87 protein-coding genes are annotated in these 96311 nt (G+C 61.3%); 53 read left to right on the forward strand and 34 right to left on the reverse strand.

The genetic code is table 11. The features are described 5' to 3' along the window. The first annotated feature begins 64 nt into the window (after positions 1-64). From AB9K34_RS04020 to AB9K34_RS04035, 4 genes are all read left to right on the forward strand, one after another. Positions 65-852, forward strand: a protein-coding gene (locus tag AB9K34_RS04020; protein ID WP_369953146.1) for an IS5 family transposase whose coding sequence is annotated in 2 segments (ribosomal slippage) — positions 65-404 and positions 404-852 — 789 coding nt in all. Because the reading frame shifts where the segments join, the coding sequence is not laid out codon by codon here. 168 nt (positions 853-1020) lie between these two features. Next, entirely contained in the window at positions 1021-3114 is a 2094-nt protein-coding gene (gene ligA / locus AB9K34_RS04025; RefSeq protein ID WP_369953147.1) for an NAD-dependent DNA ligase LigA, read from the forward strand. Beyond that, entirely contained in the window at positions 3111-5201 is a 2091-nt protein-coding gene (recG, locus tag AB9K34_RS04030) for an ATP-dependent DNA helicase RecG (protein WP_369953148.1), read from the forward strand. The genes ligA and recG overlap by 4 nt, the downstream gene beginning before the upstream one ends. A gap of 114 nt (positions 5202-5315) precedes the next feature. Further along, positions 5316-5438, forward strand: a complete 123-nt coding sequence (locus AB9K34_RS04035; RefSeq protein WP_369953149.1) for a hypothetical protein — start codon at positions 5316-5318, stop codon at positions 5436-5438. 198 nt (positions 5439-5636) lie between these two features. On the opposite strand, the gene AB9K34_RS04040 is transcribed toward AB9K34_RS04035, so the two are convergent. Further along, on the reverse strand, positions 5637-6089 hold the full coding sequence (locus tag AB9K34_RS04040; RefSeq protein ID WP_369953150.1) for an iron-sulfur cluster assembly scaffold protein: 453 nt from the start codon (positions 6087-6089) through the stop codon (positions 5637-5639). A gap of 67 nt (positions 6090-6156) precedes the next feature. Between AB9K34_RS04040 and hisI the strand changes: the two genes are divergently transcribed. Beyond that, complete coding sequence (gene hisI, locus AB9K34_RS04045) at positions 6157-6519, forward strand: phosphoribosyl-AMP cyclohydrolase (RefSeq protein WP_369953151.1); 363 nt, start codon at positions 6157-6159, stop codon at positions 6517-6519. 58 nt (positions 6520-6577) lie between these two features. Here the strand turns inward: hisI and gluQRS are convergent, their stop codons facing one another. The 4 genes from gluQRS to AB9K34_RS04065 form a co-directional block, all read right to left on the reverse strand. Next, positions 6578-7447: a tRNA glutamyl-Q(34) synthetase GluQRS gene (gene gluQRS, locus AB9K34_RS04050; protein WP_369953152.1), complete on the reverse strand. Its 870-nt coding sequence runs from the start codon at positions 7445-7447 to the stop codon at positions 6578-6580. Continuing rightward, the gene (locus AB9K34_RS04055; protein ID WP_369953153.1) at positions 7444-8058 is read right to left on the reverse strand and encodes a class I SAM-dependent methyltransferase; all 615 of its coding nucleotides are present in this window, start codon (positions 8056-8058) and stop codon (positions 7444-7446) included. Before AB9K34_RS04055 ends, gluQRS begins: the two co-directional genes overlap by 4 nt. A 22-nt stretch (positions 8059-8080) precedes the next feature. Continuing rightward, positions 8081-9436, reverse strand: a complete 1356-nt coding sequence (trmFO, locus tag AB9K34_RS04060) for a methylenetetrahydrofolate--tRNA-(uracil(54)-C(5))-methyltransferase (FADH(2)-oxidizing) TrmFO (RefSeq protein ID WP_369953154.1) — start codon at positions 9434-9436, stop codon at positions 8081-8083. A 269-nt stretch (positions 9437-9705) separates the two neighbouring features. Further along, the gene (locus tag AB9K34_RS04065) at positions 9706-10491 is read right to left on the reverse strand and encodes an enoyl-CoA hydratase (RefSeq protein WP_369953155.1); all 786 of its coding nucleotides are present in this window, start codon (positions 10489-10491) and stop codon (positions 9706-9708) included. Positions 10492-10547: 56 nt separating this feature from the next. On the opposite strand from AB9K34_RS04065, the gene AB9K34_RS04070 reads away from it, so the two are divergent. The 9 genes from AB9K34_RS04070 to AB9K34_RS04110 all read left to right on the forward strand — a co-directional run bounded on the left by AB9K34_RS04070 (position 10548) and on the right by AB9K34_RS04110 (position 20121). Further along, positions 10548-10970 (forward strand): PaaI family thioesterase, encoded by a 423-nt coding sequence (locus AB9K34_RS04070; protein ID WP_369953156.1) that lies wholly within the window; start codon positions 10548-10550, stop codon positions 10968-10970. A gap of 246 nt (positions 10971-11216) precedes the next feature. Beyond that, a complete protein-coding gene (gene rplM, locus AB9K34_RS04075; RefSeq protein ID WP_369953157.1) occupies positions 11217-11675 on the forward strand; it encodes a 50S ribosomal protein L13 in 459 nt (152 codons plus the stop codon). 7 nt (positions 11676-11682) lie between these two features. Then, positions 11683-12171 carry a 30S ribosomal protein S9 gene (gene rpsI, locus AB9K34_RS04080; protein WP_369953158.1) on the forward strand — a complete coding sequence of 163 codons (489 nt, stop codon included), beginning with the start codon at positions 11683-11685 and terminating at the stop codon, positions 12169-12171. A gap of 367 nt (positions 12172-12538) precedes the next feature. Then, entirely contained in the window at positions 12539-13267 is a 729-nt protein-coding gene (locus tag AB9K34_RS04085) for a type II CAAX prenyl endopeptidase Rce1 family protein (RefSeq protein ID WP_369953159.1), read from the forward strand. After that, the gene (locus AB9K34_RS04090) at positions 13260-14750 is read left to right on the forward strand and encodes a radical SAM protein (RefSeq protein WP_369953160.1); all 1491 of its coding nucleotides are present in this window, start codon (positions 13260-13262) and stop codon (positions 14748-14750) included. The genes AB9K34_RS04085 and AB9K34_RS04090 overlap by 8 nt, the downstream gene beginning before the upstream one ends. A gap of 180 nt (positions 14751-14930) precedes the next feature. After that, positions 14931-15407, forward strand: a complete 477-nt coding sequence (locus AB9K34_RS04095; protein ID WP_369953161.1) for a hypothetical protein — start codon at positions 14931-14933, stop codon at positions 15405-15407. A gap of 81 nt (positions 15408-15488) precedes the next feature. After that, the gene (locus tag AB9K34_RS04100) at positions 15489-17093 is read left to right on the forward strand and encodes a hypothetical protein (RefSeq protein ID WP_369953162.1); all 1605 of its coding nucleotides are present in this window, start codon (positions 15489-15491) and stop codon (positions 17091-17093) included. A gap of 55 nt (positions 17094-17148) precedes the next feature. Further along, a complete protein-coding gene (locus AB9K34_RS04105; RefSeq protein ID WP_369953163.1) occupies positions 17149-18885 on the forward strand; it encodes a cysteine peptidase family C39 domain-containing protein in 1737 nt (578 codons plus the stop codon). Between the two features lie 3 nt (positions 18886-18888). Then, complete coding sequence (locus AB9K34_RS04110) at positions 18889-20121, forward strand: hypothetical protein (RefSeq protein WP_369953164.1); 1233 nt, start codon at positions 18889-18891, stop codon at positions 20119-20121. Positions 20122-20231: 110 nt separating this feature from the next. Here AB9K34_RS04110 and AB9K34_RS04115 read toward each other — a convergent pair whose 3' ends face one another. Continuing rightward, positions 20232-20912 carry a TIGR02466 family protein gene (locus AB9K34_RS04115; RefSeq protein ID WP_369953165.1) on the reverse strand — a complete coding sequence of 227 codons (681 nt, stop codon included), beginning with the start codon at positions 20910-20912 and terminating at the stop codon, positions 20232-20234. An 86-nt stretch (positions 20913-20998) separates the two neighbouring features. Beyond that, positions 20999-21769 (reverse strand): hypothetical protein, encoded by a 771-nt coding sequence (locus tag AB9K34_RS04120; RefSeq protein ID WP_369953166.1) that lies wholly within the window; start codon positions 21767-21769, stop codon positions 20999-21001. A 335-nt stretch (positions 21770-22104) separates the two neighbouring features. Between AB9K34_RS04120 and AB9K34_RS04125 the strand changes: the two genes are divergently transcribed. From AB9K34_RS04125 to AB9K34_RS04140, 4 genes are all read left to right on the forward strand, one after another. Then, entirely contained in the window at positions 22105-23199 is a 1095-nt protein-coding gene (locus AB9K34_RS04125) for a CaiB/BaiF CoA transferase family protein (RefSeq protein WP_369953167.1), read from the forward strand. 260 nt (positions 23200-23459) lie between these two features. Next, on the forward strand, positions 23460-24431 hold the full coding sequence (locus tag AB9K34_RS04130; protein ID WP_369953168.1) for a TAXI family TRAP transporter solute-binding subunit: 972 nt from the start codon (positions 23460-23462) through the stop codon (positions 24429-24431). Positions 24432-24526: 95 nt separating this feature from the next. Beyond that, positions 24527-27136 carry a TRAP transporter permease gene (locus tag AB9K34_RS04135; RefSeq protein ID WP_369953169.1) on the forward strand — a complete coding sequence of 870 codons (2610 nt, stop codon included), beginning with the start codon at positions 24527-24529 and terminating at the stop codon, positions 27134-27136. Beyond that, positions 27133-27564, forward strand: coding sequence for a universal stress protein (locus AB9K34_RS04140; protein WP_369953170.1), 432 nt, complete (start codon positions 27133-27135; stop codon positions 27562-27564). Before AB9K34_RS04135 ends, AB9K34_RS04140 begins: the two co-directional genes overlap by 4 nt. 16 nt (positions 27565-27580) lie before the next feature. Here the strand turns inward: AB9K34_RS04140 and AB9K34_RS04145 are convergent, their stop codons facing one another. Beyond that, the gene (locus AB9K34_RS04145; protein WP_369953171.1) at positions 27581-28462 is read right to left on the reverse strand and encodes a hypothetical protein; all 882 of its coding nucleotides are present in this window, start codon (positions 28460-28462) and stop codon (positions 27581-27583) included. 252 nt (positions 28463-28714) lie between these two features. On the opposite strand from AB9K34_RS04145, the gene AB9K34_RS04150 reads away from it, so the two are divergent. Beyond that, complete coding sequence (locus AB9K34_RS04150) at positions 28715-29638, forward strand: dihydrodipicolinate synthase family protein (RefSeq protein ID WP_369953172.1); 924 nt, start codon at positions 28715-28717, stop codon at positions 29636-29638. Here AB9K34_RS04150 and AB9K34_RS04155 read toward each other — a convergent pair. From AB9K34_RS04155 to AB9K34_RS04165, 3 genes are read right to left on the reverse strand one after another with little or no spacing between them, the layout of a single operon-like run. Continuing rightward, positions 29629-30681 carry a lipocalin-like domain-containing protein gene (locus AB9K34_RS04155; protein ID WP_369953173.1) on the reverse strand — a complete coding sequence of 351 codons (1053 nt, stop codon included), beginning with the start codon at positions 30679-30681 and terminating at the stop codon, positions 29629-29631. The genes AB9K34_RS04150 and AB9K34_RS04155 overlap by 10 nt on opposite strands. Beyond that, positions 30671-33079: an FtsX-like permease family protein gene (locus AB9K34_RS04160; RefSeq protein ID WP_369953174.1), complete on the reverse strand. Its 2409-nt coding sequence runs from the start codon at positions 33077-33079 to the stop codon at positions 30671-30673. Before AB9K34_RS04160 ends, AB9K34_RS04155 begins: the two co-directional genes overlap by 11 nt. Next, positions 33076-33732 (reverse strand): ABC transporter ATP-binding protein, encoded by a 657-nt coding sequence (locus AB9K34_RS04165; RefSeq protein WP_369953175.1) that lies wholly within the window; start codon positions 33730-33732, stop codon positions 33076-33078. The genes AB9K34_RS04160 and AB9K34_RS04165 overlap by 4 nt, the downstream gene beginning before the upstream one ends. Positions 33733-33909: 177 nt before the next feature. On the opposite strand from AB9K34_RS04165, the gene AB9K34_RS04170 reads away from it, so the two are divergent. After that, positions 33910-34353: an ion channel gene (locus AB9K34_RS04170; protein ID WP_369953176.1), complete on the forward strand. Its 444-nt coding sequence runs from the start codon at positions 33910-33912 to the stop codon at positions 34351-34353. A 27-nt stretch (positions 34354-34380) separates the two neighbouring features. Here the strand turns inward: AB9K34_RS04170 and AB9K34_RS04175 are convergent, their stop codons facing one another. Next, complete coding sequence (locus tag AB9K34_RS04175) at positions 34381-35541, reverse strand: acetoin utilization protein AcuC (RefSeq protein ID WP_369953177.1); 1161 nt, start codon at positions 35539-35541, stop codon at positions 34381-34383. Next, positions 35538-36665: an AI-2E family transporter gene (locus tag AB9K34_RS04180; protein WP_369953178.1), complete on the reverse strand. Its 1128-nt coding sequence runs from the start codon at positions 36663-36665 to the stop codon at positions 35538-35540. The genes AB9K34_RS04175 and AB9K34_RS04180 overlap by 4 nt, the downstream gene beginning before the upstream one ends. Positions 36666-36917: 252 nt before the next feature. On the opposite strand from AB9K34_RS04180, the gene AB9K34_RS04185 reads away from it, so the two are divergent. After that, positions 36918-37817, forward strand: coding sequence for a YihY/virulence factor BrkB family protein (locus AB9K34_RS04185; RefSeq protein ID WP_369953179.1), 900 nt, complete (start codon positions 36918-36920; stop codon positions 37815-37817). Here AB9K34_RS04185 and AB9K34_RS04190 read toward each other — a convergent pair. Beyond that, positions 37745-38461: an RlmE family RNA methyltransferase gene (locus AB9K34_RS04190; protein ID WP_369953180.1), complete on the reverse strand. Its 717-nt coding sequence runs from the start codon at positions 38459-38461 to the stop codon at positions 37745-37747. The genes AB9K34_RS04185 and AB9K34_RS04190 overlap by 73 nt on opposite strands. Positions 38462-38533: 72 nt before the next feature. Then, entirely contained in the window at positions 38534-39646 is a 1113-nt protein-coding gene (locus AB9K34_RS04195) for a Ppx/GppA phosphatase family protein (protein WP_369953181.1), read from the reverse strand. A 249-nt stretch (positions 39647-39895) separates the two neighbouring features. Between AB9K34_RS04195 and AB9K34_RS04200 the strand changes: the two genes are divergently transcribed. The 15 genes from AB9K34_RS04200 (at position 39896) to AB9K34_RS04270 (ending at position 58302) form a co-directional block, all read left to right on the forward strand. Then, entirely contained in the window at positions 39896-40192 is a 297-nt protein-coding gene (locus tag AB9K34_RS04200) for a virulence factor (RefSeq protein ID WP_369953182.1), read from the forward strand. A gap of 26 nt (positions 40193-40218) precedes the next feature. Then, positions 40219-41148, forward strand: a complete 930-nt coding sequence (locus AB9K34_RS04205) for a methylenetetrahydrofolate reductase (RefSeq protein WP_369953183.1) — start codon at positions 40219-40221, stop codon at positions 41146-41148. A 10-nt stretch (positions 41149-41158) separates the two neighbouring features. Further along, complete coding sequence (locus tag AB9K34_RS04210) at positions 41159-42220, forward strand: methyltetrahydrofolate cobalamin methyltransferase (protein ID WP_369953184.1); 1062 nt, start codon at positions 41159-41161, stop codon at positions 42218-42220. 4 nt (positions 42221-42224) lie between these two features. Next, a complete protein-coding gene (locus tag AB9K34_RS04215; protein ID WP_369953230.1) occupies positions 42225-43391 on the forward strand; it encodes a M24 family metallopeptidase in 1167 nt (388 codons plus the stop codon). Between the two features lie 3 nt (positions 43392-43394). Beyond that, entirely contained in the window at positions 43395-44153 is a 759-nt protein-coding gene (locus AB9K34_RS04220) for an Asp/Glu racemase (protein ID WP_369953185.1), read from the forward strand. 97 nt (positions 44154-44250) lie between these two features. Continuing rightward, positions 44251-44463: a hypothetical protein gene (locus AB9K34_RS04225; protein WP_369953186.1), complete on the forward strand. Its 213-nt coding sequence runs from the start codon at positions 44251-44253 to the stop codon at positions 44461-44463. A gap of 92 nt (positions 44464-44555) precedes the next feature. Further along, complete coding sequence (locus AB9K34_RS04230) at positions 44556-45299, forward strand: SDR family NAD(P)-dependent oxidoreductase (RefSeq protein WP_369953187.1); 744 nt, start codon at positions 44556-44558, stop codon at positions 45297-45299. Between the two features lie 27 nt (positions 45300-45326). Next, positions 45327-46496, forward strand: a complete 1170-nt coding sequence (locus AB9K34_RS04235; RefSeq protein WP_369953188.1) for a pyridoxal phosphate-dependent aminotransferase — start codon at positions 45327-45329, stop codon at positions 46494-46496. A gap of 187 nt (positions 46497-46683) precedes the next feature. Continuing rightward, a complete protein-coding gene (locus AB9K34_RS04240) occupies positions 46684-47670 on the forward strand; it encodes a carbon-nitrogen hydrolase family protein (protein ID WP_369953189.1) in 987 nt (328 codons plus the stop codon). A gap of 70 nt (positions 47671-47740) precedes the next feature. Beyond that, positions 47741-50479 (forward strand): aminotransferase class I/II-fold pyridoxal phosphate-dependent enzyme, encoded by a 2739-nt coding sequence (locus AB9K34_RS04245; RefSeq protein WP_369953190.1) that lies wholly within the window; start codon positions 47741-47743, stop codon positions 50477-50479. A gap of 16 nt (positions 50480-50495) precedes the next feature. Then, positions 50496-51956, forward strand: coding sequence for a biotin carboxylase (locus AB9K34_RS04250; RefSeq protein WP_369953191.1), 1461 nt, complete (start codon positions 50496-50498; stop codon positions 51954-51956). Positions 51957-51965: 9 nt separating this feature from the next. After that, positions 51966-52967: a C45 family autoproteolytic acyltransferase/hydolase gene (locus AB9K34_RS04255; protein WP_369953192.1), complete on the forward strand. Its 1002-nt coding sequence runs from the start codon at positions 51966-51968 to the stop codon at positions 52965-52967. A 449-nt stretch (positions 52968-53416) separates the two neighbouring features. Next, positions 53417-54502 (forward strand): TRAP transporter substrate-binding protein, encoded by a 1086-nt coding sequence (locus tag AB9K34_RS04260; RefSeq protein WP_369953193.1) that lies wholly within the window; start codon positions 53417-53419, stop codon positions 54500-54502. Positions 54503-54635: 133 nt separating this feature from the next. After that, positions 54636-55631 carry a TRAP transporter small permease subunit gene (locus AB9K34_RS04265; RefSeq protein WP_369953194.1) on the forward strand — a complete coding sequence of 332 codons (996 nt, stop codon included), beginning with the start codon at positions 54636-54638 and terminating at the stop codon, positions 55629-55631. 10 nt (positions 55632-55641) lie between these two features. After that, positions 55642-58302, forward strand: coding sequence for a TRAP transporter large permease subunit (locus AB9K34_RS04270; protein WP_369953195.1), 2661 nt, complete (start codon positions 55642-55644; stop codon positions 58300-58302). Between the two features lie 166 nt (positions 58303-58468). Here the strand turns inward: AB9K34_RS04270 and AB9K34_RS04275 are convergent, their stop codons facing one another. Beyond that, positions 58469-59038 (reverse strand): YcbK family protein, encoded by a 570-nt coding sequence (locus AB9K34_RS04275; RefSeq protein WP_369953196.1) that lies wholly within the window; start codon positions 59036-59038, stop codon positions 58469-58471. A gap of 406 nt (positions 59039-59444) precedes the next feature. Here AB9K34_RS04275 and AB9K34_RS04280 point away from each other — a divergent pair, with 406 nt between their 5' ends. From AB9K34_RS04280 to AB9K34_RS04295, 4 genes are read left to right on the forward strand one after another with little or no spacing between them, the layout of a single operon-like run. Next, positions 59445-61004 (forward strand): murein L,D-transpeptidase, encoded by a 1560-nt coding sequence (locus AB9K34_RS04280; RefSeq protein WP_369953231.1) that lies wholly within the window; start codon positions 59445-59447, stop codon positions 61002-61004. A gap of 35 nt (positions 61005-61039) precedes the next feature. Continuing rightward, positions 61040-62131 (forward strand): UDP-3-O-(3-hydroxymyristoyl)glucosamine N-acyltransferase, encoded by a 1092-nt coding sequence (lpxD, locus tag AB9K34_RS04285; protein ID WP_369953197.1) that lies wholly within the window; start codon positions 61040-61042, stop codon positions 62129-62131. Positions 62132-62164: 33 nt separating this feature from the next. Next, complete coding sequence (locus AB9K34_RS04290) at positions 62165-62422, forward strand: acyl carrier protein (RefSeq protein ID WP_369953198.1); 258 nt, start codon at positions 62165-62167, stop codon at positions 62420-62422. A gap of 17 nt (positions 62423-62439) precedes the next feature. Next, complete coding sequence (locus tag AB9K34_RS04295; protein ID WP_369953232.1) at positions 62440-63648, forward strand: beta-ketoacyl synthase; 1209 nt, start codon at positions 62440-62442, stop codon at positions 63646-63648. A gap of 56 nt (positions 63649-63704) precedes the next feature. Here the strand turns inward: AB9K34_RS04295 and AB9K34_RS04300 are convergent, their stop codons facing one another. Then, complete coding sequence (locus tag AB9K34_RS04300) at positions 63705-64328, reverse strand: invasion associated locus B family protein (RefSeq protein ID WP_369953199.1); 624 nt, start codon at positions 64326-64328, stop codon at positions 63705-63707. 549 nt (positions 64329-64877) lie between these two features. Between AB9K34_RS04300 and AB9K34_RS04305 the strand changes: the two genes are divergently transcribed. Next, a complete protein-coding gene (locus AB9K34_RS04305; protein WP_369953200.1) occupies positions 64878-66422 on the forward strand; it encodes a helicase HerA-like domain-containing protein in 1545 nt (514 codons plus the stop codon). A 105-nt stretch (positions 66423-66527) separates the two neighbouring features. Here the strand turns inward: AB9K34_RS04305 and AB9K34_RS04310 are convergent, their stop codons facing one another. From AB9K34_RS04310 to AB9K34_RS04335, 6 genes are all read right to left on the reverse strand, one after another. After that, the gene (locus AB9K34_RS04310) at positions 66528-66776 is read right to left on the reverse strand and encodes a hypothetical protein (protein WP_369953201.1); all 249 of its coding nucleotides are present in this window, start codon (positions 66774-66776) and stop codon (positions 66528-66530) included. Positions 66777-66905: 129 nt separating this feature from the next. Next, the gene (locus AB9K34_RS04315; RefSeq protein ID WP_369953202.1) at positions 66906-68207 is read right to left on the reverse strand and encodes a branched-chain amino acid ABC transporter permease; all 1302 of its coding nucleotides are present in this window, start codon (positions 68205-68207) and stop codon (positions 66906-66908) included. Continuing rightward, positions 68204-69214: a branched-chain amino acid ABC transporter permease gene (locus AB9K34_RS04320; protein ID WP_369953203.1), complete on the reverse strand. Its 1011-nt coding sequence runs from the start codon at positions 69212-69214 to the stop codon at positions 68204-68206. Before AB9K34_RS04320 ends, AB9K34_RS04315 begins: the two co-directional genes overlap by 4 nt. 4 nt (positions 69215-69218) lie before the next feature. Continuing rightward, positions 69219-70040: an ABC transporter ATP-binding protein gene (locus AB9K34_RS04325; RefSeq protein WP_369953204.1), complete on the reverse strand. Its 822-nt coding sequence runs from the start codon at positions 70038-70040 to the stop codon at positions 69219-69221. Positions 70041-70139: 99 nt separating this feature from the next. Next, positions 70140-70916, reverse strand: a complete 777-nt coding sequence (locus AB9K34_RS04330) for an ABC transporter ATP-binding protein (RefSeq protein ID WP_369953205.1) — start codon at positions 70914-70916, stop codon at positions 70140-70142. Positions 70917-71036: 120 nt separating this feature from the next. Beyond that, positions 71037-72224, reverse strand: coding sequence for an ABC transporter substrate-binding protein (locus AB9K34_RS04335; RefSeq protein WP_369953206.1), 1188 nt, complete (start codon positions 72222-72224; stop codon positions 71037-71039). A gap of 148 nt (positions 72225-72372) precedes the next feature. On the opposite strand from AB9K34_RS04335, the gene AB9K34_RS04340 reads away from it, so the two are divergent. Continuing rightward, a complete protein-coding gene (locus tag AB9K34_RS04340) occupies positions 72373-73488 on the forward strand; it encodes a PQQ-dependent sugar dehydrogenase (protein ID WP_369953207.1) in 1116 nt (371 codons plus the stop codon). A gap of 33 nt (positions 73489-73521) precedes the next feature. On the opposite strand, the gene AB9K34_RS04345 is transcribed toward AB9K34_RS04340, so the two are convergent. Beyond that, the gene (locus AB9K34_RS04345) at positions 73522-74526 is read right to left on the reverse strand and encodes a GlxA family transcriptional regulator (RefSeq protein WP_369953208.1); all 1005 of its coding nucleotides are present in this window, start codon (positions 74524-74526) and stop codon (positions 73522-73524) included. 145 nt (positions 74527-74671) lie between these two features. Between AB9K34_RS04345 and AB9K34_RS04350 the strand changes: the two genes are divergently transcribed. Then, on the forward strand, positions 74672-76042 hold the full coding sequence (locus tag AB9K34_RS04350; protein WP_369953209.1) for a class II 3-deoxy-7-phosphoheptulonate synthase: 1371 nt from the start codon (positions 74672-74674) through the stop codon (positions 76040-76042). A gap of 46 nt (positions 76043-76088) precedes the next feature. Here the strand turns inward: AB9K34_RS04350 and AB9K34_RS04355 are convergent, their stop codons facing one another. Next, entirely contained in the window at positions 76089-76754 is a 666-nt protein-coding gene (locus AB9K34_RS04355) for a PAS domain-containing protein (RefSeq protein ID WP_369953210.1), read from the reverse strand. Between the two features lie 288 nt (positions 76755-77042). Here AB9K34_RS04355 and AB9K34_RS04360 point away from each other — a divergent pair, with 288 nt between their 5' ends. Genes AB9K34_RS04360 through AB9K34_RS04380 form a run of 5 tightly spaced genes read left to right on the forward strand, consistent with a single transcriptional unit; the run spans position 77043 to position 81338 of the window. Next, positions 77043-77921, forward strand: coding sequence for a YicC/YloC family endoribonuclease (locus tag AB9K34_RS04360; protein ID WP_369953211.1), 879 nt, complete (start codon positions 77043-77045; stop codon positions 77919-77921). A 19-nt stretch (positions 77922-77940) separates the two neighbouring features. Next, positions 77941-78582: a guanylate kinase gene (gmk, locus tag AB9K34_RS04365; protein ID WP_369953212.1), complete on the forward strand. Its 642-nt coding sequence runs from the start codon at positions 77941-77943 to the stop codon at positions 78580-78582. Beyond that, a complete protein-coding gene (locus tag AB9K34_RS04370) occupies positions 78579-79106 on the forward strand; it encodes a gamma carbonic anhydrase family protein (RefSeq protein ID WP_369953213.1) in 528 nt (175 codons plus the stop codon). Before gmk ends, AB9K34_RS04370 begins: the two co-directional genes overlap by 4 nt. Further along, positions 79103-80299, forward strand: coding sequence for a PLP-dependent aspartate aminotransferase family protein (locus tag AB9K34_RS04375; protein WP_369953214.1), 1197 nt, complete (start codon positions 79103-79105; stop codon positions 80297-80299). The genes AB9K34_RS04370 and AB9K34_RS04375 overlap by 4 nt, the downstream gene beginning before the upstream one ends. Next, complete coding sequence (locus AB9K34_RS04380; protein WP_369953215.1) at positions 80292-81338, forward strand: sensor histidine kinase; 1047 nt, start codon at positions 80292-80294, stop codon at positions 81336-81338. Before AB9K34_RS04375 ends, AB9K34_RS04380 begins: the two co-directional genes overlap by 8 nt. A gap of 6 nt (positions 81339-81344) precedes the next feature. Here the strand turns inward: AB9K34_RS04380 and AB9K34_RS04385 are convergent, their stop codons facing one another. Further along, positions 81345-82256 (reverse strand): LysR family transcriptional regulator, encoded by a 912-nt coding sequence (locus AB9K34_RS04385; protein WP_369953216.1) that lies wholly within the window; start codon positions 82254-82256, stop codon positions 81345-81347. 99 nt (positions 82257-82355) lie between these two features. On the opposite strand from AB9K34_RS04385, the gene AB9K34_RS04390 reads away from it, so the two are divergent. From AB9K34_RS04390 to AB9K34_RS04410, 5 genes are all read left to right on the forward strand, one after another. After that, the gene (locus AB9K34_RS04390; RefSeq protein ID WP_369953217.1) at positions 82356-83582 is read left to right on the forward strand and encodes an acyl-CoA dehydrogenase; all 1227 of its coding nucleotides are present in this window, start codon (positions 82356-82358) and stop codon (positions 83580-83582) included. Positions 83583-83865: 283 nt separating this feature from the next. Further along, a complete protein-coding gene (locus tag AB9K34_RS04395; RefSeq protein WP_369953218.1) occupies positions 83866-84144 on the forward strand; it encodes a hypothetical protein in 279 nt (92 codons plus the stop codon). Then, a complete protein-coding gene (locus AB9K34_RS04400; RefSeq protein WP_369953219.1) occupies positions 84114-85424 on the forward strand; it encodes an acyl-CoA dehydrogenase family protein in 1311 nt (436 codons plus the stop codon). Before AB9K34_RS04395 ends, AB9K34_RS04400 begins: the two co-directional genes overlap by 31 nt. Before the next feature lie 5 nt (positions 85425-85429). Continuing rightward, positions 85430-86203 carry an SDR family NAD(P)-dependent oxidoreductase gene (locus AB9K34_RS04405; RefSeq protein ID WP_369953220.1) on the forward strand — a complete coding sequence of 258 codons (774 nt, stop codon included), beginning with the start codon at positions 85430-85432 and terminating at the stop codon, positions 86201-86203. A 10-nt stretch (positions 86204-86213) separates the two neighbouring features. Next, positions 86214-86990 carry an SDR family oxidoreductase gene (locus AB9K34_RS04410; protein ID WP_369953221.1) on the forward strand — a complete coding sequence of 259 codons (777 nt, stop codon included), beginning with the start codon at positions 86214-86216 and terminating at the stop codon, positions 86988-86990. Here the strand turns inward: AB9K34_RS04410 and AB9K34_RS04415 are convergent. From AB9K34_RS04415 to AB9K34_RS04450, 8 genes are all read right to left on the reverse strand, one after another. Then, the gene (locus AB9K34_RS04415) at positions 86966-88003 is read right to left on the reverse strand and encodes an amidohydrolase (RefSeq protein WP_369953222.1); all 1038 of its coding nucleotides are present in this window, start codon (positions 88001-88003) and stop codon (positions 86966-86968) included. The genes AB9K34_RS04410 and AB9K34_RS04415 overlap by 25 nt on opposite strands. Continuing rightward, entirely contained in the window at positions 88000-88872 is an 873-nt protein-coding gene (locus AB9K34_RS04420; RefSeq protein ID WP_369953223.1) for an acyl-CoA thioesterase, read from the reverse strand. The genes AB9K34_RS04415 and AB9K34_RS04420 overlap by 4 nt, the downstream gene beginning before the upstream one ends. A 27-nt stretch (positions 88873-88899) precedes the next feature. Further along, complete coding sequence (locus AB9K34_RS04425) at positions 88900-90855, reverse strand: acetoacetate--CoA ligase (protein ID WP_369953224.1); 1956 nt, start codon at positions 90853-90855, stop codon at positions 88900-88902. Beyond that, positions 90852-92093: a serine hydrolase domain-containing protein gene (locus tag AB9K34_RS04430; RefSeq protein WP_369953225.1), complete on the reverse strand. Its 1242-nt coding sequence runs from the start codon at positions 92091-92093 to the stop codon at positions 90852-90854. Before AB9K34_RS04430 ends, AB9K34_RS04425 begins: the two co-directional genes overlap by 4 nt. Before the next feature lie 339 nt (positions 92094-92432). Beyond that, positions 92433-93134 carry an ABC transporter ATP-binding protein gene (locus AB9K34_RS04435; RefSeq protein WP_369953226.1) on the reverse strand — a complete coding sequence of 234 codons (702 nt, stop codon included), beginning with the start codon at positions 93132-93134 and terminating at the stop codon, positions 92433-92435. A 1-nt stretch (position 93135) separates the two neighbouring features. Next, positions 93136-93903, reverse strand: coding sequence for an ABC transporter ATP-binding protein (locus AB9K34_RS04440; RefSeq protein ID WP_369953227.1), 768 nt, complete (start codon positions 93901-93903; stop codon positions 93136-93138). Next, on the reverse strand, positions 93900-95189 hold the full coding sequence (locus tag AB9K34_RS04445) for a branched-chain amino acid ABC transporter permease (RefSeq protein ID WP_369953228.1): 1290 nt from the start codon (positions 95187-95189) through the stop codon (positions 93900-93902). Before AB9K34_RS04445 ends, AB9K34_RS04440 begins: the two co-directional genes overlap by 4 nt. Beyond that, the gene (locus tag AB9K34_RS04450) at positions 95186-96142 is read right to left on the reverse strand and encodes a branched-chain amino acid ABC transporter permease (RefSeq protein WP_369953229.1); all 957 of its coding nucleotides are present in this window, start codon (positions 96140-96142) and stop codon (positions 95186-95188) included. Before AB9K34_RS04450 ends, AB9K34_RS04445 begins: the two co-directional genes overlap by 4 nt. Positions 96143-96311 lie beyond the last annotated feature (169 nt).

Raw genomic sequence — 96311 nt, forward strand, 5'->3', positions numbered from 1 at the left:
CTAGGCCGTGTTGACAAAAGGTGTTAACAGGGCGGGCTGAACGTGATTCAAACTGGTATCTGCAATGGAGACCAGCTTGGCACGAGACCTGATGTCGGACGAAGAGTGGGCGTTTCATGAACGCTTCATCCTGGCCGCCCGCGCCCCGAACGGACGCAAACCCACGAACCATCGTCTTGTTCTGGATGGGATTTTCTGGATTGCGCGCACCGGATCACCGTGGCGCGATCTGCCTGAAGAGTTCGGCAAGTGGTCGTCGGTCTATCGCCAGTTCCGGCGCTGGACGCTGGCCGGGCTCTGGGAGCAGATCATGGACGCACTGAACGAAAGTCGGCTGGTTCCCGATGCCCTGCAAATGATAGACAGCACCGTAGTTCGCGCCCATCATCAGGCAGCGGGCGCTAAAGGGGGACTCCGCGACAGGGTTTCGGCCGTTCAAGGGGTGGCTTCACGACCAAGATCCACCTCCGCGTTAACGGCGTCGGCCTGCCCATGAGGTCGGAGATCACGCCGGGGCAGACATCGGACTACCTGGGCTTCGATCTGGTCATGGCCGATAACCTGCCCGAGCCGTCCGTCCTGCTCGCAGATCGCGGCTATGACTCTGACAACGTTCGCAAAACCATGGAGGCGCGCAACGTCGTGCCTGTCATCCCCATGCGAAAGACCCGCAAACTGCGCGTGGCCGTCGATCGCACCATCTACCGGCTGCGCAATCTGGTCGAGCGCTGCTTCAACAAGCTCAAAAACGCCCGGCGCGTCGCCACCCGCTACGACAAGACCGCCGAGAGCTTCCTTGGCTTCATCGACATCACATCTATCCGCCTATGGCTCCGCCATTTGTCAACATGACCTAAGCAGGCATGGGAACACCGCATTGCACCTCCGGACCGGTCGGGCAGGGGGTGAGACCACCACTCACAGAGATTGCGATCTGGACCTGACCGCTGCTGCGCCCTATCACTGGTCTGAAAGCCGGTGTGGGGCGGAGCTTTGACAGACAACTTGAATATTGCAGAGATGACGTCAGAGAACGCCAGGACCGAACTTGGCCGGCTCGCCGCGCTCTTGAACAAGGCGAACACAGCCTACTATGTCTCGGACGCGCCGGAAATCCCGGATGCGGAATACGATGCCCTGCGCCGCAGAAACGCCGAGATCGAAGCGCGGTTTCCCGAGCTCAAACGCAAGGACAGCCCATCCGAACAGATCGGTGCGCGGGTCGGGGACGGTTTTGCCAAGGTTGAGCACCGGGTTCGAATGCTGTCTCTCGGCAACGCCTTCGACAGGGATGATGTCGCGGCTTTCGACACGAGCATTCGCAAATACCTCGGGCTGTCGGACGAGGCACCGCTGGCCTATACCGCAGAGCCTAAGATCGACGGGCTGTCGCTTTCCCTGCGCTACGAAAACGGCGCGCTGGTCGAGGCGGCGACGCGCGGCGACGGGACGGTCGGTGAAAACGTGACTGCAAATGCCCGCACGATCGATGACGTGCCCGAGACCATACGGGGCGCGCCCGACATTCTGGAAGTGCGTGGTGAGGTTTACATGTCCCACCCGGATTTCGCCGCCCTCAACGAACGACAAGAGCAAAGTGGCGGCAAACGATTTGCCAACCCGCGAAACGCGGCGGCGGGATCGCTGCGTCAACTGGACGCCACCATCACGAAAACCCGCCCGCTGAGGTTCTTTGCCTATAGCTGGGGGGATCTGTCCGAACCGCTGGGCGAAACGCAGATGGACGCGCTGGCGCGCCTCTCGGATATGGGCTTTTCCACCAACCCGCTGACCAGACTTTGCGCCGGACCCGATGAAATGATCGCCCATTACGCGGTGATCGAGGAACAGCGCGCGACCCTCGGCTATGACATTGACGGGGTTGTCTACAAGGTCAACGATCTCGCCCTGCAAGCCCGTCTCGGATTTCGCTCGACCACGCCGCGTTGGGCGATCGCCCACAAGTTTCCGGCCGAGCTTGCCTGGACACGGCTGGAGGCGATCGACATCCAGGTAGGGCGCACCGGCGCGCTCAGCCCGGTCGCGCGGCTGACGCCGGTAACGGTGGGCGGCGTCGTGGTCTCGAACGCGACCCTGCACAACGAGGATTACATCGCCGGACGGGATGCGCGCGGTCAGCAGATCAGGGGCGGCAAGGATATTCGCGTTGGCGATTGGGTGCAGGTCTATCGCGCGGGCGACGTGATCCCCAAGGTCGCGGATGTGGATCTGGGCAAACGGCCCCACGACAGTCAGCCCTATACCTTTCCGACGCTTTGCCCGGAATGTCACAGCGACGCAATTCGGGAAGAGGGGGATGCGGTGCGGCGCTGTTCGGGCGGGATGATATGCCCGGCGCAAGCTGTTGAACGAATGAAACATTTCGTCTCCCGCGCCGCGTTCGACATCGAGGGGCTGGGCGCCAAGCAGGTCGAACAATTCTATCGGGACGGCTGGATAAAGGAACCGGCGGATATTTTCATGCTGCGCGAACGCTATGGCAGCGGTATGCAACAGCTCCGCAATCGCGAAGGATGGGGCGAAAAATCGGCAACGAACCTTTTTGCGGCAATCGACGACAAGCGCAATATCCCGCTTGGCCGGCTGATTTTTGCGCTTGGGTTGCGCCATGTGGGAGAGGCGGCATCCAACCTTCTGGCGACGCATTACGGCACCTGGGAGGCGTTTGAAACGGCGATCACCGGTGCCGCCGACAGGCAGGGGCCGGATTGGGACGATCTTTTGTCGATCGATGGCGTGGGCGAGGTCATGGCGACGTCGCTGGTAACGGCGTTTGCACAAGAGAGCGAACGCGAGTCGATCGACCGTTTGGTGGCGCATTTGAGTGTCGGCGCCGCCACGCGTCCGGACACCGCGGACAGCCCGGTCGCCGGAAAAACCGTGGTCTTTACCGGGACGCTGGAAAAGATGACCCGGGCCGAGGCCAAGGCCCGCGCAGAGGCTCTGGGCGCCAAGGTGTCGGGGTCGGTGAGTGCCAGGACCGATCTGCTCGTGGCCGGACCGGGTGCCGGTTCAAAGGCCAGGAAAGCGGCAGAACTCGGGATCGAGACGCTGGACGAAGATGGCTGGCTGGCCCTGATCGGCGCGGCATGAGCGGCCGTCCAGAGCCGCTTTTCCCGTTGTTCTCGGGGCTCGAAACCCTGCCCGGCGTGGGACAAAAGACGGCTCGGAATTTCGCACAACTGGGGATCGAAACGCCGCGCGACCTGTTGTTTTCATTGCCATATGCGGTGGTTGACCGGCGTCGGCGTGACACGATCAAGGGGGCCGAACTGCCGTCGACCCTGACCGTTGAAGTTACGGTGGGGGCCCATCGTCCGTCTTCGGGGCGCGGCGGGGCCTATCGGGTGCATGTCGAAGATTCCCAGACCGGTTTTCAACTGGTGTTTTTCCACGCGCGGGGGGATTTTCTCAGAAAACAACTGCCCGAAGGCGCGCGGCGGGTGGTGTCGGGCAAACTCGAACTGTTCGACGGCATGGCACAGATGGTGCATCCCGATCATATCCTGTCGCCCGAAGACGCCGACGCCATTCCCGAATTTGAACCGGTCTATCATCTGACCCAGGGCGTCACGCAAAAGACCATGTACAAGGCAGTCCAGGGGGCGCTGGCGAGGGTTCCGGAGCTTGAGGAGTGGATCGACGCAGGACAATTGCAACTTCGGGGATGGCCGGACTGGGCCGGCGCGATGCGCATGGCACATGCGCCGGGCGGGCTTGATGATGTCATGGCGAGCACGCCGCCGCGCGAACGTCTCGCCTATGACGAGTTGATGGCGCACCAGTTGACGCTGGCCCTCGCGCGTCAGAAGGAACGGAAAGCGCGGGGAATCGCCAGCCGGGGCACTGGAAGATTGCAGGGCAAGGTTCTGAAATCGCTTCCATATCGTCCTACGTCGGCACAGTCGCGCGCGTTCGAGGAGATTGCGGCCGACATGGCGGCACCGCAACGGATGAACCGGCTGCTGCAAGGTGACGTGGGGGCGGGCAAGACGCTGGTTGCGTTCATCGCCTTGCTGGTCGCAGTCGAGGCCGGCGGCCAGGGGGTGATGATGGCCCCGACCGAGATTCTTGCCCGGCAACATCTCGAGGCACTTGCTCCGCTTGCGCAAGAGGCCGGCGTTGTTCTGGAGATCCTGACCGGGCGCGACAAGGGCGGCGAACGCAAGGCCAAGCTCGCCGCGCTTGCCGGGGGCGAGATACAGGTGCTCGTCGGGACACACGCGGTCTTTCAGCCGGATGTGGTGTTTCACGATCTCAGGCTTGCGATCATTGACGAGCAGCATCGTTTTGGCGTGCGGCAACGGATGGAACTGGCCGAAAAGGGGGTCGCGGCCGATGTTCTGGTGATGACCGCCACGCCGATTCCCCGCAGCCTGGCACTGGCGCAGTATGGCGACATGGATGTGTCGGTGCTGGATGAAAAGCCACCGGGAAGAAAGCCGATCAAGACGGCCGTCGTCAGCACCGACCGCATGGATGAGGTCATCGGCCATCTGCGCCGCGCGATCGCGGATGGGCGTCAATGTTATTGGGTCTGTCCGCTGGTCGAAGAATCGGAACTGGTCGATCTGACGGCGGCGGATGATCGGTTCAAACGGCTGCGCGCGGTTCTGGGGGACGACGTGGTCGGCCTGGTCCACGGGCAGATGCCACCCGGCGAAAAGGATGCGGCGATGGCCGCATTTCAATCGGGTGTCACCAAGGTTCTGGTTGCAACCACGGTGATCGAAGTGGGTGTGAACGTGCCGAATGCGACGATCATGGTGATCGAGCGCGCCGAGACCTTTGGCCTGGCGCAGCTGCATCAGTTGCGGGGCAGGGTCGGCCGCGGGTCGGCGCAATCCACCTGTCTGCTGATGTATCGGCCACCGCTGTCGGAGGGAGGGCGCAAACGTCTGGAAGTGCTGCGCGAGACCGAGGATGGATTCGTGATCTCGGAAACCGACCTCAACATGCGGGGAGCGGGCGATGTGATCGGCACGGCGCAGTCGGGCCTGCCGCGTTTCCAGATTGCCGATCTTGAGCGGCAGGCCGGGTTGATGGCGGTTGCGCAGAGTGATGCACGCACGCTTCTGGCCAGGGACCCCGATCTGAGCTCCACGCGGGGCCGGGCGGCGCGCGTCTTGCTCTGGTTGATGCGGCAGGATCGTGCGATCCGTTTGATTTCAGTCGGTTAGCGATTTTGTTCCGATAGGTTCGCAAATGTTCTCAAAAAGTTCTTGACCGGTGGCGGCAAAAATGAGAACAAAAGGTCAACAAATGCTTAATTGCCGACCGGGAGAGCCGACGACATGATGAACCAGATCAGAACCGCCCTTCGCCGCACTCAGGATACCCTTTTGCAGGATGCGATCGGGGCGGGGGCGCTGGTTGTGATGCTGGTGGTCGCGCTGCACCTGCCCGGGGGTTATTGATACGCGTTTTCCTGTTTCTGCCTGCGATCTCATGCCGGACGACCTGCATCCCGTCCTGTTTCGATGCAGTATATCGGGGGGTGTCCTGCCTCTCCGGGGCCTTGCCTCTTGGCCCAACCGGTCGTTCCGGATCCCGCGTGAGAGAGCTTTGACTGCCGCCGCCATCCGCCCGGGATGCGCGGCGGTTTTTTTTCATGATCAGGCGCAATTGGCCTGTTCGGCCTGCTTCATCGCTTCGGCAGTGGCATCGAGGGCGAGCAGGATCGAGGCGTGGCGGTTCTTGTAACCACGGGCGGGGATCAGCACTTCGAGCCCATCAAACGGGGCATCGGGCACCGGCCCGTCCTGCTTCAGCATGGCCTTGAGCTGGTCGCGGGCGGTTTCGACCTGTGAGCGCGTGGTGCCGATGACCGCGCCGCCGACAACCGAGGCGGATGCCTGACCCAGGGCGCAGGCCTTGACGTCCTGGCCAAATCCGGTGATCCGGCCATCCTCGACCTGCACGTCGACGGTGATTGTGGAGCCGCACAGCGGCGAGCGCTTCTTGATCGTGGCGTCCGGAGCATCGAGCCGTTCAAGATGCGGAATATCCGCGGCCAGCGCGAGAATGCGGGCCGAATAGAGCTTGATCAGATCGGTATCGCCGGACATGTCTTTCCCTCTTGCTGACTTCCTCATACATAAGGCCGCAAGACTGTGATGCAAAAGGTTTTACGCGATGTCCTTCGAACCCGATACCTTGGTCTATAATGACGCCGGGCTGATCCCGGCCATTGCGCAGGATTCGGTGAGCGGCGACGTGCTGATGATGGCGTGGATGAATGCGGAATCGGTGCGCAGAACGCTTGAGTCAGGGCGCGTGACCTATTGGTCCCGATCGCGGCAGGCGTTCTGGGTCAAGGGGGAAAGTTCGGGCCATGTACAGGAGCTGGTCGAGTTCCGGATCGATTGCGACAGGGATTGTGTGCTCGTGATCGTGCGGCAGACGGGGCCGGCCTGCCATACCAACCGGCGCAGTTGTTTTTACACCGCGGTGCGTGACGGCGCCGAGGTGGAGTTGATGGCGCCGCAACAGGATTGACGGGATGAGGGGCGCTGCCCCTCAAACTCCCCGGAGTATTTGGACAAAGATGAAGGGGTCATAGGTCCACCATGGACCGGATGTCCTGGGGCGTCGCACCCTCAGCGCGATATCTGGCGATTGCGCGCGCATCGTCGCGTTTCGCGAGGCGTTTCCCGGTCTCGTCGCGGATCAGCCGGTGGTGGTGATAGGTTGGAGTCGGCAGGTTCAGGAGTCGCTGCAACAGCACGTGGATCCGGGTGGCTTCGAACAGATCCCGGCCGCGCACGACATGGCTGATGCCCTGCGCCGCGTCGTCGAGCACGACGGACAGGTGATAGGAGGTGCCCATGTTGCGCCGGCGCAGGACCACGTCGCCGACGTCGTCGCGCAAGCTTGCGCCGGATATGGTGATCAGGCCGGTTTCGCCATCTGGCCCCGACCCGGTTTCACGGAATGACAGCGGCTCGTCCTCGATGGCGGCCAGGGCGCGGCGGACATCCAGGCGCAGCGGCGTGTCTTCGGGGCAGCGCAGCGCGCCGCCGGGGGTGTTCGGACGGCAGGTGCCGGGATAGATCAGCCCGTCAGGCCCATGATGCGGTGCACCTTCCTGCGGTGCGGAGGCCGCCGCCTCGATATCGCGCCGCGAACAGGTGCAGGGATAGAGCAGCCCCCGGGACCAGAGCGTCTGGAGGGCGGCAGAATAGGTCGCAGTCCGGTCCGATTGACGCAATACCTTTCCGGACCAGGTGATTCCCAGCCAGTGCAGGTCGTCCTCGATGGCAGAATACCACTCGGGCCGGGCGCGGCTTTGGTCGATGTCTTCGATGCGGAGCAGGAACCGACCATTCCGCGACATGGCCATGTCATGCGCCAGAAGGGCGGAATAGGCATGGCCCAGATGCAGCGGTCCGGTCGGCGATGGCGCAAATCGGGTTCTGAATGTCACGTTTTTTCAATGACGTATACATTGCTTTTCAGGTTTATGCCCGGCAGGTGATCGCCATGTTCCCTGAACAGCAATCGCGCCGCGCCGCAATCGAGATATTCGTTCAGGCGGCCTTCGTTGGACGGATCGTCGAGCGCGTGGTCGTTGAAGGAAAACACCAGCAAGCCGCCCGCGTCCAGACCGTTCATCAGGGTGTCGAATACCGAGATCGGGGCCGCTCCGGCGCCGATGACGCCAATCGCGGCGATGGCAGCATAGTCGCCGGGGGTGTGTGCGAGGGGGCTATCCGGGCCGATCTGGTCGAGCTTGCGATACAGGGTTTTGGCACGGGCCTGATCGAGCATCTCGGCGGAGAGGTCGACACCGTCGATGCAGGTGAAACCCTGTAGCTTGAGCGCCAGACCCGACAGGCCGGTGCCGCAGCCAAAGTCCAGGACCGGCAGGTTCGGGTCGCGGATATATGTCCTGAGAGCGGCGGCGCAGCGTCCCGGCGTGGCGTAACCGTTTTCGGCCACTTCGGCCTCGTAGCTGCTGGCCCAGTCATCATAAAGGTTGCGCGTGCCGGCGGCATCACGCGCGCCATAGGCCTTGTCGAGAAATCCGTTGCTCATGTCGCCAGCTTAGGCGGCAATATCAGGCGGCGTCCAGAGCAGAATGGCGCAGCCAGCCTTGCCAGTCCGCCTTGGCGCGGTCGGTATAGGCCTTGTAACGGTCCTTGCGGCCACGGCGGCCCCCTCTCAGGCCGTCCACGGGCGGGAACAGGCCGAAATTGACGTTCATCGGCTGAAAGGTTCTGGCATCGGCCCCGCCGGTGATGTGGGTTATCAGCGCCCCGGTTGCGGTTGTCGGGGGCGGTGGCGCGATATCTTGCCCGAGACATTCGGCGGCGGCCATGCGACCGGCAAGAAGCCCCATCGCGGCACTTTCCACATAGCCCTCGACCCCGGTGATCTGACCGGCAAATCGGATGTTGGGCCGAGATTTCAGCCGCATGCGGTCATCCAGCAGGCGTGGTGAATTCAGGAAGGTGTTGCGGTGAATGCCGCCAAGCCGGGCAAAGCGCGCGTTCTGCAGGCCGGGAATCATGCGCAGCACATCGGCCTGTGCGCCGTATTTCATCTTGGTCTGAAAGCCGACGATATTAAACAGCGTTCCCAGGGCGTTGTCGCGGCGCAACTGCACGACGGCATGGGCCTTGATGTCGGGCTGGTGCGGGTTTGTCAGGCCAACCGGCTTCATCGGACCGTGGCGGAGGGTTTCGCGGCCGCGTTCGGCCATGACCTCGATGGGCAGACAGCCATCGAAATAACCAGCGGTTTCGCCCTCGTGAAACTCGGTCTTGTCGGCGGCGAGCAGCGCGTCGATGAAGGCCTCGTACTGATCCTTCGTCATCGGACAGTTGAGATAGGCGGTGCGCTCTTCCTCGGTTTCACCCTTGTCATAGCGCGATTGCATCCATGCCTTGGACATGTCGATGCTGTCGAAATAGACGATGGGCGCGATCGCGTCGAAAAACGCCAGGGCTTCGCGCCCGGTTTCGGCCTGTATGGCCGCGCCAAGTCCCGCCGATGTCAGCGGGCCTGTGGCCAGTATCCAGGTGCCGCTGTCAGGCAGGGCGGTGATCTCTTCGGAACATACCGAGATGCGCGGATGGGCACGCAGCCGGGCGGTCACGGTTTCCGCGAACGGGTCGCGATCCACGGCGAGCGCGCCGCCGGCGGGCAGCCTGTGCGCATCCGCGGCGGACATGATCAAACCGTTTGCGGCGCGCATTTCCCAGTGCAGCAATCCCACCGCATTCTGTTCGGAATCATCGGACCTGAAGGAATTGGAACAGACCATTTCCCCGAGATTTCCGGTTTTGTGGGCAAAGGTCGCAACCTTGGGTCGCATTTCGTGGATCACCACGTCCACGCCCATTTCGGCCGCTTGCCAGGCTGCTTCGGAACCGGCCATTCCGCCGCCGACGATATGAATTGTCTCTGTCATGACAGGCCATTTAGGGCAGCGGCGCCAGCGGCGCAACGACGGAAGGGTGGTTGTTCAAAGAGCTTGTGAACGTGTAGGTCGCCGCTGACATTCGTTTAACCGGTGAGAGCCGGTCTGGAGGAACATGCGTGCAGCGGCGACCACTTTTCACAGGCGCCGGATTCCCGAGAAACCAGAGCCTTGAATAAAATTTGACATAATCTCGTTGTGATTGAAAGCGCCGGGTCAACAAAAGGTAAACTACCCCTGTTCACGCGTTTTCCGGCGCCTTACTGCGCCCAGTCCGGTTTGCGTTTGTCGATGAAGGCGGCAATTCCCTCTTCGGTGTCTCGAATCATCATGTTCTGAACCATCACGTCGCCGCAATACGCATAGGCCTGTTCCAGCGGTTGTTCGAGTTGTTCGTAGAAGGCGCGTTTTCCGATCGTGACCGCGCTGCCAAGCTTGGTCGCCAGAAGATTTGCAAGTTCCGTTGTCTCATGCGCCAGTCGATCCGCAGGGACGGACCGGTTGATCAGACCAAGTTCTTCGGCGCGCGGGGCCTCGATGAACTGGCCGGTCGTCAGCATCTCGAAGGCCTGCTTGCGCGGGATGTTGCGCGAGAGCGCAACCATCGGCGTCGAGCAGAACAGGCCGATATTGACCCCGTTTACCCCGAACCGGGTATCATCGGCAGCCACAGCCAGATCGCATGTCGCGACCAGCTGGCAGCCCGCCGCCGTGGCGATTCCGTGCACTTGTGCGATCACGGGCTGCGGGAGGGAGCGGATGCTCAGCATCATCGCGGTGCATCGGTTGAACAGGTCGGCGAAATAGGCGCGACCGCCGTCTTCACTCTGACGTCCGGCGGTCATCTGCTTGAGATCATGGCCGGCACAAAACGCCTTGCCTGCGCCCGAGATGACGACAGCACGCACATCTGAATCGTCTCGCAACGCATCGAATTCGGCCTGCAAGGCGGCGATCATTTCGTCTGACAGCGCGTTGAGCCGGTCCGGTGCGTTCATCGTCAGATGCGCCACGGCCCCGGTGTCGTTACGTTCCAGTATTGTCATCTTGCCCTCGCTGACTTTTGCGGCGACGTTAAGCGCCAATCGAGCCGGAGGAAAGCATGGAGCCGAAATTTACCGCGTCAGAGATGATGGAATTCCTGGATCAGGTTTTTCCGCAGGTCAGGAACGATTTTGCCATCGATCATCTGGATGGGGAAACCGTGACGATGCGGATGAAAATCGACGAGCGTCATCTGCGTCCGGGCGGCACGGTATCCGGTCCGTCGATGTTCGCGCTGGCGGATGTGACCGCCTATGTGGCGACCATGGCTCCGATCGGTCCGGAGGCGCTGGCGGTGACCACCAACATTTCGATGGATTTCATGCGCAAGCCCGAGGGAGGGCGTGATCTGATCGCCAAGGGAACGCTGCTCAAACTGGGCAAGGCGCTGTCGGTCACGGATGTGCTGATCTATTCGGATGGTGTCGAGAAACCGGTTGCAAGGGCCACGCTGACCTATTCGATCCCGCCAGCGCGTTAGATTCGTGATTTCCTGCCGCGCGTGAAGCGCGTTGCGTCGAATGGCGGGTGCCAAACCACGAAATCGTCTGATTTGCCGCGGAAATTTGGGGTATATAAATACCTAATTTATAATACGCTGAAATCATTATGCAAATCATGATTTCGGGCGCTTGACTGTGGCCTTCCATATCCGTAAACCCCGTCCATCGAATTCGGGCGGGTGCGCGTTGCACCCGCCTTTCACGTCAAACAGGAAACTCCTGCCATGAACACCTTTTCTGCCACACCAGCAGATATCGACAAGAAGTGGGTCCTGATCGACGCCGAGGGCGTTGTTCTGGGTCGTCTTGCCTCGATCGTCGCCATGCGCCTGCGTGGCAAGCACAAAGCGTCCTTTACTCCGCATATGGACATGGGCGACAACGTCATCATCATCAACGCCGACAAGGTACAGATCACCGGCAAGAAGCGCGAAGAGCACTTCTACTGGCACACGGGTCATCCCGGTGGCATCAAGAGCCGCACCAAACAGCAGATCCTCGAAGGCGCGCATCCCGAGCGTGTCGTCATGCAGGCTGTCAAGCGCATGCTGCCCGGTAACCGCCTGAGCCGCAAGCAGATGACCAACCTGCGTGTCTATGCGGGCACTGAACACCCTCACGAGGCGCAGAGCCCCGAAATTCTGGATGTCAAATCCATGAATAAGAAAAACACCCGGAGCTGATTGAGCCATGGCTGAAGAAATCAACACACTCGAAGACCTGAACCAGGTCGCCGGACTCGAAGCGGCTCCGGAAGTCGAAACCATTTCGCGCGAGCCTGTCCGTGACGATCTGGGCCGTGCTTATGCCACCGGCAAGCGCAAGGATGCGGTCGCCCGCGTCTGGATCAAGCCCGGTTCCGGCAAGGTTGTCGTGAATGGCAAGGAAATGAAGACCTACTTTGCACGCCCGGTGCTGCAGATGATCCTGCGCCAGCCGTTCACGGTTGCCGGTGTCGAAGACCAGTTTGATGTCAACGCGACGGTCAAGGGCGGCGGTCTGTCCGGTCAGGCCGGTGCGGTCAAGCATGGCATCTCCAAGGCGCTGCAACTCTACGATCCCAGCCTGCGCGGCGCGCTCAAGGCGGCCGGGTTCCTGACCCGCGACAGCCGCGTCGTCGAGCGCAAGAAATACGGCAAGGCCAAGGCGCGCAAGAGCTTCCAGTTCTCCAAACGCTGATCGGCACACGCCATATTTTATCTTGCAAGGGTCGCGCGGTTTGCGCGGCCCTTTTTCGTGCCGATGCGGGGGGCGCTATAGCGTGCAGGAGCGCCGACGCGCCGGTTCTGCGGGGCGTGAATTGCTACATGAACCGGCGGATTCCGCCCCGCGATGATCTGTCGTCGCCGGTTCATGCTGTCCGGATCGTGCACTCCGTGACGAAACTCATCACCTGAACATATCGGCGTGAGATCGGCGAAGTCGCGAGAAACATTGAACAACGCCGGACATCACGCTGCAAAATCCAGAAAAGACTTTACGAATCCCGAGGCGCCTCGCAGACTTGCGGTGTTTTGTATAAATTCATTTTCCTGTGGAGGCAGCGATGCAAGTCGCGTATGCCATCATGTTTTTCATCCTCGTCGGGGTTTCGGAGACCCTCAGACATGGCGTGTTCGGGCTGAACCCGGCGGATACGACCACCATCATTTACGGTGCGCTCGCGATTTGTGCCCTGCTGCTGCTGAAAAGTGATCTGATCACGACAATTCACCGCCCCGTCGAACCGCTCTATGGAAGCGACCGGCTCAACTGGTCCTGGCGGCGTTCGATGCTGGGCGTATTTCTGATGCCGCTCCTCTGGATCGTGCCGGTTGCCTATGGCTTTGCGCTGGTGCAACTCGACATTCATCCGATCGCTTCCACAACGGTATTGGAGACTCTGCTGACCCAGGTGCTTCTCGTTGCGGTTGCCGAGGGATTGTTTTTTCGCGAAGCTGTTGTCAAGGTATTTGGGCGCGAGATCCTGCCGGTCTATCTCATCTCGACGCTGGCGCTTTTCATATTCTACCTGCCATCCGGCCTGCCGATGGCGATGATCGCCACAGGGTCAGGAATATATTACCTGACGCTGCGCCTGATCGGGACTAACATATGGGTCGTGGCAGCGTTGCACGGGGTAACATTGATCCTGTTCGGCAAGGTCCTGTCGCTCGGCCTGTCCCAAGAACAATTCTGGCCGTACTCGATATATTTTATGATTGCATCGGCGGCCCTGTCGTTGCTGGTTTTCATGCTCTTTGCCCCGTCCCCAAGGGAGGCGCGCTATGCCTGATGGTCAATTTCAGAACGACACGCCGCAAGCGAAGACGACGCGCCTCAAACCGTCCCGTTACACGATACTGGTGCCGCTCAGGCATGACCGGCATCTGGCCTATAACACCGTGTCGCAATCGTTTTCGATCTGGGATTCAGAGGACATGGCACTGTGGACCGATCTGGGCCGTGCCGGCTCGATGCCGTTTTCGCCGGTCTTTCGGGGCTTTGTGCAGGGCGGGTACGTGCTCAACGCCGATGCGGACGAGCTTGAAATCGTGCGTGACCGCTATAACCGGGTGCGCCAGAACGATGGGCATATGATGCTCACCATCGCGCCGACGCTGTCCTGCAATTTCGGCTGCCATTACTGCTTCCAGGGTCTCGACAAGCCGCTTACCAGGATGACCCCCAAGGTCCGCACGGCGACCAAGGCTTTTGTCCTCGACCGGCTGGCGGGCAAGAAGAGCTTTCATATGACCTGGTATGGTGGCGAACCGTTGATGGACCAGGACGCAATCTGGGACATTTCGGCCGAGGCGATCAGCTATTGTGACGCGCATGGCATCAAATACAGCTCGATGATGATCTCCAACGGCTACAAGATGACCGTGCCGGTGGCAGAGAAACTGCAAAAGGCCCGCGTGTCACGGGTGCAGATCACCATCGACGGTGACGAAGCGGCGCATGACAGCCGCCGCCACCTGACCAGCGGGCGCGGCACGTTCCAGAAGATCATCGACAACATCAAGGCAGTGACCGCCCGCAAGCTGCTGACGGTGTCTGTCCGGGTGAATATCGACGGGCAGAACGAACGCGACGCCCGCGCGGTGCTCGACGTGTTGAGCCAGCATGGCCTGAACATCAAATCGGGCGTGTCTGTCTATTTTGCGCCGGTGGAAAGCGTGGCGGAAAATGCCGGTGGCTGTGACAGCTGCCTGTCCAAGACGGATTACGCGGATGTCGAAAACCGGCTTCAGGCGCTGGCGTTCGAAAAGGGGCTGATGGCGATGCCACGCATGCCGCGTTTTCTCGGGATGTGCACGGCGGTGAAACCCAACAGCTATGTCGTCGTGCCGAATGGCGACCTGCACAAATGCTGGGACACGGTGATGGATTCCACGCTGCGGGTCGGCAGCGTGATGGGCAACACCCGCAAGAAGGACGCGGGAACCGAGGCGATGTGGAACAACTGGTCGCCATTCGAAAACGATGTTTGCGCAAGCTGCAAGCTGCTGCCGTCCTGCGGCGGGGCCTGTGCCTTCAAATTCGTCCACAATGATTATGCGTCGGGAGAGGCAGGCAAGCTGCCTTGCCCGAGTTTGAAATTCAACATGGCCGAACAACTGTTTCTTCGTGCAAAGGCGCGGGGCTTTGTCACGGATGAGGACTGGGATCGGAAAAACAGTCCGACGGTCACAGATGATGGATTGCTCACGGGCAACCGGCACACGCTGGATTCCGTGGGCGCCGTTCATCACGCGCTCCAGGCGGACGCCTAGGGCGCTCAGGATCAAGGAATGGCGGGTCTGTGCCCGGTTACAGATTCGCCGGGCCGGTAAGACGTGACACTCCCGGCCCGTGGGCAGGATCGGCACCGGCCCTGCGCTCTATATCGGATGACATCCGCCACGAAAGGCGCGGAAGACAGGGTTTACAAGCAGCGAGACAAAGGCTTCACCATGCAGTTCATCGACCAGGCTTCGGGATACGCGGTAAAATCCATGTCGCTGAACAAGGCGATTGCCGCAGGGCGCGCAACGATCCAGGCCGAGCCGGATGGCGCCAGGATTGCCGCCTGCTTTCGCCCCGCGCTCGATGCCGCGACCGCCTTTGACCGCGATATCAATGATCGGCTCAGGTTCAATGCGTTGAGCACGCCGGAAAAGCTTGACCTGATGATCGCCGAACTGCTGCCGCGGTTCTTCCATGCGGAAAATCTGGCGAAGAGCGGGCGCGACACATGGCATGTGGCGTTCCTGATAGACGGGCGGGTTCGTCGCTCGCTGCTGATCGACGCAGAGGGCGTGCGTGCGGTTGAAAAGCCGCCAATTCCTCCGGCGGTCGAGATCGAAACCGATATCATGACGTTGATGGCCATCCTGCGCTCGGTGATTGCGGATTACCACATGAAGAAGCTGAATCCGGAGGCTCTGTGATATGGATCGTGTTTTTAAAATTGAAAACAGATACTTACCAAATGAACCTCGCGTAAAGCCAAGACCATGCGGGGTAACGTCATGAAATTGTTATCTGTATCGGTTGGTCTGTTGCTTGCGGCGCTTGGTGTATTCTACGTTCCGGTGTCGTTTTCGGTCGATGGGTTCGGGTTGGTGGTAAATCCCGGTGGCGTGCGCACGATCCGGGCGACCGAGCCGGGGATCGTGGTGCATTACCCGTCACAGGACGGGCGTTTCCAGCCCGGACAGATCGTCACGGCGGTGATTGATCGGACGGCGGTTGCAAACAACACGCTGCTGGAAGGCACGATGCGGCGCGAACTGGCAAAGATCGAAAGCGATCATCTTGAGCGGGTGTCGAAACTCGAGGTCGATCTGGGGCGTGATCGCGCAAAGCTGGCGGCGACAACCGAACGTCTAGCGGCGCGGATGGACCTGAGCGAGAATACCGCCGCCGTGCTCGCGGCGCTGCAATCCTTTAACGAGAACAGCGAATCCGACATCGACGAGTTGAATGAGAGCCGGCTGGAACAGATCGCGCGGCTTGAGGAACTGGTCAGGCGGTCAGGCGAAGTGTCGGCGCTCCCGGCGCAGAAGCTGGCCTCGATGCTCGATGATATCCAGGGCGACCGGCTTGCCGTGATCACCAGCAAGGGGACCAAGTTTTCATCGGACAAGATGGTCCTGGACATGGTCAAGACGCTGAATGACCTGAAATACGACAATTCGATTGATGCGGCAGAGGTCGAGATCCTGACGGAACGGCTGGACAATCTGAGAATGCAGATGCGCGAACTGGAAGTGCTGCGTGAAACCACCCGCTCCGAGGCCGAGGCGCGCTATCTGGCCAAGGCGATGGTGCCCCAGGTGGCGATATCGGACAGCATTTCGCTGGACATGCGGACGCTACAGGCCAGTCGCGCGGATGTGGACAAAAGCGATGCGCTGCGCCTGCTGGCGGCGGGCAAGAACGTGTCGGGCCTGTTCGCGCTCATTTACGGCATGCCGGATAGCGGCGCCATCGAGCTTGCGCTGGATGGACGTCGGCTCACGCTGCCGCTTCCGACAGATGAATCGACAATGCGGGAAATGCTGTCCGGCGCAGGTCTTTCGATAGGTGACGTGCGGATCGATCGGCAGGTGGCCGGGTCGTTTGACCTGATCTCGATCTTTGCCGAGTTTGACGCGCCGCCTGCGGCGCGCGTGACGGTGGCCTCGACATCTGCGCGCGCAGAGAATGACCTGCCGATTCTGGTCACGACGGCGATCAACCTTCCCAAACCGCGCGACGCGGCCGATGAGCAGGACGCCCATGAAATCGTGGGGTTCCTTGAAAACCGGCATGCCGTCGTTCTGCGCCCCGGCCAACCCGTGCGCGGTTCGATCAGCGACACGCGCACGGGGTCGGACATCCTGTTTGACGCGGTTCTGCTGGATCGTGATTTTTCCACCGTGGACACCAAGGAGCTTGGAATTCGGCTGGGCAATGCCTCGCTGGCCTCCAAGATCATCAAGCGCGGTGTGCTTTCGCAGGTCGTGGTGGGCGTGAGCGACAGTTCCGCCCAGCAGATCGACCATCTTCCCGGCGCTGTCGTGCATCTCAGCTTCCCCTTGGCGCGGCAGTCCCTGTTCAGCTTCCTGTTGGCCCGAAATGCTTCAATCTAGCCTCTTCTGGATCGCATCCGTCTGCACGCTCCTGACCCGACGCCGGGCGTTCGTGATGCAGACCGCGCGCACCGATTGCGGGGTGGCCTGTGCCTTGACCCTGGCCAATCTGCTGGGGCGTCCGGCGGATGCTGTGCAGGCGGTCGAGGATCTTGACCCCGATCGTTCCGGCACCAGCCTCGATGCGCTGCGGCTCTATTTTCAGGACCGGCTGGGTTTTTCCGCCAAGGCGCTCAAGGTGCCCGCCGGCAGCCTGCACAAGATCAGGGGCAGGGCGATCCTGCATATGCAGCAGCAGCACTATGTCGTTTTGCTGCGCGCCGGGGCGGGTGGCGTACTGGTTTTCGATCCGGCGGTCGGCCCGGTATTCTATCCGGCCGCCGATTTCGCAAGCCTCTATTCGGGCAGCCTGCTCGAGGTCTGCAAACCATCTGGCGCATCTGCCTCCTTGCCCTCCAGGCCGACGCATCGGGCGACCGTGGGCGGGCAGAAACGGCGCAGCATCGAGCCCGTTGCACTGTTCATCGTCGGCTTTGCAACCCGGCTGCTGGAATGCGCGATTTTGCTCTGCCTCGTGGCGGTGCTGTATCTCGTTCTCAATCAGGCGAGCTTTCCTTCGCTGTTGATGGCCTTTGGCCTGATCGGGGTCTGCGGAGCGTTGTTGCTGGTGGCGCATCAGGTCAAGTTCGAGGGCGAGGATGGATGGATCCGGCGCAACCAGAACCGGCTCTGGCGCGGCGTGCTGCGGACGGCGGCGAGAGGGCGCGATCTGAGCGGGTTTCGCGGGCGCCCCGAACAAGAGGTTTCGGGCGCGTTGCGCCGCGGGCTCAGCGTGTCGATCCCACAGCGTTCACAGGTCCCGGCGGCGCTTGGGGCGTTTGTCGCGGTGCCCGCGCTGCTGTGTTTCCTCAGCCCCTATATCGCGCTGGCGCATCTGTTGCTGTTCGGGTCGTTGCTGGTGGTGGTGCAGCTTGACGACGTCAAGGTCTGCCGCCGGTCGGTGCGCAAGGGGATCGGCCGCTACAGCAAGCTGGGTCTGGGCGTGGACATGTTCAACGCGCTTTCTGCCCCCGATCTCTTTGGCGAGATTGCGAAATGGACGGTCATCGGGGTTGCGGGCTTGGCGGTTCTCGTCGGCGCCTTGCCGCCCGTTGCGCTGATGTTCTGGATCCTGGCCGCGATGCAAATCGTGCCGCTTGATTTCAGGCGGGTGATGACGATCGCACCGGGGCTGGCGGCGCGCAAGCCAGTGTCCGAACTCACCGCGAGCGAGGTGCCGCTGCGTCGGCAAAGGGTGATGGGGGCGGTTGACCTGAAGGTCGGTCATGCCGACGGTCTGACCCGGATCGACGGCATCACACCGCTGACGCGCAGCCTTCAGCAACCGGATCTGACGGTGCGGGAACAACGGTTGATCATGGCCGACATCGTGAGCCAGACCCTGCAGGAGCTTGCGGATCACGAGCGCCCGGCGCGGATCGGGGCGGTGCGCATCTTCGGGCCGGGACAGGATGCGACGCTGGCCGATTTCGAACACCTGATGATCGCGCGCGAAGCCCGTCCGGGCAATACGATGCCGGTGCCCGGGGATACCCGCGCGATCCTTGACCGGGGTCTGGAGGACACGCTGCTGCGCGATCTGCACAGCTGTGCGCCCGGTGATTTCCCGGTGTTCTGGGATTTCCGCGAGCGACTCGCGCTCAAGGATTTGCAAGCCCGCCTGCGCGAGTCCGGCATTGATTGTGCCGGGCATCTGACGATGCGGCGGCTGACACTTGTCGAGGCGGCATGAGAGATGAGCATACCCTATCCCATTCTCGGTGACATCTGGCCCTATCGCGAGGCGACCGTGCCGCCCGAACTGGCACCCTTGCCGGTCGATGTGTTCTTTTCGGACCCGAGGGGCAGCAGCATCACGGCGGCGCAGTGGACCGTCACTGACGATCCGGCGGAGGCACCACGCGCCGGCTATGCGCTCAGGCTGCTGCGTCGGGACGGGCAGGGCGAACTGGCACGCTGGCACCCGGCGTCCGGGACCTGGCGAACGGTGCACCGGTTTCCCGTGCCGGATCGCGAAACGACCTGTTCCATCATCGAGTTGCGCGGAGTCGTGCTGGGCAACGTCACCGACATTCCGGGGCTGACCAAACGGCTGAATGCGCTGTTGCACAGCGAGCAGCGCGAGATGAAAGCCTACCGGCTGATCTCGAAGATCCTGTCGGTGATGTCGATCATCGTTCTGTTCTACGCGGTGCGTCGCGGGGTCGAAATTCGTGCCATCGAGCCCTTCCTGCTGATCTTTGCCCTGGCGGCGGGGATCGGATTGATTGCGGTGGGGTTGCGGGCGCGCTGCAAGACACTGAGCGAAGAGGGGCTCATTCGCGTGCGCGAGCAGTTCCAGTTCGAGTATCGTCCTGCCGAGCACGCCCCGCTCACGGTCAACAACGTCACATCCATCCTGCGCGAGAACGATCGCAAACGCGAAGAAGAAGCCGTGATTTTCGGCTTTCTGCTGTTGCTGTGTTTTGTCTATTTCATCTCGCCGCTGGTTGTTATCGGGGTGATTGTCGCGCTGATCATCGTGACGTTGACCATCGGTGACAGAGGTATTCTGCGGGCGCTTGGCGTGGCGTATGACCGTGCCGAAACACGCCTTGAAAAGACCTTTCTTTCGTTTCGCGCATCGAACGATCATCTCGCTCCGGTGGCTTTGCGACAGGCGAAAAAAGAAGTCCTGCGCGACCGGCTGCGCCGTTATGGCGACATGCAGGGCAAGGTACGCGAGACCCATGCGCGATTTCGGATGACCCAGGACCTTGGCATGGGAATCGCGTTCCTGATCATCTTTGCCTCATACGCATTTCCGATCGCAGCGGGTTTTCAGAAGATGTCGATCACCCTGTCGGATTCGCTGGTCTCGACCTCGTTGTTCTCGGTGGCGCCGGTTGTGGTGCTGCTGAGCATCGCGAAATCCACCGTGGCGCTCTCACAGATTGCCAACCGGCGATTGATGGCGTTGACCAGATAGCAGCGGGTATTGCGATGCGCCGTGATGGTGTTTCCTGAACTGTTTGCATCGCAACAACAAAACGGCCCCGGACGGTTCCGGGGCCGTTTGCCGTCTATGGAGAACGGATATTACTTGCCGGGTATCTTGACCTGGTTGACGTTGAAGCTGATGATGATCCGCTCGGCTTCCGGGCCATCACCCTGTGCCAGGTTCGGCTCAACCGCGTGATAGAGCCAGCTTGGAAAGAACAGCATCTTGCCGGCGACCGGCTTGACCTTGACCTTGGTCCAGCACTCGGTCTTGCGGCGTTTCTTGGGAATGTAGACGGGGCTGTTCATGATCGTCACCACGCGGGGATCGACGAAATCGATTGCGCCCGCGCCTTCGGGCGCCTGCACATAATAGACTCCGCTCCACAATGCGCCGGGGTGAATATGGGCGCGGTTCGAGCTCAGCGGCGGGTTGGTGATCGACCACATGGTCGAGACCTTGAGTTCGCGCTTGGTATCGTATCCGAGGTTTTCGCTGATGCCGGCCAGCATGGTATTGACGCGCTTGGTCAGGCGGCCGAACTTGGGATCCTTGTGCAGATTGTTATGGCTGTGCCAGCCCCCGAGCGAGCGATAGTTCGACCGCTCGATACCTTTTGAGTCCTTGTCGCGCTCGGCCAGTATCGCGGCAAGGATTTCCTTGTTCATCGACTCCGCGTCATGAAGCTTGGTCGAATAGACCAGCGTCGGGAAATAGTCGTCGCGGCGCAGTTCATCCTGCCCGCCCGGGGTGTCTATCTGTGAAATTGTACGCGTCATGATAATCTCCTGGTAAATTGAAATTGGCGAAAAATCGGTTTTCTGACTGTATGGTCGGGTAAAATAGATATCGAAACTGGTATTCTCTATTCGCATCCTTCCGGCGGCGGTGTCGGTGGTGGAATATCGAGCGGTATTTCCAGAATTCTCTCGATCACGGCGATGCGAGCCGGAGTTGTCCGGGCGATGACGGCGCTGTCGGCAGGTGGGATGCGGCCGGGATGACGCAGCAACGAATATGCGAACAAGGCGGTTTCCGCGAGATCCTCGCGGTCCGGCCGGTGCGCGGCGTATCGGGTCAGGAAACGTCCATCGCTCTGCTGTGCCGCGATCCACTCGGGTGACAGTCGGTATTCTGCATCGAGCGTGGCATGAACCCCTTCGTGCAGCAGCGATTCTTGCAGATGATTTTCCGCAATGCGACGCTCGGCCATCTGCGCATAGACGAACACCTTGCCGGTTCCGGCGTGAAATCCGCGATCGCCCGCGTGAATTCCCAACTGGCGAATGCCGTGGCGGAACACGAGCGGCACCTGACCCAGCCTGCGCGTATATTTCTGCGCTTCGCGGCGGGCGGCTTCGGGGGTCTCGAACTCGGGGTTCAGGATGATGTCGATTGCCGGCATGTCGCTGAAATGGGCAGTGAAATGAAACACCTCCAGATCGGATTCGTCGTCCAGCCGCTTGTCCCACATCTGGCGGATTGTACGGCCTTCATAGGCCAGGCAGAGAAACGTGCTCGGGTCACTGTCGCGAATGATGTCGAAAACCGTGTCGGCGGTCGCATCATAGGGGTAATCCCCGGCCGATGACGCGGCCTGGGGCAGAGCGGTCAGCGAAAGGATGATGACGAGCATGCTGCAAGGGGTTCGGGACGCAGAAGCGCACGAGACTTTCCGTAGAATGCGCGTGAACATGTCCAATTACCTCGGCAACCGGTCGCGGCCTGACCAAAAACACTGAATTTCAATTGCTTGTCAAAACACTCGCAACCATGTGCGGAAAAAAATCACATTTGGCACTTGAACGTTAGCGAAGTGAACAGGGCGGCGCAATGTAGTGTTTTCCTTACCTTTTGCAACCTGTGTGCCGATCTGTTCCGGTTATGTGGAGCTTTCGCGAAATTGACCGGTGCATGCAGGCGGTTGATCTGGCAGGGTCAATAAAAGTGCGGCAGGCGGGGCGTGACACCATGTTGAACGGAATTCGCATCATCGAGATCGAGGGGCTTGGGCCCGGACCTTTCGCCGGGATGATGCTGGCGGATCTGGGCGCGGATGTCATCGTCGTGCACCGCGCCTTGGGGGCGCAGGCACCCGGCATGCCCGACCGTCCGATCCTCGATCGCGGAAAGCGGTCCATCGCGCTTGACCTCAAATCGCCGCAAGACCGGGACACGGCGCTTGCGCTGATCGCCACGGCCGATGCTCTGATCGAGGGGTTTCGCCCCGGCGTGATGGAACGGCTGGGGCTGGGACCGGAAATCTGTCACGCCAGAAATCCGGCGCTGGTCTACGGGCGCATGACAGGTTGGGGGCAGGACGGGCCTCTGTCCGATCGGGCCGGGCACGACATGAATTATATCGGTCTGGCCGGGGCGCTGTGGCATGCGTCACCGGCGGGGCAACCGCCCATCGCGCCACCCACGCTGGTCGGGGATATCGGCGGCGGGGCGCTCTACCTCGTAGTCGGTATTCTCGCGGGCATCCTGAGCGCGCGCACGAGCGGTCGCGGCACGGTCGTGGACGCCGCGATCTATGACGGGGCGGCCAACATGATGAACCTCTTGATGACGCTGGCGCAATCCGGCGGGTTCCGCTCGGAGAGGGGACAAAGCCTGCTCGATGGCCCGCATTGGAGCCGCACCTACAAGACGGCGGATGGCCGGTTCATGAGTGTTCAGTGCCTGGAACCGAAATTCTATGCGATATTTCTGGATCGTCTGGGGCTCGCGGACGATGTGGAATTTGCAGCCCAGTTCGACCCGGCAACGTGGCCACATTTGTCGCAACGGTTGGAGACACTGTTCGCTGGGCGCTCCCAGGCAGAGTGGCAGGCGGTGTTCGATGGCTCCGATGCTTGCGTAGCGCCGGTGCTGACGCCCGAACAGGCATCGCGTCATCCGATGAACACGGCCCGCCGCACATGGGTCGATTGCGAAGGCGGGTTGCAGGCCGCGCCGGCACCGCGATTCTCCGGGCGCACGGACTGGTCTGCGCCGCCGGTTCCGGCGCGCGGTGAACATGGACAGGAGATTCTCGCCGAACTGTCCAAATCCGAAAAATAGCGGGGCGATAGATGCACTTGCGAGCAATGAAATCGCCTGCACAAGCGATCCGGCAGAGAAAACTTCGCCTCTGCCGACGAGAGGCGCACTTGACAACTGGGAAGACCGGTGGAACGCTCCAAGACTTCGGGGGAGGTGACAGGGTGACGTTTAAATAGCTGATAGATTGAGAAAATCAGGCAAGTTTATTGTCGCCGTTACACGAACCACCTACGCCTTTACCTTCATCTGACCAAGAATTGTGAGACGGGAGAAACTGGATGAAATATCAATCAAAGCTGACGCTGGGCGCGTTGGTCACTGCGGCATTCATGGCCCCGGCGGCCATGGCCGAGGAATTCATCACCATCGGCACGGGCGGCGTGACCGGGGTTTACTATCCGACGGGCGGCGCGATCTGCCGTCTTGTCAACAAGGACCGCAAAGAGCATGGCATTCGCTGCTCGGTCGAATCGACCGGCGGTTCGGTTTACAACATCAAAACCATTCGCGCTGGCGAGCTTGAATTCGGTGTCGCCCAGTCCGACTGGCAATTCCATGCATATAACGGCACGTCGGACAATTTCGAAGCGGATGGACCGTTTGAAAACCTGCGGGCGGTGTTCTCGATCCACCCCGAGCCGTTCACCGTCGTCGCGCGCAGCGACAGCGGCATCAAGACCTTCGATGACCTCAAGGGCAAGCGCGTCAACCTGGGCAACCCCGGTTCCGGCGCCCGCGGCACGTTCGAGATCGTGATGGCCGAGAAGGGCTGGACAACGGATGATTTCGCGCTTGCCGCCGAACTGAAACCGGCCGAGCAATCCGCCGCGCTCTGTGACAACCAGGTCGATGCGATCGTCTTTACCGTGGGCCACCCCTCGGGCACGATCCAGGAGGCAACCACCGCCTGTGACAGCGTCGTGGTCAACGTGACCGGCGAAGCCATCGACAAGCTGATCTCTGAAAACAGCTATTACCGGACGGCGACGATTCCGGGTGGCATGTATCGCGGCACGGATGAGGATGTGACCACCTTTGGTGTCGGTGCAACCCTCGTGAGCTCGGCGGATGTGTCCGATGACGCGGTTTATGCGGTCGTGTCCTCGGTCTTCGAGAATTTCGACGACTTCAAGAAACTGCACCCGGCCTTTGCCAACCTCAAGCCCGAGGAAATGGCGACTGCCGGCCTGTCGGCTCCGCTGCATGACGGCGCGGCCAAGTATTACAGGGAACAGGGCTGGATCGAATAATCCCGCCTGAATATCGGGGGCGGCAGACCGCCCCCGGTTTTCCTATTTTCCGAAGAATAAGAACGCAGGAATGCGATGATCAGGGAGAGTGATTGATGGCCCAAGACACGCCGGGCAAAGGCCCTCTGAGCGAAGAAGAGTTGCAGGATCTGGTATCGTCCAGCGATTCGGGCGCACGCAACCCCGCCGGTTCCGTCGGCACCTTCCTTGCGATCGTCGCGGTGATCTGGTCGCTGTTTCAGGTCGTGCTGGCCTCTCCGGTGTCCAACCTGGTGCTGCCCGGCGCGATCATCAACAATGATCGCTCGATCCACCTGGCCTTTGGTCTTTTCCTGGCTTTCATGGCCTATCCTGCACTGAAATCTTCGCCCCGGAACTATATCCCGATTCAGGACTGGATCATGGGCGTGCTTGGCGCATTCATCGCCATGTACGGATATTTCTTTTACGATAAGATCGTCAGGTCCGGCGGCCTCGCGGATGATACGGACAAGTGGGTCTCGCTGATCGGTCTGCTGCTCCTGTTCGAAGGCGCGCGCCGCGCGCTTGGCCCGGCCATGGCCATCATCGCCTCGATCTTTCTGCTCTACGTCTTCTTCGGATCGTCCGAATGGGTACCCGATGTCATCCGCTGGAAGGGCGCAAGCCTGCAAAAGGCGATGAGCCACATGTGGATCACCTCCGAGGGGGTGTTCGGCATTGCGCTCGGGGTATCAACCAAATTCGTGTTCCTTTTCGTGCTCTTCGGGGCGCTGCTCGACAAGGCCGGGGCGGGCAATTATTTCATCAAGATGGCATTCGGCGCGCTTGGACACCTGCGCGGTGGTCCGGCCAAGGCCGCGGTTGTCGGTTCGGCGGCGACCGGCCTGATTTCGGGCTCGTCCATCGCAAACGTGGTGACGACCGGAACCTTCACCATTCCGCTGATGAAGCGCGTCGGGTTCAGCAGCGAACAGGCCGGGTCGGTCGAGGTCGCAAGCTCGGTCAACGGCCAGATCATGCCGCCCGTCATGGGCGCAGCCGCGTTTCTGATGGTGGAATATGTCGGCATTTCCTATGTCGAGGTGATCACCCACGCGTTTCTGCCTGCGGCGATTTCCTACATTGCTCTGGTTTACATCGTGCATCTCGAAGCGGTGAAGCGAAACATGCCGACGCTGGGCAACCGGACGGTGTCGATGGGCAAGACCATTGGCGGCATGGCGCTGTTCTTTGTCGGCTTTGCGCTGCTGTGCTACGGGGTTCAATACCCGGTCAAGGCCATCATCGCCCTGATGCCGAATGCGTCGGGGCTGACCCTGTCGCTTCTGGTTTTCGCCGCCTATGTCGCGCTGTTGTGGTTGGCGGCTGGCACTGACGATCTGGTGCCGGACGATCCGAACGCCGAGGATGTCGAACTGCCGGTGGTGGCCGAGATCTACCGCGCGGGGCTCTATTACCTGCTGCCGATCATCGTGCTTGTCTACTTCCTGATGATCGAACAGAAATCGCCGGGGCTTTCGGCCTTCTGGGCGACCGCGCTGCTGTTCGTGATCCTGCTGACGCAGAAACCGCTCAAGGCGATTTTCCGCGGCCAGAGCGATATGGCCCAAACCTTCATGAGCGGCGTTGGCGACCTCTGGCAGGGTCTGATCGACGGCGCGCGCAACATGATCGGCATCGCACTTGCAACCGCGACCGCTGGCGTGATTGTCGGCACCGTCACGCTGACCGGGGTGGGGCAGGTGATGGCCGACCTGGTCGAGTTCCTGTCGGGGGGCAATCTGATCCTGATGCTGATCATGGTGGGATTGCTGTCGCTGATCCTGGGCATGGGGCTTCCGACGACCGCAAACTATATCGTCGTCAGCTCGCTGATGGCCGGGGTTGTGGTCGAACTGGGCGCGCAATCGGGCCTGATCGTGCCGTTGATCGCGGTGCACCTGTTCGTGTTCTATTTCGGAATCATGGCAGATGTGACGCCGCCCGTGGGCCTTGCCAGCTTTGCCGCGGCGGCGGTGTCCGGTGGCGACGCGATCAAGACAGGCTTTATTGCCTTCTTCTACAGCCTGCGTACCGTCGCGCTGCCTTTCGTGTTCATCTTCAATACCGATCTGCTGCTGATCGATGTCGGATGGGTCCAGGGGATAATGGTCGCGGTGACGGCAACGATCGCGATCCTCGTGTTCACCGCCGGCACCATGGGCTGGTTCGTGACCAAGAACCGCATCTATGAAAGCGTCGCGTTGGTTCTCATTGCCTTTGCGCTGTTCCGTCCCGACTTCTTCATGAACCGCCTGCAACCGCCGTATCAGCAGATCGAACCCACCGCGCTGGTCGAACGGCTCGATACCGCCGCCGAAGGGCGTGAGCTGCGCGTGGTTGTCAGCGGGCCGGATTTCGATACCGGTGAGATGAAGGACACCACGCTGTTGCTGGTGGTCGGGCCGGAAGCCAGCGGTCAGGAGCGGCTGGATGCGATGGGGCTGATCGTGTTGGAAGAAGACGGTATCGCCCGGCTTGAGGAACCCATGTTCGGCACGCCTGTGTCTTCGGATCTGAGCAGCTTCGATTTCTATGCCGACGCGCCGGTGCAACTGTCCAAGGTGCAGGTGCCCGCGGACCAGATGCCCAAGGAGTTGATCTTTATCCCGGCGCTCATCCTGCTTGGCTTGCTCGCCTTCGCTCAGCGGGCACGCGCGTCCAAACAAGGAGTTCCCGCATGACGAAATCCGTTCTTTGCGCCGTCGATGTCAGCGACGGCGACACCGATCGCGCGGTATTGCAAGAGGCGGCACTGATTGCCGGACTGCACGATGCCCAGCTTGACGTGATCACCGTTGTGCCGGATTTCGGTACCAGCCTGGTGTCGGGTTATTTCGATCCGGGGTTTCACGAGAAGGCCGAAGAGGAAGCCGACAAACATCTGCGCGAGCTGTGTGTCGCGACACTCGGGGAAGAGCGCAACCGCTCGGTGCGTCATGTCGTTGCAACCGGCTCGGCCTACAAGGAAATCCTGTCGGTCGCGGAAAAGGCGGGCACCGACCTGATCGTCATCGGCGCGAGCAAGCCCGACGTGAAGGACTTTTTGCTTGGACCAAATGCCTCGCGGATCGTGAACCACTCGCAATGCTCGGTCTACGTGGTGCGATGATCCGGTGCGAACGCGGCTAATGTACGGGCTGTAGCAGAACGACGTAGAACACCGTGCCCTTGTAAGGCGCGGCGCTGATCGTGGCGTGGTACTGGCCGATCCGGAGATGGCGGAGATGGCGGCAGATGCTGGTCTGCGTGATGCCACCTGCAAGGATGTCTTCCGGGCGCTCGCGGATCTCGAGATCGAGACCGGCATAGTCGAAGACCGACCGCGTCCAGGGACCGTAATGGCCAGCGTCGAAATTCTGGCGCGCAGACTTGTTGGCATGGCGAACGATGTGCTGCGCATCCACGATCAGCACCGGTGCCGGTAGAATCTCGAGCCCGGCGCGTAATTCGTTATCGGGATAGTTGAAGGCCAGGATTTGCGCGGCCTTGCCGGAACGGTCGATGAGCGGAACGATCAACCTGCGCCACACCGTTGCAAACACCTGATCCGGCGGCTGGTGAACAGTCAGCACACGCTCTTTGCGTTCACTGACATCCTTGAAGATGGCATTGTAAAACTGCCTGATGTGATCGGGAAAATCATTGGTTGTCTTGCCGGTCATATCCTGACCATAGGTCCGGGCGATTTCCCGGCCGAAATGCGTATACCGAAAACCGCGATCATCGGCGATCGGCTCGAGCACCGCCAGCCAGTCTTTCATCGAACCGAAATAGGCAAGATCAAGATCCTCCATTGCGATCGAACCGCTGTTTTGGGCAATCTGATCGCAGGCGAGGTGGAACGTGGTCGTGGAACGGCACAGGACGATGCCCGCGTGGGGCTGCCATATCACATGTGGCGCCGGTGCGCCGGCCCGCGCAAAGGCCTCGGCAATATCGTTGCTGTCATAGCAGTGTTGCGCCCCGGTGGGGCTGGCGCGGGTCTGATTGGCCGGGGGTGCTTTCATGCTCTCATCCAATCGCAAAACTGGAAACAATGTGCAACAATACGTGATTATTATGCGTTCAGTGTTTACGAAATGGTTAACACGACACGACCGCACCACCAACAACGCTGCCTTTCGCGAGAGCAACCCCATCGTCGGACAAGCGGGCAAATCAATACGACAGGGCGGATGGTTTGCGTTTTCCGGTTCCAATTCCGGTTTCCCGACACTAGCGTTCCGGCAGATCGGCAACCGCAAATTACGGGATATGAGATGAACCGGCTGGACGAAACCGCAAGAGGCGTCTTTACGATCGCCGTGACCCCCTTTCTGCCGGATGGCACGCTTGATCTCGCCAGCATTGACCGGATGGTGGATTTCTATGTCGAAAAAGGTGCAACCGGGCTGACGATCCTCGGGATCATGGGCGAGGCCGGCAAGCTGTCGGCGGCGGAGTCCGAAGCCGTGATCCGGCATGTGGTGGCGCGCACCCGCCTGCCAGTGATCGTCGGAGTCTCGGCACCCGGACTGGCCGCGATCAGGTATCTGGCAGAACGATCGATGGAGATCGGCGCTGTCGGGGTGATGGTGGCACCGCCCTGGACACTCAGAACCGATGCGCAAATCCTCGGCTATTATCGTGACGTTGCCGACACCCTGGGCGACATCCCGTTTGTCCTTCAGGATTTCCCGCTGGTCACGAATGTTGTCATTTCCGCAGAGACCGTCCTGAAGATTGTCGAAGACTGTCCCAACTGCGTGATGCTCAAGCACGAAGACTGGCCGGGGCTCGACAAGATCGGCGCTCTGCGCGCGGCCTCTGACGCCGGTGCTCGGCGCATTTCGATCCTGTGCGGCAATGGCGGTCAGTTTCTGCCCGAAGAGATGCGGCGGGGTGCCGATGGGGCGATGACCGGCTTTGCCTATCCGGAAATGATGGCCGGTGTTGTTGCCGCGCAGGATGCCGGCGACGCCGAGCGGGCGCAGGATATCTTTGATGCCTACTTGCCGGTCATTCGATATGAAAGCCAGCCGGGGCTGGGTCTGGCCGTCCGCAAGTATATCCTGGCAAAGCGTGGGGCGATCGCCCATGACACGGTGCGACGTCCGGGCAAACCCCTGTCCGCTGGCACGATCCGCGATCTCGACTTCCTTATGACAAGGCTCGAGCGCCGCCTCGCCGATCTTCAGTCATAGCCCGTCATTTCAAGGTATCCGCGACCGGTGTGGCTGCCGGTCACGCTGACCGGGCCTTCCCAATAGGGGAACGATGTGCCCATCCAGCTTTGCGGGTTCAGCGCGGTGACCGTCACATCGAGCTGCTGATCGGGCAGGGTCACCCGCCATGTCGTCGGCACGGTCCGGCCTTCAACGGCGCTGGTCTCTGCCGGTTCGACGCCAAGCGCGCCGTTCGGCAATGTGCGACTTGATCCGTCCGGAGCGATCCATGTCGCCGAGGTGTATCCCGGCCCGCCATCGCGCAACCGGAATCCCATCATCCGCGCGCCACTGTCAAAGGAGAGCGAGAACCAGTCCCAGCCGCTCTGATCCTCTGCCAGCGGTTGCGAGGACCATTCGCGATCCAGCCAGCCCTGACCCGTGACACGCACAGGCCCCTGCGGCAAATGCAGCATTCCGCTCACTGCGTAGGCCGGTTGGGAATAATAATAGCTGGCCCGCCCGTCTTCGCTCTTGGTTGAAAATCCGCCCTCGCCATGCAGTACCAGCGGGCCATCCGCGCGCAGTTGCAGATCGTAGCGAAAATCCTTGCCACGGGCGACAAGCCGCAGTTCGGACAGCCCGGAGTCCGGCTGACCGGTCATTTCCCAATCGTCGATCCATGCCGAGAAGGGTGCGGCGATAACACCGGCCTGACCGATCCCGCCACGGGCAATGCGTTCATCGAACAGGTGGCTGGTTTCACTGGTGACGGCGGAATGGCCCATCCACAATTGTGGTGATTGCCAGCCTTCCTCCTCTCGTGGTGCCAGGGCCGAACGGAACAGCGTCCATTGGATGCCGTATTCGCGGCCATCGTCACCGCTCAGTGTCGAGGTCAGATACCACCATTCGATCCGAAACGCGGGATGGGGGCCGTGATCGGCGGGAAATTCAAGCGCTACGCCGCGTTGCGGCGCGGCGAAGTCTTCGGCGTCGGTGCCAAGCCCGGCAAAGCCCTGCGCGCATGCCGCACGGCCAAGCAGCATCAGCAGCAGCAGGATGCAGATCCTAACGTTCATTACTGAAAACCCTGAGCAAATCGGCGGGCGGCGTGCTGCGCAGACGCCGCGCGGGGATGATCGCCGCGACGGCGCCGGCGAGCAGCGCAAGCAACGCCAGGCGCGCCCAGTCGAGCGGGAACAGGTACATCGGCAGGCGCCAGCCAAAGGCTTCGACGTTGATGATTGCGAGCAGAACCCAGGCCAGCACCAGCCCGAGCGGCAACGCCAGACAGGCGGTCATCGCGGTGAGGGCGACACTGCGCAGAATTTCGAGCCGGGCGAGCCGCCTGCGGGTCAGGCCAAGCGCCCAGACCGGCGCAAGCTGCGGCAGGCGCAGGGTCCACAGGGTCAGCAACGATGTCAGGATGGCAAAGCTGGCAACACCAAGGGTCAGGATATTGAGCGCGCCGGTCACCACGAACGTCTTTTCAAACACCGCGAGCGAGCGGGCCTTGATGGTCGATTGATCGATGATCGCCGAGGCTGGGAGATCGAAGGCCATGCGCAACTCTTCGGCAAGACCGGCCACACGCTCGGGCGCGACCCGGACGCCGAATTGCCGGTTGGGTATGGAAGGGAACAGATCGAGCAGCGCGGGCAATGACACGATGGCCTGCGGATTTGGATTGCCGAAATCCGAATAGACGCCGACGATTTTCGCGTTCCAGCCCTCGCACAGGGTGATGTCGTCGCCTGGCCAGAGCTTTTCGCGGCGTGCAAGCTGCTCGTTGATCAACACGCTGCGCTCGTTGTGCAGACGGTCCCAGACATCGGGTACTGACCGGATCAGCGGCCAGTGATCGCGATAGGTGGCATGATCGGCAACGCCATAGAGCCGGCCCGGCAGACCGGCGAGGCGAATATCGGCATTCCGAAGCGGCAGAACGGCCTCGCTGCGGCGCATGAGCCACCGTGAAATCGCCTCGCCCTCGGTGTCCGAGCGGGCGGTGACATAGAGTTCGGAGGCCAGACGCTGATCGAGCCATCCGGTAAAGGTCAGGCGAAAGCTGGATACCATCGTCCCGACGCCAAGATTGGTCGCCAGCGCCAGAAGCAGCGCCATCAGAGCGAGCGACAGGCCGGGCATGTGGCTGCGCAAATCCGCCCAGACCCATTGCGCGACCGGGTCCCGTACTCTGGTTCCCACCCTTCCAAGCAACTGACCAAGGATCGGGGGCAGCAGCAGCGCCGCACCGAGCATCAGGCCGGCCAGCAGAGCGAACCCGGCGAGCAGCCCCTGTGCGAGCCATTGCGTCAGGATGCCGGCGGCAATCAGGCCGATCCCCATCATGGCTTGCACCCGGTCGCGCGTGGCGGAGCCTAGCCGCCAGCTTTGCAAACCCGGTGCCTGCAGGATGGGGAGACGATGCAGGTGCCACAACCCCTGAGCACCGGCGATCAACGCACCGAGCAAGGCAATCGCGAGACCGCTGGCGACCCACGCGGGGCGCAGGGTCAGGCTGCCTGCGACGGATGCGCCATACAGGCCGCGCAGGCTGGCCGCCACATCCGGAAGCAGCGCGGCGGCGATGGTATAGCCGATGATCAGGCCAAGGCTCCCGGCGAACAGAGCCAGCAGGACGAGTTCGATCAGAAGGAGTTGCGTCAGAACCGCCAGCGGCATCCCGAGTGCACGCAGCGACCGGAACATCGCGCGCCGTTGCTGGAATGCCAGACCAACGGTTCCATGCACGATGAAGAGGCCCACCGCGAAAGACAGCAGTCCAAAAGCGGTCAGGTTGAGGTGAAAGCTGTCGGTCAGGCGGCTGATCTCGGCTTCTCCGTCCGGCTGCGTCAGAACGAGGTCGGGCGCGAGTTGCGCAAGGGGCGCGATGCCGACAGGCTGATCGGGCAGGACGAGCAGGCGACTGAGTTCTCCGGTTCGTTCCAGCAGCCGCTCCGCCACGGAAATATCGGTCAGCGCGACCCCGACTGGCAGATCCCGTGTCGCGATCACCGGCGCGGGGGCCGTTGCGCCATCGAGCCCGGCGGCACTGTCAGGATTGAGGAACAGGCGACCGGGGCCGGTCAGGATATCGCCGGGCCGGACAGTGACCGAGTCTGAGACCGGGCGCGGTGGCACGGGATAGCTGAGCGAGTCGACACCGAGCAGCCGGAACACGGTATCGCCCAGTTGCAGCTTGCCTTCGAGCACCGGGCTGAGCTGCCAGCCGGCGCGACGCAATTCCACATACCGCGCGAGCGGTATGAAACCGGTGGGTGCGCTGAGATGGGCAAGGCGACCCGCGCCAAGCTGTTCCGCCGCTTCTGCATAACTCAGCCGCGCCTGTCCGTTGATGGCCTGCACCGCAGACCACAGCCCGGTCGCAAGCGCGAGGCCGAAGACCAGTGTCAGCAATTGCAGCGGCTGCCTGCGCCAATGCGACAGCAGCGCGGAAAGGCCGGTCCGTTTCATGAAATACGCCCGCGGCTCAGCGACAGATGCCGGTCGAGCCGGTCGGCAATACGGCTGGAATGGGTCACGAGAAACAGGGCCGCGCCGGATTGCCGTACAAGGTCCACCATCATTTCGAAGACCAGATCGCCGGTGCGCTCGTCGAGATTGCCGGTTGGTTCATCGGCCAGCAACAGCTTGGGGCGCAAGGCGAGCGCGCGCCCGATCGCGACACGCTGCATCTGACCGCCGGACAGCTGCTCGGGATAACGATTCAGGTGATCGCTCAACCCGAGCCGCCCGGCAAGGAACGCGACATGATCCGGGTCCTCGCGACCGGCAAGCCGGGCATGAAACGCAAGGTTCTGCGCGACAGTCAGCGATGGAATAAGGTTGAACTGCTGAAACACGAGCGCGACGGTCCCGCGGCGCAATTCTGCGCGCGCCGCGTCGTCCATGCCCGACAATGCCTTGCCATCGAGATGGATTTCGCCCGCGTCGAACCCGTCGAGGGCCCCCACGAGATGCAGGAGCGTGCTCTTGCCACACCCGCTCTCGCCGGTCAGGGCCAGCGTTTCTCCGGCCGCCAGTTCGAGTGAGACCCCGTTCAGAACCGGACGGTCCGGATCTGCGCCCGGGTATCGTTTGATGATGTCTCTGGCCGTCAGCAGCACGCGTCGTTTTCCTCATTTCCGCAGTGATGATGGTGCGGATTTCGTCGGTGTCCACCACCGAACGCGAACGCGGCCAAGATGTCGCGTTCCGGAACGAAACGAAGGTCAGCCATTGACACAAGCCCTGTTCGACCTGAGACATGGGCGCCCCGCAACGCAGAAACGGACCCCGCAGATATGACGATCCTACAGCAGATCTTTTGGGGAAGCGCGATACTCGGCTTTTGCCTGCTCATCCATGTGGGCTGTCTCGCGTTGTGTGAGCAGGCGCTCGAGACGATATCACGGCGCATCCGCCGTCGCACCCCTTCGATGCGAATCACCGTGATGCTGGTGTTTGCGCTCTGCGTATTGATCTTCGCGCTCACCATCGAGGTCTGGATCTGGTCGACGATCTGGATTGTTTTCGAGATTTTTCCGAGCTGGAACGAGGCGGTATATTTCTCGCTGGTGACGTTCACCACCGTTGGGTATGGCGATGTCGTTCTTGGGCCCGAGGCGCGCATCCTGGGGAGTTTCGCCGCGGTGACCGGACTTCTGAGTTTCGGGTTGAGCACGGCATTTCTCATCGCTGTGACCAACCGTTTGCTGGCCATCGAACACCTGGATCACGGTCGGTAATGGCGGCAGCCTTGGCGGGGTGCCGGATCATGCCGACAGGGTCGGGGCCGCTGCTTCTGCGCTCAGGCGGTTTCTGAGATGTTGCACCCTGTCGCGCACGTCGTCGCGTATTTCGCCATGTCGGGGGTCGTCGCGCAGGCTCGTGTACCAGTGCGTGGGCGGGAGAAATCCGGCGCGGCGGTTCCATGTCAGGTTCTCGAGGATCCGGCGGGCGGCGCCAGGCAACTCGTCTGGTATCTCGATGCCGCAAAGCGTGGCCCAGACCCCGGTCCAGCACCGGGCGACCGACCAGGGGTTGTACCCACCGCCACCCAGCACAAGAAACCGGCGGGAAAGTTCCCGCAGCGCGGCAACGGTTTTCCAATGGCTCGTGTTTGACAGCGCAAGACGCGCGAGCGGATCCTCAAGCAGCGCGTCCGCGCCACATTGCAACACCACCGCATCGGGCCGAAAGTGATCGACGGCGGGCAACAGGAATCGTTCGAGGATCAGCTCGAATTCCGTGTCGTTCAGATTGCGAGGCACCGGCAGGTTGAAGGCCGATCCGCCGGCCGTATCCGCCAGCGCGCCGGTGAAGGGCCAGCGTTTCTCTTCATGGACCGAAATCAGCCGGACGGTTTCTTCCCCGTGAAATGCGGCTTCGACTCCGTCGCAATGATGCGCGTCGATATCCACATAGGCGATGCGGTTCAGGCCCTGACGTTGCAATGCCTTGATCGCCAGAACCGGGTCGTTGAGATAGCAGAATCCATTGGCGCGATCGGGCATTCCGTGGTGCGTGCCGCCCCCCGGAACATATGCGACGCCGCCATTGGCGATCTGCGCGGCGCCAAAGAGCACGCCTCCGACCGAGGTTGCGGGGCGCCGGAACATGTGTGGGTGGATGGGATTCGAAAGCGTGCCCAGACCGTGGCGGGCGCGCACGGTGTCGCTGACCTGCTGGCTATGCTCGGCGGCTTGCAGGGCCGCGATGTATTCGGCGGTATGAAAGGGGCGCAGGGCCGCTGGCTTGGCCCGGGGACTGGAGCGGTAGCGTGACGGTGGCAGCCAGCCCAGAGCCCTGCCGAGCTCCGTAACCGAAGGAACGCGCGGGATGGCAAGCGGATGTTTGGACCCGTAGCTGGATGCGCGGTAGATCTGTGCGCCGACAAAGATCGGTTCAGCCGCGGAAACCGGCAGATCGCTCATTCGGGACCATGCCCATGCGCGGCCTTGTCCTGCGTGTCGGCGGCGTTCGCCAGCTGCCCGTCCTTGGACATCAGGATCGCAACCGGGCGCATCGCGGGAATCTGTGCGAACACGATCAGCAGACAGACCGTCAGGGGCACGCTCATGAACGCGCCCAGCAGCCCCCAGATCGCGGTCCAGAAGGTCAGCGCAAGGATCACCATGAAGGTCGACAGGTTCAGCGAACGCCCGGTGAGCGCGGGGTCGAGGAAATTGCCGATCAGAAATTGCAGGGTGCCGCAGCCAAGGGCGATGATGAGAAACGGCGAGGCGGTATCGAATTGAACCAGCGCGACGAGCGCGGGCAGGATCACCGCCAGCACAGAGCCGATCGACGGAATGAAGTTGAGTGCAAATGTCAGCACCGCCCAGGTCTCGGCAAATTCAAGCCCCAGCCAGCGGAAGACCGCATAGCTGAGCAGCGCGGTCAGCGCGCTGACAAAGGACTTGACGCTGACATAGCGCTGCAGGCTGAGGCTGATGGCGTTGGTGATCGCATGAATCTCGTCGCGCAATTTCTGATCGCGTGCGGCGCGTTCGATCTTGAGCCCGAAAACCGACCGCTCACCAATCATGAACATGACATAGAGGCAGATGAGAAAGAAGGTGCTGAGAAAGGAACCGGCGCCGCCAATGGCGCTGACCGCGAGGCGCGACATGTCGATCTGGATGAAGTTCTTGCGGATGAACGACACGATCTCGTCTCCGAGCAGGCCGGCGATGCGGCCAAGCGCCGTGTCCATCTGCGCCTCGTACTGGGGCAGGGCACGGGCGAATTGCGACGCCTGGTCGGCGAGGACCGAGGTCACCGCGAACAACCCCAGAAGCGCGGCCGTCGTCCCCAGCAGGTAACCCAGCCAGCGCGGGGGGTGCCAGCCGCCGATCCGAAGGCCGGTGATGCGGTCGCTGAGCGCGGTGATCAGCACGAAGATCAGCGCCGCCAGTGCCAGCGGCATCAGAAATCCGGCACCTGCATAGAGACCGCTGATCACCAGCGTCGCGATCAGAAAAACGTCGCGCCAGAACGCCAGCATGGATTTGCCTGCGGGTCGCGCGGTCGTGCCGAATTGGTTCTGGGAATTCATCTTGCCACCTGTCCATCCGCTCCGGGGGCAGGGCGGTCGCACCGGGTCGATCCGGCCCATTCCCGCGGTTTGCCCATTGTTTGGTCGTGACGATGAAAGTCACCCGGAGATGTTGCATCCCCCGCCGGGGTTGTGCAACCTTTCCGCGTTTGCCCCTGCGCTCAGGCGTCCGGGCGGACCACTCAGTTTCGTCAACGGTACCCGGATCAGGACATACACGCCTTGAACACGACATTCTCCAGGATCACAGTGATGGCCCGCGCGCTCCTCGATGCGGCGACGCGATTCAATGACAAGGGCGGCTGGGTGATGAGCAGTCACGTCGCCATGTCGATGATGATGGCCTTGTTTCCCTTTGTCCTGTTCATCGTGGCACTGGCGGCGACGCTGTCGCAGGACATCGATGTGGACAATCTGATCGAACTGGTTTTCGGATCATGGCCCGACGAGATCGCCCAACCGATCACCTCCGAAGTGCGGGCGGTTCTCGCCTCTGCCAATTCCAGCCTGCTGACGGTCGGCGGGGTTCTGGCGGTCTATTTTGCCTCGAACGGGATCGACGCCGTGCGCAAGGCGATGATCCAGGCCTATCGCGATACCGAATTGCGACCCTACTGGAAGGCGCGGCTGGTCTGTCTGACCTTTGTGCTGGTGGGCGGTGCGCTGTTGATGGTGATCGCCACGATCGGGCTGGCGGTGCCGCTCTACCTGCGCTTCGTGGCCGATGTCGTGCCATCCGGCGTTATGGGCTGGCTGGCCAGCGACACGTTTGCGACCCTGCTCGCCGCGATGTTTCTCGGGGCTGGCGTTGCCGCCTGCCATATCTGGTTGCCGGGTCGTCGTCGCCGGCTCTCGCAGGTATTGCCCGGCGTGGTTCTGACGATCTTTCTCTGGGCGTTGGCCGGGACCGGGTTTTCCTACTATCTCTCCCGGTTCGCCAGCTACAGCGCCACTTATGCCGGTCTCGCCGGGGTGATGGTGGCGTTGATCTTTCTGTATCTGATGTCGGCCCTGCTGATCCTCGGAGCCGAGTTCAACGGCGCGTTGGAGAAGCGTGCGAGGTCAGGACAGGACGCCGATCAGCCCCGGAACCCCATCGCCACGACGAATTTCTCGGAACTGTCCGAGCGTGAGGACGGCGGTTTGACGTGAGCGACCCTGGTGAATTTCTGCTTGAGCAGCTTCTGCAATTCGCCTTCCGCCCCGCCGGCCAGAACCTTGGCGACAAAGGTGCCGTCCTCTTCTAGCACGTCAAAGGCAAACCACGCCGCGGCCTCGCAGAGCGCCATGATCCGCAAATGGTCGGTCTGCTTGTGTCCGGACGACGCGGCGGCCATGTCCGACATCACCACGTCGGCCTTGCTGCCGAGCCAGTCCTTGACGCGGGTGTCCGCATCGTCCTCCATGAAGTCGAGCTGATGAATCTCGGCCCCGGCCACCGGTTCGACCTCTTGCAGATCGACACCGATGATGCGGCCGACCGATTTGCCCTTTTTCTCGCCCAGTGCGTTGATGCGCTTGACCGCCACCTGAAGCCATCCGCCGGGCGCACATCCCAGATCGACCACCCGCGCACCCGGCACCAGGAACCGGTACTTGTCATCCAGTTCCATGATCTTGAACGCCGCCCGACCGCGATAGCCCTCGGCCTGGGCACGTTTGACATAGGGATCATTCAATTGCCGCTGCAACCATAGGGTCGAACTCAGCTTGCGCCCCCGCGCCGACTTGACCTTGACCTTGAGGTCCCGCTGTCCGCGTCCGGATGTGTTCTTGCCAGTCGGCGTCTTGGCCATGATGCTCACCCAATTCGTGTTGCTTCGGTCTCTACTGCCCCCGCCGGATGGCCGCAAGGCAGCGACGACGGGCTAGAACGGACCGTCTTCGAGCACCCCGTCGGCACTCATCTGCGCATAGAGCAGCCCCTCGCGCAGACCGCGATCCGCAACCGACAGCCGATCGGTGGGCCAGCAGCGCAGCAACGCCTGCAGAATGGCGGCGCCCGACATGATCAGGGCCTGCCTGTCCTCGCCGATACGCGGATCCTTGCGCCGTCCGGCCGGCCCCAGACGCAGGTAATTGTGGATCACCTTGTCGATCTGGTCGCTGGTCATGCGCAGGCCGTCCACCTTGGTACGGTCATACCGCTTCAATCCGAGATGGCTGGCTGCAACCGTCGTGACGGTGCCCGAGGTGCCGATGATCTGGAACCCCTCGCGCGCGGGTATGTCCTTGTAGGGCGCGAATTCCGAGAGGTTCTCTTCGAAAAACCAGCTCATCAGTGCAAACCGCGCGGAATCGTCCTCGACATCCTGGAACTGATCGCGCAGCGTTGCCACGCCCAGCGGGACACTGATCCAGTCAACCACCTTTGCGGCCGGAAACGGGCTCTCGGGGGGATGAAACCCCGCATGCAGGCGCATGATCGCGTTGGGCCGGTCGCGGCGCGGCACCGAACTTATGTCGATCCAGACCAGCTCGGTCGAGCCGCCGCCGATATCAACCACCAGAAGTTGCTCGGTCTTGGTACTGACCAGCGGTGCACAGGAGATCACCGCGAGCCGGGCCTCTTCCTCGGGCTGGATGACTTCGAGCGAGAGCCCGGTTTCCCGGCGCACCTGACGGATGAATTCGCGCGAATTCTTGGCCCGCCGGCACGCTTCGGTGGTCACGAGGCGCATACGCAGCACCTTGTTGCGCTTGAGCTTCTGCTGGCAGATCCGCAGCGCCTGAACGGTGCGCGCCATCGAGGACCGCGACAGCCGTCCGGTCCGTTCCAACCCGGAGCCAAGCTGCACGGATTTGGAAAAGCTGTCCACCACATGAAACCCGCTGCCCTTGGGTTGGGCAACCAGCATGCGGCAACTGTTCGTACCCAGATCCAGCGCGGCATAAAGCTCGGCTGGATCGGGCGGCTTCGGCGCGGGGCTTTCGACCGCTTTCGGGAACGCGCCCGCACCATTGGGACGCTTGGGCGTCATTGTTCACGCCCTCCGATTTCAAGTTACGTTAACGATAGGCACGCATGTCGAACTTCGCAAGATGCGGCGACTGAACCGGCATTCAATATTGTCATGAAGATTTTGGGGGCAGCACGAGGTGGCCTAAACCACGCCACTGCTTTAGGGAGTGAAAGACAGGTCGCTGCGCATGCCGATATTGTCGAAAACAGGCGCCGCCCGCTCTGGACGGTGCATTAGACAGAGCGCAGGAAGAGGAAGGAATCAGTCATGCCCGACGTCACCGTAGTCTATTGGCGCGACATCCCGGCCCAGGTCATCGTGGGCAAGGGGCGGCGCGGAGCCAAGCGGCAACTGGCCGAACGCTTTGAACAGGCGATCGACCGGGCGGCGATGAAGGTCAACGCCAGGGATACCGACGCCTATCTTGCCGAGTGGCGCAAGGCCGACCCATATGTGGTCGAAGGCGAGCCGGGCGAGGTGGCGGAGGCCGAGGCTATACGGCTGGAAACCGAATACGACCGGGACCGGATCAAGGCCCTGATAGACAACGATGGGTGGGCATGAGCCTGACATCATTCTGGGAGGCCGCCATGGCTTTGTTGAATTTCAAGAAACGTGACACCCCGGTTTCGGCGCCGGTGAACGCGCAGGTCGAAGCCTTTCTTGGGGGCTATTCGATCGAGGTCATGCCTCGTACCGCCGAAAAGGTCGACGATTTTCGCGCATTGCTGCCCGAGGGCACGCGGGTCTATATCGCCCATATCGAGGGCACGCCGATCGAGGACATGGTCGCCACCGCCGCGCGTCTGGCACGTGACGGATATCCGGTCATGCCGCATTTTCCCGCGCGCATTATCCGGGACAAGGCGACGCTGGCCGACTGGATCGCGCGCTATCAGGGCGAGGCGGGTGTCGAACAGGCATTGCTGCTGGCGGGCGGCGTGACCAAGCCGGTCGGGGAATTTCACAGTTCCATGCAACTGATGGAAAGCGGATTGTTCGACAAAGCCGGTTTCAAACGCCTGCATGTGGCCGGCCACCCAGAAGGCAATCGGGATATCGACCCGGATGGCGGCACGAAGAACGTCGAGGAAGCGATTGCATGGAAACAGAAATTTTCCGAACGCACCGATGCAGAGATGGCGCTGGCCACGCAATTCGCCTTTGACGCCGCACCGATCATCGCCTGGGCCGATGGCCTGCGCGCGGCGGGCATCACGCTGCCCATCCATATCGGGATTGCCGGCCCGGCCAAACTGCAGACCCTGATCAAGTTCGCAATCGCCTGTGGGGTCGGTCCATCGCTCAAGGTGCTGCAAAAGCGGGCGATGGACGTGAGCAAGCTGCTTCTGCCCTATGAGCCGACCGACGTTCTGACCGATCTGGCGGCGCACAAGGCGGCGAACCCCGATTTCAACGTCACCAACGTGCATTTCTTCCCGCTGGGCGGGATCAAGACCAATGCAAGCTGGGCGATCTCTCATGGCGGCGCTTCGGGCCGTCCCGCAAACCAGTCCTGAAAGGCCAACAATGACCCGGACCATCGTCGAAAGCAAAACCACGACTGCCATCATCGGATTTGACCAGCCCTTCTGCGTGATCGGCGAACGGATCAACCCGACCGGGCGCAAGAAGCTTGCCGCCGAACTGGAAGCGGGTGATTTCTCGACCGTCGAAAAGGACGCGCTGGCGCAGGTCGCTGCGGGTGCGACCGTGCTCGATGTGAACGCGGGCGTGGTCTATAATTCGAACCCCAATCCCAACGAGACCGAACCGCCGCTGATGACCAAGATGATCGAGCTGGTTCAGGGGCTTGTCGATGTGCCGCTGTGCATCGACAGCTCGGTTCCCGGCGCGCTGGAAGCGGGGCTGGCGGTCGCCGAGGGGCGGCCGTTGCTCAATTCGGTCACCGGCGAAGAAGACCGGCTCGAACTGGTGCTGCCGCTGGTCAAGAAATACAACGTCCCGGTCGTGGCGATTTCAAACGACGATACCGGCATTTCCGAAGACCCCGACGTGCGCTTTGCCGTGGCCAAGAAGATCGTGGAACGCGCTGCGGATTTCGGGATTCCGGCACATGACATCGTGGTCGATCCGCTGGTGATGCCGATCGGTGCGATGGCAACTGCCGGGGTGCAGGTGTTTACCCTCGTGCGCCGCCTGCGCGAGGAACTGGGTGTGAACACGACCTGCGGCGCGTCGAATATCAGCTTCGGCCTGCCCAACCGGCACGGGATCAACAATGCCTTCCTGCCGATGGCGATGGGGGCCGGCATGACCAGTGCGATCATGAACCCGGTGGCGCTCCCGGTGCCGCCCTCCAAGATCGCCGAAAAGCGCGCAGAGGTCGCGGCCGCGGGCGTGATCCTGCCCGACGACATGGACGATGAAACCTTTGTCACCCTGTTCGGCATGGGATCGACCAAGGCGATGGCGGGCAAGGAGATGGAAGCCATCCGCGCCGCGAATTTCCTGACCAACAACGATCCGCATGGCGGCGAATGGATTCGCACCAACAAGCAACCGGCCAAGGCCGGTGAGGAAGGGCGCGGGCGCGGTGGGCGTGCCGGCGGACGCCGCCGCAGGGCCTGATCCTGTGACGGCCCCGGCGCGCGGTTTCCCACGGTCCGAATACGAGGCCCGCGTGGCCCGCGCGCAGCAGGGGATGGTCAGCGCAGGGCTGGATGCGGTTCTGCTCACCACCGAAGCGGATATCCGATATGTCACCGGGTTTCTGACCCGCTTCTGGGAGAGCCCGACGCGTCCGTGGTATGTGCTGCTGCCCGCAGCAGGGTCGCCGGTTGCGGTTATCCCCGCGATCGGCGCGGCGTTGATGGAGCGGACATGGGTCTCTGACATCCGCACCTGGAACGCGCCGGACCCCGAGGACGACGGCGTGTCACTGTTGGCGGACACCATCCGGTCCGTTGTCGGGTCCTCGGCGCGCCTGGGTGTGCCGATGATGATGGAAAGCCATTTGCGCATGCCGCTGTCCGATTGGCACAGGCTCCAGACCATGGTGCCGTCGGTCGATTTTACCGATGATGCCGATACGATGCGCCGGATCCGGATGGTGAAGTCAGAGGCCGAGATCGCCAAGGTGCGCCACGCCTGCGCCATTGCCGGGCGGGCTTTTGACCGCGTTCCCGAAATCGCACGGGCGGGTGTGCCGCTCGACCGGGTGTTTCGCCAGTTCCAATCGCTGTGCCTTGATGAAGGCGCGGATTGGGTGCCTTATCTGGCGGGGGCGGCCGACCGGGCGGGGTATCATGACGTCATCTCTCCGGCGGATGACAGGCCACTGGCAAACGGCGATGTGCTGATGCTGGATACCGGGCTGATCTGGGACGGGTATTTTTGCGACTTCGACCGGAATTTCGCGGTCGGCAAGCCGCTTGAGCAGGTCACGTCCGCGCATGCGCGCCTGATCGAGGCCGTCCGTGCCGGGATGGACATGGCGCGTCCCGGTGCGATGGCGTCCGACCTGTTTCACGCCATGGATCGCGTTCTGGGCGATGGCGAGCGCAGTACCGATGCCGGTCGGTTGGGACATGGGCTCGGTCTGCAACTGACCGAAGGATTGTCGTTGATCGCCAGGGATAACACGATGTTGCAGGCGGGGATGATCATCACGCTGGAACCGGGGATCACCCTCGCAAATGGCCGCATCCTGGTTCATGAAGAGGATATCGTGATCCGCGAAGGCGGGGCCGAGTATCTGTCGCCACCTGCCTCAGGTGACATCGTCGTGCTCGGGGGATAGTCCGTGGCGACCTTCGACTATGAAATGCAGGCCGATCCGAACCCGAATATCGGGCTGATCGTCCTGCAGTCGGACGAACGGATCGAACAGGATTTTCGCAGATTGCTGCCGCTGTCGGTCAACCTCTATGTCTCGCGCGTTCAGAGCAGCCCGGACGTCACCCCGCAGACGCTTCGGTTGATGGAGGCGCATATCCCGGATTCCGCGCGCCTGTTGCCGCGACCGGTGTCCTTTGATGCGGTGGGGTACGGGTGCACGTCCGGAACGGCGCAGATCGGACAAGGGCGGATCGGTGAATTGCTGCGCCAGGGGGTCGAGACACGCACGGTCAGTGATCCGCTGACCGCACTGATCGCGGCGTGCAATGCGCTTGGGGTGCGGCGACTGGGATTTCTGTCGCCCTACATTGCCGATGTATCAGGCCGTTTGCGGCAGGTATTGCTCGGCCAGGGTGTGGCGTCCCCGGTTTTCGGAACCTTTGCCGAGGCCGAGGAACAGCGGGTTGCCCGCATCTCGGGGCGCTCGCTGGTGACCGCAACCCGCGCCCTGGCGCAACAGGATGACATTGATGCGATATTCCTGTCCTGTACCAACCTGAATACGCTGGATGTGATCGCCCCGCTGGAATACGAAACCGGGCTGCCGATCCTGTCGAGCAATCTGGTGTTCGCGTGGCATCTCTGTCGGCTGGTGGGACAACCGATGGCGGGAATGGTAGGGGATAGCAGACTTGCGGCGCTGGAAATCCCCCGAATAGATTGAGCCGCGTGGCAGCGTGCCCCGGCGGGCGCGCCTGTTTATTATCGGCAAGGGGCGACATCCGCGCGCTCCCGGATCAGGCATCAGAAGGAGACAAGGCATGAGCGACACGGCAAAGGAACTGGCAGAGATCATCCGGGAAATCGAAGAAGTCGATACCTGCATCGCGGATCTGGAAGCGGACGCCCGGCGCGATCCCAAGAGCAACGCGGCGCGTCACAACAAGTTTGCCTGCAAGACCATGCGCCGTTACCGTATCCGGCTGGTGGATGAGCGCGACCGCCTGCTCGGCGGGTTGACGGGCGGCGCATAACACGCTTGCCCATCCGGCACATCCTGACATAGCTGTTCCCGGGAATGCGACGTGGTGCAGGGAAGCGCGGCAAAACCGGGAGGATGTGGGACTTGTCGAAGAAACCGGGTTTTTCCGAACGCGTCGCGGTGGTCACCGGCGGAGCACAGGGCATCGGGCTTGCGGTCGTCAGAGCCTTGCTCGCGAGGGGCGCACAGGTCTCGGTCTGGGACGTGAACCCGGATGCCGCGCGGGCGGCGCTTGACGGTGAAACCGTGCAAGTCGTCGGTTGCGATGTTTCCGACTGGGACAGCGTTCAGGCCGCGACCCGCGCCACCGAGCAGGAATTCGGGCGCATCGATATTCTCGTCAACAGCGCGGGAATTGCCGGGCCCAACGCCACGGTCGAGGCCTATGACAACGACGCATGGCATCAGATCGTTCAGATCAACCTGACGGGCACCTACTTTACCAACAAGTCGGTGATCGCCGGCATGAAAGAGCGCGATTACGGGCGTATCGTCAATATCGCATCGATCGCGGGCAAGGAAGGCAATCCCAACGCCTGTGCCTATTCCGCGTCCAAGGCCGGTGTCATCGGCTTTACCAAGTCGCTGGGCAAAGAACTCGCAGGATCCGACATCGCGGTGAATTGCGTCACGCCAGCGGCGGCGCGAACGCCGCTCTTTGACCAGATGAGCCAGGAACATATCGATTACATGCTGTCGAAGATTCCCCGAAACCGGTTCCTCGAAGTGGACGAGGCGGCGGCGATGATCGTCTGGCTGGCCAGCAGCGAGAACTCGTTCTCGACCGGGGCGGTTTTTGACCTGTCCGGCGGCCGTGCCACCTATTGACCGTCTATTTCAGCAAAGGACATCACCATGAAAACCATAGCCGGGTTCGATCGCATCGGCGAAGAGAACGCATTCGCGGTTCTGGCGCGCGCCGGGGCGCTGGCGGAGCAGGGTATGGACGTGATCAACCTCGGGATCGGCCAGCCCGATTTCCGCACGCCGGATCATATCGTCGAAGCCGCGATCAGGGCGTTGCGCGACGGTCATCACGGCTACACGCCCGCAACGGGCATTCCGGAACTGCGTGCGGCGGTCTCGGCCGATCTGCATCGCCGTTTCGCGACCGAGGTCAATCCGGACAACGTTCTGATCGTGCCCGGCGGCAAGGTCACGATGTTCACGGCAATCATGATGTTCGGTGAACCTGGGGCCGACATTCTTTATCCCGATCCGGGGTTCCCGATCTATCGCTCGATGATCGAATTTACCGGTGCCCGCCCGATTCCGGTGCCGATCCGCGAAGAGAACGGATTCGGTTTTTCCGCCGACGAACTGTTGTCGCTGGTGACGCCGGACACCCGGTTGATCATCGTCAATTCGCCCGCCAACCCCTGTGGCGGCGTGACGCCCAGGGCCGAGGTGGATGCAATGGTGGCGGGCTTGGCGGATCGCCCGGAAATCGCGATCATGTCCGACGAAATCTATGACCAGATGCTCTATGACGGCGAGGAACATGTCAGCCTGCTGCGCTATCCGGAAATCCGCGATCGGCTGATCCTGTTGAACGGATGGTCCAAGACCTATGCGATGACAGGCTGGCGACTGGGATATTCGGTGTGGCCGGACGAACTTTACGAAAAGGCGCGCAAGCTGGCGGTCAATGCCTGGTCCTGCGTGAATGCCCCGGCGCAATATGCGGCGCTTGCGGCGCTGACCGGACCGCAGGATGTGGTGGGAGAGATGTTGCAGGAATTCGACGCGCGACGCAGATTGGTGGTCGAACTGCTGAACGATCTGCCGGATGTGAGTTGCATAACGCCAAAGGGCGCATTCTATGCGTTTCCCAATATTTCGGCGACGGGTCTCAAGGCCAAGGCGCTGGCGTCGGACCTGCTGGAGAAAACCGGTGTCGCAACGATCGGGGGGCCGGATTTCGGTGTGCTTGGCGAGGGCTACATCCGACTCAGCTATGCCAATTCGCAGGACAACATTTGCCGCGCGGTGGGTCGCATGGCCGACTATCTCGGCAATCTCTAGGCGGTTTTCACGCATGGGTTGTGATGCGGGCGTGTCGCATTGCCCGATAGCATGTCTGTCGGCGCACCTGTCGGTGTCTCTGGCGCGGATTGTCGCGGCGATACCCTTGCATATGGCGAAAACATAGGCAAAACACGCGGACCATGTGCCGATCACTCTGATCACTGCACAGACGGAGACATGTTCTATGACCCCCTTTGCTATCGCCGGCGTGCAGATGCATGTCGCCGCGCTTCAATCCAATGTCGAAGGAATGATCCAGCGTCTGGACATCCTGATGGCGCGTTTTCCCTGGACGCAGATGGTTCTTTTCAGCGAACTCGCCCCTTATGGACCGCTGCACCGCTATGCGCAGCCGAGACAGAATGACGCGGTGTCCCAGTTCTGCGAAGCCGCGCGGCGGCACAAGGTCTGGCTGATTCCGGGCTCGATGTTCATCAAGGGCGAGGACGGTCTGGTGCGCAACACCTCGTTCGTCATCAACCCCGATGGCGACATCGTGACAAGCTATGACAAGATGTTTCCGTTCCGCCCCTACGAGGTGGATGTCGAGGCCGGCACGGATTTCTGCGTGTTCGACGTGCCCGAAGTGGGGCGGTTCGGCCTGTCGATCTGCTATGATATCTGGTTCCCCGAGACGACGCGCCAGTTGACGGCGCAGGGTGTCGAGGTTCTGTTGCATCCGGTGCTGACCGGGACCACCGACCGCGATGCCGAACTGGCGATTGCGCGGGCCACGGCGGCGCAATTCCAGTGTTACGTCATTGACGTGAACGGTCTTGGTGCCGGCGGGGTAGGCAAATCCTGCGTGGTCGATCCGACCTCGATGGTGCTGCATCAATCCGCGGGTCAAGAGGATATGTTCCCCATCGAGATCGACCTCGACATGGTCCGGCGTCAGCGCGAGGCGGGCATGAAGGGTCTCGGGCAGGTGCTCAAGAGCTTCCGCGACCGGTCTACCGATTTCCCGGTTTACGATCGCAACAGCGGTACGGACGCCTACCTCAAGACACTGGGTCCGCTGGAGATGCAGAGGCAGGGAACCCGCGCCGGTCTGCATGTCGATGTGCCGGCAGATCCCTTGCAGACCGGGGTGTCGATCGATGCGGAGCCCATTACCGACGCGGCCGCGCCCGTGACCTTTCCCTTTGCGGACAAAATATCCAACGGCTGACGGTTTCGTTAAACTAACCAGTTGATATTTTGCTGCAACGATCAGATGCTGGTCCTCCAGGAGGACTCTGATGCATTCTGTTTCTGACTACTATTCAGCGATCCAGCTTCGGGCGGATCGCTGGAGTGCGCTCCGCGATGTCACCAGTGCGCTGACCGAGGAGCACGCCGAAAAACGGATGGCCGGGCTCATAAAGAAGACGGAAGATCTTCTGGGTTCGCTTGCCCTCATCGAACAATACTGGGCGTTTCCGGGCATGGCGGCCTTTGAGCACATGCGCCGCCAGCTTGGCCACGGAAACTATGAAGATCTGGCGTTTTCTGTCGGGCGCGTCACCCGGGCATTGACGACAGGGGCGTATCGGCGACGCACCATTCCGCTGGATCGCGACAACCTGGACAGCGAGGAACACGACGACGAGTCCCAGCTTTCGCCCGAGGCGCGCGCGCTCAGCAAACCCTATTTCGAAGTTCTGATCGTCGACAATGTCGGCGAGGATCAGGAACGCTGGCTGCGCTCGAACATGGCCCGCATGCGCCGTCCCGAGGACCAGTTCACCTATCAGGCGCTCGTGGTGCCCAGCCTTGAGGACGCGCTGATCGCTGTCCTGTTCAACTACAACATTCAGGCCATCGTGGTGCGGCCGGGCCTGACCCTGCGCTCCAAGACCGAGCAACCGATCCTGCACAGATACCTTGACCGTGCAGGGGGCGCGGAACAGTTCGACGAGATGCAGCCCGAGGATTACGGCCCCGAGCTCTGCCGGCTGATCGCGCGGGCACGTCCCGAGTTGGACGCCTACCTGATCACCGAGCGGTCGGTTGAGGATATTGCCGGTCTCGAACTGGGGATCTGCCGCCGGGTATTCTATAATCAGGAAGATTTCCTGGAACTGCACCTGAATATCCTGCGGGGCGTGCAGTCGCGCTACAAGACGCCGTTCTTTACCGCGCTTGTGGAATATTCCAAGCAGCCCACCGGCGTGTTTCACGCCATGCCGATCAGCCGCGGCAAATCCATCAGCCGCAGCCACTGGATCCAGGACATGGGCGCGTTTTACGGGCCGAACATCTTTCTGGCCGAGACATCGGCCACATCGGGCGGGCTGGATTCGCTATTGGAACCGCACGGCCCGATCAAGCGGGCGCAAGAACTCGCGAGCCGCGCGTTCGGATCGAAGCAGACATTCTTTGCGACCAACGGCACATCGACCTGCAACAAGATCGTGGTGCAGGCGCTGGTCAGTCCCGGAGATATCGTGCTGGTGGACCGGGATTGCCACAAATCGCACCATTACGGCATGGTCCTGGCCGGTGCGCAGGTCGTGTATCTCGACAGTTATCCGCTCAACGAATACTCGATGTATGGCGCGGTGCCGCTCCGCGAGATCAAGCACCAGCTTCTTGAACTCAAGGCCGCAGGCAAACTTGACCGCGTGCGGATGTTGCTCCTCACCAACTGCACCTTCGACGGGATCGTGTACAACGTCGAACGGGTGATGGAAGAATGTCTCGCGATCAAGCCTGACCTGATCTTCCTCTGGGATGAAGCCTGGTTCGCCTTTGCGCGGTTCAACCCGACCTATCGCCCGCGCACGGCGATGCACGCGGCGTCCGAGCTTCGCTCACGGTTCAAGACCGACAGGCATCGTGCCGCCTACGAACGGCAGCAGGGCGAACTTGCCGATGCAGATATCGAGACCTTGCTGAACACGCGGTTGATACCGCCCCCGGATGCGCGGGTGCGCGTCTATGCGACGCAATCCACGCACAAGACGCTGACCTCGCTCAGGCAAGGCTCGATGATCCATGTGCATGACCAGGATTTCAAGGGCGAGGTCGAACAGTCGTTCCACGAAGCCTACATGACGCACACGTCAACCTCGCCGAACTACCAGATCATCGCGAGCCTCGATGTGGGGCGACGGCAGGTCGAACTGGAAGGGTTCGAATTCGTCCAGCGGCAGGTCGAGGCGGCAATGTCCATGCGCCGCTCGATTGCCACACATCCGCTCTTGCAGAAATATTTCAAGGTGCTCGCGGCCGGCGACATGATCCCCGAAACCCATCGCGAAAGCGGTGTGACCAGCTATTTCGACGCCGAGCAGGGCTGGACCGACATGTGGGATTGCTGGCAACAGGACGAGTTCGTGCTCGACCCGACGCGCGTGACCCTTGCGGTGGGGGGCACGGGCTGGGACGGAGATACGTTCAAGACCGACATCCTGATGGACCGCTACGGCATCCAGATCAACAAGACCTCGCGGAACACCGTGTTGTTCATGACCAATATCGGCACCACGCGGTCGAGCGTGGCCTATCTGATCGAGGTTCTGGTCGAGATTGCCAAGGGTCTGGATGACCTGCTGGACGATGCAAGCCGCATGGAACGTCTGGGTTTTGACCGCCGCGTCCGCAACCTGATGGAGGATTTGCCGCCACTACCGGATTTCAGCCGGTTCCATGATGCGTTCCGCACCGATCACGACACGTCGGAAGGCGATATTCGTTCGGCCTTTTTCCTCAGCTACGAAGGGGAGAATTGCGACTACATGGAACTGGGCGGCTCGCTCAAGGAGGCGCTTGATGCCGGGCAGGAAGTGGTTTCCGCCAGCTTCATCATTCCCTACCCGCCGGGCTTCCCGATTCTGGTGCCGGGGCAGGTGGTCAGCAGTGAAATCCTCGCCTTCATGCGGGCGCTGGATGTCAACGAGATCCACGGATATCGGGCCGATCTCGGGCTACGCGTATTCACGCCCGAGGCGCTTGCACAACATGCCAAAACAAATCTGAAAACTGCGGCAGAATAAGAACTGGGAGATAAAAATGGCCTCTAAAGTACTAAAGAACATCTCGGAAATTCGCCGGTTCTTTCACCGTAACGATGATCCGATCTATTTCATCTCGGCGACGAATTTCAATCTGCTGGGCATCGATGAGTGGGTGAAGAATTTCAAATACATCTGCTATATCGATTGTTACGATGGCAAGCACCCGAATACGTTTGTTCCCTCGGAACAGCCGCATGCCGAATTCCAGTCGATCGAGGATATCAACAACTATCTGTTGCAGCACAAGGAAGTTATCGATTTCGTCAAGCGCCGTGGGGGCAAGCCGAAATTCGTCTTCCTGATGTTCGATGAGGAAACCGAGCGCCTGTCCAAGGAACTGGGTGCCGACGTGTGGTTCCCCAAGGCGAAATTGCGCACCAAGATGGACAACAAGATCGAGACCGTGCGTATCGGCAACAAGGCGGGCGTGCCGTCGGTACCGAACGTGCTGGCCGAGGTGAAATCCTATGAGGATCTGAAAAAGACCTGTGAAAAGGCCGGGATCGGCAATGACCTGGTGTTGCAATCCGCCTTCGGCGATTCCGGTCACACCACCTTTTTCATCAAGAACGAGGCCGATTTCCGGCGCCACGAACACGAGATCGTCGGCGAGGGCGAGATCAAGATCATGAAACGGATCGATTGCCGGGGATCGGCGATCGAGGCCTGCGCCACCAAAGAAGGGACGATTGTCGGGCCGCTGATGACCGAGCTTGTCGGGTTCAAGGAGCTGACGCCCTATCGCGGTGGCTGGTGCGGCAACGAAATCCTGTCGACCGCCTTTCCTCCCAAGGTACGCAACCAGGCGCGCGACCTGACCTTCAAATTCGGTGAGCAACTGCGCAAGGAGGGGTATCGGGGGTATTTCGAACTGGATTTCCTGATCGACAAGAAATCCGGAGAACTCTGGCTGGGCGAATTGAACCCGCGGATCACCGGGGCATCGTCGATGACCAACCATGCCGCCTTTGCCCATGCGGATGCGCCGCTCTTCCTGTTCCACCTGCTGGAATTCTCGCGCAAGAAATTCGATCTCGACGTGGACGAGCTGAATGCACGCTGGGCCGATCCGGACATGATCGACAGCTGGTCGCAGATGGTCATCAAGCATACCGAGGATAGTGTCGACATCTGCACCCAGGCGCCCGAGACCGGTATCTACAAGATGCTTGCCGACGGCCGGGTGGTGTTTGACCGCTTTGACTATCACCGCCGTGCGGTCGAGAGCGAGAACGAGGCCTTCTTCCTGCGTATTCTGCAACCGGGCGATTATCGTTATGAAGGCGCGGATATCGGGATCCTCGTGACGCGCGAGCGCTCGATGACCAAGGGTTTCCACCTGAACGAACGCGCCAAGCGCTGGATCCACGGTATCAAGCAAAGCGTCTCCGCCAAGCCTCTGTCCGTTGCGCAGGCCGAGCCGGCGCTGAGCGATCCAGCGTTCAAGATCATGTAAGGGGTTCGCATGCTCTGGCGAGCAATAAGCGAAGCGTCACCCGGCCCCATATGGGCCGGGTTGTTTTCTGAATACTGGCCCGAATACCATAAATGGTGGACGCGGGAGGGCGATACGGTGCGCCCGCCCTATTTGGAAAGCCGTCAGGCGCTCAAGCAGCACATGCCCGAAATCGTCGATCTGTATGACCAGCTGTGCGAACTTGCGGGCGGGGGCGATCAGGCGTCGCGCTTTCTGAGTTTCTATTGCCCGCCGCCCTACCTTTCGGGATGTTCACAGGCCATATGGACCGGCAAGGAACCTGTCCTTGTCCGCAACTACGATTACGACCCGAACGCCTTTGACAGCCTGATCCTGAAAACGGATTGGATGGGGCGGTCGGTCATGGGCACGAGCGACGGACTATGGGGGCTCGTGGACGGGGTGAATGACGCGGGGCTCGCCCTGTCGCTGACCTTTGGCGGGCGGCGCATCGTGGGAGAAGGGTTCGGGGTGCCGCTGATCCTGCGTTACGTATTGCAGACCTGCAAAACCGCTGAAGAGGCGGGCGAGGCACTGGCCCGTATCCCGACCCATATGAGCTACAACGTCACGGTTCTGGACCGGAAGCGCAATTATCTGACCGTGATGATGGCGCCGGATCGCCCGGCGGTGATCACCCATGCCGCCGTCGCCACGAACCATCAGGAATCGGTCGAATGGGTCAGCCACGCGCGTTTCACCGCAACGGTCGAGCGCGAACGCTATCTGCTGCACCGCCTGAGCTTGCATCGGGACCCGCAAGAGACCTTTATCAATGCCTTCCTCAAGCCGCCGCTCTATTCGACAGCGTTTTCCGTGGGTTTCGGTACGCTTTACACGGCAGTTTACAGGCCTCGCAAACGCGAAATGGAGGTCCGCTGGCCCGGGACGGTCTGGCCCTTGTCACTGAAGGAATTCCAGGACGGAAGCCGTGTTGTCCGACTGCCCGGCAACGATCCGACACATATGACGGGGCCCGCGCCCGTCTGAGTTGCAAGCGAATTTCACTCCTCATCCACGGCTCCGACAGTGCAACGAGAGGATGGTTGCCTGAACAATCCGCGTGTCGCCGGCAATTGGACGCATATGCCGAAACAATCACCGGATACCGGATATGATTTGCACGTAGCAATTTACGCAGTTCTTGTGCGGCGCGCCTGCGCGTTCCCAAAATTGCCTGTTCTTTTACACGCCCAATCGGTGTTGGCCTCTCCGCAGGCCGCACCGGGAAATTGCCGGAGGGTCAACAAAGCGCAAAGACGATTGGCACCAGAGCGCGATGACGTTAAATCGACATCTGTGTCGCTTTCGGAATCAATCGCCATTGCAATTCGGTGGCTTCCGAATACGCTGACGCGACGTTGAAGGCGGATCGGCCTGTTGGCCGTTCGCTCGCAATCAAAAAAAACAGTACCGATCCAACAGAGGAAATAAGAAATATGGAACGTCGTAAGTTTTTGAAGGGCGCTGCGATTGCAGGCACGGGTGCAACATTGGCGGCACCGGCCATCGCACAAGGAGGCAAGACGATCACGATCGTGTCGACCTGGCCACGGGACTTCCCCGGTCTGGGTCTGTCGGCCCAGCGTCTGGCCGAGCGAATCAATGTTGTCTCGGGCGGCGCGCTGCGGACCGAGTATTTCGCCGCCGGCGAACGCGTCGGGGCGTTCGACGTGTTCGACGAAGTGGCCAGCGGGAACAGCCAGGCCTATATCGGCGCCGAATATTATTTTGGCGGCAAGCATCCGGGCTTCAACTACTTCACGTCGGTTCCGTTCGGCATGACCACGCCGGAATGGAACGCCTGGATCAAGTTCGCGGGCGGGCAGGAGCTTTGGGACGAACTGGCGGGTGAGTTCGGACTCAAGACCATCACTTGTGGCGGCACCGGTGCGCAGGCCGGTGGCTGGTTCAACAAGGAGATTCTGTCGCCGGATGACCTGAACGGTCTGAAGATGCGTATTCCGGGTCTTGCCGGTGCGGTGATGACCAAGCTGGGCGTTTCCACGGTGTCGCTGCCGGGCGGACAGATTTACGAGAACCTCGTTTCGGGTGCGATCGAGGCGACCGAATGGGTTGGTCCGTATAACGACTATTTCATGAAGTTCTACGAAGCCGCCAAATACTACTATACCGCCGGTATGCACGAGCCGGGCGGCGGTCTGGGCTTTGGCATGAACAAATCCTGGTGGGAGAGCCTGTCAGAATATGAGCAGGCCGTGATCACCGCCTGCTGCAACGAGGAAATGGCGGCGCAGATCGAGGAGGCTTCGGCCAAGAACGGTGAGTATCTGCGCAAGCTGGTAAATGAACACGGCGTTGAGGTTCGGGCCTTCAACGAAGAAGTCTGGGACGCGTTCGGCAGCGCTGCGGAGGAAGTGTTCGAAGAGACCCGCGACCACTCGCCGCTCGCCGCCAAGATCAACGATGCCTATCAGTCGGCACTGCGCGAAATCGGTGGCTGGCGCGCCATCGCCGAGATCGAGTTCACCAAGCAGCGTAACCGGATCCTCGATATCGGCTAAGCGCAACGCGCTGCCAATCGGGCAGGGGACAGCCTGCGTGCTGCCCCCTGCGATCCTCTATAGACGCTCCGCTGAACCCGCGTGAGACTGGCCCGACCCGGAACAACCGGGCCGCATGACTGGGAAAATCGTGATGAACGTTACCACTGAGGCAGAGATCCTGTCGCCTCGCGGTGCACCCGCACCCTATGTACGGTATTTCGGATGGGCCACGTTGTTGGTCCTTTTTGCTTTTCTGATCAACAATGTGCTCATTGTCTGGTATGACTATCCGACGCTCGGGACGCTGTTTTCCGGAACGGACGGTCGTGTCTGGATTCTCGTCGTGACCTACGCGCTCGCGCTGATCCTTGCCGGGCTTCTGGTCATGCAAACGCCACACCGCACACTGCGCTACGATGGCAGGATCATAAGCGATTTCAACGCCTATCTGATCCGGGGTTGCTATTTCGCGGTGCTTTTCGTCGGCATTGCCGATTTCGCGATCGCATTCATGCGCGTCGAGGGGCTGCTGACCGCGGTTGTCTCGGAAGACATGGCAAAGGAGCTGACGCGGTCACGCTTTATCGGCCCCTATGTCCATGTTCCGCTGATCGTTCTGGGGTTCATCGCGGCGCTCTTTTCCCGTTCGCTGGGTTTTATCTGGCTGGCGCTGCTCATCGTCATCGCCGAATTGCTGATCGTGGTGTCGCGCTTCGTGTTCTCCTACGAGCAGGCCCTGATGGGCGATCTCGTGCGCTACTGGTACGCCGCGCTGTTCCTGTTCGCCTCTGCCTACACGCTTCTGGAAGAGGGGCACGTTCGGGTCGATGTGCTTTACGCGGGATTCTCTTCGCGTGTCAAAGGGCGGGTGAATTCCATCGGCTGCATTTTCCTTGGCATGGTGACCACCTGGACGATCATCATCATCGGACTGGGGTCCAAGCAGGCGATCATCAATTCGCCGGTCAGAAATTTCGAAGTGTCGCAAGTCGGGACTGCCGGGATGTTCGTCAAGTACCAGATGGCGGCGTTCCTTGCGATCTTCGCGGTGACGATGCTCATTCAATTCGTAAGCTATCTGTTCGAAGCCGTCGCCGATGCCCGCGGCGAGCCGGGCAAGCGCGAATTCGCCGCCATTTCACACTGAGGCCGCACGTATGGAACTCCTATTTCTCTTCATCCTGATCGTCATCATGGCCTCGGCGCTGGCATCGGGTTTCCCGGTTGCCTTTGCGCTGCCGGGATCGGCGATCATCACGATCGCCCTTGCGGCCGGCAGCGGCTATCTCTTTGCCGGAAACCCCGACGCCTATTTCCACTCTGGGGGGCCATCGGAATGGCTGACCGCCGGGGTGACAAACCTGCGCGGTGTCTATTGGGAGGTTGAACGGGATACGCTGATCGCGATTCCGTTGTTCATCTTCATGGGCATCATGCTGCAGCGCTCCAAGATCGCCGAAGATCTTCTGGTGACAATGGCGCGGCTGTTCGGGCCGGTTCCCGGCGGGCTGGGCATTTCGGTCGTTTTTGTGGGCGCATTGCTCGCGGCGACGACGGGCATTGTCGGTGCAACCGTGGTTGCGATGGGCATGATCTCCTTGCCGGCAATGCTGCGCAACAATTATTCCCAATCCCTGGCCACCGGGACGATTGCCGCGTCCGGTACGCTGGGCCAGATCATTCCTCCGTCCATCGTCCTGATCATTCTTGCCGACCAGCTGGCAAGCGCGTCTGACCAGGCGAGCACCGCACGCAAGGCGCTTTATAAAGAGGCGACCGGCGAGCTCAGCATGCCAAGCGTCTTTGATGTCGCGTCGACCAGTGCGGGCGAAATGTTCCTGGGGGCCTTCGTGCCGGGCATCGTGCTGGTGCTGGTTTATATGATCTTCATTCTCGTCTACGCGATCCTGCGCCCGAAATCCGCTCCGGCCGTGCCTTATGAAGGCGCGCGCGATTTCGGTTTCTGGGTGAATGTTTCGCTGACCCTGATTCCGCCGCTTGCGCTGATCTTCCTGGTGTTGGGCTCGATCATTGCCGGCATCGCCACGGTGAACCAGGCGGGGGCCATCGGTGCCGCCGGTGCGATCATCATGGCGGGTTATCGGATCACCGAGAAGAACAGGTTTACATACTATCCGGCGTTGCTGACCTTTGCGGCGCTTGGCCTGATCGTGTTCGCGCTGTCGCGCTACAACATGAATGTCAAGGCGATCCTGGTTGTCGGTGGTGACATGACGGGAATCGTGCTCGGCGTTGTCGCGGTGGTGTTGCTGATCATCGCGCTGATCTGGAGCGGTATCCGCGTTCTCAGAATCGAGAACACGCTGCACGAGGTGATGATCGAAACCGCCAAGACGACGTCGCTGGTGTTCATCATCCTGCTTGGTGCCGCGATGCTGACGGCGGCGTTCCGTGCCTTTGGCGGCGAAGAGCTGGTTCGCAATTTCCTCAACTCGCTTCCGGGTGGGTTCTGGACCCAGTTCGTGATCGTGATGGCGGTTATTTTCGTCCTGGGGTTCTTTCTCGATTTCATCGAGATCGCGGTGGTGGTGGTGCCGATTGTCGCCCCGATCCTGCTTGCGGACCCCGAAGCGAACATCACCGCCGTGTGGCTGGGTGTCATGATCGGTCTGAACATCCAGACCTCGTTCCTGACGCCGCCGTTCGGTTTTGCGCTGTTCTACCTCAGGGGCGTGGCTCCGGCGATCGTCAAGACCGTCCAGATCTACAAGGGCGTGATTTCGTTCATCGCGCTGCAGCTCGTGGCGCTGGCCATCGTCGGGTACTATCCGCAACTGGTCAATTACCTGCCCAACCGGATGAGCTTCCTGTCGGAGACATCGCCCCCCCCGCGCAATCCCAAGTTGCAGCAATGTCTTGAGGAATACGTGTTCGAGCAGGTGCAGCTCAATGGTGATGCGATCAACGGCGCGATTGTCGGCGCGCAGGCGCTGGATCTGTCCGTGTTGCCAGGCAATATGGCGTCCGATCTGAAAGGCGGGTTCGACAGCGCGCGCAAGGCGCTCGAATTGCTCGAGAACATCTCGGCGACCGAGGAAGCGGTACAGGCGGCGGCGGGCGATTATCGTCCGGTCATGCGTGTTGTGCGCAACCTGCAGAAAGCCATGCGCAAGCTGGATACCGAGATCGAGGAGCTGCGTCAGTCGGCCCGGTTCCTGAATGATGAAGCCGACGCCGAGCGCCGGGCGAATATCGAAGCGCGGATTGCGGAGCTCGAAGCAGAGAAGGCGATCATCGCTGCCGACATACCGGAAGACTGGGATGCGACGCATGATGCCTTTGCCGCTCTGACCAAGGCCGAGGAAACCGCCCGCGTTCAGTATCGCCGGGCGGCTGACGAGGCCATGGAACCGGCGGCAGAGTTCCTCGCGATCATGGATGCCAACGCCGAGTTCGCCGCACTGGAGGCCGATTTGAGAGCCTTGTCCGATCTCGTGGACAATGGCGCGCGTGCCGAGGCAGAAGCCGCGGTTGACGAGCTCGGCAAGACCTTTGCCAGGATCGCGGGTGCGCGCGACGTGTCGTCGTCGCTGTCGCAGGCACGCCGGGCCTTGCGCGATGGCAAGGAAGATCGGGCCGAAGCCGCGTCGGAATACGCCAAGGCGCTGGCCGCGTACGAAGAGCAACTGCGTTGGCGCGCCGCTGCGGAGCAGGGTGTGCGCCCGGGCGTCGAGGCCTATGTCGCCGAGATTTCCGAGAATCTGGGCGCTCGCCAGCGGCACCGGTTCAGTCGCGATCAGGCGCTGTTCCTGGCCAAATGCAACGCGGTGCACCGGGACCTGTCGCTCAGCTTCTGAGGGTCAGTAGCCGGTCAAAAACAAACGGGCGGTCGCGCAAGTTGCGACCGCCCTTTTTTGTCTGCCGTTGCAGCGCGCGAACGCGTCATGATCGGCAACAAGAAAAAAGCCGCTGCGCGATGCAACGGCCTTTCCCTGGTGCGTTTCGTTTTTCTTTGGGCGGGGGTCAGCCGCCCCATGTGCGGACCACGCCGCAATCCATGTGGACAAAGTTCGAGCGCGAATACCGCCCGACACCACCTGCGCTGCATGCTGTCGCGGCACGGGCCATCTGATTGACAGACCGCGAGGACAGCCGCAGGTCAGCGGCCTGACCTTTCATGTGCAGCGAATTCTTGGCAACACCGCGTGAGCGGCTGCGCAACATGGCGTTGGTCTGGGGGCTGCGATAACCGGACAGCAACATGTAGGGTTCGTTGACATCCATCAGGTTGTGTGCGGCGGCCATGATATCAATGGCGCGCAAGTCGATGCTTTTGGCCTGGTCGGTCCGCCAGTCGCGCATGAAATAATTGATCTCCTTGACCGCGTCCTTGATATATTTTCCGTCGATCCAGTAGATCATATCCAGCCGTTCGCCAGTGCGTCCGGAATACATCCGGATCCGGCGGATATCACCGCCACCCCGAAGAAAACCTGCTGCGCTGGAGTAAGTTGGAGCCGCTGTCAATGCGGTTGCTGCGAATGCACCCAATAGGGCACGCCGGGAAAAACCCGATGAGTCGTTCTGTCTCATGTTCTGCGCCGTCCTGTACGCTTTTATTCCTGCCCGCGTGCGATGTTACGCACACATTCTTACGTCATCGTTACATCCATCCCCTGATGTGTCGTTTTCATGCCACATTCCGGCCCATATTCCAAGCTGGGAATTGTGCAAGTTATGTATATGCTGGAGTTTCGGCAAATTATTGCGCACCCGCGCGCCCGCGAATCTATCCGTCGGGCAGGTGGCACAAAATCGTGATCCGGATATCTTGGCGTTGCTTCCTGATCACAAACTGGAATGAACAGCGTGCCGCAAGTCGCAATTCCGGCGCTTCGTGCACATGTCGTGTAATGGTATCGGTTTCGAGGAACATCCCATGATCTCAGAAATGAAACAGTCTCGCGATTTCATCTTCTTGCGGCTGGTTTCTGTTGCAATGTTCCTGTGCCTGCTCTGGACCGGCCCGTCTTCTGCGCAGGTCACCGCCTTCAAGCAGGCGGTTGCCGAAGCCGCGTCGTCGGATGCCGATCTTGCGGATTTCTACCGGGTCCGAGGCTATGATCCCCTGTGGACGGGCAATGACCGGATGCACGAGGAACGCCGCGTCGCGCTCATGCGGGCCTTGACGGATGTCGATTTGCATGGATTGTCGCCCGCGCGCTACAACATGGCGGCGCTGCGTCAGCAGATGGAAACCGCACGCACCACCCGCGATCTCGGGTTGGTCGAAGTCGCACTCAGCAAGGCTTTTCTGCAATATGCGCGCGACGTTCAGACGGGGATGCTGGTGCCGTCGCGCATCGATGGCGGGATTGTACGGCAAGTGTCCTATCGTGATCGCGCGCAGTACCTGACCGATTTGGCAGACACAGAGACACCGCGTGCATTCATTCAGTCGCTTCCGCCGGCATCCGCACAGTATCGCGCCCTGATGAAGGAAAAACTGCGGCTCGAAGGATTGCTCGAACAGGGCGGTTGGGGCCCCACCGTCGCGCTGAGCAGCGTCAAGCCCGGTGAGACCGGAGCAGGGGTCGTTGCCCTGCGCAATCGTCTGATCAACATGGGATATATGCGGCGCAGCGCTTCGCGGACCTATGATTCCGACATGCAGGATGCCATTCGCCGGTTCCAGTTTGATAACGGCCTCGCCGAGGATGGCGTTGCCGGTCAGGGCACGATCAACGAGATCAATGTCTCGGTACAACAACGGCTGAAATCGGTGATCGTCGCGATGGAGCGTGAGCGGTGGCTGAACATGGATCTTGGCGATCGGCACATTCTGGTAAACCTGACGGATTTCACGGCCAAGATCGTCGATAATGGCCGGGTGACGTTCCGCACCCGCTCGGTCATCGGCAAGAACACCAGCGACCGGCGTACCCCTGAATTTTCCGATGTGATGGAATTCATGGTGATCAATCCGAGCTGGTATGTGCCGCGCTCGATCGTCACCAAGGAATATCTTCCGATGCTGCGGAACAATCCCAATGCGGTCAGTCATATCGAGATCACCGACAGCCGTGGCCGCAGGGTCAACCGCGCAAACGCGAATTTCAGCCAGTATTCCGCGCGGAATTTTCCCTATTCGATGCGCCAGCCGCCGAGCAAGCAGAATGCGCTTGGTCTGGTGAAATTCATGTTCCCGAACAAATACAACATCTACCTGCATGACACGCCGTCAAAGAGCCTCTTTGACCGCGAGGTGCGGGCCTTTTCGCACGGTTGCATCCGTCTGGCCGATCCGTTCGATTTCGCCTATGCGCTGCTTTCCCTGCAAACGGACGATCCCAAGGGCGAGTTTCACCGCGTGTTGAACTCGGGACGCGAGACCAAGGTCACGCTGGATCAGCCGGTTCCGGTGCATCTGATCTATCGAACGGCGCTTGTCGACGAAAAGGGGCGGGCAGAGTATCGCCGTGACGTCTATGGGCGCGATGCCAAGATATGGAAAGCGCTCGAGAATGCGGGGGTGACACTGGCCGCGGTTCAGGGGTAATCACGGACCCGGAGCTGTTTGCAACGGGGACCATGATGACTTTCACCATCCAAGAGATTGCGGCCGCGCTTGGCGCCGAGGCGGTCGGAGACCTGTCTTATTCCGTCAAGGCCGCAGCAGAGCCGGCCGACGCGGGGCCGGACGATCTGGCGCTTGCCATGTCCCCGAAATACGGCGAGGCGCTTGGCAAAGGCCAGGCGCGGGCTGCGATCCTCTGGGATGGGGCCGACTGGCAAGGCCTGGGGCTTGCGGCAGCGATCTTTACCGATCGTCCGCGCATGACGATGTCGGGTCTGACGGCAACATTTGATCGCGGGCAGGGGTTCCCCACGGGCATTCATCCGACCGCAGTGATCGATCCCGGTGCCGAGATTGCCGATGATGTCTCTGTGGGACCGTTCAGCTATGTCGCGGCGGGGGCCCGGATCGGTGCCGGATCGGTCATTGGCCCGCATTGCACCATCGGAGCCGATGCGCGACTGGGCAAGCATGCGTATCTGCGCGAAATGGTCAGCATCGGCGCACGGGTTGTCGTCGGAGACCGCTATATCGCGCAACCCGGTGCGCGTGTCGGTTCAGACGGATTTTCCTTTGTCACACCCGAGGTGAGCGGGGCCGAGAACGTGCGCAAGACGTTGGGCGATCAGGGCGATGCCAAGGCACAGAGCTGGGTACGCATCCATTCGCTTGGCGCGGTTGAAATCGGTGACGACGTCGAATGCGGCGCCAACAGCACGATCGACAACGGCACCATCCGCAACACCCGGATTGGTAACGGCACCAAAATCGACAATCTGGTTCATGTCGGCCACAACACGCGCGTCGGCGATGATTGCCTGCTCTGCGGTCAGGTCGGGATTTCCGGCTCGGTCGAGATCGGCAACAACGTGATACTCGGCGGACAGGTCGGTGTGGTCGATAACATATTCATCGGCGACAACGTGATTGCCGCGGGAGGCACCAAGATCCTCTCCAATGCACCCGCAGGTCGGGTGCTCATGGGCTATCCGGCGGTCAAGATGGAAACCCATACCGAGATCTACAAGGCACAGCGCAGGCTTCCCCGTCTGGCACGTGACGTCGCAGCGTTACAAAAGGCTGTTTTCAAGGCCGGAGCGAAAGATTAAAGCAACTCGGCAAGCATAGCGTGGGAACCAGTGATGAGCATCAGTGAAAAGGTCATAGCGATCATCGCGGAACAGGCCGTTCTCGATCCTTCGGACGTGACGATGGACAGTACCCTGGAGAGCCTCGGAATCGACAGCCTCGGTCTGGTAGAGAGCATCTTTGCCATCGAGGAAGAGTTCGACATTTCCATTCCCTTCAACGCAAATGAGCCGACCCAGAGCGACTTTGACATTTCAAGCGTCGCCGCCATCGTCGCCGGGATTGAAAAGCTCGTCGCGGAAAAGGTCTAGGACGGGGCGGCTTGACAATGCACAGGGTCGTCATCACCGGTGCCGGTACGATCAACGCGCTCGGACATTCGGTTCCCGAAACGCTTGCCGCGATGCGCGAAGGGCGCTGCGGGATCGGCGAACTGGAGTTCAGAGACGTCGAGCGGCTCTCGATCCGGATCGGCGGGCAGGTGCGCGGGTTCGAGGCCGAAGGGCGGTTCAATCGTCAGCAGCTTTCACTCTATGATCGTTTTACACAGTTCACGCTGACCGCCGCAAAGGAAGCGATCACTCAATCGGGCCTTGAATTTCACGGTGATATCTCGGCACGCTCTGGCGTGGTTCTGGGCACGGCGGGCGGCGGTGTCTCGACCTGGGATGACAATTACCGCAGCGTCTATGAAGACGGCAAGAACCGGGTTCATCCCTTTGTTGTGCCCAAGCTGATGAACAATGCGGCTGCCAGCCATGTCAGTATGCAGTACAATCTCAAGGGGCCGTCCTTTACCGTGTCCACCGCCTGCGCCAGTTCGAACCACGCCATGGCCCAGGCCTTTGCAATGGTGCGCAGCGGCATGGCGCCCGCGATGATCACCGGCGGTTCGGAATCGATGCTGTGTTTTGGTGGGGTCAAGGCCTGGGAAGGACTCCGTGTGATGTCGCGCGATGCCTGCCGCCCGTTCAGCCTTGGGCGCAACGGTATGGTTCAGGGGGAAGGGGCCGGGATTTTCGTTTTCGAGGAATATGAGCACGCACGGTCCCGCGGCGCCGATATCCTGGCCGAGGTTGCCGGGTTTGCGATGTCCTCGGACGCCTCGGATATCGTGATGCCATCAAAACAGGGTGCGGCCCGGGCGATGTCTGGCGCCCTGGCCGATGCGCGGGTGGCGCCGTCGGAAGTGGGCTATATCAACGCCCACGGCACCGGTACTGCCGCCAATGACAAGACCGAATGCGCCGCTGTTGCGGATGTGTTCGGGCCGCATGCCGACAACCTGATGATCAGCTCGACCAAATCCATGCACGGTCACCTGATCGGCGGGACCGGTGCAGTGGAATTGTTGTCTTGTATCATGGCGTTGCGAGACGGGGTTATCGCGCCCACCATCGGCTATGAAGAGCCCGATCCGGAATGTGCGCTCGACGTGGTTCCCAATATCGCGCGCAATGCCCGGGTCGAAGTGGCCGTGTCAAACGCCTTTGCCTTTGGGGGCATGAACGCGGTGCTTGTCCTGCGCAAGGTCTGACAAAAAAACGCCGGACCAACCGGCCCGGCGTTCATCGTGATATGGATGCTTGCGACCTACTGCTTGACGACGTCGACCGCGTCGTAGCCGGCAGTGAATCCGGAAAGTGACAGGGTCAGCGACACGGTCTGATCCGGGGCCGGGGCGGGGACAAGGGTCACTGTCGCCTTGCTACCCTTCTTGAAAGCGTCGATGTCTTCCTGTGTCAGACCGATCTGCGCAGCACAGCCAATCGGGGTGCAATAGGTATAATTATAGCGTTTGCCCGGTGCATCGTCGACGGCAATGGTCAGCTGTGCCGGCAACAGCGTTTCCAGTGGAACGAGGATGGTTGCGCCGGCGGCGGCCTGCCCACCATTCTCGATGCGGAACAGCGACATTTCGGCCACCGGATTGCCCGAGTCATCGCGCATGATCTGAAGCAGGGAGCAGGGATCGTTTTCCGCCTCGGTGCGCATGCAGGCGAGATCCCAGTCGCCGATCTTTTCCTTGGAGTACCGCTCGCCAAGTTTTGGACCATCGGCCACCGGCTCCCCCAGATCCAGTTGCGGCGCGGTCGCGGTGCCTTCTGTTGCAGCGGGTTCCTCGGTCGTCGTGGGGGTGTCTGCCTGTTGCGCAAGGGCCGGGACGGTCATCGCGACCAGGGCCAGCGCGGCAAGCGGAGAAAGCTGTTTCAACATGTGCCTGTCTCGTTTTGTTTATGGTTGCTCAAAGCAAACTGCACGGCAGCGGCGAATCCATGACGCACAATCTGCAATTGACGACGCTTTATCATGACGTTCGGACGGTGTCAGGCCGATATTGCAAAAACGGATCGCGGAAGCGCCCTGTTTCCACCCGCAAAAACGGGGAAATTCGTGAGGCTTCACACCAAAGTAAAAGGGGGCCGTCAAGCCCCCTTTAAGTATAGGTTGTCTCCCCGTCGGACTGGCCGACTTAGTTATTGCCGAACGTTACGAGAGGGCTGACCAGCGGTCAACAGCTATGCCGATAAAAACGCGGTTATGACAAGAAAAAGGCGCGAAATCGGAGCGTTTTGACAGGGATTAAGCTCCGAATCGGATTTTTGGTGAAAAAGGGCCGTACCCGAAGGCACGGCCAGTCTGACAGGGAGGAAGTGCCCGCCGGTTCAACCGACCCGTATTGGCGAGCGAATTAACTATGGCAGGCAAAGGTTAAGTTAGTATGGTCGGTGCGACAGGCAGGACAGGATCAGGGTACGCATCACAATGGATGACAAGGTTTTTATCGGTGGCGGAGGTGAGGATTACGCAAATCCGCAGGGTCTGAGGCTGAAATACGCCAATCGACATGGTCTGGTCGCGGGGGCCACAGGGACCGGCAAATCCGTCACGTTGCAGATCATGGCAGAAGGATTCAGCGATGCGGGCGTGCCGGTTTTTCTATCCGACGTCAAAGGCGATCTGTCCGGTCTGGCCAGGTCGGGGCGGGTCGATCACAAGCTGCATGATGCCTTTACGGCGAGGGCCGCAAAGATCGGCTTTACCGACTATGGATACCGTGCCTATCCGGTGACCTTCTGGGATCTGTTCGGAGAGCAGGGGCACCCGGTTCGCACCACGGTGGCCGAGATGGGGCCGCTGTTGCTGGCGCGTCTGCTCGACCTGACCGAGGCGCAGGAAGGCATTCTCAACATCGCGTTCAGACTGTCTGACGAAGAGGGGCTGCCGCTGCTTGATCTCAAGGACCTGCAATCCCTGCTGGTCTGGATCGGAGAGAACCGCGATACGCTGTCCCTGCGCTACGGGAATGTATCCACCGCGTCGATCGGGGCGATTCAACGACGGCTGCTCGTGCTGGAAAATCAGGGCGGCACGCTACTCTTTGGCGAGCCGGCGCTGGAACTGGCCGACCTGATGCGCACGGATGCGGACGGACGGGGCCGTGTCAACATCCTTGCCGCCGATAAGCTGATGGGATCGCCCGGGCTCTATGCGACATTCCTGTTATGGCTGCTCAGCGAACTGTTCGAGGAACTCCCGGAAGTTGGCGATCCGGACAAGCCCAGGCTCGTGTTTTTCTTTGACGAGGCGCATCTGCTGTTTAACAATGCGCCCAAGGCGCTGGTGGACAAGGTGGAACAGGTGGCACGCCTGATCCGATCCAAGGGGGTCGGGGTCTATTTCATCACCCAGAATCCCGCCGACGTGCCCGAAGATATCCTCGGGCAATTGGGCAACCGGATTCAGCATGCACTGCGCGCGTTCACGGCAAAGGATCGCAAGAATCTCAGGCTTGCAGCGGAAACCTACCGTGAGAACCCGCGCTTTTCGACCGAGGATGCCATCAGGGAAGTCGGTGTGGGCGAGGCGGTGACCTCGATGCTGCTCGACAAGGGGGTGCCGGGTATCGTGGAACGCACCCTGATCCGCCCGCCATCGTCGCAACTCGGCCCGATCACCGCCGAGGAACGCAGGGCGCATCTGGCGGCTTCGGACATGGCCGGCAAGTATGATGCGCCGCTGGACCGTACTTCGGCCTATGAAATGCTGGCGCAACGGGCCGAACAGGCGGCGAAGGACGCGGCCGTTTCCGAGGAAAAAGCCGACGAGATGGAACCGATGTTTCAGGAGTTCAACGCCGGCCGCCGGTATTCCGGCAGCCGGGTCAGCCGGTCAACCTCGCGAAAAACCGCGCAGAGCGGCGGTGGATTTGCCGAGGCGCTGACGCGGAATGTCATGAAGGAGCTTTCGGGCACGACCGGACGTCGCCTCGTTCGCGGTATTCTGGGCGGGCTTTTCAAGGGGCGCTGATAGCCCCTCATACACACCGGTATCACGCGGCACTGCCTGAAATCAGGTTTTTTCGAACCGGGTTTTATTTGAAAGGCGCGAAACACTCGGGTCGCGCCTCTCTGTTCAGCTGTTTTTACGACGCTCGCCCTCGGCACGGCATACCGCGTCACCTTCCTCGACGGACATCGAGTTCGGTCTGTTGATGGCCCGATCCCAAACCACACGTTCGCGTGTGTAAAGCTGGCATGTGACGACACCCTTGGCCGTTTCGACCTGAACCGGCGTTGTTTCGTAGTCGGTCGGCGATGGAACACAACCGGAAATGGCAAGCCCCGACAGGACCAGCGCGGCAGGTAAAAAAGACGTTTTCATACGTATCTCCATACTCATTCAGAACAAAACGGCGTTTCGTGCCCGTTGCTAACACGAAAGAAAGCAAGCGGACATGGGGAATTTGTCGCGGTTCGATCTACAAAATGTTAAGGTGGCACATTCGGTTCGCTATTTCTCCGGGATCAGTCCGCGCGGACTGAACCGCAGCACAAGGATCAGGACCAACCCCATCGTCAACAGGCGCATATGTGCCGCACTGTCCAGCAGATGCGACTTCAACGGCCCGTCCGACATGCCCGATGTCAGCACGTCCAGCAGGAAAGCACCGATCGGCTCGACCTGAACCCAGAGGAACCAGATCAGCATCCCCCCGAGCACCGCCCCGAAATTGTTACCCGAGCCGCCGACGATCACCATCACCCAGATCAGGAAGGTAAAGCGCAGCGGCTGGTAGGTGCCGGGTGTCAACTGCCCGTCCATGGTCGTCATCATCGCCCCGGCGATACCGCAGACCGCACTGCCCAGCACAAAGACCTGCAGGTGCCGGCGCGTCACGTCCTTGCCCATGGCTTCCGCCGCGACCTCGTTGTCGCGGATCGCCCGCATCATGCGCCCCCACGGGCTGTTGAGCGCCCTTTGCGCCATCCAGAGCAGCACCAGCAGGACAACGGTAAAGAGCAGCGCATAGCTGAGCTTGACATAGAGCGTCGATGCGGTGACGGGATCGAGCGCAAACCCGGCTGCGCGTTCCACAAAGGCCGGATCATTCTGCAGGTCGATCTCGTAGGGCACCGGGCGCGGAATGCCGACCACGTTCTTGACCCCGCGCGACAGCCAGTCCTCGTTCTTGAGCACGGCGATGATGATCTCGGCAATGCCGAGCGTCGCAATCGCCAGGTAATCCGAACGCAGACCCAGAGCGGTTTTCCCGATCAGCCATGCCGCCCCGGCGGCCAGCAATCCGCCGATTGGCCAGGCCAGAAGCACCGGCAATGCAAGCCCGCCGAGGTATCCGGTAATTGCAGGATCGACATTTTCTACCGCTTCCACTGACGGATCGAGAATCGCGCGATAGAGGAAAAATCCGCCCACCAGCAGGACGATCAGGACAATGTTGCGCGTGGCTCCGGCCTGCATCTTCCGCAACAACAACACGGCCGCCGTCACCGTCAACGCGCCCAGGACAAGTGCGGCGATGATACCGGCCCCACCTGCCGCCCATGCCTCGGGAGTCGGTGGCATCGCCACCAGCACGACCGCCAGCCCGCCAAGTGCCACAAACCCCATGACACCGATATTGAACAGCCCGGCAAACCCCCATTGCAGGTTCACGCCGATGGCCATGATCGCCGAAATCAACCCCATGTTCAGGATCAGAAGCGCGGCATTCCAGCTTTGCATGACACCTGTCAGCAGGATCAACCCACCCACGATCGCAAACAACCCGATATTTCTCACGGTCTCGCTCATAGCGCTTTCCCCCTGAACAGGCCGGTCGGTCGGAACAGCAGAACAATCAGCAGGATCACGAAGGATACCGCGAATTTGTAATCCGTGCTCATGAGCTGCACGAGCCCGTCCGGCTCAAGCGGCGCGGGCATCAGGTAAACCAGGATTTTCTTCCACGCATAGGTGATCGTGACCTCGGAAAACGCAATGATGAAGCCACCGGCAATGGCGCCGAGCGGGCTGCCCAGACCGCCGACGATGGCGCTGGCAAAGATCGGCAGCAAAAGCTGGAAATAGGTAAAGGGCTTGAAGGATTTATCAAGCCCGTAGAGCACGCCCGCCACCGTGGCGAGCGCCGCGACGATGCACCAGGTATAGACCACCACGCGCTCCGGGTTGATCCCCGACAGCAGCGCCAGATCCTCGTTATCGGAATAGGCCCGCATGGATTTCCCGGTGCGCGTGCGGTTCAGGAACCAGAACAACAGCGCCACCACGACGACCGCCGTGATCACGGTGATCGCCTGGCTGGTCCGGATCGCCAGCCCTTCTTCAAGCCCGGTCAACTGCTTGAAATCGCGCGCCGAGATGATGAAACGCGTCCCATCCGAGAAATTCTGGTCGTCCGGCCCGATGATGAACCGAACCAACCCGTTCATGACGAACATCACGCCCATCGAGACGATGACAAGGATCACCGGCTTGGCCTTCTGCTCGCGATAGAATTGATAGACCAGCTTGTCCGTCGCCAGCACCATCAGGGCACAGCACAGGATGCCGACGGGCAGGGCAAGCAGCGCGGTGGGCATCGGTCCCAGTCCGATCCCCATCGATTGCAGCCACCACGTCACAAGGATCGTCACCATGGCCCCGAACGCCATCGTGTCGCCATGTGCGAAATTGGAAAACCGCAGGATCCCGTAAATCAGCGTGACACCCAGGGCGCCGAGCGCAAGCTGGCTGCCATAGGACATGGCGGGGATCACAACATAGTTGGCCAGCGCAATAAGGGCATTGAGAAAATCCATCGCGTCAGCCCCCCAGGAACGATTTGCGCACATCCGGATCCGCAAGCAGATCCTTGCCCGTGCCGGAATAGGCGTTGCTGCCCTGCACCAGGACATAGCCCTTGTCCGCGATCTCCAGCGCCTGCCGGGCGTTCTGCTCCACCATCAGGATCGGAATGCCCGTCCGGGCCACCTCGATGATGCGATCAAACAGCTCGTCCATGACGATCGGGCTGACCCCAGCGGTCGGTTCATCCAGCATCAGAACCTTGGGGCGCGTCATCAATGCCCGGCCCACCGCGACCTGCTGCCGTTGCCCGCCCGACAGTTCGCCGGCCGCCTGCGCGCGCTTTTCCTTGAGGATGGGGAACAGGTCATAGACCTGCGCCATGGTATCGGAGAAATCATCGGTGCGGATAAACGCGCCCATCTCCAGGTTCTCTTCCACGGTCATCGACGTGAAAATATTGTTGGTCTGCGGCACGAAGCCCATGCCCTTCACGACGCGATCCTGCGGCGTCAGCCCGGTAATGTCCTCGCCATCCAGCCGCACAGAGCCCTGCCGCACGTCCAGCATGCCGAATACCGCTTTCATCGCGGTCGATTTTCCCGCCCCGTTGGGGCCCACGATCACCGCGATCTCCCCCTTGTCGACGGCAACGGTACAATCGTGCAGGATGTCCGGTCCTTTGCCATATCCACCGGTCATGCTGTCCCCGATGAGAAACGCCCGCGCGGTCTCCATACCGTGTCCGGTGCCCGGCGCGGCGCGCAACGTCCCGATGCCGTGCGGGTTCGTGATCGACCGGTCCTTGTTGCCGCGATCGCCATACGGATCAGCCGACATGCCAACCCCCTTCATCTTTGCTGAAATACTCCGGGGTTTGGGGCAGAGCCCCAATCGGATTCGGACATGCGTGGCGTGTGCCGCCTGTGATCCCGCGCGTCATGTGCCGACCTTGTTCTTGAGACCGGTTCCGAGATAGGCCTCGATCACGTGTTCATTGGCCTTGATTTCCTCCAGCGTGCCTTCGGCCAATACCTTGCCCTCGGCCATGCAGATCACCGGATCACACAGCCGCCCGATGAAATCCATGTCATGTTCGATGACAACGAAGGTATAGCCGCGCTCTTCATTCAGACGAATGATCGCATCGCCGATCGTGTTGAGCAGCGTGCGGTTGACGCCCGCGCCCACCTCGTCGAGGAACACGATCCGCGCGTCCACCATCATGGTTCGACCCAGCTCCAGGAGCTTCTTCTGCCCTCCCGACACCTCTCCCGCCTTGTGATCGGCCAGGTGTTCGATGGTCAGGAACTCCAGGACCTCATCCGCCTTGGCGCGCAGCGCGCGCTCTTCGTCGGCGATCCGTTTGCGTCCGAACCAGGTGTTCCAGAGCGTCTCGCCGGATTGCCCGCCGGGCACCATCATCAGGTTCTCGCGGCAACTCATGGACGAAAATTCGTGCGCGATCTGAAACGTGCGCAGCAGACCCTTGTGGAAAAGGTCATGCGGCGGCAGCCCGGTAATATCCTCGCCCGCCATCGAGACCCGGCCCGAAGTGGGTTCAAGAACGCCCGCAATCACGTTGAAAAGAGTGGTTTTTCCGGCTCCGTTCGGACCAATAAGCCCGGTGATCGAGCCCTCGGCGATCTCGAGTGAAGCGCCGTCCACCGCGTGAAATCCGCCAAAATGCTTGTGCACGTCATCAACGACGATCATCGCACCTCCCTGTGCCGCGTTTTCACGGCTTGTATACACCGCTTTGCGCGGTTCTTGGTATTGTGAAGCAGCCCGGGCGCATCCGGCCCCCGGGCTGTCCTTCATGATGGTCAGACCGGATCAGCGATAGCCGACCGTGGTCATCTTGCCGTCCTTGAACTCGATCTCGCGATAGTTGCCCGCGCTTTCGCCCGGTCCGATCAGTTCAACCGCCGAGGCTCCGACGAAATCGACATCACCGCCATCCTTGAGGATCTGCAGCGCCTTGCCCAGTTCCCCCGGCAGGATCGGCTCGCCGGGTGCGTTTGCGACCTCCATCACCTTGTCCTTGTAGACCTGCGGATCGGTGGACCCGGCAGCCTGCATGGCCAGCAGGATCAACGCGGCAGCGTCATAGCTCTCGGGCGCAAAGGCATTGGTCGGTGCAAAACCCGCTGCTTCGCCGGCTTCGTTGAACTTGGCGCCGCCATCGCTGTCATTGCCGGGGTGCTGTCCGAAAGAGCCTTCGACCATGTCGCCGAAATTCGCTTCCAGCGCGTCCGAAACCATGCCGTCCGGGAACATGAATGTGTCAAACGCGCCGGTGTCCAGTGCGCCGTTGACAATGCCGGCACCGCCCTGGTCCACATATCCTGCGACGACGAGAACCTCACCACCTGCCGAGGCCAGTGCGCCGACTTCGGCAGAGTAATCCGCCTTGCCGTCCTCGTGCGCGGTGTTGATCGTCACGCTGCCGCCGGAACTCTCGAAGGCCGACTGGAAGCTGTCTGCCAGGCCCTTGCCATAGTCGTTGTTGGTATAGGTGACGGCGACTTCCTTGATTCCGCGATCATTCAGGATGTCGGCCATCACCTGACCCTGACGGGCGTCCGACGGCGATGTGCGGAAAAACAGGCCATTGTCTTCAATCGTCGTCAGACCGGGTGAAGTGGCCGAGGGGCTGATCATCACGACGCCATTGGGCAAGGCGACGTTCTGCAACGAGGCAGTCGTTTCGCCCGAACACATGCCACCGACGATGCCGCTGACCTTGTCCGACGTGATCAGGCGCTCGGCAGAAGCCACGGCGAGGTTGGCATCGACACAGCCGGTATCCGCCGTGACCGAGGAAACGGTCGACGATCCGTCAAGGAACAGGCCCGAATCGTTGACCTCGGCAATCGCGAGATCGACCGCCGCCGCCATATCGGGGGAAATCGATTCCAGAGGGCCGGTAAAGCCAAGCAGAACGCCCAGTTTGACATCTTCGGCCTGCGCCATGCCCGCAATGAGCGCGGTTGACGCTGTGGCCAATAGCAGTTTTTTCATTTGGTTTCTCCCAGGTTGGAACGCAATATTCGAACGGAACCCTAGGCAAGGCTCATCAAAAAGAAAAGTCCCATATGATGCCGATTCTGCGGTGCCGGAGGGCTCCCGCGCGGTATTGTCGGTTCCGGATACCGGCCTAGGTAGAATGATGAAGAAAGGGTTGAGCATGCTGCGTGTCGTGATCTGTGCCATGGCCGCCTTCGGCGCCTTTGCCGTTCAGGCGGATATACTGCAAACGCGTGACGGGGATGTCCGCGTGGATGCGATGATCACCGGGCTGGACACCCCCTGGGCCGTCGATTTTCTGCCGGGAGGCGGCTTTCTCGTGACCGAGCGCGAGGGCGCGCTGCTGCATGTGCGCGACGGTCGCGCAACCCGTGTCGACGGCGTGCCGCGGGTGCATGCATCGGGGCAGGGCGGATTGCTTGACGTCACGGTGCCGCGCGATTTTGCAACCAGTCGCGAGATCCTTCTGACATTTGCCAAACCGCAGGGCGGCGGTGCCGGAACCGCGCTCGCGTCGGCGCGCCTGACCGGGGACGGAACCGCGCTGTCCGACCTGCGGGTCCTGTTCGAAGCGGCGGATGGCGGTAGCACCGGCCGCCATTTCGGCAGTCGCGTGGTCGAAGGGCGCGATGGCAGGCTCTTTGTCACCATCGGCGACCGGGGCAATGACGATCTTGTCCAGAATCTGGGAACGTATAACGGCAAGATCGTGCGGATAAACCGCGACGGGTCGGTTCCCCCTGACAACCCGTTTGTCGGGGTTGCGAATGCTCGCCCCGAAATCTGGTCGCTGGGCCACCGCAATCCGCAGGGCGCGGGGCTGGATGCGCAGGGACGGCTCTGGATCTCGGAGCACGGGGCGCGGGGCGGCGACGAGATCAACCTGGTCGATGGGGGGCGCAATTATGGCTGGCCGGTCATTTCCTATGGCCGGCACTACTCTGGCGGGAAGATCGGTGAAGGCACCGCCAAGCCCGGATTGGAGCAACCGGAACATTATTGGGATCCATCGATCGCGCCATCGGGGCTGATGGTGTATTCCGGGCGGTTGTGGCCCGACTGGCGGGGGGATATTTTCGTCGGCTCGCTCAAGTTCGATCACATCAGCCGACTTGAGGGGGCACCGCTGCGCGAAGCCGAGCAGATATCGGGGCCCGAGACCGAACGGGTACGCGATATCGTCGAGGCACCCGACGGAACGATCTGGTTCATCTCGGTCGGGCAGGGCACGGTCTATCGTATCTCGCCCGCTTCGTGATCCTCCGGTTGGGCTTTCAGGCAACCGGCCGTATCACACCGACAGCCGCGCCGCGTGGCTGCCACGTTCCCGGTAGGGGGTCGTCTCGTAATGGGCGCGGTAGCACTTGGAAAAATGGCTGGGAGAGGCAAACCCGCAGGCCAGCGCCACATTGATCACGCTCATATCGGTCTGCATCAACAGGTTGCGCGCCTTTTGCAGGCGCAGTTCCATGTAGTATCGCTTGGGCGACCGGTTGAGATAGCGCCGGAACAGGCGTTCCAGCTGGCGGGTGGACATGCCGACATCCCTGGCCAGCACAGAGGGGCTGATCGGCTCCTCGATATTCTGTTCCATCATCTGGATAACCTGGCTCAGCTTGGGATGACGCACCCCGATCCGCGTGGGAACCGACAGGCGCTGTGTGTCCTGATCGGTGCGGATGCTGGAATAGATCAACTGATCGGCCACCGAATTGGCCAGATCCTCGCCGTGCTCATCCGCGATCAGCTTGAGCATGAGGTCGATGGAGGACGTGCCGCCCGCCGTCGTCATGCGGTTGCCGTCGATCACGAAAACCGATTTGGTCAGCATGACGTCCTCGAACTCTTCGGCGAAACTATCGGAGTTTTCCCAGTGGATCGTGGCTCTCTTGCCATCGAGCAACCCGGCCTTGGCCAGCGAAAACGCCGCCGTGCACAGCCCCCCGACCAGCAACCCCTTGCGCGCTTCGCGGCGGGCCCATCCCAGCAGGCGCTTGGTGGTTGCGCCCTGCACGTCGACACCGCCGCAGATCAGCACCGTGTCGTCGCGGTTCAATTCGTCAAGGTCGCCATCCAGCGGGAATACGGTGCCAGCCGAACAGGTCATGGTATTTCCACCTTCCCCGATGAGCCGCCAGGTATAGATTTCGCGCCCGGCCATGCGGTTCGCGATCCGCAGGCTCTCCAGAGCCGAGGCGAAGCTCAGCATCGTGAAATTTTCCAGCAGAACAAAAACGAAGCGGCGGGGCTTTGTCGCCGTGATGTCAACATCGACAACTTTGCGTCGCTCTGTCATGGCTCTGTTTCCTTCGCACGGCACCCTGCGATATTCACCTTGCTCAAACCCGATCTGCGACGTCAAGAGACGCATTTCGGATATGGCAACCTGCGTCGCGCTTTTGTATAGAGGCCACCTGAGATGCGGAACGGAGATCAGAGCGATGAGTGAGTGGCAAAAAGCCGGATGGCGCAGCAAGCCTCGGATTCAAATGCCCGACTATACCGACCAGGCGGCATTGAACGCGGTCGAGGCGCAACTCTCGAAATATCCTCCGCTGGTTTTTGCCGGCGAGGCCCGGCGCCTCAAGGCGCATCTGGGGGCTGCGGCGCGGGGCGAAGCGTTTCTGTTGCAGGGGGGCGATTGCGCCGAAGCGTTCGACCAGTTCAGCGCCGACAGCATTCGCGACACCTTCAAGGTGATGTTGCAGATGGCGATGGTGCTGACGCATGGCGCCAAGGTTCCGGTGATCAAGGTGGGTCGCATGGCCGGGCAGTTCGCCAAACCGCGCAGCGCACCGACCGAAGTGGTGAACGGTGTTGAATTGCCCAGCTATCGCGGCGACATCATCAACGAGCTGCCATTCACCCCTGAAGCGCGCGTCGCGGATCCGGGCAAGATGCTGCAGGCCTATACGCAGGCTGCGGCGACGCTGAACCTGATCCGGGCCTTTTCGACCGGCGGCTATGCCGATGTGCACCAGGTCCACGCATGGACGCTGGGCTTTACCGAAAGCGACGAGGCGGAACGCTATCGTGAAGTTGCCAACCGGATCAGCGACACGCTTGATTTCATGAAAGCGGCCGGGGTCAACCAGGACACGGCACATACGTTGCAATCGGTTGAGTTCTACACCAGCCACGAAAGTCTGTTGCTGGAATACGAACAGGCGCTTACCCGGCGCGATTCGATCACCGGCGACTGGCTGGCCGGATCCGGGCACCTGATCTGGATCGGGGACCGCACGCGTCAGCCGGACGGTGCGCATGTGGAATTCGCGCGCGGCGTGCTGAACCCGATCGGGTTGAAATGCGGTCCGAGCATGACCAGCGAAGACCTGAAGGTGCTGATGGCCACGCTCAACCCGAAGAACGAGCAGGGTCGCCTGACGCTGATCTCGCGCTTTGGCGCCGGCAAGGTGGCAGAGAACCTGCCGCGCCTGATCCAGACGGTGCGCGAGGAAGGGGCCGAGGTCGTCTGGGTCTGCGACCCGATGCATGGCAACACCATCAAGTCGTCCAGCGGCTACAAGACACGGCCGTTCGAGTCGGTGCTGCGTGAAGTGCGCGAGTTCTTCGGCATCCACGCGGCCGAAGGCACGGTGCCCGGCGGCGTGCATTTCGAAATGACCGGTCAGGACGTGACCGAGTGCACCGGCGGCGTTCAGGCGGTCAGCGAAGAGGATCTGTCCGATCGCTATCACACCGCCTGCGATCCGCGCCTGAACGCGAGCCAGTCTCTGGAACTGGCATTTCTCGTGGCCGAGGAACTGTCGGGCCTGCGGGCCAGGCAGCAGCAGCGCGAGGCGGTCTGACACCCGAGCCAGGCGCCGGGAGCACTGGTGCCTGACGCGTCTTGGTCTACCGCTTGTCGGTTTTCACCAGGCGCAGATGCGGGGCCTTGCCCCCCAGAACGGTCTGTGCTTCCGCAAACCCGCGCGCGGCTTCGACGGCGGGTGTTGCGGCTGTCTGATCTGTCGCCAGATCGCGGATCCGGGTATCGGCAATATCGAAACGGCGCGGCGCGCGGCCGAAATCTCCATCCGCCACCAGCACCCCGAGAATACGGCTGCAATCGCCCAGGTCGCTTTTGAGCGGCAACAGGATCAAGCGCGCTTCGCAGGCGCCGCGCAGGCTCTGGCGTTCTCCTTTCAGGCTCATTTCCGCCACCGCAGGCGTGTCAAAGACATATTCCAGCGTTGCCGCCATGCCTTCGCGCCCGTCGGTCGTGAAGAACGAGGTGATCGGCATGCCGCGCACTTCCATGCCGGCGAGTTGGCACAGATGCTGCCCGGCCAGCCGGAAGCGGCCGACGCCGGGTGCGACACGTTCCAGAATGAACGCGTATTCCAGAACCTGTTCAAGTCCGCGTGGATCGATCTGCGAGCGGAAAGGGATGTCCGCCCCCTGGCGCAGTGCACTCCAATAGGCTTCGGCCTGCCGGATCGGCGACAGGCTTGCGCCACTGCGGAACCGGTCCATCGTCACCACCTTTCCCGTTTCTCTCGGGCGGAAAATACTGAACATGTCTTCAACTCTCTCGCACAGCCGCCCCGGATGCTGGTATTTGCCTTCTGGCGAAACCCACCCGTAGGACTTGCTTCATAATGGTTACCCAAGCGTTAACGTCGCATATTTTTTAAGAATTTGAAGACAAACCTTAGGAATTGGTTAACCCTTTCACGGCGACGGCCTGTCGCGTTTGCCGGCGAGGGCTTGCCCTGTCTCGGGCAATGCCATTAGGTAGCAATGCCATTAGGTAAACGACGACAGAATATCCGGCAGATCGCGGGCAGGGCGGAAATGATAAATTCGATGACGGGGTTTGCCTTTGCCAAGGGGGAACTCGCGCCGTATTCCTGGGGCTGGGAACTGCGCAGCGTCAACGGCAAGGGCCTCGATCTGCGCCTGCGGGTCCCGGACTGGCTGCAGGGTCTGGAGGCGGCGCTGCGCAGCGAACTGGCCAAATCCGTGATGCGCGGCAACGTCACCCTCGCCCTGCGCATCTCGCGTTCCGATGATGCCGGAGAGCTTGCGCTCAACCGTCCGACAATGCGGGCCGCACTGTCGGCATTGTCCGAGATCGAGGCCGAGGCGAAAGAGCAGGGGATGACGCTTGCACCGTCGCGGGCCAGCGATCTGCTGGCGCTGCGCGGCATGTTCGATGCGGTGGCGGCCGAGCCTGACAATGCGGCGCTGATTGCGCGCCTGCGCGCGGAGTTCCCGTCACTTGTTGCCGGGTTTCTTGACATGCGTCAAAGCGAAGGGGCTGCGCTGCATAAGGTGCTTGGCGAACATCTCGACCGGATCGCGGACCTGACGGGGCAGGCGGTGCAACTCGCCGAGGCGCGTCGCGACGCGATGGCAACGACGCTGAGAAACAACCTGTCGCTGGTGCTGGACAATTCCGACGGGGCCGACCCAGGGCGCGTGGCGCAAGAGCTTGCATTGATCGCGGTCAGGGCGGATGTCACCGAAGAGCTCGACCGGCTGGCCGCGCATGTCGCCGCCGCGCGCGATCTGCTTGGCAAGGGCGGCGCGGTGGGACGCAAACTGGATTTCCTGATGCAGGAGTTCAACCGGGAAGCGAATACGCTGTGCTCCAAATCGCAATCCACCGAGCTTACGGCGGTGGGGCTCGATCTCAAGGCGGTGATCGATCAGATGCGCGAACAAGTGCAAAACGTGGAATAACAAGAGGCAATCAATTGAAATGGCAGACCGGCGCGGGCTCCTGATCATCCTTTCCTCGCCTTCGGGCGCGGGCAAATCCACATTGGCCCGGCGGCTGCGCGACTGGGATCCCTCTATCCTGTTTTCGGTCAGCGCCACGACCCGCACCCCACGTCCGGGCGAGGTCGACGGCGAGGACTATTTCTTTACCTCGGTCCCGGAGTTCAAGGCGCAGGTGAGAGATGGCGGCATGCTGGAACACGCGCATGTTTTCGGAAATTTCTACGGTTCGCCCCGCGCTCCGGTGCAACAGGCGATCGATGCCGGGCAAGACGTGCTGTTTGACATCGATTGGCAGGGGGCGCAGCAGATCCGCAATTCGGCGCTTGGCCAGAACACCCTGTCGATTTTCCTGCTGCCACCGTCGATCACCGAATTGCGCCGGCGGCTCGAAAGCCGGGGCCAGGACGATCCCGAGACCATCGCGCGCCGCATGCAGAAAAGCTGGGACGAGATCAGCCACTGGGACGGCTACGATTTCGTGCTGGTCAACGACGCGCTCGACACGACGGAAGCACGGCTCAAGACCATCGTGACGGCGACACGCCTGCGCCGCAGTCAACAACCGGACCTGACCGACCATGTCCGCGCCCTTCAGGCAGAATTCGAGGAAAACACATGACGATCTACGCATTGGATGGAAAAGTCCCGACACTGCATCCCGACACCTGGGTCGCGCCGGACGCGAATGTCATCGGCATGGTGGTGATGGACGCCGGCGCATCGGTCTGGTTCGGCACCACGATCCGCGCGGACCACGAACAGATCCATATCGGAGAGGGATCGAACGTGCAGGAAAACTGCGTCATGCACGTGGATCCCGGTTTTCCCATGACGATCGGCCGGAATTGCACGATCGGGCACAAGGTCATGCTGCATGGCTGCACCATCGGGAACAATTCTCTGATCGGAATGGGCGCCACGGTGCTGAATGGCGCCAAGATCGGTGAAAACTGCCTGATCGGGGCGGGGGCGCTGATCACCGAGGGCAAGGAGATTCCCGATGGCAGCGTCGTGATGGGCGCGCCGGGCCGCGTGGTCAAGCAACTGGACGACAAGGCGAGAAAGATGCTGGCCACGGCGGCGGCGCATTACCACAAGAACATGGCCATATTCCGCGAACAGTTGAGGGTCGTCGACGAATGAAGAACACACGCGGGTCGCTGGTGCGGCCAGACCCCTTGCCCGACAGCGCCAGCCGACCGGTCGTCACGCCCCTGTCGCCCTCGGTGGTTTATGCCAGCGAAACGCCCGACATGCTCGACGATCAGTATGAAGGACGGCTGCATGGCTATACCTATTCGCGCGAGGGCCACCCGAATGCCGATGTCGTCGCCGCGCGCATGGATGCGATGGAGGGCGCGAGCGGCGGCGTGATGACCGGCTCGGGCATGGCAGCGGTCAGCGCGGTGCTGATGGGGCTTTTGAACGCCGGCGATCATATCGTCGGCGGCAATCAGCTCTATGGGCGCTCGATGCGGCTCATGAACGAGGATTTGCCGCGGCTGGGCGTTGCCACGACGCTCGCGGATCCCGGAGATGCGGCGGCGATTGAGGCGGCGCTGCGTCCCGAAACGCGCATGTTGCTGGTCGAGGTGGTGTCGAACCCGACCCTGCGCGTCGCCGATATCGAGGGGCTTGCCAGGCTGTGCCGCGAACGGGATATCCTGCTGGCGGTGGACAACACCTTTACCACGCCGCGTGCGTTCCGCCCCTTTGATCACGGCGCGGATATCGTGATCCATTCACTGACCAAGCTTCTGGCGGGGCATTCAGACGTGATGCTGGGATATGCGGTCGCGCGCGATCCGGCGCTGACCGAAAAGCTGCGGGTGTTCGCCGTGACGACCGGGCTGACGCCCAGCCCCTTTGATTGCTGGCTGGCGGAACGGGGGATGCTGTCTTTCGGCCTGCGCTTTGATCGCGCACAGCAGACCGCCGCCATTCTTGCGGATCACCTCGCCACGCTGCCCGGCGTCAAGCGCGTGATCTACCCCATGCGCCCGGACCATCCGGATCATGACCGCGCCAACCGCCTGTTGCAGGGGCAGGGGTGCAACATGGTGAGCTTTGAATTGACCGGCGGACGGGGGGCGGCGAATGCCTTTACCCGCGCGGCGGACGGGCTGAGCTTTGCGCCGACACTTGGCGATGTGGGCACCACCCTGTCGCATCCCGCGTCCTCCTCGCATCGCAGCATGAGCGCCGCCGACCGTGCCGCGAACGGCCTGCACGAAGGGTTTTTTCGCGTATCCGTCGGGCTGGAAGACCCCGAACAGCTCAGGACGATCTTCAGCGACGCGGTCGCCGCCGCCAGCGACGTGGGACGCGATGCCTGAAACCGCTCTTGACGTGCTGTTGCGCGCGACGCCGCTGCCCACGGTGATCATCGACGAGGCCGAGCGCATCGTCGCGGCCAATGCCGAGGCGCTCAAGATGTTCAGCGCCGAGATGGTCGGCCGCCATTTCGCCACGGTGCTGCGCCAGCCTCAGGTGATTGCGGCAATCGAGGCGACGCTTGCGGATCATGGCGAGCATCTGTCGCGACACAAGCTGGGCAGCGCAGCAAAGGATGCGCCGCTGGATGTGACATGCCGGTATATCGAGATCGCCGGAAGCGGACAGCCCGGCGTGGCGGTCGTCAGCTTTCAGGATCGGGCAGACATGGAGCAGGCGGGCCAGATGCGCCGCGATTTCGTGGCCAATGTCAGCCACGAACTGCGCACGCCGCTGACCGCGCTGATCGGCTTTATCGAAACGCTGCGCGGTCCCGCGCGCGACGACGCAGAGGCGCGCGATCGCTTTCTCACGATCATGGAACAGGAAGCCGGGCGCATGAACCGGCTGGTCGGTGACCTGCTGTCGCTGAGCCGGGTCGAGGCAGAAGAGCGCGTGCGCCCGACCGGCCGTGTCGACCTGCTTCCCTTGCTGAATTCGACCCTGTCATCCCTCAGGCCGCTGGCGGATTCCAATGGCGTCAAGCTGATGGTGGACGGACCGAAGGAGCCTGTCATCGTTCCCGCGGACGAAGATCAGTTGCGACAGGTTTTCACCAATCTCGTCGAAAACGGCATCAAATACGGTGGTTCCGGAAAAGAGGTCTCGTTGACGATCGAACTCTGTGAACGCGACGCGGCGCTGCGCGCGCCAACCGCCAAGATCACGGTCCGCGACAAGGGGCCGGGGATCGACCCGATCCACCTGCCGCGGCTGACCGAACGCTTTTATCGCGGCGATAATCACAGGTCCCGGCGTCTGGGTGGGACGGGTCTTGGACTGGCAATCGCGAAACATATCGTCAACCGGCATCGTGGTCGTATGAAAGTCGAGAGCGAACAGGGGCAGGGCGCGACCTTTACTGTTATCCTGCCGCGTTAGCAGGAGTTATCGGGGCAGGGCATCTTCGGGTTCGACCTGCGTTGCCAACCAGTCGCGAAACCGCAGCACCGCCGGATCGCTGGCCTTGTCCAGTGGCCACACGAGGTAATACGCGCCATGAGCCTCGGTCGGCCTGTCATGCAGCGCGACCAAATGCCCCTGTGCGAGATCCTGTTCGACGAGATAGTCCGGCATCAATGCAACGCCGAGCCCGTGCTGCGCGGCCTGGGTTATGGTCGAGAACTGGTCGTAAAGTGTCCCGGTCACCGGTTTGGTCAACGCGACCCCCTGGGCGCGAAACCAGTCGGCCCAGGCATCCGGCCGCGTTTCGATATGCAAGAGCGGCATCTGCAACAGATCCCTCGGGCTGCGTGCGCGATCATCCGCCACCAGCGACGGTGCGCAAACTGGCAGGACCTGTTCGTGCCGGAGCAGAAGGTGGCCGGTCTCCGGCCAGTCGGGCCGCCCGAAGTGAATAGCTGCGTCAAACCCTTCACTTGAAAAATCAACGCTTTGCAGCCGAGTATTCATGTTGACCGTCACCTGCGGGTGCAGGCGTGCAAACTCCGGCAACCGGGGGACCAGCCATCGCATGCCGAAGGTTGGCAGTATCGCGAGGTTGAGGGTGCCGCCATCCGGCGCGATGCGAAGCCGCAGCGAAGCCTGCGCGATCTGATCGAGCGCCTGCCGGACATCGCCCGCGTATTTGCGCGCGGCTGGTGTCAGGGTCAGGCGCCGACCATCCCGCACGATCATATCAAGCCCCATCTGGTGCTCCAGAGTCTGCAATTGCCGGCTGACGGCGCTCTGCGTGAGCGAGAGTTCGTCGGCAACGGCGGTGGCGCTGCCCAGCCGCTCCAGCGCTTCGAGGGCGCGCAGCGAAGACAGAGACGGCAGGAGACGGCGAGGGGCACTCATGTATGCGATATACTCATGCATTCATGTGAATGTCTCGCTGTTTATTGGCGTGTGGGCGGGGTAGGGTAGAATAAATCGCAATTCAGCCAGGAGCATCACATGAACATTCCGCATAAACCCAGTCTCAAGGCCAAGGATGCGCCGGATCTGGGCCGTTTCACCTGGGAAGATCCGCTGCGGCTGGAGGATCAGCTGACCGAGGACGAGCGCATGATCGCGGAAAGCGCGCGTGCCTATGCGCAGGAAAAGCTGCAACCACGGATCCGCGAAGCCTTTGCCGACGAAAAGACCGACCCCGAGATTTTTCGCGAGATGGGCGAAATGGGTCTGCTGGGCGTGACCGTTCCCGAAGAATACGGCGGGCTGGGATCGGGCTATGTCAGCTATGGGCTCGTGGCGCGCGAAGTCGAGCGCGTGGACAGTGGCTATCGTTCGATGATGTCGGTGCAAAGCTCTCTGGTGATGTATCCGATCTATGCATATGGCAGCGAAGAGCAGCGCCAGAAATTCCTTCCGAAACTGGCAAGTGGCGCGTTCATCGGGTGCTTCGGGCTGACCGAACCCGATGCCGGCAGCGATCCGGCGGGCATGAAGACCCGTGCGATCAAGACCGCAAACGGCTACAAGCTGACCGGGTCCAAAACGTGGATCTCGAACGCGCCGCTGGCGGATGTGTTCGTGGTCTGGGCCAAGTCCGAGGAACATGGCGGCAAGATCCGTGGGTTTATCCTTGAGAAAGGCATGAAGGGGCTGAGCGCACCCAAGATCGAAAACAAGATGAGCCTGCGCGCCTCGATCACCGGCGAGATCGTCATGGATGGCGTCGAAGTGGGTGAAGACGCGCTTCTGCCCAATGTGCAGGGCCTGAAAGGCCCGTTTGGATGTCTCAACCGCGCGCGCTATGGTATAAGCTGGGGCGCCATGGGCGCCGCCGAATTTTGCTGGCACGCGGCACGTCAGTACGGGCTGGATCGCCAACAGTTCAACCGCCCGTTGGCGCAAACGCAATTGTACCAGAAAAAGCTGGCCGATATGCAGACCGAGATCGCGCTCGGACTTCAGGCAAGTCTGCGCGTCGGACGGTTGATGGACGATGCAAATGCGGCGCCGGAGATGATTTCCATCGTCAAACGCAACAATTGCGGCAAGGCGCTCGACGTGGCGCGGATGGCGCGGGACATGCATGGCGGCAATGGCATCAGCCTTGAATATCAGGTCATCCGCCATCTGTTGAATCTTGAGACGGTGAACACCTACGAAGGTACCCATGATGTGCACGCGCTCATCCTGGGGCGGGCGCAGACCGGCTTGCAGGCGTTTTTCTGACCCAACGGACCGCGCTGCGGGCAATCCTGCGGCGCGGTCTGGTCTGCCGAAGACAGGGGAACCTCGCACTTCAAAGTAGCGCGCCCCTGTGCGCATCGCTTAGTCTTATAATCAGTATTATGTAAATATAACTGTGCGCATGCTAGTTCCAGTTGCCTTATGATCCTGCGAAACGGTGTTTCGTCCTGCGGTATCGGTTGGAAGCCCGGAGAATTCGGTCTAACGTTACCCAACCCTTGGAGTCGCGATATCGAGACTCGGGTATTGGGAGGAAACGACATGCGTGATTCACAGTCTGCGCGCTTTCACTTTCACCGGCGCGTTCCGGGTCACGAGCGTGCGGGATCTCGGATCCGTCGTTCTGGACGGCACATGCGGCCAGACTCCTGATGACGCCACGCGAAAATTTATAGGTCATGAAATCAATGCGCTATTTGATTGCACTAAACGCAATTCAGAAGAGATCGCAGGAAACCGCATCTATTTGAAAGCGCCACCCCCTGCCGCACAGCAAAATGAAAGGAAGACCACATGGTCCACGACAATACGCCACTGGAGCTGAACAATCTGGAGATGTCGGACAAGGCCAAGCCGTTGCTGGCGGCGGTCATCAAGCACATCCGCGAGAATGTCGATCCGATAACGGACGAGTTCTTTCGGCTGGGCGAAGGTCGCAGCGACCGGTGGTCATATGCGCCGGGACAGTTGGAATTGCTCGATGGTGCCAAGAACAAGGCGCGCGAAGCCGGCCTGTGGAACTTTTTCCTGCCGAACGCCGAAACCGGCGAAGGACTGTCGAACCTGGATTACGCCTATATCGCTGCGGAACTGGGCAAGAACCCGCTGGCGCCCGAGACATTGAACTGTTCCGCGCCCGACACCGGCAACATGGAGGTTCTGGAGCGGGTCGGAACGGAAGAGCAAAAGGACCGATGGCTCAAACCGCTGCTGGCGGGCGAAATACGGTCCTGTTTTGCGATGACCGAGCCGGATGTGGCCAGCTCGGATGCGCGCAACATCTCGACAAGTGCGGTTCTCGAAGGTGATGAATGGGTCATAAATGGCGAGAAATATTACATTTCCGGCGCCGGTGATCCGCGTTGCAAGATCATGATCTGCATGGTCAAGACCTCGCCCGAGGCCGAGACCTTTCGTCAGCAAAGCCAGATTCTGGTCCCGATGGACACGCCGGGTGTCGAGATCGTCGGCCCGATGTGCGTGTTCGGCCATGACGACGCGCCGCACGGGCACATGCATATCAGGCTGAACAACGTGCGGGTCCCGGCCTCCAACATGCTCTGGGGCGAAGGTCGCGGCTTCGAGATCAGTCAGGTGCGCCTTGGCCCGGGCCGCATCCACCACTGCATGCGTTCGATCGGTCAGGCGGAAAAGGCGCTCGACCTGCTGATCGGACGGGGCCTGTCGCGCGAGGCATTCGGCAAGAAGATCATCGATCTGGGCAAGAACATGGAGACCGTCTCGCGGATGCGGATCGAAATCGAGGCCATGCGCCTGATGGTCCTCAAGGCCGCGCGGGCGATGGATGTGCTGGGCAACAAGGAAGCACGCATCTGGGTTAGCATGATCAAGGCGATGGTGCCTGAAAAGGTCTGCCAGATCATCGATCAGGCGATGCAGGTACATGGCGCGACGGGCATTTCCCAATGGTCGCCGCTGTCGGAGATGTATACCGGTCAGCGAACCCTGCGCTTTGCGGACGGACCCGACGAGGTGCATCATCACGTGGTTGCGCGTGCCGAGGTCAAGGATTTCCAGAACTCCAACCACCGCAAATCCGACGGCAGGAGCCAGTCGCAGGGCCGCATGTTCGAGGGGCCGTGAGCATCATGGCGGATCTCTTTGATTTGACTGGCAGGGTCGCGGTGCTCACCGGGGCCTCCAAGGGCATGGGGCTGCATATGGCAACCGCCCTCGCCCGCCACGGCGCCACGGTGGTGATCGCCGCGCGCAAGCAGGAGCAGCTTGATGTCGCGGCGGCCGGGATCAATGCGGCGACCGGCTCTGACCGTGCCATCCCGGTGGCCTGCAACATCGGCTCGAAAGAGCAGTTGCAGGCGCTTGTGGACACCGCCCGTGACCGCGCCGGCCCGGTTGACATCCTGGTCGGAAATGCCGGTGTGAACCCGTATTTCGGGCCGATCTCGGACATTCCCGACGATGCCTATGAAAAAACCATGGCCGCGAACGTGCAATCGAACCTGTGGCTGGCACGTATGGTGGCACCGGACATGGAACAGGCCGGCGGCGGCTCGATGATGTTCACCAGTTCCATTGGAGCCTTCAAGCCGTCAACGACCCTTGGAACCTATAATATGTCCAAGCTGGCGCTGATCGGTCTCGTGCGCAATCTTGCGGCCGAACTCGGGCCCGCGGGCATCCGCGTGAACGCCATCTGTCCGGGACTTGTCAAGACCGATTTCGCGCGCGAACTCTGGGACAAGCCAGAGGTCGAAGAGCGTATCCGCAAGGAGATACCGTTGCGTCGTCTGGGGGAACCCGATGATTTCGAAGGGCTTGCGGTATTTCTTGCGTCAAACGCGAGCCGCTACATGACCGGTCAGGCGCTCACGGTCTGTGGCGGTTCCAACATGTGGACATGAGGACAAGATCATGGAGTTGAAGGACAAGATCATTGTCGTGACCGGCGCGGCCAGTGGCATCGGTCGCGCGCTGGCGCTGCGGTTCGCCGCCGAAGGTGCCAAGAGCGTGATTTGCGCCGATCTCAACCTGAACGGAGCCATTGAAACCGCCGAACAGATCGACGGCGTGGCGTTTGCGGTGAATGTCGGGCGCGAGGGCGACATCGCGGCGCTGATCGAGCGGGTCGAAAGCGATATCGGCCCGATTGACCTGTTCTGTTCCAACGCCGGAATCCTCACTGCGGGAGGCATGGAGGTCTCCAACGACGACTGGCAAAAGATATGGGATGTCAACGTGATGTCCCATGTCTGGGCGGCCCGCCATCTGCTGCCTCGCATGATCGAACGCGGCGGCGGATACCTGTTGAACACCGCCTCGGCCGCCGGATTGCTGAACCAGGTCGGCGCTGCGCCTTACGGGGTCACCAAGCACGCCGCCGTGGGTCTGGCGGAGTGGCTGGCGCTCAGTCACGGCGATCAGGGCATTCGTGTCTCCGTGCTGTGTCCGCAGGCGGTGCGCAGCGAAATGACGCGTGGCCACGAGGAGTCGGTCGCGGCTCTGGACGGGATGCTCGAGCCCGAAGCGGTTGCCGAGGCCTGTGTCGAGGCCATCCGCAACGAGACCTTTCTCGTGCTGCCGCATCCCGAAGTATTGGGCTACATGCGGGCGAAGACGGAAAACTACGACCGCTGGATTGGCGGGATGCGCAAGCTCAATCGCATCTATGGCAATGACGGCAATCCGTAAACGTCGCGCGCAGTGCCCGCGAACATGCGGGCCTGTGCATCATCGTCGTGAAGCGCCGCGATCTTTTTGAACGCGTTCCACAATACGCCATAGCCCAGCGATACGCGGTCAACCGGAAAGTTGCTTTCGAACATGCAGCGGTCCGCGCCGAAACACGCGATCATGTGCTGATACCATGCGCCCTGCGCGTCCACGAATTCGTCTGACGAAGGAGGTTGCGCGCGGGTCTGCCAGTTCCAGCCATTGTCCGGCATGGAAAACCCGCCGAGCTTGGCGATCACATTGGGGCAGTTTGCCAGCGCCGCCATGTCTTTTTGCCATTGTTCAAAAATGGCATCCCGCCGACCGGCAAACCGCCCGACACCCAGCGGTGTTCCAAAATGGTCGAGCACCAGCGTCGTACCGGGCACAGCCCTCGCGAGCGACAGGAATGCGTCGGCCTGATGATGATAATGCCACGTGTCATAGGTCAGACCACGCTCGCCCAGTTGGGCAAGGCCACGCCGGAAATCCGGATCTGCATACAGCCCGGCGTCCGCGCGGCCCGGTATCATCAGCTTTTCGGGTTCGCTGTCACAGGCACCGGAATGCCGAATGCCGACCAAGCGCCCCTGCCCCGCGTCGACATGCGCATCAAGGATATCCTGCAGGTCAGGCCGGCGCAGGTCCGCATGGGCAATGATCCCGGCAATCTGTGCCCTTTCCGCAGGGATGGATGCCGCAAGCGCCGCGACATGGGCGGTTTCACCGACCGGCCGGAAGGCGGGTTCGGCGTTCGCGTCGTAATACGAGCGGCACTCGACATAGACGGTCTGGACCACGTTGTGTCCGGCGCCCGTATCGGCGTGCAGCGCGTCCAGTTCATAGATCGCATCGCCGTGCCGCCACAGGTGATGGTGCGGATCGACAATTTCGCGGTCGGGATCGATGATCTCCTCGCGGACAGAGGCGAGCCAGTCCTCGCGCAGTTCGATGCCCGGAGTCCAGTTGGGATATCGCCGCGCATCGCTCATTCGGACGGTTTGCGCAACGGGCGCATCAGACCCTCCTGCGCCACGCTGGCAACCAACGTGCCGTCCTGCCGATAGATCGAGCCGCGATTGAACCCGCGCGCGCCGCCGGTAAACGGCGCGTCCATGGAATAAAGATGCCAGTCCTCGAACTGGATCGGGGCATGAAACCACATGGCATGGTCCAGGCTGGCCGTCATCGTCCGGCCCTGAAACCAGGTCAGACCATGCGGGCGCAGCGACGAGCCCAGAAGATACATGTCCGAGGCATAGGCCAGCAGAACATGTTCCGTCTTGCGGTCGGTTCCCCTGGCGTCGGGCATCCGGAACCAGATGTGGTTCACGTCATCCGCCGGCTCCGGCGCAAGGAAATCGCGCGGCGCGACTTCGCGGATCTCGATGGGACGCGGGCGCAGGAAATCCGAACGGAGCTTTTCGGGGATCTGGTCAGCGAATTCGTTGCGGCGCTCGGCATGGGACAACAGCCCGTCGGGGCCCTCGATATCCGGCATCGGATGCTGGTAATCCCAGCCTTCTTCGGCAACGTGAAACGACGCCGACATGTTCAGGATCTGCCGCCCGTGCTGGATCGCGACAACCCGGCGCGTGGTAAAGCTGCCGCCGTCGCGCGCGCGGTCAACACTGTAGATCACCGGGATCGACGGGTCGCCGGGCCGGATGAAATAGGCATGCAACGAGTGACAGAGCCGATCCGGCACGGTCTTGTAGGCCGCCGCCAGCGCCTGCGCGATCACCTGCCCGCCAAAGATGCGCGTCGTGGTTTCTCCGCCCGACCCGATGCCGCGGAACAGGTCGACTTCGAGTTGCTCGACATCCAGCAGGTTCAGCAATTCTTCTCCGACACCCGTCATGCGCTCTGTTCCTTTTTCGATCTGGGTTCACGCCCGCGAACGTGCATAGGCGATGAACGCATCAAAGCTGTCCGGGTTGACCATGGAATCACGATTGACCACTTTCTCCGGATCACCGCCCAACAACACTTTTTTGACCGGTACTTCCAGCTTTTTGCCGGACAAGGTACGTGGAACCTCGGCAATCTCGACAATGTCATTGGGGCGAAACCGGGCCGAGACCGAGCGCGTGATGGCCGCATCGATGCGTGCGCGCAACGTGTCGGTCAGGGTTTCTCCCTCGGCCAAGACGACAAACAGCGGCATGAAGCTCTCACGTCCCAGGTATTCGAGATCGACAACCAGCGAATCCGTCACCTCGGGCAGCGCCTCGACCGCCTGATAGATCTCGGCACTGCCCATGCGTTGACCCTTGCGGTTGATCGTGGCGTCCGAGCGGCCATAGATGATGGCGCCCCCTTCCTCCGTGATCTCGATCCAGTCCCCGTGGCGCCAGACCCCCGGATAGGTATCGTAATAGCTGTCGCGCAGCCGCGAACCATCCTCGTCACCCCAGAAAAACAGCGGCATCGAGGGGAGCGGTTCGGTACAGACAAGTTCACCCACCTGCCCGATCAGATCGTTGCCCGCCTCGTCATAGGCCCGGACCGCGTTGCCGAGAAACCGGCATTGCATCTCGCCCGCGCGCACCGGCAGCATCGGGTTGCCACCGACAAACGCCCCGGCAAGATCGGTGCCACCCGAGAACGGCGCAAGCCATATATCGGATTTGACCGCATCATAGACCCAGTCATAGCCATCCGCCGTCAACGGTGATCCGGTCACGCCAATCGCGCGAAGGTGGCCAAGGTCGAGCACGTCGCCGGGGCGGATACCCGCCTTGATACAGGCGGTTACAAAGGCCGCACCGGCGCCAAAGACCGTCAGGTCATGCCGGTCGGCAAATCGCCAGAGTTCGAGCAGGTCGGGATGGTTGGGCGCGCCGTCAAACAGCGCAACGGTTGCACCGCGTGCCAGCGGCGTCATCTGCGCATTCCACATGATCCAGCCCGACGAGGTGAACCAGCAGAACCGGTCATCGGCCCCGAGATCCTGATGCAGCGATTGCTTGGCCCCTTCGAGCAAAACACCGCCATGCCCGTGAACGATGGGTTTCGGATTGCCGGTCGTCCCCGAGGAATAGACGATCCAGAGCGGATGGTCGAACGGCACCTGCGCGAAATCCGGGTCCGCGTCGCCATCGGTCAGATCCGACCATGCAACGCCGCCCGCGGGCAGCGTGCCGACCACCGGTATCCAGACCGCCTGCTCCAGCGTTGGCAAACCGGTTGCGATTTCATTCAGCACTTCCCGCCGGTCGATGGTCTTGCCGCCATGCACATAACCATCCTGCGCAATCAACAGCTTGGGTTCGATCTGCCGGAACCGGTCAAGGATCGCCACATGCCCCATGTCCGGCGCGCAAAGCGACCAGATCGCTCCGATGCTGGCGCTGGCGAGGAACGCGATCATCGCGGTTTCCGTGTTGGGCAGCACGGCGACAACGCGATCGCCCTGCCCCACCCCCATGGCGCGGAAATGCTCGGCGACGCTGGCGACCTGTCTTGACAGTTCCGACCAGCTCATCCGTGTCTCGCCAAAGGTTTCCGACTGTACGATCAGCGCGGTGCTGTCCGGCTTGATTGTCGCGTTGCGCAGGATGTGTTCGGCAAAGTTCAGATGGGCGCCGGGAAACCAGACCGCGCCGGGCATCGCCCGGTCTTGCAGAACCGCATCATAGGGCGTGCTGGAGCGCATGTCGAAATACTCCCAGATCGCCGACCAGAAGCCATCGAGATCGGAAATGCTCCACGTCCAGAGCGCGTTGTAATCGGTGAATGTCAGATCGCGGGTCTCAGCCAGCCAACGGATGAACGCGGCCATTCGGGAACCCTCGGCCTGTGCGGCTGTCGGTTGCCAGAGGATCGGTCGCGCCGCCGTCATCGGACCAGCGCCCCATGCACCAGCGCCTTGAGTTGCGGCCGCGCGGGATAAGAGCTTGAGGGCGAAAGCTGGGTAAAAAGCACCACCGACAGGTCCAGAACCGGGTCGATCCAGAAGAATGTCGATGCCATGCCGCCCCAGCTGAAATCGCCGATGCTGCCCGGGCTGCGCACGCGACCGGGGTCCAGGACCACCGACCCGCCAAGGCCAAAGCCCATGCCTTCCATCGGTTGTTCCGCAAAGCTCTGCGGCCCCATCGAGGCGATATCGCCGGGCAGATGATTGCGCATCATGAAGCCAAGCGTGTGGGGCGACAGGATTCGACCGCCGTCAAAAGCGCCACCGCGACGCAGCATTTCGACGAAAGCCATGTAGTCGTCGATGGTCCCGACCAGCCCACCGCCCCCGGAGTACATCTCGGCCGTTTCAAAGGGCGAGGACCCCGCCTCGTCCGTCAGCCGCAGGGGGTCGGCGCTCTTCTCGACCGCATTCAGGTCCATCGCGCTGCCCGCAAGCGGGGTATAGAGCGATGCAAACCGGTTGCCGGTCCCTTCGGGCACGCGAAACCGGGTTTCGGTCATCCCGAGCGGATCAAGGATGGTATCGGCAAGGAACCGATCCAGCGATTGACCGGACACGACCTCGATCACCCGCCCGAGCACGTCGATACCGACCGAATATTCCCACCGTGTTCCCGGCCGGAAGGCCAGCGGCAGTTCTCCGAGCCGGTCGGCCATATCCGCGAGCCTGCCCTGGTTCGGGCCGAACATGATTTTCTGCTCGTCCATTTCGCGCGACAACACGCCGGGATTGAACGGATAGCTGAGCCCGCTTGTATGGGTCATCAATTGATGAATGGTCGGGCTGGCGCAGGGTTCCACCTGATCCAGCCGCTCGGCACCCGGCACAAGGGCGGTCATGTCGCGGAACGCGGGCAGAAACTCGGAAACAGGCGCATCAAGGTGAAACACCCCCTGCTCTACCAGTGTCATGGCAGCCACGGTGGTGATCGGCTTGGTCATCGAATAGATTCGGGCCACCGTGTCCCGCTCGAACGGCAGGTCGGCGGCGATGTTCCGGCGACCGCTCGCATTGAAATAGACCTCCTGGCCACCGCGCGCGATCAGAAGCGAAGAACCGGGATATTTGCAATCTTCGACATAGCGATCCATCCACGCCGAGATCCGGCTCAGACGGTCACTGTCAAAACCCGCATCCTGCGGTTTGATGGTCTGCATCTCAGTTCGCCTTTCCAAGTACATTCATGTCCGCGTGCGGACAGGTTATCCAATCATCCGTTTCATCGCGGCAACACTTTCATCATTGAACCAGCCGCCAGAGGGCGCGTTGCCCCGGTGCGTCATCGCATGTTCGATACGATCACGGACTGCGCCGCAGGCAGGTTTCTGAAACACCGTTGTCGTGATCTTTATGCTCGGGTCTCCCTTCACAGCCCGACGAAAACCGGGCCACCTACCCGGAATTTATGCGCCTTGGCCGCCAAATCGCAACGGGCAAAAGCGGGAAAAATCAAGGAGCTGTCTCTGCCACATGACAATTGCCGCGATGCCGCGTGCTCAGACTTCGAGCCACTCCTTGCGCACGTCATCGCGCGCCCGCAATTCGTCGGGGGTGCCTTCGAACACCACATGGCCGTGGCCCATGACATAGACGCGATGCGCAATATCCATGGCGATGGCGAGCTTTTGTTCGACAAGCAAAGTGGCAATGCCGCGCCGGGCGATTTCCTGCAACAGTTCGGCGACCTTCTGCGTCATCTGGGGCGACAACCCCTCGGTCGGCTCGTCGATCATGATGAAATCCGGATCCCCCATCAGGGTCCGGCACATAGTCAGCATCTGCTGTTCGCCGCCCGACAGCACCGACGCCTCGACATCGGCGCGGTTTCTGAGATTTTCGAACAGATCGAACATATCCTGCATCGACCAGCGGCCGCTTCCGTCCTTTTGTCCCGGTTTGAGACCGAGGATGAGGTTTTGCCGGGTGGTGAGACCGGGAAAGATATCGCGGTTTTCCGGCACGTATCCCAGACCGAGATTTGCGACTTCGAACGCTTTCTTGCCGGCGAGTTCCTGCCCCTTGAACCGTACCGACCCGCGCGGCGGCACCTCGCCCATGATCGCTTTGCAGGTGGTCGACCGACCCACGCCGTTTCGCCCCAGAAGCGCGACGATCTCGCCCTCCTGGATGTTCATGTTGACCCCTTGCAGGATGTGCGACTTGCCGTAGAAGGCATGAAGATTTTCGACTTCCAGCATATCAGTGCTCGGCCTCCAGTGCGGCGCCAAGATACGCCTCTTGAACCTTGGGGTTGGCACGGACCTCTTCGGGTCGACCGGTGGCGATGATCTCGCCATAGACAAGCACCGAGATATAGTCGGCCAGCCCGAATACCACGCCCATGTCATGCTCCACCATGATCAAGGTCTTGTTCTCGGTCACCTGCCGGATCAGGTCCATGATATAGTCGGTTTCCGAATGACTCATCCCGGCGGTCGGTTCATCCAGCATGATGACATCCGCGCCGCCCGCCATCGTGATGCCGATCTCGAGCGCGCGCTGCTCGGCATATGAGAGCATGCCCGCCGGCAGGTCGCGCCGTTCCGTCAGGTTGATCTGTTCAAGCACCGCATCCGCCGCCTCGGTGAGCTCACGGGATTTGCTGACGATATGCCAGAACGAGTATTTGTAGCCCCGGCTCCAGAGCAACGAGCAGCGCACGTTCTCGAACACGCTCATGTTCGGGAAGATATTGGTGATCTGGAACGACCGGCTCAGCCCCATCCGGTTGATCTGGAACGGGGCCAGCCCTGTCAGGTCATTGCCGTGCAGCCGCACCTTGCCGCCGCTTGACGGAAAACGGCCGGTGATCAGGTTGAACAGGGTCGATTTTCCCGCGCCGTTGGGGCCGATCACCGCGTGGCGCTCGCCACGCCCGATCGTCAGGTTCACACCCCGGATGATCTCGGCCTTGCCGAAACTCTTGCGCAAATCGTCGATCTGGAGCGCCGGTGTTGCGTTGCTCATGACGGGCTCCCCTCGATGGTGTTGGCCTCGTGCCATGCGCGGCGCAGCTCGGGCAGGTTGCGTCGGGTCAGCCAGAATCCGGTTACGGTGACAAGGATCATGACCAGCCAGGGCAAAACCGAATGGCTGTTGAATGTCGTCCAGAACAGGGTCATTTCCTCATCGCCGGTGGCGGCGTGACGGATGTGAAAGATGGTCTCGATCAGTGCCGCGAGGCCAAGTGTTCCGATGATCGCGGGCAGCACGGTCTTGATATAGGGCATCACCAGCAGCCCGGCCTTGCCCATCCGTATCGCCGGCATGTGCATCATCAGGATGCCGGCCAGCCCACCGGGAAAATACATCACCGTCGCCACGAACAGCGCCCCGACATAAAGCTGCCAGAGTTCGGTTTCGAGGCTGAGCACCGTTTGCAGCAGGGTAAAGACCACCGCGCCGATGATCGGTCCGAAAAAGTAGCCGACCCCGCCCAGGAAGGTGATCAGAAGGATGCTGCCCGATTGCACGAGGTTCAGGTTTTCTTCGGTCAGGATTTCGTAGTTGATGGCAAAAAGTCCGCCCGCGATCCCGGCAAAGAAGCCCGACGCGCAGAAGGAAAAGAACCGCACCCAGCGGGCCGAATAGCCGAGGAACTCCGCGCGTTCCGGATTGTCACGCACCGCGTTGGCCATGCGGCCGATCGGGGTGCGGGAATAGAGGAACATCAGCAATGCCGAGAGCAGAAGCCAGAAGGCGATGAGATAGTAGACCTCGATCTGGTGCAGAAACTCGATCCCGAAGAACGGCAGCCCATAGGTGCGGTCGCCGCTGACCCCCTCTTCGCCGCCGAAGAACGCCACGATGATGACCGAACAGGCGGCGATCAATTCCCCCACGCCGAGCGAGATCATGGCAAAGACGGTGCCCGCCTTGCGGGTGGAGAAGGAGCCGACAATGGTGGCGAGCCCGAGCCCGAACAGCCCTCCGAAGAGCGGCAGCACCGGCAACGGCAGCGGCAGGCTGTAATCCTCGACATAGTTCATGATGTGCACGCACATGAACCCGCCGACGCCCATATATACCGCGTGCCCGAAGGACAGCATGCCGCCCTGCCCCAGCAACATGTTGTAGGCGAGCGCGAAAACGATCGTGATCGCCATCTGGTTCATGATCGTGATGGCGCTGTTGGAGGTGAAGACGGACGGGATGATCGCCAGGATGATGATCGAGACGATCCAGGGCGTTGCCGCACCCAGAGGGGATCCGCCCCGCCGCGCGGTGCCGTTATTGCTTGCTGTGTCGCTCATACGTCGCGCTTTCCGAACAGGCCATAGGGGCGGAACACAAGGATCAGCACCATCAGGAGATAGGGCAGGATCGGTCCGATCTGCGGCAGTGTCAGCGACCACAGGTCTCGCCAGGGGCTCTCTGACAGGTCGACGGGCCGCTCAAAGCCCATGGCGATCAGGACATCCGCCATCGCCACGTTGTAGCTGGCGGCAAAGGTGGTGATCCAGCCGATCAGCAGCGATGCCACCAGCGCCCCCCACAACGACCCCAGACCGCCAATCACGATTGTCACGAACACGATCGAGCCGAGCAGGAATGCCATGCCAGGGAACGTGCCCAGCACCGGGCCGGCAATGACACCGGCCAGACCGGCCAGCGCCGTGCCGACGCCGAACACCCCCATGAAGACCAGCGGCACGTTGTGCCCCAACGCCTCGACCGTTTTCGGATAGCTCAGCGCGGCCTGGATCACCATGCCGACGCGGGTTCGGGTGAGCACGTAGAGCAGCGCCAGGAAGATCGAGATCGAAACGAAGATCATGAAGACCTTGTAGGCCGGAATTGCATTGCCCGAGATCGAGAACAGCGTGAATTGCAGGATTTCCGGCGGCTCATACGGCATCTGGCTCTTGCCCCAGATGAACTGCACGACTTCCTCGATCAGCAACGCAAGCCCGAAGGTAAAGATCAGTTCCGGAACGTGCCCGTATTGATGCACCCTGCGCAGACCATAGCGTTCGATGCCGGCACCGGCGATTCCGACGATGATCGGAGCAATCAGAAGCCCCATCCAGAACCCCATGTACGTGCTGATCTGATAGGCGAAATACGCCCCCAGCATGTAAAAGCTGGCATGGGCGAAATTCAGAACCCCCATCATCGAAAAAATCAATGTCAGGCCTGCGGACAGCATGAACAGAAGCAATCCGGTCACAAGCCCGTCGATCAGATTGACGAGTACGAGATCCATCTCAGTTTCCCCGGCGCAGTGATGTCATCCCACATTTCCCAAGTAAGGCGCTGATTTCGCTGTCCTGACCATTATATTTCCTATATAAAACATGGTGTTGAAGGCTGCGAGGGGCGCGTTTTATGGATCACCCAGAGGGTGCGGGCTTGCAACGGGCAGATCGGGTGGA

It is taken from the genome of Sedimentitalea sp. XS_ASV28, from assembly GCF_041224545.1.
Lineage (GTDB): Bacteria > Pseudomonadota > Alphaproteobacteria > Rhodobacterales > Rhodobacteraceae > Sedimentitalea.

Coding starts and splice junctions, on each gene's coding strand:
- ligA (WP_369953147.1), top strand. CDS start 1,021: ATGACGTCAGAGAACGCCAGGACCGAACTTGGCCGGCTCGCCGCGCTC.
- recG (WP_369953148.1), top strand. CDS start 3,111: ATGAGCGGCCGTCCAGAGCCGCTTTTCCCGTTGTTCTCGGGGCTCGAA.
- AB9K34_RS04035 (WP_369953149.1), top strand. CDS start 5,316: ATGATGAACCAGATCAGAACCGCCCTTCGCCGCACTCAGGATACCCTT.
- AB9K34_RS04040 (WP_369953150.1), bottom strand. CDS start 6,089: ATGTCCGGCGATACCGATCTGATCAAGCTCTATTCGGCCCGCATTCTC.
- hisI (WP_369953151.1), top strand. CDS start 6,157: ATGTCCTTCGAACCCGATACCTTGGTCTATAATGACGCCGGGCTGATC.
- AB9K34_RS04055 (WP_369953153.1), bottom strand. CDS start 8,058: ATGAGCAACGGATTTCTCGACAAGGCCTATGGCGCGCGTGATGCCGCC.
- trmFO (WP_369953154.1), bottom strand. CDS start 9,436: ATGACAGAGACAATTCATATCGTCGGCGGCGGAATGGCCGGTTCCGAA.
- AB9K34_RS04065 (WP_369953155.1), bottom strand. CDS start 10,491: ATGACAATACTGGAACGTAACGACACCGGGGCCGTGGCGCATCTGACG.
- AB9K34_RS04070 (WP_369953156.1), top strand. CDS start 10,548: ATGGAGCCGAAATTTACCGCGTCAGAGATGATGGAATTCCTGGATCAG.
- rplM (WP_369953157.1), top strand. CDS start 11,217: ATGAACACCTTTTCTGCCACACCAGCAGATATCGACAAGAAGTGGGTC.
- rpsI (WP_369953158.1), top strand. CDS start 11,683: ATGGCTGAAGAAATCAACACACTCGAAGACCTGAACCAGGTCGCCGGA.
- AB9K34_RS04085 (WP_369953159.1), top strand. CDS start 12,539: ATGCAAGTCGCGTATGCCATCATGTTTTTCATCCTCGTCGGGGTTTCG.
- AB9K34_RS04090 (WP_369953160.1), top strand. CDS start 13,260: ATGCCTGATGGTCAATTTCAGAACGACACGCCGCAAGCGAAGACGACG.
- AB9K34_RS04095 (WP_369953161.1), top strand. CDS start 14,931: ATGCAGTTCATCGACCAGGCTTCGGGATACGCGGTAAAATCCATGTCG.
- AB9K34_RS04100 (WP_369953162.1), top strand. CDS start 15,489: ATGAAATTGTTATCTGTATCGGTTGGTCTGTTGCTTGCGGCGCTTGGT.
- AB9K34_RS04105 (WP_369953163.1), top strand. CDS start 17,149: ATGCAGACCGCGCGCACCGATTGCGGGGTGGCCTGTGCCTTGACCCTG.
- AB9K34_RS04110 (WP_369953164.1), top strand. CDS start 18,889: ATGAGCATACCCTATCCCATTCTCGGTGACATCTGGCCCTATCGCGAG.
- AB9K34_RS04115 (WP_369953165.1), bottom strand. CDS start 20,912: ATGACGCGTACAATTTCACAGATAGACACCCCGGGCGGGCAGGATGAA.
- AB9K34_RS04120 (WP_369953166.1), bottom strand. CDS start 21,769: ATGCTCGTCATCATCCTTTCGCTGACCGCTCTGCCCCAGGCCGCGTCA.
- AB9K34_RS04125 (WP_369953167.1), top strand. CDS start 22,105: ATGTTGAACGGAATTCGCATCATCGAGATCGAGGGGCTTGGGCCCGGA.
- AB9K34_RS04130 (WP_369953168.1), top strand. CDS start 23,460: ATGAAATATCAATCAAAGCTGACGCTGGGCGCGTTGGTCACTGCGGCA.
- AB9K34_RS04135 (WP_369953169.1), top strand. CDS start 24,527: ATGGCCCAAGACACGCCGGGCAAAGGCCCTCTGAGCGAAGAAGAGTTG.
- AB9K34_RS04140 (WP_369953170.1), top strand. CDS start 27,133: ATGACGAAATCCGTTCTTTGCGCCGTCGATGTCAGCGACGGCGACACC.
- AB9K34_RS04145 (WP_369953171.1), bottom strand. CDS start 28,462: ATGAAAGCACCCCCGGCCAATCAGACCCGCGCCAGCCCCACCGGGGCG.
- AB9K34_RS04150 (WP_369953172.1), top strand. CDS start 28,715: ATGAACCGGCTGGACGAAACCGCAAGAGGCGTCTTTACGATCGCCGTG.
- AB9K34_RS04155 (WP_369953173.1), bottom strand. CDS start 30,681: ATGAACGTTAGGATCTGCATCCTGCTGCTGCTGATGCTGCTTGGCCGT.
- AB9K34_RS04160 (WP_369953174.1), bottom strand. CDS start 33,079: ATGAAACGGACCGGCCTTTCCGCGCTGCTGTCGCATTGGCGCAGGCAG.
- AB9K34_RS04170 (WP_369953176.1), top strand. CDS start 33,910: ATGACGATCCTACAGCAGATCTTTTGGGGAAGCGCGATACTCGGCTTT.
- AB9K34_RS04175 (WP_369953177.1), bottom strand. CDS start 35,541: ATGAGCGATCTGCCGGTTTCCGCGGCTGAACCGATCTTTGTCGGCGCA.
- AB9K34_RS04180 (WP_369953178.1), bottom strand. CDS start 36,665: ATGAATTCCCAGAACCAATTCGGCACGACCGCGCGACCCGCAGGCAAA.
- AB9K34_RS04185 (WP_369953179.1), top strand. CDS start 36,918: ATGGCCCGCGCGCTCCTCGATGCGGCGACGCGATTCAATGACAAGGGC.
- AB9K34_RS04190 (WP_369953180.1), bottom strand. CDS start 38,461: ATGGCCAAGACGCCGACTGGCAAGAACACATCCGGACGCGGACAGCGG.
- AB9K34_RS04195 (WP_369953181.1), bottom strand. CDS start 39,646: ATGACGCCCAAGCGTCCCAATGGTGCGGGCGCGTTCCCGAAAGCGGTC.
- AB9K34_RS04200 (WP_369953182.1), top strand. CDS start 39,896: ATGCCCGACGTCACCGTAGTCTATTGGCGCGACATCCCGGCCCAGGTC.
- AB9K34_RS04205 (WP_369953183.1), top strand. CDS start 40,219: ATGGCTTTGTTGAATTTCAAGAAACGTGACACCCCGGTTTCGGCGCCG.
- AB9K34_RS04210 (WP_369953184.1), top strand. CDS start 41,159: ATGACCCGGACCATCGTCGAAAGCAAAACCACGACTGCCATCATCGGA.
- AB9K34_RS04225 (WP_369953186.1), top strand. CDS start 44,251: ATGAGCGACACGGCAAAGGAACTGGCAGAGATCATCCGGGAAATCGAA.
- AB9K34_RS04235 (WP_369953188.1), top strand. CDS start 45,327: ATGAAAACCATAGCCGGGTTCGATCGCATCGGCGAAGAGAACGCATTC.
- AB9K34_RS04240 (WP_369953189.1), top strand. CDS start 46,684: ATGACCCCCTTTGCTATCGCCGGCGTGCAGATGCATGTCGCCGCGCTT.
- AB9K34_RS04245 (WP_369953190.1), top strand. CDS start 47,741: ATGCATTCTGTTTCTGACTACTATTCAGCGATCCAGCTTCGGGCGGAT.
- AB9K34_RS04250 (WP_369953191.1), top strand. CDS start 50,496: ATGGCCTCTAAAGTACTAAAGAACATCTCGGAAATTCGCCGGTTCTTT.
- AB9K34_RS04255 (WP_369953192.1), top strand. CDS start 51,966: ATGCTCTGGCGAGCAATAAGCGAAGCGTCACCCGGCCCCATATGGGCC.
- AB9K34_RS04260 (WP_369953193.1), top strand. CDS start 53,417: ATGGAACGTCGTAAGTTTTTGAAGGGCGCTGCGATTGCAGGCACGGGT.
- AB9K34_RS04265 (WP_369953194.1), top strand. CDS start 54,636: ATGAACGTTACCACTGAGGCAGAGATCCTGTCGCCTCGCGGTGCACCC.
- AB9K34_RS04270 (WP_369953195.1), top strand. CDS start 55,642: ATGGAACTCCTATTTCTCTTCATCCTGATCGTCATCATGGCCTCGGCG.
- AB9K34_RS04275 (WP_369953196.1), bottom strand. CDS start 59,038: ATGAGACAGAACGACTCATCGGGTTTTTCCCGGCGTGCCCTATTGGGT.
- AB9K34_RS04280 (WP_369953231.1), top strand. CDS start 59,445: ATGTTCCTGTGCCTGCTCTGGACCGGCCCGTCTTCTGCGCAGGTCACC.
- lpxD (WP_369953197.1), top strand. CDS start 61,040: ATGACTTTCACCATCCAAGAGATTGCGGCCGCGCTTGGCGCCGAGGCG.
- AB9K34_RS04290 (WP_369953198.1), top strand. CDS start 62,165: ATGAGCATCAGTGAAAAGGTCATAGCGATCATCGCGGAACAGGCCGTT.
- AB9K34_RS04295 (WP_369953232.1), top strand. CDS start 62,440: ATGCACAGGGTCGTCATCACCGGTGCCGGTACGATCAACGCGCTCGGA.
- AB9K34_RS04300 (WP_369953199.1), bottom strand. CDS start 64,328: ATGTTGAAACAGCTTTCTCCGCTTGCCGCGCTGGCCCTGGTCGCGATG.
- AB9K34_RS04305 (WP_369953200.1), top strand. CDS start 64,878: ATGGATGACAAGGTTTTTATCGGTGGCGGAGGTGAGGATTACGCAAAT.
- AB9K34_RS04310 (WP_369953201.1), bottom strand. CDS start 66,776: ATGAAAACGTCTTTTTTACCTGCCGCGCTGGTCCTGTCGGGGCTTGCC.
- AB9K34_RS04315 (WP_369953202.1), bottom strand. CDS start 68,207: ATGAGCGAGACCGTGAGAAATATCGGGTTGTTTGCGATCGTGGGTGGG.
- AB9K34_RS04320 (WP_369953203.1), bottom strand. CDS start 69,214: ATGGATTTTCTCAATGCCCTTATTGCGCTGGCCAACTATGTTGTGATC.
- AB9K34_RS04325 (WP_369953204.1), bottom strand. CDS start 70,040: ATGTCGGCTGATCCGTATGGCGATCGCGGCAACAAGGACCGGTCGATC.
- AB9K34_RS04330 (WP_369953205.1), bottom strand. CDS start 70,916: ATGATCGTCGTTGATGACGTGCACAAGCATTTTGGCGGATTTCACGCG.
- AB9K34_RS04335 (WP_369953206.1), bottom strand. CDS start 72,224: ATGAAAAAACTGCTATTGGCCACAGCGTCAACCGCGCTCATTGCGGGC.
- AB9K34_RS04340 (WP_369953207.1), top strand. CDS start 72,373: ATGAAGAAAGGGTTGAGCATGCTGCGTGTCGTGATCTGTGCCATGGCC.
- AB9K34_RS04345 (WP_369953208.1), bottom strand. CDS start 74,526: ATGACAGAGCGACGCAAAGTTGTCGATGTTGACATCACGGCGACAAAG.
- AB9K34_RS04350 (WP_369953209.1), top strand. CDS start 74,672: ATGAGTGAGTGGCAAAAAGCCGGATGGCGCAGCAAGCCTCGGATTCAA.
- AB9K34_RS04355 (WP_369953210.1), bottom strand. CDS start 76,754: ATGTTCAGTATTTTCCGCCCGAGAGAAACGGGAAAGGTGGTGACGATG.
- AB9K34_RS04360 (WP_369953211.1), top strand. CDS start 77,043: ATGACGGGGTTTGCCTTTGCCAAGGGGGAACTCGCGCCGTATTCCTGG.
- gmk (WP_369953212.1), top strand. CDS start 77,941: ATGGCAGACCGGCGCGGGCTCCTGATCATCCTTTCCTCGCCTTCGGGC.
- AB9K34_RS04370 (WP_369953213.1), top strand. CDS start 78,579: ATGACGATCTACGCATTGGATGGAAAAGTCCCGACACTGCATCCCGAC.
- AB9K34_RS04375 (WP_369953214.1), top strand. CDS start 79,103: ATGAAGAACACACGCGGGTCGCTGGTGCGGCCAGACCCCTTGCCCGAC.
- AB9K34_RS04380 (WP_369953215.1), top strand. CDS start 80,292: ATGCCTGAAACCGCTCTTGACGTGCTGTTGCGCGCGACGCCGCTGCCC.
- AB9K34_RS04385 (WP_369953216.1), bottom strand. CDS start 82,256: ATGAGTGCCCCTCGCCGTCTCCTGCCGTCTCTGTCTTCGCTGCGCGCC.
- AB9K34_RS04390 (WP_369953217.1), top strand. CDS start 82,356: ATGAACATTCCGCATAAACCCAGTCTCAAGGCCAAGGATGCGCCGGAT.
- AB9K34_RS04400 (WP_369953219.1), top strand. CDS start 84,114: ATGGTCCACGACAATACGCCACTGGAGCTGAACAATCTGGAGATGTCG.
- AB9K34_RS04405 (WP_369953220.1), top strand. CDS start 85,430: ATGGCGGATCTCTTTGATTTGACTGGCAGGGTCGCGGTGCTCACCGGG.
- AB9K34_RS04410 (WP_369953221.1), top strand. CDS start 86,214: ATGGAGTTGAAGGACAAGATCATTGTCGTGACCGGCGCGGCCAGTGGC.
- AB9K34_RS04415 (WP_369953222.1), bottom strand. CDS start 88,003: ATGAGCGATGCGCGGCGATATCCCAACTGGACTCCGGGCATCGAACTG.
- AB9K34_RS04420 (WP_369953223.1), bottom strand. CDS start 88,872: ATGACGGGTGTCGGAGAAGAATTGCTGAACCTGCTGGATGTCGAGCAA.
- AB9K34_RS04425 (WP_369953224.1), bottom strand. CDS start 90,855: ATGACGGCGGCGCGACCGATCCTCTGGCAACCGACAGCCGCACAGGCC.
- AB9K34_RS04430 (WP_369953225.1), bottom strand. CDS start 92,093: ATGCAGACCATCAAACCGCAGGATGCGGGTTTTGACAGTGACCGTCTG.
- AB9K34_RS04435 (WP_369953226.1), bottom strand. CDS start 93,134: ATGCTGGAAGTCGAAAATCTTCATGCCTTCTACGGCAAGTCGCACATC.
- AB9K34_RS04440 (WP_369953227.1), bottom strand. CDS start 93,903: ATGAGCAACGCAACACCGGCGCTCCAGATCGACGATTTGCGCAAGAGT.
- AB9K34_RS04445 (WP_369953228.1), bottom strand. CDS start 95,189: ATGAGCGACACAGCAAGCAATAACGGCACCGCGCGGCGGGGCGGATCC.
- AB9K34_RS04450 (WP_369953229.1), bottom strand. CDS start 96,142: ATGGATCTCGTACTCGTCAATCTGATCGACGGGCTTGTGACCGGATTG.